The sequence below is a fragment of the Exiguobacterium sp. s6 genome, assembly GCF_018618155.1.
In the GTDB taxonomy this organism is placed as follows: Bacteria; Bacillota; Bacilli; order Exiguobacteriales; family Exiguobacteriaceae; genus Exiguobacterium; species Exiguobacterium mexicanum_A.
In genome coordinates this window covers 227,885-333,162 of sequence record NZ_JACSLN010000002.1, presented here as the reverse complement: position 1 = coordinate 333,162, position 105,278 = coordinate 227,885, and the positions used below count along the sequence as shown (strand labels likewise).

111 protein-coding genes, 10 tRNA genes, 2 riboswitches and 2 other annotated features (1 of these 125 cut by a window edge) are annotated in these 105,278 nt (G+C 52.8%); of the genes, 45 read left to right on the top strand and 76 right to left on the bottom strand.

What is annotated here, in order from left to right; translation table 11 throughout:
- Positions 1–132: 132 nt before the first annotated feature.
- The 18 genes from KNP75_RS12725 to acpS all read right to left on the bottom strand — a co-directional run bounded on the left by KNP75_RS12725 (position 133) and on the right by acpS (position 7,353).
- Positions 133–209, bottom strand: a tRNA-Ile gene (locus KNP75_RS12725).
- Between the two features lie 10 nt (positions 210–219).
- Positions 220–296, bottom strand: a tRNA-Arg gene (locus KNP75_RS12720).
- A 4-nt stretch (positions 297–300) separates the two neighbouring features.
- Positions 301–388: transfer RNA gene (locus KNP75_RS12715), tRNA-Leu, on the bottom strand.
- A 31-nt stretch (positions 389–419) separates the two neighbouring features.
- Positions 420–495 (bottom strand) — tRNA-Lys (locus KNP75_RS12710).
- Positions 496–504: 9 nt separating this feature from the next.
- Positions 505–576: transfer RNA gene (locus tag KNP75_RS12705), tRNA-Gln, on the bottom strand.
- A gap of 7 nt (positions 577–583) precedes the next feature.
- Positions 584–659 (bottom strand) — tRNA-Asp (locus tag KNP75_RS12700).
- 23 nt (positions 660–682) lie between these two features.
- Positions 683–758 (bottom strand) — tRNA-Val (locus KNP75_RS12695).
- Between the two features lie 6 nt (positions 759–764).
- Positions 765–839: transfer RNA gene (locus KNP75_RS12690), tRNA-Glu, on the bottom strand.
- A 26-nt stretch (positions 840–865) separates the two neighbouring features.
- A tRNA-Ser gene (locus KNP75_RS12685) sits at positions 866–957 on the bottom strand.
- Positions 958–966: 9 nt separating this feature from the next.
- Positions 967–1,041, bottom strand: a tRNA-Asn gene (locus KNP75_RS12680).
- Between the two features lie 208 nt (positions 1,042–1,249).
- Positions 1,250–3,385, bottom strand: a complete 2,136-nt coding sequence (locus tag KNP75_RS12675; RefSeq protein ID WP_084592966.1) for a Tex family protein — start codon at positions 3,383–3,385, stop codon at positions 1,250–1,252.
- Between the two features lie 66 nt (positions 3,386–3,451).
- Entirely contained in the window at positions 3,452–4,252 is an 801-nt protein-coding gene (gene sigB, locus KNP75_RS12670; RefSeq protein WP_021068185.1) for an RNA polymerase sigma factor SigB, read from the bottom strand.
- Positions 4,218–4,694, bottom strand: a complete 477-nt coding sequence (gene rsbW, locus KNP75_RS12665) for an anti-sigma B factor RsbW (protein WP_021068184.1) — start codon at positions 4,692–4,694, stop codon at positions 4,218–4,220. Before rsbW ends, sigB begins: the two co-directional genes overlap by 35 nt.
- Positions 4,691–5,017, bottom strand: coding sequence for an STAS domain-containing protein (locus tag KNP75_RS12660; RefSeq protein ID WP_128123185.1), 327 nt, complete (start codon positions 5,015–5,017; stop codon positions 4,691–4,693). The genes rsbW and KNP75_RS12660 overlap by 4 nt, the downstream gene beginning before the upstream one ends.
- Before the next feature lie 140 nt (positions 5,018–5,157).
- A complete protein-coding gene (locus KNP75_RS12655) occupies positions 5,158–5,508 on the bottom strand; it encodes a type II toxin-antitoxin system PemK/MazF family toxin (RefSeq protein ID WP_029596222.1) in 351 nt (116 codons plus the stop codon).
- A 5-nt stretch (positions 5,509–5,513) separates the two neighbouring features.
- Positions 5,514–5,792: a hypothetical protein gene (locus KNP75_RS12650; RefSeq protein WP_021068181.1), complete on the bottom strand. Its 279-nt coding sequence runs from the start codon at positions 5,790–5,792 to the stop codon at positions 5,514–5,516.
- A 129-nt stretch (positions 5,793–5,921) separates the two neighbouring features.
- Complete coding sequence (gene alr, locus KNP75_RS12645; RefSeq protein WP_215190573.1) at positions 5,922–6,998, bottom strand: alanine racemase; 1,077 nt, start codon at positions 6,996–6,998, stop codon at positions 5,922–5,924.
- Positions 6,976–7,353, bottom strand: a complete 378-nt coding sequence (gene acpS, locus KNP75_RS12640) for a holo-ACP synthase (RefSeq protein ID WP_021068179.1) — start codon at positions 7,351–7,353, stop codon at positions 6,976–6,978. The genes alr and acpS overlap by 23 nt, the downstream gene beginning before the upstream one ends.
- 63 nt (positions 7,354–7,416) lie before the next feature.
- On the opposite strand from acpS, the gene KNP75_RS12635 reads away from it, so the two are divergent.
- Positions 7,417–8,142 (top strand): rhomboid family intramembrane serine protease, encoded by a 726-nt coding sequence (locus KNP75_RS12635; protein WP_215190572.1) that lies wholly within the window; start codon positions 7,417–7,419, stop codon positions 8,140–8,142.
- Between the two features lie 48 nt (positions 8,143–8,190).
- Here KNP75_RS12635 and argF read toward each other — a convergent pair whose 3' ends face one another.
- The 10 genes from argF to KNP75_RS12585 all read right to left on the bottom strand — a co-directional run bounded on the left by argF (position 8,191) and on the right by KNP75_RS12585 (position 18,560).
- Positions 8,191–9,117 (bottom strand): ornithine carbamoyltransferase, encoded by a 927-nt coding sequence (gene argF / locus KNP75_RS12630; protein ID WP_214797453.1) that lies wholly within the window; start codon positions 9,115–9,117, stop codon positions 8,191–8,193.
- Complete coding sequence (carB, locus tag KNP75_RS12625) at positions 9,114–12,134, bottom strand: carbamoyl-phosphate synthase (glutamine-hydrolyzing) large subunit (RefSeq protein WP_215190571.1); 3,021 nt, start codon at positions 12,132–12,134, stop codon at positions 9,114–9,116. The genes argF and carB overlap by 4 nt, the downstream gene beginning before the upstream one ends.
- Positions 12,127–13,176 carry a carbamoyl phosphate synthase small subunit gene (locus KNP75_RS12620; RefSeq protein ID WP_215190570.1) on the bottom strand — a complete coding sequence of 350 codons (1,050 nt, stop codon included), beginning with the start codon at positions 13,174–13,176 and terminating at the stop codon, positions 12,127–12,129. The genes carB and KNP75_RS12620 overlap by 8 nt, the downstream gene beginning before the upstream one ends.
- Positions 13,173–14,318: an aspartate aminotransferase family protein gene (locus KNP75_RS12615; RefSeq protein WP_215190569.1), complete on the bottom strand. Its 1,146-nt coding sequence runs from the start codon at positions 14,316–14,318 to the stop codon at positions 13,173–13,175. Before KNP75_RS12615 ends, KNP75_RS12620 begins: the two co-directional genes overlap by 4 nt.
- Complete coding sequence (gene argB / locus KNP75_RS12610; protein WP_215190568.1) at positions 14,278–15,057, bottom strand: acetylglutamate kinase; 780 nt, start codon at positions 15,055–15,057, stop codon at positions 14,278–14,280. The genes KNP75_RS12615 and argB overlap by 41 nt, the downstream gene beginning before the upstream one ends.
- A complete protein-coding gene (gene argJ / locus KNP75_RS12605; protein WP_215190567.1) occupies positions 15,054–16,271 on the bottom strand; it encodes a bifunctional glutamate N-acetyltransferase/amino-acid acetyltransferase ArgJ in 1,218 nt (405 codons plus the stop codon). The genes argB and argJ overlap by 4 nt, the downstream gene beginning before the upstream one ends.
- Positions 16,272–16,285: 14 nt before the next feature.
- The gene (argC, locus tag KNP75_RS12600) at positions 16,286–17,311 is read right to left on the bottom strand and encodes an N-acetyl-gamma-glutamyl-phosphate reductase (RefSeq protein ID WP_215190566.1); all 1,026 of its coding nucleotides are present in this window, start codon (positions 17,309–17,311) and stop codon (positions 16,286–16,288) included.
- 147 nt (positions 17,312–17,458) lie between these two features.
- Entirely contained in the window at positions 17,459–17,776 is a 318-nt protein-coding gene (locus tag KNP75_RS12595; RefSeq protein WP_034780861.1) for a hypothetical protein, read from the bottom strand.
- A 33-nt stretch (positions 17,777–17,809) separates the two neighbouring features.
- Entirely contained in the window at positions 17,810–18,292 is a 483-nt protein-coding gene (locus tag KNP75_RS12590) for a hypothetical protein (protein WP_235420248.1), read from the bottom strand.
- Entirely contained in the window at positions 18,285–18,560 is a 276-nt protein-coding gene (locus tag KNP75_RS12585) for a 4a-hydroxytetrahydrobiopterin dehydratase (RefSeq protein ID WP_034780860.1), read from the bottom strand. The genes KNP75_RS12590 and KNP75_RS12585 overlap by 8 nt, the downstream gene beginning before the upstream one ends.
- 142 nt (positions 18,561–18,702) lie before the next feature.
- On the opposite strand from KNP75_RS12585, the gene KNP75_RS12580 reads away from it, so the two are divergent.
- Together KNP75_RS12580 and KNP75_RS12575 are read left to right on the top strand one after the other, a co-directional pair.
- On the top strand, positions 18,703–19,236 hold the full coding sequence (locus KNP75_RS12580; protein ID WP_214762434.1) for a cysteine hydrolase family protein: 534 nt from the start codon (positions 18,703–18,705) through the stop codon (positions 19,234–19,236).
- Between the two features lie 22 nt (positions 19,237–19,258).
- Positions 19,259–20,704 carry a nicotinate phosphoribosyltransferase gene (locus KNP75_RS12575; RefSeq protein WP_215190565.1) on the top strand — a complete coding sequence of 482 codons (1,446 nt, stop codon included), beginning with the start codon at positions 19,259–19,261 and terminating at the stop codon, positions 20,702–20,704.
- Between the two features lie 41 nt (positions 20,705–20,745).
- Here KNP75_RS12575 and KNP75_RS12570 read toward each other — a convergent pair whose 3' ends face one another.
- Complete coding sequence (locus tag KNP75_RS12570) at positions 20,746–21,048, bottom strand: hypothetical protein (RefSeq protein ID WP_034780857.1); 303 nt, start codon at positions 21,046–21,048, stop codon at positions 20,746–20,748.
- A 113-nt stretch (positions 21,049–21,161) separates the two neighbouring features.
- On the opposite strand from KNP75_RS12570, the gene KNP75_RS12565 reads away from it, so the two are divergent.
- Positions 21,162–21,635: a YwpF family protein gene (locus KNP75_RS12565; protein WP_034780942.1), complete on the top strand. Its 474-nt coding sequence runs from the start codon at positions 21,162–21,164 to the stop codon at positions 21,633–21,635.
- A gap of 74 nt (positions 21,636–21,709) precedes the next feature.
- Here the strand turns inward: KNP75_RS12565 and KNP75_RS12560 are convergent, their stop codons facing one another.
- From KNP75_RS12560 to KNP75_RS12550, 3 genes are all read right to left on the bottom strand, one after another.
- Positions 21,710–22,186 carry a DUF456 domain-containing protein gene (locus tag KNP75_RS12560; RefSeq protein WP_034780856.1) on the bottom strand — a complete coding sequence of 159 codons (477 nt, stop codon included), beginning with the start codon at positions 22,184–22,186 and terminating at the stop codon, positions 21,710–21,712.
- Positions 22,187–22,196: 10 nt separating this feature from the next.
- Positions 22,197–22,796, bottom strand: a complete 600-nt coding sequence (locus tag KNP75_RS12555; protein ID WP_215190564.1) for a histidine phosphatase family protein — start codon at positions 22,794–22,796, stop codon at positions 22,197–22,199.
- Between the two features lie 66 nt (positions 22,797–22,862).
- The gene (locus tag KNP75_RS12550) at positions 22,863–23,798 is read right to left on the bottom strand and encodes an alpha/beta hydrolase (protein WP_034780854.1); all 936 of its coding nucleotides are present in this window, start codon (positions 23,796–23,798) and stop codon (positions 22,863–22,865) included.
- Positions 23,799–23,971: 173 nt separating this feature from the next.
- On the opposite strand from KNP75_RS12550, the gene KNP75_RS12545 reads away from it, so the two are divergent.
- The gene (locus tag KNP75_RS12545; protein WP_215190563.1) at positions 23,972–24,982 is read left to right on the top strand and encodes a metal ABC transporter solute-binding protein, Zn/Mn family; all 1,011 of its coding nucleotides are present in this window, start codon (positions 23,972–23,974) and stop codon (positions 24,980–24,982) included.
- 434 nt (positions 24,983–25,416) lie between these two features.
- Here the strand turns inward: KNP75_RS12545 and KNP75_RS12540 are convergent, their stop codons facing one another.
- The 4 genes from KNP75_RS12540 to KNP75_RS12525 form a co-directional block, all read right to left on the bottom strand.
- Positions 25,417–25,872: a DUF1877 family protein gene (locus KNP75_RS12540; RefSeq protein WP_215190562.1), complete on the bottom strand. Its 456-nt coding sequence runs from the start codon at positions 25,870–25,872 to the stop codon at positions 25,417–25,419.
- An 84-nt stretch (positions 25,873–25,956) separates the two neighbouring features.
- Positions 25,957–27,405, bottom strand: a complete 1,449-nt coding sequence (locus KNP75_RS12535) for an alanine/glycine:cation symporter family protein (protein ID WP_034780850.1) — start codon at positions 27,403–27,405, stop codon at positions 25,957–25,959.
- A gap of 182 nt (positions 27,406–27,587) precedes the next feature.
- Positions 27,588–30,056, bottom strand: coding sequence for a CoA-disulfide reductase (locus KNP75_RS12530; RefSeq protein ID WP_215190561.1), 2,469 nt, complete (start codon positions 30,054–30,056; stop codon positions 27,588–27,590).
- Positions 30,053–30,358, bottom strand: a complete 306-nt coding sequence (locus KNP75_RS12525) for a rhodanese-like domain-containing protein (RefSeq protein ID WP_215190560.1) — start codon at positions 30,356–30,358, stop codon at positions 30,053–30,055. The genes KNP75_RS12530 and KNP75_RS12525 overlap by 4 nt, the downstream gene beginning before the upstream one ends.
- Before the next feature lie 285 nt (positions 30,359–30,643).
- Between KNP75_RS12525 and KNP75_RS12520 the strand changes: the two genes are divergently transcribed.
- From KNP75_RS12520 to KNP75_RS12510, 3 genes are all read left to right on the top strand, one after another.
- Positions 30,644–30,910, top strand: a complete 267-nt coding sequence (locus KNP75_RS12520; RefSeq protein ID WP_138860044.1) for a metal-sensitive transcriptional regulator — start codon at positions 30,644–30,646, stop codon at positions 30,908–30,910.
- Positions 30,911–30,976: 66 nt separating this feature from the next.
- Positions 30,977–31,408: a type III secretion system chaperone family protein gene (locus KNP75_RS12515; RefSeq protein WP_016509669.1), complete on the top strand. Its 432-nt coding sequence runs from the start codon at positions 30,977–30,979 to the stop codon at positions 31,406–31,408.
- Positions 31,409–31,498: 90 nt separating this feature from the next.
- Entirely contained in the window at positions 31,499–32,443 is a 945-nt protein-coding gene (locus tag KNP75_RS12510; protein WP_251128348.1) for a DUF4003 family protein, read from the top strand.
- A 21-nt stretch (positions 32,444–32,464) separates the two neighbouring features.
- On the opposite strand, the gene KNP75_RS12505 is transcribed toward KNP75_RS12510, so the two are convergent.
- The 4 genes from KNP75_RS12505 to KNP75_RS12490 all read right to left on the bottom strand — a co-directional run bounded on the left by KNP75_RS12505 (position 32,465) and on the right by KNP75_RS12490 (position 37,173).
- Entirely contained in the window at positions 32,465–33,187 is a 723-nt protein-coding gene (locus KNP75_RS12505; protein WP_215190559.1) for a YwiC-like family protein, read from the bottom strand.
- A gap of 80 nt (positions 33,188–33,267) precedes the next feature.
- Positions 33,268–33,903: a YitT family protein gene (locus KNP75_RS12500; protein WP_034780845.1), complete on the bottom strand. Its 636-nt coding sequence runs from the start codon at positions 33,901–33,903 to the stop codon at positions 33,268–33,270.
- Between the two features lie 253 nt (positions 33,904–34,156).
- Positions 34,157–36,280, bottom strand: a complete 2,124-nt coding sequence (locus KNP75_RS12495) for an MMPL family transporter (RefSeq protein ID WP_215190558.1) — start codon at positions 36,278–36,280, stop codon at positions 34,157–34,159.
- Positions 36,281–36,381: 101 nt separating this feature from the next.
- Positions 36,382–37,173, bottom strand: a complete 792-nt coding sequence (locus KNP75_RS12490) for a hypothetical protein (protein WP_034780841.1) — start codon at positions 37,171–37,173, stop codon at positions 36,382–36,384.
- A gap of 140 nt (positions 37,174–37,313) precedes the next feature.
- Between KNP75_RS12490 and KNP75_RS12485 the strand changes: the two genes are divergently transcribed.
- Positions 37,314–37,478, top strand: coding sequence for a YycC family protein (locus KNP75_RS12485; protein WP_021068148.1), 165 nt, complete (start codon positions 37,314–37,316; stop codon positions 37,476–37,478).
- A 17-nt stretch (positions 37,479–37,495) separates the two neighbouring features.
- Here the strand turns inward: KNP75_RS12485 and pulA are convergent, their stop codons facing one another.
- Positions 37,496–39,490 (bottom strand): type I pullulanase, encoded by a 1,995-nt coding sequence (gene pulA / locus KNP75_RS12480; RefSeq protein ID WP_214788359.1) that lies wholly within the window; start codon positions 39,488–39,490, stop codon positions 37,496–37,498.
- Between the two features lie 70 nt (positions 39,491–39,560).
- Here pulA and KNP75_RS12475 point away from each other — a divergent pair, with 70 nt between their 5' ends.
- Together KNP75_RS12475 and KNP75_RS12470 are read left to right on the top strand one after the other, a co-directional pair.
- Entirely contained in the window at positions 39,561–40,052 is a 492-nt protein-coding gene (locus KNP75_RS12475; RefSeq protein ID WP_034780837.1) for a YajQ family cyclic di-GMP-binding protein, read from the top strand.
- Complete coding sequence (locus KNP75_RS12470; RefSeq protein WP_034780835.1) at positions 40,049–40,627, top strand: metallophosphoesterase family protein; 579 nt, start codon at positions 40,049–40,051, stop codon at positions 40,625–40,627. Before KNP75_RS12475 ends, KNP75_RS12470 begins: the two co-directional genes overlap by 4 nt.
- 37 nt (positions 40,628–40,664) lie before the next feature.
- Here KNP75_RS12470 and argS read toward each other — a convergent pair whose 3' ends face one another.
- On the bottom strand, positions 40,665–42,347 hold the full coding sequence (gene argS / locus KNP75_RS12465; protein WP_034780833.1) for an arginine--tRNA ligase: 1,683 nt from the start codon (positions 42,345–42,347) through the stop codon (positions 40,665–40,667).
- A gap of 52 nt (positions 42,348–42,399) precedes the next feature.
- Positions 42,400–42,612: a binding site (T-box leader), on the bottom strand.
- Positions 42,613–42,764: 152 nt separating this feature from the next.
- Between argS and KNP75_RS12460 the strand changes: the two genes are divergently transcribed.
- Together KNP75_RS12460 and KNP75_RS12455 are read left to right on the top strand one after the other, a co-directional pair.
- Positions 42,765–44,444: a GGDEF domain-containing protein gene (locus KNP75_RS12460; protein ID WP_251128347.1), complete on the top strand. Its 1,680-nt coding sequence runs from the start codon at positions 42,765–42,767 to the stop codon at positions 44,442–44,444.
- Between the two features lie 96 nt (positions 44,445–44,540).
- A riboswitch (SAM riboswitch) is annotated at positions 44,541–44,636 on the top strand.
- 50 nt (positions 44,637–44,686) lie between these two features.
- Complete coding sequence (locus KNP75_RS12455; protein ID WP_215190557.1) at positions 44,687–45,988, top strand: Na+/H+ antiporter NhaC family protein; 1,302 nt, start codon at positions 44,687–44,689, stop codon at positions 45,986–45,988.
- A gap of 21 nt (positions 45,989–46,009) precedes the next feature.
- On the opposite strand, the gene KNP75_RS12450 is transcribed toward KNP75_RS12455, so the two are convergent.
- Entirely contained in the window at positions 46,010–46,660 is a 651-nt protein-coding gene (locus KNP75_RS12450) for a TVP38/TMEM64 family protein (protein WP_034780827.1), read from the bottom strand.
- A 222-nt stretch (positions 46,661–46,882) separates the two neighbouring features.
- On the opposite strand from KNP75_RS12450, the gene trhO reads away from it, so the two are divergent.
- The 4 genes from trhO (at position 46,883) to ald (ending at position 50,956) form a co-directional block, all read left to right on the top strand.
- Positions 46,883–47,824 (top strand): oxygen-dependent tRNA uridine(34) hydroxylase TrhO, encoded by a 942-nt coding sequence (gene trhO / locus KNP75_RS12445; protein WP_034780826.1) that lies wholly within the window; start codon positions 46,883–46,885, stop codon positions 47,822–47,824.
- Positions 47,825–47,943: 119 nt separating this feature from the next.
- The gene (locus KNP75_RS12440; RefSeq protein WP_131434844.1) at positions 47,944–48,369 is read left to right on the top strand and encodes a divergent PAP2 family protein; all 426 of its coding nucleotides are present in this window, start codon (positions 47,944–47,946) and stop codon (positions 48,367–48,369) included.
- 101 nt (positions 48,370–48,470) lie between these two features.
- A complete protein-coding gene (locus tag KNP75_RS12435; protein WP_034780822.1) occupies positions 48,471–49,694 on the top strand; it encodes a PucR family transcriptional regulator in 1,224 nt (407 codons plus the stop codon).
- Positions 49,695–49,825: 131 nt separating this feature from the next.
- Positions 49,826–50,956: an alanine dehydrogenase gene (gene ald, locus KNP75_RS12430; RefSeq protein ID WP_034780820.1), complete on the top strand. Its 1,131-nt coding sequence runs from the start codon at positions 49,826–49,828 to the stop codon at positions 50,954–50,956.
- 89 nt (positions 50,957–51,045) lie between these two features.
- Here ald and murB read toward each other — a convergent pair whose 3' ends face one another.
- Positions 51,046–51,966, bottom strand: coding sequence for a UDP-N-acetylmuramate dehydrogenase (murB, locus tag KNP75_RS12425; RefSeq protein WP_215190556.1), 921 nt, complete (start codon positions 51,964–51,966; stop codon positions 51,046–51,048).
- A 154-nt stretch (positions 51,967–52,120) separates the two neighbouring features.
- Positions 52,121–52,771, bottom strand: coding sequence for a diacylglycerol/polyprenol kinase family protein (locus tag KNP75_RS12420; protein WP_034780817.1), 651 nt, complete (start codon positions 52,769–52,771; stop codon positions 52,121–52,123).
- A gap of 149 nt (positions 52,772–52,920) precedes the next feature.
- Between KNP75_RS12420 and KNP75_RS12415 the strand changes: the two genes are divergently transcribed.
- The gene (locus KNP75_RS12415; protein ID WP_034780815.1) at positions 52,921–53,544 is read left to right on the top strand and encodes a DUF1836 domain-containing protein; all 624 of its coding nucleotides are present in this window, start codon (positions 52,921–52,923) and stop codon (positions 53,542–53,544) included.
- Positions 53,545–53,611: 67 nt separating this feature from the next.
- Here the strand turns inward: KNP75_RS12415 and KNP75_RS12410 are convergent, their stop codons facing one another.
- Entirely contained in the window at positions 53,612–54,091 is a 480-nt protein-coding gene (locus KNP75_RS12410) for an LURP-one-related family protein (RefSeq protein ID WP_034780813.1), read from the bottom strand.
- A 217-nt stretch (positions 54,092–54,308) separates the two neighbouring features.
- Complete coding sequence (locus KNP75_RS12405; protein ID WP_251128345.1) at positions 54,309–54,809, bottom strand: restriction endonuclease; 501 nt, start codon at positions 54,807–54,809, stop codon at positions 54,309–54,311.
- Between the two features lie 119 nt (positions 54,810–54,928).
- Between KNP75_RS12405 and KNP75_RS12400 the strand changes: the two genes are divergently transcribed.
- Positions 54,929–57,103 carry a PAS domain-containing sensor histidine kinase gene (locus KNP75_RS12400; protein ID WP_215190555.1) on the top strand — a complete coding sequence of 725 codons (2,175 nt, stop codon included), beginning with the start codon at positions 54,929–54,931 and terminating at the stop codon, positions 57,101–57,103.
- The gene (locus KNP75_RS12395) at positions 57,100–58,170 is read left to right on the top strand and encodes an SDR family oxidoreductase (protein ID WP_138860057.1); all 1,071 of its coding nucleotides are present in this window, start codon (positions 57,100–57,102) and stop codon (positions 58,168–58,170) included. Before KNP75_RS12400 ends, KNP75_RS12395 begins: the two co-directional genes overlap by 4 nt.
- A gap of 17 nt (positions 58,171–58,187) precedes the next feature.
- Here KNP75_RS12395 and KNP75_RS12390 read toward each other — a convergent pair whose 3' ends face one another.
- Positions 58,188–59,567 carry a TrkH family potassium uptake protein gene (locus KNP75_RS12390; protein ID WP_214797436.1) on the bottom strand — a complete coding sequence of 460 codons (1,380 nt, stop codon included), beginning with the start codon at positions 59,565–59,567 and terminating at the stop codon, positions 58,188–58,190.
- 141 nt (positions 59,568–59,708) lie between these two features.
- Between KNP75_RS12390 and KNP75_RS12385 the strand changes: the two genes are divergently transcribed.
- The 3 genes from KNP75_RS12385 (at position 59,709) to KNP75_RS12375 (ending at position 61,583) form a co-directional block, all read left to right on the top strand.
- Positions 59,709–59,960: a hypothetical protein gene (locus tag KNP75_RS12385; RefSeq protein WP_233005246.1), complete on the top strand. Its 252-nt coding sequence runs from the start codon at positions 59,709–59,711 to the stop codon at positions 59,958–59,960.
- Positions 59,961–60,046: 86 nt separating this feature from the next.
- Entirely contained in the window at positions 60,047–60,829 is a 783-nt protein-coding gene (gene motA / locus KNP75_RS12380) for a flagellar motor stator protein MotA (RefSeq protein ID WP_034780808.1), read from the top strand.
- Entirely contained in the window at positions 60,807–61,583 is a 777-nt protein-coding gene (locus KNP75_RS12375; RefSeq protein ID WP_214788341.1) for a flagellar motor protein MotB, read from the top strand. Before motA ends, KNP75_RS12375 begins: the two co-directional genes overlap by 23 nt.
- A 35-nt stretch (positions 61,584–61,618) precedes the next feature.
- Here the strand turns inward: KNP75_RS12375 and KNP75_RS12370 are convergent, their stop codons facing one another.
- From KNP75_RS12370 to KNP75_RS12355, 4 genes are all read right to left on the bottom strand, one after another.
- Positions 61,619–63,043: a dihydrolipoyl dehydrogenase family protein gene (locus KNP75_RS12370; protein WP_215190554.1), complete on the bottom strand. Its 1,425-nt coding sequence runs from the start codon at positions 63,041–63,043 to the stop codon at positions 61,619–61,621.
- A complete protein-coding gene (locus KNP75_RS12365) occupies positions 63,040–63,405 on the bottom strand; it encodes a DUF1499 domain-containing protein (protein WP_215190553.1) in 366 nt (121 codons plus the stop codon). Before KNP75_RS12365 ends, KNP75_RS12370 begins: the two co-directional genes overlap by 4 nt.
- Positions 63,406–63,469: 64 nt before the next feature.
- Positions 63,470–64,849: a sensor histidine kinase gene (locus tag KNP75_RS12360; RefSeq protein WP_215190552.1), complete on the bottom strand. Its 1,380-nt coding sequence runs from the start codon at positions 64,847–64,849 to the stop codon at positions 63,470–63,472.
- Complete coding sequence (locus tag KNP75_RS12355; protein ID WP_034780802.1) at positions 64,846–65,538, bottom strand: response regulator transcription factor; 693 nt, start codon at positions 65,536–65,538, stop codon at positions 64,846–64,848. The genes KNP75_RS12360 and KNP75_RS12355 overlap by 4 nt, the downstream gene beginning before the upstream one ends.
- Positions 65,539–65,661: 123 nt before the next feature.
- Between KNP75_RS12355 and KNP75_RS12350 the strand changes: the two genes are divergently transcribed.
- Positions 65,662–66,483: a Cof-type HAD-IIB family hydrolase gene (locus KNP75_RS12350; protein ID WP_034780799.1), complete on the top strand. Its 822-nt coding sequence runs from the start codon at positions 65,662–65,664 to the stop codon at positions 66,481–66,483.
- A gap of 36 nt (positions 66,484–66,519) precedes the next feature.
- Positions 66,520–67,509, top strand: a complete 990-nt coding sequence (locus KNP75_RS12345; RefSeq protein ID WP_214754902.1) for an alpha/beta hydrolase — start codon at positions 66,520–66,522, stop codon at positions 67,507–67,509.
- A 40-nt stretch (positions 67,510–67,549) separates the two neighbouring features.
- Here KNP75_RS12345 and KNP75_RS12340 read toward each other — a convergent pair whose 3' ends face one another.
- From KNP75_RS12340 to KNP75_RS12325, 4 genes are all read right to left on the bottom strand, one after another.
- Positions 67,550–69,112, bottom strand: coding sequence for an aromatic amino acid hydroxylase (locus tag KNP75_RS12340; RefSeq protein WP_215190551.1), 1,563 nt, complete (start codon positions 69,110–69,112; stop codon positions 67,550–67,552).
- Positions 69,113–69,165: 53 nt separating this feature from the next.
- Positions 69,166–69,361: a binding site (T-box leader), on the bottom strand.
- Positions 69,362–69,482: 121 nt separating this feature from the next.
- Entirely contained in the window at positions 69,483–70,160 is a 678-nt protein-coding gene (locus KNP75_RS12335) for a uracil-DNA glycosylase (RefSeq protein WP_215190550.1), read from the bottom strand.
- Between the two features lie 80 nt (positions 70,161–70,240).
- Positions 70,241–70,876, bottom strand: coding sequence for an FMN-dependent NADH-azoreductase (locus tag KNP75_RS12330; RefSeq protein ID WP_029596264.1), 636 nt, complete (start codon positions 70,874–70,876; stop codon positions 70,241–70,243).
- 121 nt (positions 70,877–70,997) lie between these two features.
- A complete protein-coding gene (locus KNP75_RS12325) occupies positions 70,998–71,429 on the bottom strand; it encodes a MarR family winged helix-turn-helix transcriptional regulator (protein ID WP_034780788.1) in 432 nt (143 codons plus the stop codon).
- Between the two features lie 159 nt (positions 71,430–71,588).
- Here KNP75_RS12325 and KNP75_RS12320 point away from each other — a divergent pair, with 159 nt between their 5' ends.
- From KNP75_RS12320 to KNP75_RS12310, 3 genes are all read left to right on the top strand, one after another.
- Positions 71,589–71,963, top strand: a complete 375-nt coding sequence (locus KNP75_RS12320; RefSeq protein ID WP_034780785.1) for a hypothetical protein — start codon at positions 71,589–71,591, stop codon at positions 71,961–71,963.
- Positions 71,964–72,056: 93 nt separating this feature from the next.
- A complete protein-coding gene (locus tag KNP75_RS12315; RefSeq protein WP_034780782.1) occupies positions 72,057–72,944 on the top strand; it encodes a diacylglycerol/lipid kinase family protein in 888 nt (295 codons plus the stop codon).
- A gap of 55 nt (positions 72,945–72,999) precedes the next feature.
- Entirely contained in the window at positions 73,000–73,524 is a 525-nt protein-coding gene (locus KNP75_RS12310) for a GNAT family N-acetyltransferase (protein WP_034780771.1), read from the top strand.
- 34 nt (positions 73,525–73,558) lie between these two features.
- Here the strand turns inward: KNP75_RS12310 and cbpA are convergent, their stop codons facing one another.
- Entirely contained in the window at positions 73,559–74,194 is a 636-nt protein-coding gene (gene cbpA, locus KNP75_RS12305; RefSeq protein WP_034780770.1) for a cyclic di-AMP binding protein CbpA, read from the bottom strand.
- A 187-nt stretch (positions 74,195–74,381) separates the two neighbouring features.
- On the opposite strand from cbpA, the gene pdxK reads away from it, so the two are divergent.
- From pdxK to bshB2, 3 genes are read left to right on the top strand one after another with little or no spacing between them, the layout of a single operon-like run.
- Positions 74,382–75,206, top strand: a complete 825-nt coding sequence (pdxK, locus tag KNP75_RS12300; protein WP_034780769.1) for a pyridoxine/pyridoxal/pyridoxamine kinase — start codon at positions 74,382–74,384, stop codon at positions 75,204–75,206.
- 53 nt (positions 75,207–75,259) lie between these two features.
- On the top strand, positions 75,260–75,631 hold the full coding sequence (locus tag KNP75_RS12295) for a YojF family protein (RefSeq protein ID WP_034780768.1): 372 nt from the start codon (positions 75,260–75,262) through the stop codon (positions 75,629–75,631).
- Positions 75,628–76,281 (top strand): bacillithiol biosynthesis deacetylase BshB2, encoded by a 654-nt coding sequence (bshB2, locus tag KNP75_RS12290; protein ID WP_034780767.1) that lies wholly within the window; start codon positions 75,628–75,630, stop codon positions 76,279–76,281. Before KNP75_RS12295 ends, bshB2 begins: the two co-directional genes overlap by 4 nt.
- A 165-nt stretch (positions 76,282–76,446) precedes the next feature.
- Here bshB2 and KNP75_RS12285 read toward each other — a convergent pair whose 3' ends face one another.
- The 5 genes from KNP75_RS12285 to nhaC form a co-directional block, all read right to left on the bottom strand.
- Complete coding sequence (locus KNP75_RS12285; protein ID WP_034780766.1) at positions 76,447–77,280, bottom strand: undecaprenyl-diphosphate phosphatase; 834 nt, start codon at positions 77,278–77,280, stop codon at positions 76,447–76,449.
- A 90-nt stretch (positions 77,281–77,370) separates the two neighbouring features.
- On the bottom strand, positions 77,371–78,510 hold the full coding sequence (locus KNP75_RS12280) for an MFS transporter (protein WP_251128343.1): 1,140 nt from the start codon (positions 78,508–78,510) through the stop codon (positions 77,371–77,373).
- Between the two features lie 116 nt (positions 78,511–78,626).
- Positions 78,627–79,139, bottom strand: coding sequence for a type 1 glutamine amidotransferase domain-containing protein (locus KNP75_RS12275; RefSeq protein WP_034780765.1), 513 nt, complete (start codon positions 79,137–79,139; stop codon positions 78,627–78,629).
- 69 nt (positions 79,140–79,208) lie between these two features.
- Positions 79,209–79,799, bottom strand: a complete 591-nt coding sequence (locus KNP75_RS12270; protein ID WP_215190549.1) for a DNA-3-methyladenine glycosylase — start codon at positions 79,797–79,799, stop codon at positions 79,209–79,211.
- Between the two features lie 80 nt (positions 79,800–79,879).
- Positions 79,880–81,256: a Na+/H+ antiporter NhaC gene (nhaC, locus tag KNP75_RS12265; protein ID WP_034780760.1), complete on the bottom strand. Its 1,377-nt coding sequence runs from the start codon at positions 81,254–81,256 to the stop codon at positions 79,880–79,882.
- 208 nt (positions 81,257–81,464) lie between these two features.
- On the opposite strand from nhaC, the gene queC reads away from it, so the two are divergent.
- The 4 genes from queC to queF are packed head-to-tail and all read left to right on the top strand — an operon-like array spanning position 81,465 to position 83,756.
- Positions 81,465–82,109: a 7-cyano-7-deazaguanine synthase QueC gene (gene queC / locus KNP75_RS12260; RefSeq protein WP_215190548.1), complete on the top strand. Its 645-nt coding sequence runs from the start codon at positions 81,465–81,467 to the stop codon at positions 82,107–82,109.
- Positions 82,106–82,561, top strand: coding sequence for a 6-carboxytetrahydropterin synthase QueD (gene queD / locus KNP75_RS12255; protein ID WP_021068101.1), 456 nt, complete (start codon positions 82,106–82,108; stop codon positions 82,559–82,561). The genes queC and queD overlap by 4 nt, the downstream gene beginning before the upstream one ends.
- Positions 82,561–83,256, top strand: a complete 696-nt coding sequence (gene queE, locus KNP75_RS12250; RefSeq protein ID WP_251128342.1) for a 7-carboxy-7-deazaguanine synthase QueE — start codon at positions 82,561–82,563, stop codon at positions 83,254–83,256. Before queD ends, queE begins: the two co-directional genes overlap by 1 nt.
- 11 nt (positions 83,257–83,267) lie before the next feature.
- Positions 83,268–83,756: a preQ(1) synthase gene (gene queF, locus KNP75_RS12245; protein ID WP_021068099.1), complete on the top strand. Its 489-nt coding sequence runs from the start codon at positions 83,268–83,270 to the stop codon at positions 83,754–83,756.
- 28 nt (positions 83,757–83,784) lie between these two features.
- On the opposite strand, the gene KNP75_RS12240 is transcribed toward queF, so the two are convergent.
- Entirely contained in the window at positions 83,785–84,441 is a 657-nt protein-coding gene (locus KNP75_RS12240; RefSeq protein WP_138860076.1) for a TVP38/TMEM64 family protein, read from the bottom strand.
- A 115-nt stretch (positions 84,442–84,556) separates the two neighbouring features.
- Between KNP75_RS12240 and KNP75_RS12235 the strand changes: the two genes are divergently transcribed.
- The gene (locus KNP75_RS12235) at positions 84,557–85,066 is read left to right on the top strand and encodes a hypothetical protein (protein WP_215190546.1); all 510 of its coding nucleotides are present in this window, start codon (positions 84,557–84,559) and stop codon (positions 85,064–85,066) included.
- 32 nt (positions 85,067–85,098) lie between these two features.
- Here the strand turns inward: KNP75_RS12235 and KNP75_RS12230 are convergent, their stop codons facing one another.
- The 3 genes from KNP75_RS12230 to KNP75_RS12220 form a co-directional block, all read right to left on the bottom strand.
- Entirely contained in the window at positions 85,099–85,587 is a 489-nt protein-coding gene (locus KNP75_RS12230) for a hypothetical protein (protein ID WP_215190545.1), read from the bottom strand.
- Positions 85,588–85,678: 91 nt separating this feature from the next.
- Positions 85,679–86,215: a GNAT family N-acetyltransferase gene (locus tag KNP75_RS12225; protein WP_353049036.1), complete on the bottom strand. Its 537-nt coding sequence runs from the start codon at positions 86,213–86,215 to the stop codon at positions 85,679–85,681.
- Positions 86,193–86,957, bottom strand: a complete 765-nt coding sequence (locus KNP75_RS12220; protein WP_114164885.1) for a TrmH family RNA methyltransferase — start codon at positions 86,955–86,957, stop codon at positions 86,193–86,195. The genes KNP75_RS12225 and KNP75_RS12220 overlap by 23 nt, the downstream gene beginning before the upstream one ends.
- Positions 86,958–87,178: 221 nt before the next feature.
- On the opposite strand from KNP75_RS12220, the gene KNP75_RS12215 reads away from it, so the two are divergent.
- From KNP75_RS12215 to KNP75_RS12200, 4 genes are all read left to right on the top strand, one after another.
- Positions 87,179–88,807, top strand: a complete 1,629-nt coding sequence (locus KNP75_RS12215; RefSeq protein WP_034780743.1) for a PTS transporter subunit IIBC — start codon at positions 87,179–87,181, stop codon at positions 88,805–88,807.
- Positions 88,808–88,859: 52 nt separating this feature from the next.
- Complete coding sequence (locus KNP75_RS12210; protein WP_029596278.1) at positions 88,860–89,651, top strand: endonuclease/exonuclease/phosphatase family protein; 792 nt, start codon at positions 88,860–88,862, stop codon at positions 89,649–89,651.
- Between the two features lie 141 nt (positions 89,652–89,792).
- Positions 89,793–91,382 (top strand): MFS transporter, encoded by a 1,590-nt coding sequence (locus KNP75_RS12205; RefSeq protein ID WP_215190543.1) that lies wholly within the window; start codon positions 89,793–89,795, stop codon positions 91,380–91,382.
- 130 nt (positions 91,383–91,512) lie between these two features.
- Positions 91,513–92,697 carry an MFS transporter gene (locus tag KNP75_RS12200; protein WP_215190580.1) on the top strand — a complete coding sequence of 395 codons (1,185 nt, stop codon included), beginning with the start codon at positions 91,513–91,515 and terminating at the stop codon, positions 92,695–92,697.
- A gap of 33 nt (positions 92,698–92,730) precedes the next feature.
- On the opposite strand, the gene KNP75_RS12195 is transcribed toward KNP75_RS12200, so the two are convergent.
- Positions 92,731–93,435, bottom strand: a complete 705-nt coding sequence (locus tag KNP75_RS12195; protein WP_215190542.1) for an alpha/beta hydrolase — start codon at positions 93,433–93,435, stop codon at positions 92,731–92,733.
- A 75-nt stretch (positions 93,436–93,510) separates the two neighbouring features.
- Here KNP75_RS12195 and KNP75_RS12190 point away from each other — a divergent pair, with 75 nt between their 5' ends.
- Positions 93,511–94,776: a purine/pyrimidine permease gene (locus tag KNP75_RS12190; RefSeq protein ID WP_215190541.1), complete on the top strand. Its 1,266-nt coding sequence runs from the start codon at positions 93,511–93,513 to the stop codon at positions 94,774–94,776.
- Positions 94,777–94,797: 21 nt separating this feature from the next.
- On the opposite strand, the gene KNP75_RS12185 is transcribed toward KNP75_RS12190, so the two are convergent.
- Genes KNP75_RS12185 through KNP75_RS12170 form a run of 4 tightly spaced genes read right to left on the bottom strand, consistent with a single transcriptional unit; the run spans position 94,798 to position 97,751 of the window.
- A complete protein-coding gene (locus KNP75_RS12185; protein ID WP_034780735.1) occupies positions 94,798–95,190 on the bottom strand; it encodes an RDD family protein in 393 nt (130 codons plus the stop codon).
- Complete coding sequence (locus tag KNP75_RS12180) at positions 95,187–95,834, bottom strand: NAD(P)H-binding protein (RefSeq protein ID WP_215190540.1); 648 nt, start codon at positions 95,832–95,834, stop codon at positions 95,187–95,189. Before KNP75_RS12180 ends, KNP75_RS12185 begins: the two co-directional genes overlap by 4 nt.
- Before the next feature lie 34 nt (positions 95,835–95,868).
- The gene (locus KNP75_RS12175) at positions 95,869–97,173 is read right to left on the bottom strand and encodes a nucleobase:cation symporter-2 family protein (protein ID WP_215190539.1); all 1,305 of its coding nucleotides are present in this window, start codon (positions 97,171–97,173) and stop codon (positions 95,869–95,871) included.
- Complete coding sequence (locus KNP75_RS12170) at positions 97,170–97,751, bottom strand: xanthine phosphoribosyltransferase (RefSeq protein WP_215190538.1); 582 nt, start codon at positions 97,749–97,751, stop codon at positions 97,170–97,172. The genes KNP75_RS12175 and KNP75_RS12170 overlap by 4 nt, the downstream gene beginning before the upstream one ends.
- Before the next feature lie 77 nt (positions 97,752–97,828).
- Positions 97,829–97,930: riboswitch (purine riboswitch) on the bottom strand.
- Between the two features lie 131 nt (positions 97,931–98,061).
- Between KNP75_RS12170 and KNP75_RS12165 the strand changes: the two genes are divergently transcribed.
- From KNP75_RS12165 to KNP75_RS12155, 3 genes are read left to right on the top strand one after another with little or no spacing between them, the layout of a single operon-like run.
- Positions 98,062–98,670 (top strand): NAD(P)-dependent oxidoreductase, encoded by a 609-nt coding sequence (locus KNP75_RS12165; protein ID WP_215190537.1) that lies wholly within the window; start codon positions 98,062–98,064, stop codon positions 98,668–98,670.
- A 60-nt stretch (positions 98,671–98,730) separates the two neighbouring features.
- Entirely contained in the window at positions 98,731–100,284 is a 1,554-nt protein-coding gene (locus KNP75_RS12160) for an ABC-F family ATP-binding cassette domain-containing protein (protein ID WP_021068083.1), read from the top strand.
- Positions 100,285–100,305: 21 nt separating this feature from the next.
- A complete protein-coding gene (locus tag KNP75_RS12155) occupies positions 100,306–101,430 on the top strand; it encodes a DUF418 domain-containing protein (protein WP_215190536.1) in 1,125 nt (374 codons plus the stop codon).
- A 52-nt stretch (positions 101,431–101,482) separates the two neighbouring features.
- Here the strand turns inward: KNP75_RS12155 and KNP75_RS12150 are convergent, their stop codons facing one another.
- The 5 genes from KNP75_RS12150 to KNP75_RS12130 form a co-directional block, all read right to left on the bottom strand.
- Positions 101,483–102,412, bottom strand: a complete 930-nt coding sequence (locus KNP75_RS12150) for a manganese-dependent inorganic pyrophosphatase (protein WP_034780718.1) — start codon at positions 102,410–102,412, stop codon at positions 101,483–101,485.
- A 96-nt stretch (positions 102,413–102,508) separates the two neighbouring features.
- Positions 102,509–102,646 carry a hypothetical protein gene (locus tag KNP75_RS12145; RefSeq protein ID WP_021068076.1) on the bottom strand — a complete coding sequence of 46 codons (138 nt, stop codon included), beginning with the start codon at positions 102,644–102,646 and terminating at the stop codon, positions 102,509–102,511.
- 94 nt (positions 102,647–102,740) lie between these two features.
- Entirely contained in the window at positions 102,741–103,022 is a 282-nt protein-coding gene (locus tag KNP75_RS12140; protein ID WP_034780715.1) for a HesB/YadR/YfhF family protein, read from the bottom strand.
- Between the two features lie 67 nt (positions 103,023–103,089).
- The gene (locus KNP75_RS12135) at positions 103,090–104,049 is read right to left on the bottom strand and encodes a LacI family DNA-binding transcriptional regulator (RefSeq protein ID WP_215190535.1); all 960 of its coding nucleotides are present in this window, start codon (positions 104,047–104,049) and stop codon (positions 103,090–103,092) included.
- A gap of 11 nt (positions 104,050–104,060) precedes the next feature.
- Positions 104,061–104,294 carry a hypothetical protein gene (locus KNP75_RS12130; protein ID WP_114164900.1) on the bottom strand — a complete coding sequence of 78 codons (234 nt, stop codon included), beginning with the start codon at positions 104,292–104,294 and terminating at the stop codon, positions 104,061–104,063.
- Between the two features lie 236 nt (positions 104,295–104,530).
- On the opposite strand from KNP75_RS12130, the gene KNP75_RS12125 reads away from it, so the two are divergent.
- A protein-coding gene (locus tag KNP75_RS12125) for an NCS2 family permease (RefSeq protein WP_214754858.1) crosses the window boundary here: on the top strand, positions 104,531–105,278 show its 5' portion. The gene runs 542 nt beyond the window's last position; only the first 748 of its 1,290 coding nucleotides appear in the window; its start codon is at positions 104,531–104,533; its stop codon lies off the right edge, out of view.

The window sequence follows — 105,278 nt, the reverse complement described above, 5'->3', positions numbered from 1 at the left end:
CGTCCTGAGCCAGGATCAAACTCTCCAAAGAATTTGATATAGCTCTTTAAAAATGACGAAGCTTGCGCTTCATTCAAAAATTGTAAAACTTTTTTGCCTCATCGTTCAGTTTTCAAAGTTCGTCAGTTAAAATGGTGGGCCTAAGTGGACTCGAACCACCGACCTCACGCTTATCAGGCGTGCGCTCTAACCGGCTGAGCTATAGGCCCATAATAAAAATGGTGCACCCTGAGAGATTCGAACTCCCGGCCTTTAGATTCGTAGTCTAACGCTCTATCCAGCTGAGCTAAGGGTGCATATTGGTGCGGTCGAGAGGACTTGAACCTCCACGGTGTTAACCACCACTAGGCCCTCAACCTAGCGCGTCTACCGATTCCGCCACGACCGCAGCGTATTAAGGTGTTGCGAGGGATAAAAAATGGTGAGTCATGCAGGGCTCGAACCTGCGACCCTCTGATTAAAAGTCAGATGCTCTACCAACTGAGCTAATGACTCAAATATAAGCTGGGCCGGAAGGGATCGAACCTTCGCATGTCGGAATCAAAATCCGATGCCTTACCACTTGGCTACGGCCCAACGTAAATGGCGGTCTTGACGGGATTTGAACCCGCGATCTCCTGCGTGACAGGCAGGCATGTTAACCCCTACACCACAAGACCGTTATACGTGCTTAAATTTGAAATGGTGGAGGATGACGGGATCGAACCGCCGACCCCCTGCTTGTAAGGCAGGTGCTCTCCCAGCTGAGCTAATCCTCCGTATGATGGTGACCCGTACGGGATTCGAACCCGTGTTACCGCCGTGAAAGGGCGGTGTCTTAACCGCTTGACCAACGGGCCAGATGTATGTGTTTTCTAAAAATAAGTGGCGGAGACGGAGGGATTCGAACCCTCGCACCGGTTTCCCAGCCTACTCCCTTAGCAGGGGAGCCCCTTATAGCCTCTTGGGTACGTCTCCAAAATAAAATGGCTCCGCAAGTAGGATTTGAACCTACGACCTACCGGTTAACAGCCGGTTGCTCTACCACTGAGCTATTGCGGAACGTTGCTTGAATTTATCGAAGTAACGATTTAAATTGTAACCGCAAACCAGAAACCTGTCAATCACTTTTTTAGAAAAGCTTTAATATTCCATGCCGTCTCTCGGCGACTTCTATAAGATAGCACGGGCAGAAAAGACCGTCAACACTTTTTCGTAAAAAAATCGAGCAAAATGAAAAACATTTCGCTCGATGCTAGTTCTCTCTTATTTAACTGCGTGGCTCAAGCATCGTGAGACTGATTCGCCCACGATTGGCGTCAACTTGTTCGATCCATACCGTGACAATGTCACCGACCGCGACAACGTCGAGCGGATGCTTAACGTAGCGATTCGACAACTTCGAAATGTGGACGAGTCCGTCTTGCTTCACCCCGATATCGATGAACGCCCCGAAGTCGATCACGTTTCGCACTGTTCCTTGGAACTCCATACCGACCTGGAGATCTTCCAAGTTCATAACGTCTGTCCGAAGTAACGGCTTCTGAATGTCTTCGCGTGGATCACGTCCTGGTTTCGCGAGCGACTTCAAGATATCTTCAACCGTCGGCAATCCGGCATCTAGCTTCTCACTCAGCACTTTGGCGTCAACCGTCTTCAATCGATCTCGCAGTTCAGCCGTACCGACCGCTTGCTTCGAAACACCGAGTTCCTTCAATAGAGAGAGCGTCAACTTATAGCTCTCCGGATGAATCTCCGTTTGATCGAGTACATCGCTTCCGTTCGTGATCCGTAAAAAGCCGGCTGCTTGCTCATACGCCTTCGCTCCAAGACGAGGCACTTTCTTGATTTCTTTCCGCGTATCAAAGCGCCCGAACTCATCCCGATACGCGACAATATTTTTAGCCGTCGTCTTGTTCAATCCAGATACATATGTGAGCAGCGATTCCGAGGCTCGGTTCACATCCACACCGACCATGTTGACGACACTCTCGACGACAAACTCGAGCGACCCCTTCAGCTTGTTTTGACTGACGTCGTGTTGATACTGTCCAACCCCCACCGATTGCGGGTCGACTTTAACGAGTTCGGCCATCGCGTCTTGGATACGTCGGGCGATCGAGACAGCCGAGCGTTCTTCTACTTTCAATTCCGGGAACTCAGACCGTGCAATCTCTGACGCCGAATAGACACTCGCCCCCGCCTCATTGACGATGGCGTAAGCAATCTCGCGTTCAGCTTTCTTCAGCCAGCTCGATACGAATTGCTCCGTTTCACGGGATGCGGTCCCATTCCCGATGACGATGACCGAAATCGGATAACGTTTCACGAGCGACGATAGCACTTTTTCCGATCCCGCGACATCGTGTTTCGGTGCCGTCGGATAGAAGACACCGACTTCTTCGACTTTCCCGATTTCATTGACGACGGCCCATTTACAACCTGTGCGATAGGCCGGGTCAATCCCTAGGACGACGACCTCACGAAGCGGCGGTTGCATGTAGAGTTGCTTCAAGTTTTTCGAGAACACGTCGATCGCCTGTTCTTCGGCCGTCTCGGTCAATTCGCTACGAATCTCACGTTCGATGGCCGGAAATACCGACTTCTTGAACGCGTCCTTCACGGCGAGCGTGACGAGTTCGCGTTTCTCTGTCGGCAAACGGTCAAACTTGCCGAGCGCTTGTCGCATGAAGCCGGCTTCGTCGAAGACAACCTTCACTTGCAACACGTCCGTGCGCTCTCCCCGGTTCAAAGCGAGAATCCGGTGCGGGACGATTCCTGCGATTTTTTCTTCATATTCATAATACTGGGCGAATACTTCTTTCTCGTCTTCCGCTTGTTTTTTCTTCTGCGAACGAAGGAGCGCCTCTTTCCGGACTCGTGTTCGAAGTGATTGTCGAAGCGTCGCCACTTCGCCCCACTCCTCCCCAATGATTGATTGGACGAACGGAAGTGCTTCTTCAAGCGAAAGATCACCCGCTAACGACTGCGCTTCTTTCAGCGAATAGGGTGTCGGTTGACGATACCAGTCAGCGAGGGCTTGTAGTCCTTTCTCCCGCCCTTGTTCGGCTTTCGTCCGTCGCTTCGGACGATAAGGGAGATAAATGTCATCGACTTGTTGCAGGCTCGTCGCCGCTTCAAGCGCCCGTGTCAATTCCGGCGTCGCCTTCTCGAGTTCTTCAAGTTTGGCGAGGACGTCCGTCTTACGCTTGTGCAAACTCTCTTCATATTGTAAGGCGTCGAGAATCGCTTTGATTTCGACTTCATCGAGATTACCGGTCATTTCTTTACGGTACCGGGCCATGAACGGAATCGTCGCTCCGTCCGCGGCAAGTTGTTGCACCGTCTCGACTTGACTCGTCTTCAACTTCAACTCTTTTGCGACTTTCGTAATCAATCGAATCACTTCCTTTTCTCTTCTCTCTAGAAGTGTAGCAAACTCACGCCTAGACGACAAAAAAACGATGACCATTTAGTCATCGTTTGAGAATACTTCGTTGAGCGGGACTTTGATGGCCTCACGTAACTTCTCAAGCGCGCGTCGCTGCAAGCGCGATACGTGCATCTGCGAAATCCCGAGGAGTTCACCCGTCTCTTTTTGGCTCATGTTTTTATAATAAGCACATTCTAAAATCGCCTGTTCCCGTTCGTTCAGCACACTGAACGCTTTTTCAAGGATGAGGCGCTGGTCGACCGATTCGTAGCCACGTTCTTGGCTTCCGACAAGGTCGAGGAGCGTGACGGTCGAACCTTCGTTGTCCGCTTCGATTGAGCTGTCGACGGAAAGGGCTTGGTAGCTCTTGCCCATCTCGAGCGTCTCGAGAATCTCTTCATCGGAAACGCCGAGGTGATCGGCAATCTCATCGATGCGCGGTGAACGTTGCAACTCGGTCGTCAATTCCTCGACCGTCTTCTTGATTTTCGGTCCAAGCTCTTTAATCCGGCGCGGAACGTGGACGCTCCACGTCTTGTCACGGATGAAACGCTTGATTTCACCGATAATCGTCGGAACGGCAAACGATTCGAAACTGCGTCCGAACTCAGGGTCGAAACGACGAAGGGCAGCGAGAAGTCCGATCATCCCGACTTGAACGAGGTCATCGTGGATAGCCCGGCCGCGTGAAAACTTTCGTGCAAGTGCCTCAACGAGGTCCGAGTATCGGTTAATGAGGAGCATCTGGACTTCTTCATTTTGATCGTCCTGTTGATAACGCTCAATCCACTCTAATACTTCATCATCACTGTGATGGCGTTGTTGAGATTTTGCTGGCACTCTGATCCACCTCGTCCCTGTTAAGGAGTTTCGTCATCGTCACCTTGACACCATTGTCCTTGTTGATCGAGACGTCATCCATTAAGGCTTCAATGAGGAAAAGACCGAGTCCTCCTTCGTGAAGCGATTCAATTTCAGCCGTCTCTTCGACTGGCGCCGCTTGGCGTTTCACGTCGTCGGCAAACGTTTTGCCCGAGTCCTCGATCGTCATCTCGAGACGATCTTGATGGACGCCACACGTGAGTTTCACTTCACCCTCTTGATCTTCATAGGCATGTTGAACGGCATTGCCACAGGCTTCCGAGACCGCGATTTTAATATCTTCGATCTCGTCGTACGTATATCCCATACGGTTAGCGATTCCTGAGACGACTAAACGGACCACACCGACATACTCCGGTTTGGCCGGGAACGTCATCACCGTCTGTTCGATGTTACTCATTGCGTGCCACCTCTTACGTTTGTATTGATCGAAAGCAACTTGTGCAGTCCTGTCAATTCAAAGAGACGATTGACGCGGTCAGTGACGCCGACGAGCGACAACTCTTTCTCATTACGTTTGGCTATTTTAAGGGCACCGACAAATACGCCGAGACCAGTTGAATCCATATAGTCCACTTCATCCAAATGAACGGTGACGTCTTGGTCCGTGATTGCCGGGTGCAAGACTTCCTTCAATTTTGGTGCGGTATATGTATCCACTTCTCCGGATACGTAAAGGTGTAATTGTTCTCCAATGACTTGCTCGCGAATCGCTAAATCCATCGTATATTCCCTCCTAATGTGCGTACAGAAAAATTGAGTACGATTAAACTAAATTCCCGTTTTACAGAATTCTAAACTATTTTTCAAAGGTTTTTTTGAAAAAAAACCGATACCCATGTATCGGTTTCTTTATATGTAAGCTAGAGAGGGATTAATCCCAGACTAATCTCTAGCGCTCGGTCAACTTTGTGCATCGTCTCATCATCAAGATGAGTGACTTTATCCGTCAGACGACGCTTATCAATCGTTCGAATCTGTTCAAGTAAAATCACGGAATCTCGTTCGAGACCATGTTTGACTTGATATACCTCTACATGAGTCGGCAGTTTTGCTTTCTGGATCTGAGCCGTAATCGCAGCGACAATGACGGTCGGGCTAAAGCGATTGCCGATATCGTTTTGAATGACGAGAACCGGACGAACTCCACCTTGCTCTGAACCGACTACGGGCGACAGATTCGCATAAAACACGTCACCACGCTTTACGATCACTCCGCTCACACCCCGCTTACTTGACGTAAGAGAGCATGTTCGGCTTCCGTCTCAATCATCAGCATCTCTTCTGCCATATTCAAATTAAACGCGGCCATCTCTTGATAGCCTCTCGCCAATTCTTCGCGCAGTGTTTGTTGTCGATCAGCAATTTCTTTGGACAAGTACGTCACTACATCGTTCAATGACAATGATTCACGGTCTTTCATCGAAATCGGACCCACATGTTGCGAGAACCGATCTGGAACGGACGCTAAAGCACCCGCAGTTCGCTGTTTCAACATCTTACACCTCCAGAATCGTTTCAATGACTGGCGGAAATATTCCCGCGTTCTTTACCAATATAACACGCGAGTTTGGGAAAATATAGAGAATTCCCGAAAGAATTCAGATAATTTCACACGTTTTCCGCTTTACACATAACGTCGCGGGAGGCGATTCGTTAATTGACAGACGACCTCATAGTTGATTGTCTCGAGATGCGTGGCCAGTTCGTCAATCGCGACTGGTCCGCCGATGAGCGTGACCACAGTTCCGACCGGCAGCTCTTTAGGAAGCCTCACCATGAAGCGATCCATGCAGACACGACCGATAATGGGACAGCGCTCTCCATTGACGTCTACTTCGAAGCCGCTCGCTTTACGAATCCAGCCGTCGGCATATCCTACCGGCACGGTACCGATCCACTCGTCCCCTGCCGTCGTGTATGTCGCCCCGTAGCTGATCGTCTGTCCAGCTTCGAGTTGCTTCACTTGCATGAGCTTGCTCTTCAACGTGAAGGCCGGACGTAAAAATGAATAGAAGGAAGCCATTTCAGCTGACGGGTAGAGCCCATAAATCGCAATTCCGACCCGCACCACGTTGTACGGCACGTCTTGTCCGGCCATGCGGATCGCTCCGGCCGAGTTTGACGTATGAATGTAGCGGAATCGCGAGTGGAGTCCATCTATCAACTGACCGAACCGCTCCTGCTGCTCATAGTAAAGCTCACTGTCCGGCTCATCCGCTGTCGCAAAGTGCGTATAAATCCCTTCGACGATAAAACGGTCATCTGCCGCTTCTAAAAGGGCATCAAGTTCGGCGCGGGTCCGCAAACCGAGACGACCCATACCGGTGTCGACTTTCACATGAACGGTGAGTGGACGGTCAGATAGATGTGTGCACGCCTCACGCAACCAGTCGGCCGAAAAGACGGACAACGTCACATCGTGTTCGGCTGCGACGCCCGCATATTCTGGGAACTGGGCCTCCATGACGAGAATTGGCGCTTTAATCCCGGCCTCTCGGAGCTCGATTGCCTCCTCGAGTAAGGCCACACCGAGCATCGTCGCTCCGTTATCAAGCGCAATCTTTGCCACTTCGACGGCACCATGCCCGTAAGCGTTCGCTTTGACGACGGCCATGAGCGCTTGCGGGATCCGTTTTTTAATTTCGATTACGTTATGTTTGATCGCCGCCCGATCGATTTCAATCCAACTTGGACGAAACATCGTGATCCCCCTCTTCAATGATGACTTGTGCCACGGCATATTGCTCGCTGTGGCTGATACTCATATGAATCCGGCCTGAGTACGGCGCCGTCATATGCGGTCGCCCGGCCTCATCCGGTAAGATTTCGATTTGTTGCCACGACAGGCCCCGGGCAATCCCGGTCCCGACTGCTTTGGCATACGCTTCTTTCGCCGCAAATCGTCCAGCGACGAATTCGATGCGCCGTTGTTCTGGATAGGCGTCCGCAAGCGCCCGCTCGGCTTCGGTCAACAGACGTGCGACGAAACGGTCATTTTTGAGCGAGCGAGCAATCCGCTCGAGCTCGACGATATCGATTCCGATCCCCACAATCACAGGACACTCGCTCCTTTCCTTTTTCACTCGTTTCCTTATACAATTAAGGAAAGAGGTGATGCTATGTTTAGTCGTACTGAGAATGTTCAAACGTTCGTCCGGGCGTATCCGCTCGTAACGCTGTTCATTGTAATCCAACTGCTCGTGTTTGTCATCGATTCTTTGGTCCCCGACCTCCGGATTGTCGCACTCGGCGGGTCATTCCATCTCGCACTCGCCCAAGGGGAATGGTACCGTCTCTTGACGGCCAACTTCATCCATTTAGGGCTCGGTCATTTGCTGTTCAACTCGTTCGCTTTGATTATCTTCGGACCTGCCATGGAACGCATGGTCGGTCACATCAAGTTCGCCGTGTTCTATATCGTGGCCGGTGTGCTTGCCAACTTGCTCACGTTCTTCACGGTGAGTGAACTGTTCTACCTGCAAGCCGGTGCTTCAGGTGCGATTTTAGCGATTCTCGGCTTTTATGTGTACATCGGTCGGTTCCGCCGGACGCTCATCTACAGCCAGGACGCTCGACTCGTCTATATCTTCGTCGCCATCAGCGCCGTGTTCACGCTCATCGGCGCGAACGTATCACTTTGGGGACATGTGTATGGTTTCCTGGCCGGGTTCTTGCTCGCGATCCCGCTCTCCCGGTTCGCGGTGCCGTATTCGCGCCCGCTCCGTTACGGGAAGTACAAGCCACGCAAGTATTCCCCGCCCATCATTCGTACGGGTGAAGGCAAATGGATTTTCTACGTGATCGTCGGATTGGCCGTGTTCGGCCTGTTCGCCCGCTTTTTATGACAGTAATAAAGAGAGGATTCGCCCGAGCGGCGAATCCTCTCTTTTCGTTTAGGCGAGCAAGGTAAGCATGAGCGCCTTTTGCGCGTGCAATCGATTCTCAGCTTGATCGAAAACGACCGATTGCGTGCCATCGATGACGTCGGCCGTCACTTCTTCGCCGCGATGGGCCGGGAGACAGTGCAGGAAAATCGCATCTGACTTCGCTTGCTGCATGAGCGAAGCATCGACTTGGAACGTCGCAAACTGCGTCAACCGTTCCGCCGCTTCCGCTTCTTGCCCCATGCTCGCGAACACATCCGTGTAAATGACGTCCGCACCCGCTGCCGCAGCGACCGGGTCTTGCCACAACGTAACGCTGCCTCCAGTAGTCGCCGCGAGTTCGTTCGCCCGTTCGAAAATCTCGGTCTCGACCGTATATGCTTCCGGCGAGGCGATGCGGATGTGCATCCCGCTGAGCGCGCCCCCGATCATGAGCGAGTGGGCCATATTGTTCCCGTCGCCGATGTACGTCAACGTCTTCCCCGTTCTCGTGCCGAACACTTCCTCGACCGTCAACAAGTCGGCGAGTACTTGGCATGGGTGATGGGAATCGGTCAATCCGTTGATGATTGGAATCGAACCTGCCGAAGCGAGCGTCTCGACCGTCGCGTGGGCATACGTCCGAATCATGAGCGCATCGACATAACGGCTCATGACTTGAATCGTATCCGTCAGCGGTTCCCCACGCCCGATTTGTAAATCACTGCTGCTCAAGAACAGCGGATAACCGCCGAGTTCGACGACACCGACCTCGAACGACATCCGGGTCCGAGTCGAGGCCTTCTCGAACAAGAGCGCCACTTTCTTGCCGGCGAGCGCCGACTGGAACGCTTCCGGCTGTCGTTTCACTTCGGCCGCGAGTCCAAGCAAGTCGTCGAGTGCGGACGGAGTCAGTTCCTCGAGTGTCAGTAGATGATTGATTGTTTTCGTCGTCATAATGGTAGTCCCTCTCCTGTCTGCATCGTTTGAAGTGAACGGACCGGCATCGGTTCCGCTTGCATCGCTTGTTGATAGTACTCGGCAAGATGTGTCTCCGAGATGACGTGGACGCCGTTTCGGACGGCCGTCTCACGTGCCACTTGTTCTTCTGGTGCGTTTGAGAATAGGACCGACACGTTTTGGAACTCGGTCGTCTCATCGAGCGCTTGATCACTATATGACGACCACCCTTGGCCGGCTACGGTCTCAGTCCGATTCATGACGCGCGCCGTCGTCGCATCGTAACAGAAGCGTTCGGACACGTAAGGGGTCATGCTGAATTGGAGTGTCTCTCCAGTCGAGCGCATGACGGGTCCGGTGAGCGGGTCGACGCCCGGCAATTTCAAACTCGAGAACACCGGTGTCTTGATGGCATAGCCGCTCCATACCGGACGTGCCTCTGGGACGACGGTTGCCAACTCATGGCCGAACGCCGCGAGCGTCGCCCATTCGATGAGTGGTTCCCCGGTCACTTTACTGACGATCGGGACCGTCCGAGATGCACGCGGATTGATTTCGAGCACGTAGATGACGTCGCCCTTCAAAACGAATTGGATATTGAGCGCACCCTTATATGCGAGCGCTTGACCAATCGTTTGAACGATGGCTTCAATCTCGGCTTGTTGCGCGCGTGACGTTTTGACCGGCGGCAGAATCATCGTCGAATCGCCCGAATGGACACCGGCTGCCTCAATCTGTTCGAGCAAGGCCGGAATGTAGACGGTCTTCCCGTCAGTGACACAGTCGACTTCGAGTTCACGTCCATCGACATACGCATCGACGAGGAGCGGATAGGTCAAGTGTGATTCGACTTGGTGCAAATCCGCCGCGGTCCGGATGATATACATGCCTTTTCCACCGATGACGTAGGAAGGACGGACGACACATGGATAGCCGAGACGATCGATCGCGGACGTCAAATCGTCAACCGATCCGACCTCTTCGCCAGGGATGTGGGCCACCCCGATCTCGTCGAGGAATTGATAGAACCGATCCCGGTCCTCCATTTGATCGATGACGTCTGCCGTCGCCCCGAGCAAGTGATAGCCTTTGGCTTCTAGTGCATGGGCGAGTGAAATACCGGTCTGCCCGCCGAACTGGATGAGGACGTCCTGACAGCCTTCTGCCTCCAATACGTGCACAACATCTTCAATCGTCAACGGTTCGACGTACAGTTTGTCAGCGACCGTGAAATCGGTCGACACCGTCTCCGGGTTATTGTTGATCATGATCGTCTCGACCCCGAGTTTTTGAAGCGCCCAGACGGCATGCACCGAACTATAATCGAACTCGATGCCTTGCCCGATGCGAATCGGTCCAGACCCGATGATGGCGACTTTCGGACGCTCGCTCGGCACGACTTCAGACGTCCCATGCCACGACCCGTAAAAGTACGGTGTGCGGCTCTCGAACTCAGCGGCACACGTATCAATCATCTGATAGACCGGATGGATGTCGTGTTCGAGCCGCATCGCTGCGGCCGCGTCGGCCGTGACGTTCATATGCTGCGCAATCTGGGCGTCGGTGAAACCGAACCGTTTCGCTCGCAACAAGTTTTCTTTCAGAGACAGGTCCAGACGGATTGTCGTCACGAGTCGATCGAACGTCATCATGAAGTGCGGGGCGATACCCGTCAGCGCTTCAAGCTGTGACGCCGTGGCGATTCCCCGATCGAGTAGTGCGAGGCACGCCAGGAGACGACGATCAGTCGGAGCCGAAATTTCAGCGTATAGCGCGTCAGGATCAGCTGTCGCCATCCAACTCGGATAGAGCAGACTCTGCTCGACACCGGCACCACGCCACGCTTTCTGTAGCGCTTCCTCAAGTGTTTTGCCCATCGCCATGCTCTCCCCGGTCGCTTTCATCTGCGGTCCGAGCGTCCGGTCCGTCCCATTGAACAAATCGAACGGGAACGTCGGCACTTTCGCCGTCACATAATCGAGGGCCGGTTCGAAGCTCGCCATCGTCCCGTTCGTGACGGGATTGATGCAATCGTCGAGTCGTTCCCCAAGGGCAAGACGGGTGGCGATCTTCGCGATCGGATACCCGGTCGCTTTCGAGGCGAGCGCCGAGCTACGCGACACGCGCGGGTTCACTTCAATCACGTAATAGGCGTCTTCCGTCGGATGGACGGCGAACTGGATGTTACACCCGCCGACGACACCGAGGGCCGAGACGATTCGGAACGCGGCGCTCCGTAACGTCTGATGCATGACATCCGATAACGTCTGGGCCGGGGCGAACACAACCGAATCGCCCGTATGGACGCCGACCGGGTCGATGTTTTCCATATTGCAGACGATGATGCACGTCCCGTTGGCGTCACGCATGACCTCGTATTCGAACTCTTTATAGCCGGCAATGCTCTGCTCAATCAAACACTGCGAGATTGGACTCGCCTCAAGACCACGTTTCGCGAGCGTGTAGGCGGCATCAATCGTCTCCGCAATCCCGCCGCCGGTGCCGCCGAGCGTGAACGCCGGACGGACGATGAGCGGGACGCCTGTCTCGGCGATAAAGCGATCAAGTCCATCGATCGATTCAATCGTCGTGCTGACTGGGAGCGGTTCCCCGAGCTCGTTCATCTTCTGTTTGAACCGTTCGCGGTCCTCCCCGTCGCGAATCGTCTCGAGTGACGTCCCAAGGAGGGCGATACCGTATCGTTCGAGCACGCCGGCCTCGTCCAAGGCGAGCGCCAAGTTGAGGGCGGTCTGCCCGCCGACCGTGGCGAGCAAGTGGGTCGGACGTTCTGTCTCGATAATCAATTCGGCCTTCTCTAACGTCATCGCCTCGATGTACGTGTGGTCGGCCAAACCGGGATCGGTCATGATCGTGGCCGGGTTCGAGTTAAAGAGTACGACCTCACAACCTGCTTCCCGGAGCGCTTGGCACGCCTGTGTGCCCGAATAGTCAAACTCGGCCGCCTGTCCGATGATAATCGGACCCGAGCCGATGACGAGTACTTTTTTATGCATAGACGTTCACCCCTTGTTGAATCATTTCGTCGAAGCGATCAAAGATGGCTTGTGCTTCCTTCGGTCCCGGACTGGCCTCTGGATGGAACTGAGCCGTTAGAATCGGGGCCGTCCGGTGCAACGTCCCTTCGACCGACAAATCGTTCACGTTCTCAAATAGCAGTTCGAGCGGCGTCGCTTCCAAACTGTCCCGTGTGACGACGTACCCGTGATTTTGCGACGTCATCCACACTTCACCCGTCTGGGCGTTTCGGACCGGATGATTGGATCCGCGGTGTCCGTAAGCCTGTTTTTCAATCTCACACCCGAACGCGAGCGCGAGCAGTTGATGGCCCATACAAATGCCGAGTGTCGGATACGACAGTGCCACGTCACGCACATTGTCGAGGTAGTCGACCAAATCACGTGGGTCTCCCGGACCGTTCGACACGAGAATCCCGGTCGGTGCGAGCGCGTGGACTTGGGCGGCCGTCGTATCGAACGGAACGACCGTTACCGCGTACCCTCGCTCCACCATCGCTTGAACCATCGACGCCTTCACACCGAAATCAAGACAGACGATGTGTCCGCTCGCCCCGTCGCCGTGACGCACATGACTTGGCGTCGAAACGGTCTCCGTAATCTGATGTAGGTCCCCATCGAACGACACATCTGATTCAGACGTCATCACACCCCACTGATCGCCGTGTTCACGGAGCGCATGGACGAGCGAGCGCGTGTCGATGTCTGACAGTACCGGTACACCGGACTGTTCCAGCCAGTCTTTCAAATCGGTCGCCGCCCCGTTGCCGGCTAACGTCTGGACGAGCACGCCCGCCACTTGAATGTCCGCACTTTCAGATGCTGCGTCGGTCAACCCATATTGCCCGATGAGCGGATATGTGAAGGCGACGATTTGACCGGCGTACGACGGATCGGTCAACACTTCTTGATAACCGGTCATCCCTGTGAAGAAGACGACCTCTCCTTTCGCCAAGCACGCACTCGTCTCCCACGTCCCGTTGAACTGTTCACCGCTTTGTAACGTCACTGTCCCCGTCATGACACCATCTCCTTTGTAATCACCTGTCCAATGATTGCGAGCGCCTCATCCACTTCAGCTTCCGTGAGCAGCAAAGACGGTAAGACGCGAATCACGTCCGGACCTGCCGCAACGACCAAGAGGCCCGCGTCTCGCAACTGTTCAATCCACGCCGCGACCGGTTGCGTCGCGACGAGCCCGAGCATCAAGCCGAGTCCACGGACCTCGATGAACGTCTCTCCGTCGACAAATTGTTCCAAGCCCGCTCGTAATCGTGCCCCCATCGCATTGACGTGGGCGAGTGCGTCCGCCTCGAACAAAATGTCGAGCGTCGCTTCCGCCGCTGCCATCGCGAGCGGATTGCCGCCGAACGTCGAACCGTGACTGCCTGCCGTGAAGACGTGCTCCGCACCTGCTGCTGTCAAAATCGCTCCGACAGGGAAACCGCTGCCGAGCCCTTTCGCGAGCGTGACGACGTCCGGTTTAAGCGGTGTCTGTTCGAACGCGAAGCGGGTACCTGTGCGGGCAATCCCGGTCTGCACCTCATCGACGACGATTTTGACCCCGTGCTCAGTCGCTTTCGCTTGAAGCGCTTCGAGCCATGCCGAGTCAGCGACGACGACCCCGCCCTCGCCTTGGACGATTTCGAGCCAGACCGCAGCCGTATCGGCATCGATCATGTCGAGTGCGTCCATGTCGTTGAACGGTGCGTGTACAAAATCAGCCACCATCGGGCCGAATCCGGCTTTGACCTTGTCTTGCCCCGTGGCCCCGAGCATGGCGAACGTGCGACCGTGGAACGATTTCGTGAACGTCACGATTTTCGTCTTGTTCGTCCATTTCCGAATCAATTTGAACGCCCCTTCGTTCGCCTCGGTCCCGCTGTTACAGAAGAACGCATGCGTCAAATGAGTCCCGGAGACGAGCATCTCGGCGACGCGAGCTTGTCCGCTGATGTTGTAAAGGTTCGAAGTGTGCCACACTTTTTGAAGCTGCGCCTCTAACATTTGGCTTACGTGTGGATGACGATGGCCCGTGCCGCAGACGGCGATGCCCATGACGAAATCGAGGTACCGTTTCCCCGTGGTGTCGGTCACATACGATCCGTTCGCCTGCTCAATCTCAATATGTCGTTGTCCGTAGGTCGGTAGTAGTGAATGCATGGTGCACCTCCTGTAGTGTTGTCCCGGGATGAACCGGGTCCTTGCCGTCACGGATGACGGCGATATCAATCCCTCCTTTTAGAGCAGCCAACAGCGCCTCGGTTTTCGGGATCATCCCCCCATAGATATCCCCTGTGGCGATGGCCGTCTGGATGTCCTCACGTGTCAGCGTTTGACGGAACGTCCCATCAATCCGGATACCCGGTACGTCGGTGATCATTTCGAAGCAGTCGGCCTGCAGCGCGACCGCGACTGCGATCGCACAATCGTCCCCGTTACAGTTCAACGTGCCTTCCGTACCGTGTAATAATGATGTCACGACAGGCACGTAGCGACTCGCGAGCAATAGCTCGAACAAGTCTGTCTCGACCCGGTCGACTTCACCGACCGCTCCGAGTTCCACCAATTGTTTTCCTGTCAGCGTCTGTCCGTCCACACCCGAGAGACCGACCGCTTGAATATGATGACGACCGAGGGCAGCAACGATTTCAGTTTGCATCTCCCCCGCGAGCACGCGCTCGGCACCGGTCAACACGTCCGCTGTCGTGACACGACGTCCGTCTTGAAACATAGGTTCGATTTGTTGATGCTCGCAATAAGCGGACAACGCAGGTCCACCCCCATGAACGATCACAAGTTCATGCCCCGCCTCAAGCCACGCCTGCCATTCTTTGAAATAGTCCGGATGAAGCGTGTCCCAAACGCTTCCGCCGAGTTTGACGATTTTCCGTTGTTTCATGTCCGGTAACTCGCGTTGATTTTGACGTAGTCGTAAGTCAAATCGCAGCCATACGCCTGACCTTGTCCGGTGCCGTCTTGCAACCGGATCTGGATCGGCACGATGTCTTGGCCCATCTCTTCTGTCGCGAGCGTTTCATCGAACCAGACCGGCGAACTTTCCAAGAGTACGTGCTGTGACCCGATGCGGATGTCGACGTGGTTCACATCGATCGGTTGTTCGGTGGCACCGATGGCGGCGATGATGCGTCCCCAGTTCGCATCTTGTCCATAGACGGCCGTCTTCACGAGCGACGAGCCGACGACTTGTTTCGCAATCATCCGAGCCGCCTCATCCGTCTTCGCCCCGACAACCTCGACCTCAATCAATTTCGTCGCCCCTTCCCCGTCACGAGCAATCGCTTTGGCGAGATTCGTGCATACGTCCGTCAACGCTTGGCAGAAGCGGTCATAGGCCGGTGTCCCTTCGATGATTTCATCCATCTCGGTCAGTCCACTCGCCAAAGCGAGCACCATATCGTTCGTCGAACTGTCCCCGTCGACGGTGATGCTGTTAAACGAGGCGTCCACGCTCTGTTTCAGCGCCCGTTGCAACACGTCGGGTGCGATGATGGCATCGGTCGTGATGAAGCCGAGCATCGTCGCCATGTTCGGATGAATCATCCCCGAGCCTTTGGCCACGCCCGCGATCGTCACGGAGGCATCGCTTTCGGTGTACTCGACGCCCGTGCATTTCGTTCCCGTATCGGTCGTCAAAATCGCTTCCGCGAACGACTCCGCCCCCGTCTCCTCATGGATCGGTTCAAGCAAATCAATCCCGTTCAAGAGCGTCTCCATCGGCAACAGTTGACCGATGACACCTGTCGAGGCGATCGCTACTTCTTCCGGCTTGACCCCGATATGTTCGGCCGCCTTATCGCGCATCGTATACGCGTCCTCGAGCCCTTGCGGACCGGTGCAGGCGTTGGCGTTCCCGCTGTTGATCAAGACGGCACGAATCTTTCCGTTCGACGCTTGTAGCGTCTCTTTCGTCACTTGAATCGGAGCCGCTTGAAACTGGTTCGTCGTATACACCGCGGCGGCACTGGCCAACTGTTCGCAGACGAGCAGGGCTAAATCCTTACGCTTCCGCTTCAGTCCGACGTGAACTCCGCACGCTTGAAACCCTTTCGGCGTGACGACGTGGACGACAGGGCTGATTGCTGTTTCAATCATTCGTTTCTACCTCCTCATATGTATTGGGGCTGTTCATTCAACCCGGCTGTCTCGTTTAACTCAAAGCGGACGTTGGCGTTTTGAATCGCTTGTCCGGCCGCACCTTTTTGCATATTGTCGATGACCGAGATGATGGTCAATCGATTCGTTCGTTGGTCGAGATACACCCACAAGTCACAGTAGTTCGACCCGACGGCCGTCCGAATCTCCGGTTCGCCTTGTTGCACCCGGATGAACGGTTCGTTCGCGTATGCCTGTCGCAATACGTTCACCCAATCCGCTTCGCTCTGCTCGATTGTCGGGACAACGCTCATCGTCGCCATAATGCCTCGATTGATGGGCAACAGATGAGTCGAGAGCGACACGGTCGCTTGCCTCCCACTCACTGCATAAAGCGTCTGTTCAATCTCCGGGATGTGTTGATGCGTATGAATTTTATAAAGTTGCACGTTTTCGTTGGAGCGGGCATGGTGCGTCTTGGCGCTGAGCCCTTTCCCAGCACCCGTGATGCCGGAGCAGGCCGAGACGATGATTTCGTTCGGATCGATCCAGCCTCCGTTCACGAACGGGAGCAAACCAAGGGCGATCGCCGTGGCGTAACACCCGGGATTGGCAATCCAGTCGGCCGACCTTACAGCGTCTCGATTCCATTCCGTCAATCCGTACACGGCCTGCGCTTGAAGTGATACCGGTACGGCCGGTTTGCCGTACCATGTCTCGTAACTCGATGCCGGCAGACGTAAGTCTCCGCTCAAATCGATGACGACTCCTTCATACTCCGTCAACTGCGCCACATATTGTGCCGACACCCCGCTCGGCGTCGCTAAAAAAATGACGTCGATGTCGTTCAATACGCCCACCTGGAACGGCTCGAGCGTCAAATCCTCAATCTCTAACCATGGATACAGTTGCGCGAGCGTCAATCCGGCGCTCGAATCGCTCATTGCCCTGACGAGCGTGAACTCGGGATGTTTCCCGATGAGCTTCAACAGCTCCATCCCGGCGTACCCCGTGACGCCGACGATTCCACAAGTGATCATCTGTCGAACCCCCTTAAAAGAATAAATCGATTAAAACATACGTATATTTATACTGTCAATTGTATTTTCATACAATTTGAACAGAGAAGTGTTTGCCAGACCATAAAAAAACGGCCCGGCGCAATAGCGCCAGACCGTGATAGATGATTAAATTTGATTTTTGTGACGAGCGTCTTGGAGCGCGTCGACCAAGTCTTTCACATCTTCGACGAGATTTTGAATCGTATCTTGGTTCTCTTCGTAGAGCGCCTTCAAATCCATGACGCGATCTTTCAAGCTCCCTTTCGATGAGGCTTGAAGGCCGACCGAATGGCTTTGTGTTGACGCATCCTTCGACTTGAGTCGTGATTTCATATGTTTGAGCTGGCTGACTTGTTGTTCGCGCGTCTCTCTGTGGAGAAGCGATGCCCCGGCTCCGATGACGGCACCTGCGGCCATTCCCATCCAGAAGTAGTTCTTGTTCATAAAAAATCCTCCCCTAACATGACGTTATGTTTATTATAGGTCATCCGCTTCATCGACGACATAGTGTTTTATGATTGGACCGGCTCCTTTTTGTTCGACGGCTTCTTTCAGCCATTCTTGGAACAAGACATAGTCGGTCGAATCACGGAAACGATTTCCGCCCTCGGTGAATTGGATGAAGATAATCCCGTGGTGATCGTCCGGGTCGACACCGAGCCGATAGGCGGCAAAACCGCTATGGCCAGACCCAAGACGTGATTTGTCTTTCAACAAGCGATGGAACAAGAGCGACCGGGCGTTTGAATCGACCGGAATGTTCGCATAGACAATATTCCCTTTCGAGGCAAATTGTCCTTCCGCTTCTTCGATTTGAAACGTCTTCCCGCTTTGGAAGGGAGACTTGTCGCCTTCTGCGAGCAAAATCGTCTCGGTCCCGTTGGCGACAAGGATACCGGGTTGTTGACGCAATCGTTCAGCGACAGTTCCTGAGGCAAACGTCATGAACAGTTTAGACAAGCCCCTCACACCCTTTCGCGAGCATGATGTCTTTCTCCGTGATTCCACCTTCGTCATGCGTGGACACGGTCAATGTGACGTTCCGATACTCGATCAAGATGTTCGGATGATGATTGAGCTCCTCCGCCAAATCAGCGACGAGATGGACGAACTGAATCGCCTCTGGAAACGTCTCGAGCCGATACGTCTTTTGTAATTCCCCTTCAACAACATCCCAGCCATTTAAGCGGGATAGTTGCTCTGACAGTTCGGTTGATGACAGCAGCATGTGCTGATTCCCCTTTCGCAAACGGTTCTTCTTACACCTAGTACCCGACCCCGATCAAAAATAATCTTTTTCGCATCACGCAAAATGATTTAGAATAAGAAGGATAGCCAACTATTCTTTACATGAGAGAGGAGAGCTCCCCATGCGCGCATTGATCGTTATCGATTACACGTTTGATTTTATCGCAGATACGGGTCGTTTGACTTGTGGAAAACCAGGGCAAGACATAGAAGAACGAATCGTCCAGTTGATCGAGGAGTTTGCGGACGAGGATTATGTTGTCGTCGCGAACGACGTCCACGATGCCGGTGATACGTATCATCCTGAGACGACGCTCTTCCCGCCACACAATATTCGCGGTACAGAGGGCCGTGAATTATACGGTGCCGTCAAAACCGCGGCGAGCCGGGCCGATCATTGGATCGATAAGACACGCTATAGCGCCTTTGCCGGCACAGACCTCGACTTGCGCTTGCGCGAACGGGCCATCACAGAGATTCATCTCGTCGGTGTGTGCACAGACATTTGTGTGCTTCATACCGCTGTCGACGCTTACAACCTCGGCTATACAATCGTCGTCCACGCCGACGCCGTCCAAAGCTTCAACCCAGTCGGCCACGATTGGGCGCTCGAACATTTTGTCACGACCCTCGGAGCAACGGTGACCGGGAAGTGACGTAAAACAGAAAGGATCGATTATGTTACATCGCAACCTAGCACTTCACACAGACTTATACCTCCCGCGTTGGATGTATATCTATTGGAAACAAGGCCGTCACAACGAACGAGTCGTGTTTGACCTATACTATCGCTCAAACCCGTTCAGCGGAGGGTACGTCGTCTTCGCCGGCCTCCAAAATATCGTGCATTATTTAGAGAACGTCTCATTCACGGAAGAAGATATCCGCTACTTGAAACAGCAACTCGACTTCGAAGACGAGTTCGCGGATGTGCTCCGTAACTTCAAGTTCACGGGCTCGCTCTACAGTGTCCGTGAAGGAGAAGTCATCTTCCCGAACGAACAAGTCGTCCGCATCGAATCGACGATCTTTGAGGCGAAGTTGTTCCAGACGGCGCTCTTGAACATCGCCAACCACGAATCACTCATCGCGACGAAATACGCGCGCATCCGCCAAGCTGCGCCGAACGAGACACTACTCGAAGGCGGTGCTCGTCGCGCCCAAGGCGTCGATGCTGCGTACTACGGAACACGGGCCGCCTATATCGCCGGTTTCGACGTCACGAGCTTGGTTTCGGCCGGACGTGATTTTGACGTCCCGACCGGTGGAACGATGGAGCACGCCGATATCCAGTTCCACGATGACGAACTCGAGGCATTCCGCTCGTTCGCCTCGATGTACCCGGACAATACGAGCCTGTTGATCGACACGTACGATACGCTCAAGTCAGGTCTCCCGAACGCGATCACGGTCGCCAAAGAACTTGAAGCGAAAGGCTACCGCTTGAAGTCGGTCCGACTCGACTCGGGTGACTTGGCCTACTTGTCGAAACGGGCCCGAAAAGCATTGAACGCGGCCGGACTCGATTACGTCAAAATCGTCGTCTCGGGCGACCTCGATGAGTACGTCATTCAAGACTTGCGGATGCAAGGAGCTGAAGCCGATACGTTCCTCGTCGGGACACGCGGCATCACGGCCTATGAGCAACCTGCCCTCGGCATGGTGTACAAGCTCGTCGCTCGAGAAGGCGCCGACGGGCAGCTGAAGCCGGTCATCAAAGTCTCGTCTTCGAAAGTGAAGACGACGACACCGCACAAGAAAGAATTGTATCGCATCATCGATAACGAGACCGGGAAGTTCAAAGGTGACTATATCGCCCTTGCCGACGAACCAGTCGAGTCGTATAACGAGATTGACTTGATTGACGTGCGCGACCCCGCGTTCCGCATCAAGACACGTAACTTTAGCGTCAAACGTTTGCTTGTCCCGATTTTCCAAGACGGCGAACGCGTATATGAGTTACCGAACGCGAAAGAAATCCGCACGTATCATCACGAGCAGATGAACGGTCTGTGGGAAGAGTACAAACGCCTCCGCTTGCCGGAAGTGTACTCGGTCACATTCAGTAAACCGCTCTGGGACTTGAAGCTCGAAATGATTCGTCAAACTCGGATCCCGAAATAAAAACAAGAGGCTGCGGATTTTTTTCCGTTAGCCTCTTGTTTTTATGCCGTCGTCATCTCATTCGCATGGATCTTATCTTCTTTTCTCCGAAAGTAAAGGGCGATCGAAAGAGAGATCAAAATCAATATGAAGTAAACGGTCCGTTGCCAAAACGTCGCTTCCGTATCCCCTCGGAACAACGCGATGATATAGTCACTCCCGCTCACGAAGAACAAGCCCGCGAGCAAGAGAAAAATTCGATATCCGGCCCGACTCCGCTCCTGCTTTACTTTGAAGAAAAGGACACCATAATAACCGATTGCTAGAATCGCGATATACCCGATTATGCCAACAACCCAACTCATCTTGATGCCTCCTTGTCCTCTATTTTTTACGTCGCTTCCCCGCTATCTTAACACAATCTTCGAATCAGACTGTGTTAAGATGAGTTAAAGAAAATGTGGAAGGGATCGATTCGATGAAAACGTTCCGCCTAGTCCAAGTTCGCCTCGTCCAAGACGAGTACGGCAACGAGTTGAACCTGCCCGTCGAACTGCTCGATGGGTTGATTATCTCAAAAGAGCACGACAACGAATGGCTCCTCGAGATGCTCGTACCGACTGAATTTGCCGTCACGCTTCATCATTACTTGAATAAACGAATCCTGCTTCTCGCCGAGGCCGTCATCACGTCTCCATCGAACCGGCCGGCCGCCCTCGCCTTGACGTTCACGAGTGAACGGTCGCTAAGCGATCATCACACGTTCGTCGCCGAAGGGCTCATGTTGTTGCCGAAACAAGACACGACGAAGCAAGTACTCGATTCGTTGATTTCCGAAGGCGTGGCGAACGCCGAGCTCAAACCGTCCTTCTTCGAAAAACAAATGGAGCAACAGCAGTCGTTCAGCCGCTCCGCCTTCACTCAGCTCGTTAAGACAGGATCGTTCGAATAAGTCGAACGGTCTTGTTTTTCTTTCCCCGTTTTTTCAAATATCTCAACCCAAAAAGGCGAAGAAATTTCTCCGCCTCAAATGTAGATGAAAAACAAGATGACCATCATCGTCATTCCGACGACTTTGAGCATCGTACTTCCAAGGAAAGCAAGTACCGTCCCGACACCGATACTCCACGCCTCACGCGTCGATTTACCGAGCGTGAGCTCCGCTAGAAACGCGAAGATGAACGGGAAGATGAGCACGCCGACGAGCGGGAAGATGAACGGGCCTGCGATCAATCCGATCGTCGCTCCCCACTTCGCCCGTTCGGAACCGCCTCGTTTATCAACCGTCGCCCGAGTGACGATATAGTCGACTACGAACAAGAAGATCAAAAATACGGTTTGCCAAAGCCAAAACGTCCATGTGAGCGGCTCGAACGAGAATCCAAAACCGTAAATCATATAACCGATGAATAAGAACAAGACGCTCGGGATGACCGGATAGATCAGACCCGCGAACGCGACAACAAACGATGCGATGATGAAAATCCAGAGCAATGTCGTCATGAGCTTCTCCTCACTTCGCGACGATCACATTCGTAATATGGTCGGCGACATTGACCGCCTTGACCACGAACTGACCATCTTGATATTCGATATAATTCGAGCAGGCGTTGCGCATGGCGTGGCGGAACGTATACGTGTCGTCAATCGCCGATAAGGCGGCTTTAATTGCATGTGAATGACAGACGACGATGATACGTTTTCCGGCATGTTCCTCGACGATGTCTTCCATGCCGCTCAAGACCCGGGCCCGCATCTCATCTTCTGACTCTAGACCCGGGACGCGGTCTTGATCATCGGCTTGGACAGCTTCGTAAATGCCAGGCACCGGTTTTCCCGACGCATGACCGAACTCACGCTCGATGAACCGTTCGTCCTGAATAATCACGCCTGGGTCAATGCCGCACGCCTCTGCGATGTAGCGGGCCGTATCCATCGCTCGCGAAAGCGGGCTCGCGACGATCACGTCCCATGATTCTTGGCTTAAAAAGGCCGCACTCTCTTCGGCCTGCCGATGTCCGAGTGCGTTGAGCGGGATATCTTCCCGCCCCTGAATGATTTCTTGAAAATTCCAATCGGTCTGACCATGTCGGACCAAACAAAGTTCTGTCACGCGAGTCACTCCTTTTTGATTCCTAAATCCTACCCCATCGTACCATCTTTGAAAAAAAGCGCAACGTCACATCATCGCGTCATCGATGAAACGATCGATCCGGGCCATGAGTTGTGTTTCTTTGATCGGGTTATCGGATTGGAGGAAACTCGCTAACGAATGGGTGCCGTTCGGAAAAGAAATCAATTGCACGTTCGCGCCGACCTCGCTCGCATGCTCCACAAAATGGAGCGCTTGTCCGAACGGAACGATGGGGTCTTTTTTCCCGTGCAAAAGGAGAATCGGCGGGGCATCATCGTACAGATGCGTGACCGGAGAACACTTCACCATCAGTTCGCGCCACGCCTCACGACTTCCTTCGTAAAACTTCAAATGGGCGAGCCACGTCTGGATGAACTTGAACAACAAGAAGTTCGTCGGCGGATAAAGGGCGATGACACCTTTCACCGGCGGCACGTCGTCGCCGAGTTCTCCTATAAACTGCTTACTTCGGTCGAGTGCTGTCGCAAGGACAAGGGCCGCGCCTGCCGAGTCGCCCCAGACAATCAATTTGTCGATGTCAAGATTGAGCAGACCGTCGTGTTGTTTGAGATAGCAAAGCGCATCGGAGACGTCGATGATGTTGTCCGGGAAATAGACCCCGTCCTCGAACAGACGATAATCGATGCTGATGACCGCGAATCCTTTGGCGAGGAAGTGGTCGAGCAATGGATGGAACAACGTCACCATGCCTCGATTCCCTCGAACGAATGCCCCGCCGTGTGCATAGACTGCGACCGGAAACGGTCCTTCGCCGGGCGGGTAGTACACATCAAATTGGAGCGGACGGTCATTGACAATCTTGTACGTGTGAGTCCGGCGTTTACGGGTCGAGGGACGCACCGGCAACTCAGGCTCTTGCCAACGCACGAGCGATCCGTATTGGTTCCATACGCTTGCCCCGGCTGCGGTGGCGGCCGCGAGCGCCGCACCACCGACGAACCAGGCGGTCTCCTTTCTCATATACATCCACTCCTCGTTCTTTTTTTAATCATATTCCCTTTTTCTCGAAAAACCATCCATCTGAAGTCGGACTTGACGTGTTCGCATTCGCCCCCTATAATATAAAACGCAGTCTCAGAACGTAACGGTTACGATTTAAAGGTTTTATATAGAGAGGACAGGTGGAGAGGGTTATGAACAAAAAACTGTTAGGTGTCGCCGCTGCCGGGACACTTTTATTAGGTGGTTGCGCAAGCAATGAAGAGGGCGGTGCCACAGAGGAAGCCAACGACCAGTTGACCGTATATGCGTCGACGTTCGCGTTGAAATCATTCGCCGAGGAGATTGGCGGCGACCGCGTCCGCGTCGAGATGGTCATCCCGCCTGGTGCCGACCCGCACACGTACGAGCCGACCTCAAAACAAATGACAGACATCGCTGAAGCGGACTTGTTCTTGACGGTCGGCCATGACCTCGAGCCATACGTCGAATCGATGGAGAAAAGCTTGGCCAATGAGAACGTCACGTTCGTGAAGACGGCCGAAGACATCACCCTTTTATCGGCTGATGACACGGTCCACGTCCACGGTGAGGACGAGCATAGTGAAGAAGACGAGCACGGACATGAGGACGATGATCATGCCGAGGAAGAAGCCGGTCATAGTGAAGATGACGGCCATAACCACGGCCAGTATGACCCACACGTCTGGCTCGATCCAATGAATGCCGTCTCGATGGCCGAAGCGGTCGAAGCGGCCTTCAGTGAACAGGCCCCTGACTATAAAGATGAGTTTGCGGATCGCTTGAGCGCCTTTAAAGAAGAAGCCGACACGCTCGACGCCGAGCTGAAAGCGGCAGTCGAGGGCGGTTCGAAGTCAGAGCTACTCGTGACGCATGCGGCTTACGGTTACCTAGCGGAGCGCTACGGATTCGACCAACTCCCAATCACAGGTCTCACGCCTTCGGAAGAACCGTCACAACAGGCGTTGAAGCGCGTCATCGAAGAGGCTCAACTTCACGACTTGAAATACATCGCCTTCGAGGACACGGTAACCCCGAAAGTCGCCCAGGTCGTTCAAAACGAAATCGGCGCGGAGACGGTGACGATCTATAACTTGGAATCGGTCACGAAAGAACAGATGGACAAGAGTTACTTCGATCTCATGCGCGAGAACGTCAAAGCGCTTGAGACGGCATTGAAATAAGACAAAAACTCGGCGCTGCGGCGTCGAGTTTTTTTGTCTAAATGGTATGACTAGCGTTTGGCGTTGTCCTGTAGAATTCGTTCCGCGACCAAGACGTAGACTATAGAAACCAAAACGCCTACGGTACCTGGTAGAACGGCGACAATTGGGTCGGCCAAATATGAGGCCGGGATTAGGTAGGTGAATAAGGACTTCACACCATAAAGTGCCAGTAGAGCCGTAAGGAGAATGACGATTCTAGTTTTTTTCTTCACATTCGCGAAAAATTGACGTTCAGTTTGATTTGTCTCATCTGCATTCGTTATACCTAACCAAGATAACATTCAGCGAACCCCCCATGATCATCACACTTGTAGCACTTCTCCCCCATTAGTTCACGTGAATCGAGACCAGAAGTGACTGACATCTTTCCTAATTATACCATTTAGGCGATATTACTCATAATAAATCAACACGAGCTCATCTCGTTCAATCGCTTCTTCGCAGAATCGTTTCAACAACGTCCATTTGAGCCATACATCATCGAGGCCATCATGGTCGACGAACGCCATGTCGGCGACATCCTCTTTCGTAAACGCGTTCATCGCGTCTTTGATGATATGGAGCAGTTGCGGCGTCAAAATCCCGACGACGACCGCCTGCTTCTCGTTGACGATCAGCTCTTCCCCAATGACCGCCATCTCCAAGTTATACGTGTCATCCCCATCGATATAGACTTCGATTTGCCCGAGAATTTTTTGGAACCGTTCAATGTTCGGGAGCGTCAACGTCTCATACGTGTCACGCTGTTGAGCGTGAACGTGCAACAGCCAATCTAAAATCATTTCCGGGTCTTGCCCGAACGAGACCCATACTTCTGGGGAAATGCGTATATAATGTGTCGTCTCCATGATTGAACGCCCCCCTTTTCTTCAGTTTACCCATCTTTTAGGCGCAAAAAAACCGCCTACGTGTTTTCGTAGACGGTTTGTCGCTTATGAACGAATCGTGCCTGTCTTGACTTCTTCCTCTTCTGCCGTCTCCCAAGCCTCGATGTACTCGCGGCCTGGCAAGTTGTCGATCGAATCGGCGTAAAACACCGGGTCATCACCTTGACGACGTTGCTCCAAGTAATCGTCGAGGACGAGACGAGCGACCTTCGCGAGACGGAAAATCGCATACAAGTTGACGAGCGCCATAAGGCCCATGAACACGTCCGCAATCGACCAGACGAGACCGGCCGAACGGACGGCTCCGAAGAGGACCATACCGACGACACCGATGCGGTAGAGCGTGACGTAAATCTTTTTATCCGAGATGAACTGGATGTTCGTCTCACCGTAGTAGTAGTTTCCAAGAATCGAGCTGAACGCGAACAAGAAAATCGCGATCGTGAGGAACGATGTCGCCATCGGACCAATCTCAGCCGTAAGCGCCGCTTGTGTCAATTCAACACCTGCGAACGACTCCGATCCGGCTACACCTGACAACAAGATGATCATCGCTGTCGACGTACAGACGAGAAGCGTATCAACGAAGACGCTGAACGATTGAATCAAGCCTTGCTTGACCGGGTGCGATACTTCCGCTGTCGCCGCCGCGTTCGGGGCAGAACCCATTCCGGCTTCGTTCGAGAAGAGACCGCGACGAATTCCTTGGAGCACCATCGCTCCGATGGCACCGCCGAACAGTTGCTGCAGACCGAACACGCCTTCTGAGAAGATCAAACCGAACACTTCCGGCAACAATGATGCGTTTGAAATCATGACCCATCCTGCGAGCAAGATATAGCCACCGGCCATGACCGGGACGATGATACTCGAGAGCACGGCAATCGACTGAATCCCACCGAAGATGACGATGGCTGTGACGACTGCCAAGACGAGACCGACTGTCGTCGTGCTCACGCCGAACTGATTGCTCATCGAGAGCGAGATTGTGTTCGACTGCACCGAGTTGAAGGCGAATCCGAACGAGAACGTGATGAGAATTGCGAACAAGATCCCGAGCCAACGTTGACCGAGGGCGCGCTCCATATAGTACGCCGGGCCTCCACGCCATGTGCGTCCATCCCGAATCTTGTAGACTTGTGCGAGCGTGCTTTCTACGAACGCCGAAGCCGATCCGATGAGGGCGATGAGCCACATCCAAAAGACGGCTCCTGGACCTCCGAGCGCGATTGCTGTCGCGACACCGGCGATGTTACCCGTTCCGACGCGGGCTGCTGTCCCGATTGCGAACGCTTGGAATGACGAGACTTGGCCTTTTTCACGTTTCATGCCGTCTTTGAACAAGAGGCGGAACATTTCAGGCAACATCCGGAACTGGACAAACCCCATCCGGACGGTGAAGTACAAACCTAAGGCGACAAGGACAACGATTAGCACTGACGACCAAAGCAAGTCGTTGGCTGATGAAACGAGACCTTCTACGAATTTCTCCATCTTTAAATCCTCCGTGTATGTATGAGTTATAAGAAAAAGTTATGTCAACTTTCTTTACATGAGTAGAATTATAGGAAAAACGTCTAAGAATTGCAATCCTTTTCGACAAATTTCACATGAGCTGTCGAACAACAGAAAAAGCGACCGGTCAAGTGACCGATCGCCCATCCTGCATCATTTGATTAGATGAAGAGGTTCAAGTTGCCGCCTTCAGCCGCCCCGAGGTATGCTGCCACACCCCCGAGATCGATGCCGTCGATCAACTCTTCTTCTTTGATTCCCATGACGTCCATCGACATCGTACAAGCGACCATTTTGACGCCTGCTTCTTGAGCCGATTTGATCATTTCGTCAAGTGATGGCACATTTTTGTCGCTCATCACTTTTTTCATCATCTTTTGACCAACTCCACCGAAGTTCATGTTCGAGAGTGGAAGTTCACCCGCATGCGATGGCATCATCATGCCGAACATCTTCTCGAGACCTTGTTTCTTCACTTCCGGTGCATCTGGCTTACGAATGACGTTGAGTCCCCAGAATGTGAAGAACATCGTCACGTCTTTGCCCATCGCCGCCGCACCTTGGGCGATGATGAAAGAAGCGAGCGCGCGGTCGAGATCTCCGCTGAAGACGACCATCGATGCGCCGTCTGTCGCCGGTGCCCCTGCTTGTACAGCCGCAGGACCATTACCTTTTTGAAGAATTGCTTCCACGCGACCGTTCACGAACTGTTTCGAGACGAGCTTGTTGCCGGTTTTCTTCGCCCATGCTTCGATGTCTGCAAAGAAACCAGGGTCACTCGCGAGGACACGAAGCGTCTCGCCTTCGCCGAGCTCGGCTACTTTTTTATTTACTTCTAAAATTGGTCCCGGGCATTGCAGACCGCATGTATCTAGGAAAATCGGTTCCCCGACTGGTTCATTTGTCATTGCTGGTGGTGCCTCCTCCGTTACTGTTGCGGCAGTCTCACTCTCTGCCTTCGTGCCTGCCTCAATGGCATCAAAATCACGTTTTACTTGTGACCATGTTTTGTAGCCACCGCTCAAGTTTTTCACCTTGTAGCCGTTTTGACGCAAGATACGGGATGCGAGATATCCGCGAAGCCCGACTTGGCACGTCACATAAATCGTTTCGTCTTTGCTGTAGTTGTCCAAGTGATCGCGTAGCGAGTTGAGCGGAACGTTGATTGAACCAGGAATTTTGCCAAGTTCATGTTCTGACTCGTCACGGACGTCGAGCAATGTCGCGCCGTTTTGGACCAACTCGTCAATCTCGTTCCAGTGGACGACTTCGTTATCGCCGAGGACGACGTTCGACGCGACGTAACCGATCATGTTGACTGGATCTTTCGCTGAGCTGAACGGTGGTGCGTAGCTGAGTTCAAGGTCTGGAAGGTCAAGGACCGTCAAGCCACCTTTCATCGCTGTCGCAATCACATCGATTCGTTTATCGACGCCGTTCATCCCCACGCCTTGCGCGCCGTAGATTTCACCTGTCGTCGGATGGAACAAAAGTTTGAGTGATACTGGTGTCGATCCTGGGTAATAACCCGCATGTGAACCCGGGTGCACGTGAACGGCTTCGAACTCTTTACCAGCTGCTGTCAAACGTTTCTCGTTCCAACCTGTCGAAGCGACTGTCATATCGAATACTTTAGCGATCCCAGTCCCCATCGTTCCGTTGTATTTAACGTCACGACCGTTGATGATATCGGCGACAAGACGACCTTGGCGGTTGGCCGGCCATGCAAGCGGAACGACCGTCGGCTCTTTAAAGATATAATCGAGTACTTCGACAGCATCTCCGATCGCGTAGATGTTCGGGTCTGACGTGAGCATCTTCTCGTTGACGCGGATGGCGCCGCGGATGCCTGTTTCAAGTCCTGCTTCCGTTGCGATTGACGATTCTGGGACGACACCGATTGACAAGACGACCATATCGGTATCGATGACGCGACCGCTCTTCAAGTGGACACGTTTCCCTTTCTCAGAGAATGAATCGACACCGTCAGAAAGCTGAAGGTCGACGCCATGGAGACGCATGTGTTCGTGAACAGGTGATACCATTTCACGATCGAGCGGTGTCATAACTTGGTCGGCCATCTCGACGAGTGTGACCTCGACGCCGCGCTCACGTAAGTTTTCAGCCATTTCGATCCCGATGAAGCCGCCACCGATGACTGTCGCGTGTTTCGGCGCTTTGTCGTCAACGTAGCTGCGGATTTTATCCGTATCCGGAATGTTGCGGAGCGTGAAGATGTCTTCTGCTTCTTCAATTCCAGGGATGTTCGGACGAATCGGTTTCGCTCCTGGTGACAAGACGAGTACGTCGTACGACTCATCGTATGTTTCGCCCGTCTTGACGTTTTTCACCGACACCGTCTTCTCGGCACGGTTGATTTTTGTCACTTCCGTCAAGTTGCGGATGTCGAGTTGGAAACGTTTATTCATGCCCTCGACCGTCTGGACGAGCAATTTTTGACGATCTTGAATCACGTCACCAATGTAATATGGAAGACCACAGTTCGCGAACGAAATGTATTCGCCCCGGTCGAACATGACGATTTGGTTCTCTTCATTTAAGCGACGAAGGCGTGCGGCTGCTGAAGCGCCACCGGCGACTCCACCGACGATTACGATTTTTTTACTCATTGCTCATTTCCTCCTTTGACGACTTCACCAGGCCAGCTCATCAAGCCATCTTCTATATTGACCACTTTATAACCTTTCGCTTCCATTTGCCAAGTTGCTTGCGTGCTGCGAGCACCTGAACGGCAGAGAACGATGTATTCTTCTTCAGGGTCGAGTGTCTCGATCCATTCCGAAATTTCAGATAGCGGATAATTGCTCGCGCCAGCAATGTGCGCTTCTTGGAACTCGTCACGTTCACGAACGTCGACGATGTGCACGGGTACTTCAAAATCCATTTGACGTTTTAAAGCAGATGCTTTCATGTTATTTACCCATCCTTTTAATCTATGATGTTTCACTTATTTATTCGTCATCTTGGTAGCGGGCGTCCGACGAAAGTTTGTGATTCGTTGAACATATCGCTTCCACGTCATTAATATACCCCCTATGGTATTAGATTGCAAGGGATTTGTTTGACGAAATGGTAAACTTTCAAAAAATCTTTATCTCAAACGTTGTGGCTCGACACATACTCCCCCACGTATTAAGATGAGACTACACAATAAATAGTTGGGTTACTGAACGATTTGAATATAGAGGTGAATCTAATGGAACAGTATCAATACGATGCGAAAGTATTGAACCGGATGAAACGAGTCGAAGGACAAATCCGGGCCATCATCCGTATGATGGAAGAAGGGAAAGAGTGCCGCGACGTCGTGACGCAGTTGAGCGCGGCTCGTTCGGCACTCGACCGTGCTTCGACCATCATTGTCGCGAAGAACTTGGAGCAGTGCATCATCACCGCCCAAGAAGATGGCGAAGATACGTCAGAAACCGTCGAAGAAGCCATCAAAATGTTGATGAAACGCTAGTTCCCCTTGCTTTCCCTCCGCAAATGGGAGAAAGTTAGAGTAACGACTTTTAAGGGGGACTTGTTTGTGAACTTCGAAGAAAAAGTAGAATCATTTAAAGCGCTCGTCGCTGAACGCAATATGACGTTCAAAGAGAGCGAGACTGAAACGCACGTCACATTCTTGACGCGTGAAACGACTAAATCCGGGGCTCAGCCCGTTATGATTATCGCCTTCAATAAAAAGACGACGGATGCGGAACTTTATGCCGCGACAGTCACACACGTGCCGGACTACGTGGAAGACCTACCGATTCTTAACGCCTTGAACGAGTTCAACCAAGAGTTCAAATACTTCCGTTGCGTACTCGATAGCGACCGTGATGTCACGCTCGCCTCGACGCTCGACCTCGACCTCGGCTTCTCGCCAGAGATCATCTTGCAACATTCATTCATGATGTTCCAAGCGGCCGATGAAGTGAACGAGTACATGCAGAAGTTGTATACGCAAGTCCAATAACAAACAGCCGCCCCGGACGAATCCAGGGCGGCTGTTTTTGAATCATTCTTTCGATTGTACTCGTATAAGGAGCAAAAGGAGGAATTGCTGATGATGACACGTTACACCCTTTACCTCGAAGCACTCGAAGGAATCAGGGGAGCGACAAAGTGGTTCACTGACGATTTCCGACGTTTGATGGCCATCAACTACGCTATGCACGATACCCCGTTCGATTCGGAACGGTTCGAACACGCTCAAGCGGTTCTGAAACAGAAGACCGGCATGTTCTCGAAATTTCGCGGCAGTAATAATTTTGTCTGGTTGTCGTTTCTCGATGCCAAGTATGAAGACATCGAACCAGCCATCGACGAGGCACTCCGGCTCGATACGTTACTCGACCGGAAGCACTTCCGCTTCAGTATGTTACGGCCCTTTATCGCGAGCCAACTGATCAACGTCGATGAGCCCGAGCGCCGGCTCGATGAGGCAAGCACACTCTATCAAACGTTCAAACGAAACCATCCTTGGCTGACGAGCGAAGAAGACCTTCTGTCTGCCCTCGTCCTCGTTCAAGCGTTCGATGATCACGATACGTTGAGTCAATGGATTGAGACGTATTACGAAGCGTTGAAAGCCGAGTTGCCCCGCTCAAACGAGCTCCAACTCGTCTCCCATCTGCTTGCTTTTAGCGACTTGCCTTCAGATGAGGTCATCAACCGCCTGCTCGAGTGGCGCACGCGGCTCCAAGGACAAGCAATCGCCGTCAAAAACGAGCATCTGCCAGCGCTCGCCCTCTTGGCCATCGTCGCGGCTCCGAACGACAACGACGAGCGCGACCTGATCGAAATCACGAACGCCGAGAAGGAACAGCATCGCTGGTTCCACACCCACGCGTTGACGGTCGCCCTGCAACTCGTCGCGGCAAACAACATCAAGGAAGACGCGAGCGATTTACTGTTGCACGGGACGTTCGCCCATCTGCTCGCCATGCAACAGGCAGCAACGGCAGCGGCGACCGTGGCTATCATTTCGAGCACATCTTCGAGCGACTAAAAAAAGAAGGGTTTCCCCTTCTCAACTAAATAAATACCAACTGAGACAACCGAGCACGAACACTGAGTTGGCGATTTCGACGATCCCGATCTTCATGATGGGGATCTTTTTGCCGTAGAATGCGACCGCCCGGACGAGACTCGGCACGTAAGCGAGTGCCAAAACCGGATAGCCAAACGCGATGAAGATGGCGACGAGCAAAAAGTGATACCCCCATGATACGTTCCGATAAAACAAGCTCTTCTTCTCCCGAATCATCGTCTTGACGAAAAAGATACTTCCGAGGAAATATAAGTACGGCAAAGCGAACATCCACATCATCGTCCCGTCCAAGGCACGTGCTCCGAGATAATAGCTCGCCATCCCGCCGATACAAAATGAGGTGACGGCGCTGACATCGTTCCAGACGTTGCGCTCATCCTTAATTTTGGCGAAATAGGCGTTGATGAGACCGAACGGAATCATAGCAAGGACAAACCAGACAAGACGCCACTCGGATAAAAACACCGGGATGGCGGCGACGGTGGCAATCGTCAAATACGTCACGACCGTACGCAACAGTTCCTTAGACTTCTTCCGTTGCTTGATGTATTGGAACAAGAAAAACGTGCCCATATAAACGAACAACCAGGCGATCGCGAACGGGATGTGCGCGAGCGTCCACCCTCCGACAATGCCGCCAAGTAAGAATGGTAAAATCAGCATCGACCAAGCGCCGTGCTGTTTTGGAATCATCCATGTCATGTGACTCCCTCCTTCTATGTTTAGTGTAGAAGAAAGATGACTGTAAAACTGTGATAAATTTTACAAAACAAAAAACGATCTCACGCGAGATCGTTTTTTGTTTTTAGTTTGGTCACACTTGGTACGGTTACTTCGACCACATCGTCCGTCAACATCTTCGTGACGACACGACCCGCGATCGAGACCGCGAGAAGCGTATAAAGCGCGTTCGACAGCGGCAAATAGATGAGCGAAATCGCCAAGACGATGACATCAAATATGATGAGAATCGTCCCGACCGATACGCCGGTCCATTTCGATAGGCCGAGGGCGAATAAATCGTCGCCTCCGGTCGCCCCGCCTGACTTCAAGACGAGACCGAGACCGTAACCGGTCACAATCCCGCTCGCGATAGCGGCGAACAACGTTGCCGGCCAGACTTGAATGTCGAATGTGAGTAAATCTAATCGGTCCCACATCGCATAACTGAGCGATAACGACGCGGCGGCAAGCACGGCTTGTCCGACGAAGCGCCAGCCCTTCCACCAAAGGGCAATTAAAAAGAAGGGGATATCGAGTACGATCATCGAGATCGCTGGATCGATATCAAATAAATAGCGGCCGAGCAATGCTAGCCCGACGAAGCCCCCTTCTGCCAAACCAAACTGTTCATTCAAATAATAATAACCGAACGCCATGATTAGCGTTCCGAGCACTATGGTAGCAACTCGTTTCATTCCGATTGTCCTCCCCGTTTTCAACGGAGAGGAGGATCCTCAGTCGTAGCCGCGGTTCCATCTGTTCCATCTCCGATCTTCCGTTTGTTGATTTTTACATTGATGTCGCTTGTAAAAACTCAACGCTAGAAGTCCGGCAATTGAAACAGAGGCCATGTCCTCTCGGTATCCATAAAGACCTTCCTTTCCCAAATTGCGCGTAATCATGAAACTATTTTAACACATTTTCACGACTATTTCATTAAATGTATATTTAGTGTAGATTACGTTTCGGTAAATCTTTCTTTCCGAACCACCACCAGTTCCAGTCCCCGAACATTTTCATCAAAGACGGTACGAGCAAGATGCGGATGATTGTCGCGTCGATGAAGATGGCGAGCGCGATCCCGACCCCGAGCTGTTTGATCGGACTGACGCCGGTGAAGGCAAACGCTCCCGTGACGACGATCATGATCACAGCGGCCGACGTGATGATTTTACTCGTCTTGGCGAGCCCCATCTCCGTCGCGTAGTCGTTATCCCCGGTCTCCCGATAATATTCCTCGATCCGTGATACGAGGAACACCTCGTAGTCCATCGACAGGCCAAACACGAGTGAGAAGATGAACACCGGGGTTAAGATACTGATCGTCTCGGCATCATACACGTAGCCTGATTCGAAGATGATGACGAGCAGACCGAACGTCGCCCCGAGACCGAGCACGTTCATAATGATCGCTTTGATTGGAATCAAGACCGAGCGGAACGCCCACATGAGAATGACCATCGTCGCCAAGATGACAGTCACGACCGCATACGGGATGCTGTCATAAATCTCTTCATAGATTTCTTCGTTGAACGCGGCTGGTCCCCCGACGTCAAAACCGTTCTCGCGCCAATCACGGACGAACGCCTGCGCGTCCTTATCACTCGGCGGGACGTCGAAGCTGACGTTGACGAGGGCGAGGTCGGTATTCCCTTCGAGCGTGATGAGACGATCGAACGCTTCAAGTTGCTCTGGTGCCGCTTCAGCGAGTTGTTGGAACTCGGCTGGTTCGAGACCGGATGCCGTCAAGAACGTCGTGACGTTGTCGACAATCGGATCCTCGGATAGCTCATCAGTGAGCGCCGTCAATTCGTCGAGAATCATCGAATCGGTCAAGTCATTCGTCTCAAACAAGAGCACCGCGTCGGTCGACGTCTCTCCGAACACGTCGTCCCAGCGCTCAAGGGCGGCCCGTGACTCGTACGAGGTCGGGAGCGCATCGGCGTCCGGGATGTTCAGTTCGAGGTCACGAACGAACCAGAGGCTTGGCAGTAGCAGCAAGAGCGCGACGAGCGTCATCGTGACGGGACGTCTCATGACGAAGCGGGCCAACTTCTGCCACCGCACTTCCGAGCGCGTCTCATTCGTCTTGACGAGCCGTCCTCTATTGATCGTGTCTCCGACGATGTACAGGGCAGACGGCAACAACGTGAGCGCGGACAAGACCGCACCGGCGACGGCAATCAACGCACCGAGGGCAATCGCTTGGAACACATCGACTTGGATGAACAACAATCCAGCCAGTCCGACGAAGACGCAAAGTCCTGAGAATAGAATCGATCGTCCAGCCGTCGCGACCGTTCGGACGATGGCCGCCTCACGTGACTTCCCTTTCGCGAGCTCTTCCCGGTACCGGTTGACGAGCAATAAGGAGAAATCAATGCCGAGCGCGATGGCAATCATCGCGACCGCATTCAACACGAAAATAGACAGTTCCATCGTTTGGGCAAAGAAGAATAGCGAGCCCGCTGCCACGATGAACGTGATTAAACCGACGAATAATGGCATAAATGCGGCGAGCGGCGTCCCGAAGACGAGCAAGAGCACGAGCAACGCGACCGGAATCCCAATCAGCTCGGCCCGAATCAAGTCATTCTTTGACGCCTCGTTCAAGTCATCCGCGAAGACCGGCTCTCCGGTCAATCGCACGTCTGTGTCCGTGTCGCGAATCAAGGCGCTGCGGACGTCTTCAATCGACGCCTCGGCCGTATCGTAGTCCTCGAACTCGAGCAATAAATAGGCGACGTCTCCATCGCGTGCCTCCGGATTCTCGGCTGGCGTGATCACGCCATCGATCCCATCGACTTCAGCGAGTCGATCGCGTTGCTGCTCGATGACCATATCAAGGTCCCCACCTTCCAACAAGACGATCATCGAGGCACCGGCCCGGTCGAACCGGTCGTTCAACTTGTCTTCCACTTGGGCGAAACGCCCGTCTTGGATTGCGAACCCGTTGCCGCGCAGTTCACTTGGCAACTGTAATCCGAAATATACCGATACCGCGAGCAACACCGTCCAAATCAACACCACAGCGTAGCGCCATCGGACTAACGCTTGTCCTAATCGTTCCATCCCTGTCCACTCCTCTCCATCTAAGAAGACTGTTCCCGTTTTTTTCGGGATTCACCAAGTCTTCGTAAAAAAATCCTGAACCATGGTCTGGTCCAGGAGCGTCAACGCTCGAACACTTGAAGCCAACTATGGCAAAAGCGGCGTGGCGTTGACAAGACGACAAGTCGGTCGCCCGGTTCGTCCAATAAGACGACTTTCAGTAATTCAGTTTCAGCACACACTTCAGACGAGAACACTTCGCGATCGCGTTCAAACAGTTGGAACGACGTCATCGATGTGATCGCGGTCGTCTCGCCGATTTGATCGACGATGGCCAGATCGCGGTCACCTCCGTATGGAATCATCCAAGACGCACTCGACGCAACATTCTCGACTACGAACTGTTGATTCGGTTCGTCGTACAGCGTCACGAGGCCCGGTGCCGTGAATCGTTCGAAATCATAGGTCGGCTGATAGGCAAGTTCGATGATACTGCCGAATTCGGGGACCTCTTCGTAGCGGCTATACCGGAACGTGTGGTCGTTCAAGTTCAAAGCGACAATGTCTGATTCGGCCGAGTAAAGAAACAGGTCGTCTCCTGACCAGTGGTGCAGGTTACTGAACCAATCGTCATGAAACGTCCGTGGGATCGGATGACGTTCCATCGTCCCGTTTGTTAAATCCATGACTCCGTATGTCTGTAAATCCCGAAACAGCGCGACGGCTCGTCTGCCATGAGGCTCAATATATAGTGCGCACGGTGCCCATTTCCACTCGAGTTCCCATCGGATTTGGAACGTCTCGTCAAAAAACAGAAAACCGGTTTGCGCCAAATACAACATCCATCCTCCACCAACGCGCTCCAACCATTCAACCGTTTGATGAAATTGATAGTCTGCTACTTGTTTGTACATTTGATCACTTCCTAGTTTCAGCTTAGCAACGCCCCACGCATTTTTCGATTTTGAATGTGTTCACAGAACACATTCTCCATGCGCCTGATTTTCCTGTATACTGGCATTAGCATACCCTGAATGTGAAAGGAGGAACCTCAATGCGCCCACTTCAACTCTCTCCCGAGACGGCGGTCGAGCTTGCTAAAAAGCTGAACGTTCCGCTCGAGGAGCTCATGCATATGCCAAAACACATCATCGTGAAGAAGATGATGGAACTGGAGGCAGCCAAAACTGAAACGAACGAGGAAAAGGAGACGGAATGACGTCTCCTTTTTTTTGGTTACTGCTGTTTGTTCTTGCGTTTTTTCGCGACGTACCAGAGACCAAGGATCGCAAGGGCAGCCCCGCCGGCGACCGCATATTTGCTGTAATCCGGGCGGCGTTCCGTCACGACGAGCGTCGAGAGCGGTGCGACCGTGACATGTCGTTCTTCAAGGAGTCGCGGCGCTGTCAAATTGACGGTATGGTCTTCAACGTGGACCTCGAACTTACCGGCCGGCAGCTTCACCTCGACCGCTTCCTCGAGCCCGTTATGGTAGACGAGGTGACGTTCGACATACCCTTCGACGTGGCGACTCAGTTCAAAGGCGATCACCCCTTCTTCTTCATCGAAGAAGCGCAAATGTTTGCGAATCTGCTCCGTGTTCTCGAGACGGAACAACGGATATTGTTTCCGCAGACTGATCAATCCTTTCACGTATTCGACGCTCGGTGTCTCCTGCTCGGCCCGTGTCCAGTCCAAACGGTTGACGACCTCACCCGAGTTGAAGCTGTTCTCGTCCCCATCTTTTGTTCGGAAGAACTCTTGACCGCTATGCAAGAATGGGATGCCTTGACCGAGCATGACGATCGTTGTCGCGAGGCGATGCCGGCGACGACGTGTCGTCTCGTCATCGTCCGGGTTCGTAACGGCGAGCTTGTCCCAAAGCGTCAAATTGTCATGACACTCAACGTAGTTCACGACTTGGTTCGGTTCATCGGCAAAACTCTGACTTGTCACCGCGCCGGCAATGCCGCGCTTGACGTCCGCCGTCATATCCGCGTTACCGCTGATCCAGCCTGGCAAGTCCTCGATGAACACGTCCCCACGGACGCCGTCGCGAATCGCGTCGTTGAACTGGGCGATACGTGGCATCTTATGGGCGTTATGCTGGTTCGCTTTCTTGCGGACCGAGAGCGGCGTGTCGAGATCCCAACCTTCTCCGGTGACGAGAATCGATGGGTCGATGCGATCGAGTGCTTTCCGGACTTGGTTCATCGTCTTGACGTCATGGAGCCCCATCAAATCGAAGCGGAAGCCATCAATCATGAACTCTTTCGCCCAGTATGAGACACATTCGACGATCAACTTCCGCATCATCGCGCGCTCTGAAGCCGTATCGTTCCCGCACGCCGAACCATCGGCGAGCGTTCCATCCTCGTTCAAGCGGTAATAGTAATCGGGCACAAACTGACCGAGCGGTGTCGTCAACGCATCATACGTATGGTTGAACACGACGTCCATGATGACACGAATCCCACGGTCGTGCAGTGCCTGGATCATCGCCTTCAACTCGATGATGCGAGCAGCCGGATCATCGGCAGACGAGGCGTACGAACCTTCGACGGCGAAATAATGGACCGGGTCATAGCCCCAGTTATAATTCGCCTCACTCTCACGCGACTCGTTCACCGAACCGTAATCGAAGAACGGCATGAGTTGGAGGTGCGTGACGCCGAGCGCGGTGATATAGTCGAGCGCGGTCGGATAGCCGTTCGGCGTTTTCGTGCCGACCTCGGTCATCCCAAGGAATTTGCCACGATGCATGACACCGCTGTCGGGATGGCTCGTCAAATCACGGACGTGCGCTTCATAAATGACCGCCTCTTGTGAAGAGTGGAAGAGCGGACGTTCTTTGACCCAATGGTCCGGGTTGAGCGCTGACGGGTCGAGCAGACACCCGCGCTTCCCATTGACACCGACGACTTTCGCATACGGATCGAGCGACTCGACACGTTTGCCTTCGACGGTAGCTTCAAACACGTAAAAATATCCTTCGAATGAAGCGCGGTCGAGTTCAAGGACCCACGTCCCTTTCTCGGCCCGTTCGAGCTCAATCCGTTCGAACTTTCGTGCCCGCGGCGTCCGGTATAGTTTTACGGTCATCTCTTCGGCGACTGGCGACCAGACCCGTAACCGGATGATATCACCTTTAAACGTCACCCCGAGGTCTTTGCCGTGATACGCCATATGGTCTAAATCTACATTTGTCTGTTGATCGATAGTATGTTCCATCTCTTTCACTCCTTCACTACTTCAAATCTGCTATCATTATAACAAAACCCTTGTAAAGGATGGATGAAACATGGCAAAAGACAATTCTTTTGATATTGTGTCAGAAATGAACCTGGAAGAAGTGAAGAACGCGATCCAAATCGCCGAGAAAGAAATTTTAAACCGTTACGACTTTAAAGGATCGAAGAGTGAGATGTCACTCGACAACGGCGACCTCGTCCTCGTATCGGATGACGACTACAAGCTCGAGCAATTGAAGGACGTCATGATCTCGAAATTGATCAAGCGCGGCGTGCCGACGAAAAACCTCGACTACCAAAAAATCGAGCGCGCCCTCGGTGGCACCGTCCGTCAGCGCGTCAAGTTGAAGAGCGGCATCGATAAAGACGATGCGAAAAAAATCAACAACGCCATTAAAGAATCAAAATTGAAAGTGAAGTCGCAAATCCAAGACGATCAAATCCGTGTGACGGCCAAGTCACGCGATGACCTCCAAGCCGTCATGCAGCTCGTCCGTGAGCTCGAATTGTCTGTCGATGCCCAATTTACGAACTACCGATGAAGCTCGCCATCATCAGTGACCCCCACGGTTCGTTTGATGATTTGAAGGCCGTCCTCGAGTCGGTCCGGCGTGAGACGGAGCATATCCTCTGCCTCGGCGATTTATATGAATGCCACATTGGCAAAAAGCGACGGAACGAACGGTTCCACGAAGTGTCCGACGTCGTGACGTACGACCCGGATTACGAGGCGCTGCTCACGTTCCCGAGTCTGCGTGGCAATCAAGAAGAACGGATTGACGAGGTACTCGTCGTGTCGCATCCAGTTAAGACGCGGATTTCATTATTACCGGAACAGACGACGCTCGATGAGGCGTTGTTCTTGCATGGCCATCAAGTGAACTGGAGTCCGGACTGGGAACCGATCGTCGAGAAAGGCAAGTATCCGCTCGTCTTTATCGGCCACAGCCATATCCCGGGGATTTACCGGAAAGGCCGTTCGATTCCCTGGGAAATCGGGAAACCGTTCACATTGAAGAAAAAACGGTACGTCATCAACGTCGGCGCCGTCATCTTCGACCGGGAATGGTGTTTGTACGATACAAAAACCCGGACAGTCACACGAATGAAGGCATAGGAAAAGGGACCCCCTCAAAAGGGTCCCTTCTTTGTGCTTACATTTCTTCTGGAGCTTGAACACCGATCAGACGGAGTCCTTCTGTCAATACGATCGTCACCGCTTTGACGAGGGCGAGACGCGACTGTTTACCAGCATCTTCTTCGAGTACACGGACATGGCCGTAATACTTGTTGAACGATTGCGCCAAGTCGAGGACGTAACGGCTGATGATCGACGGTTCACGGCGCTCATGGGCACGTGTGATCACGTGTGGGAACGCGTTTAGCATCGTCACGACGCCCCACGTGTGGTCGTCATCCGCACCCGTGAATGTCGAGCCGTCGTAGTTGCCTTTACGGAGGAGCGAGTTCGCACGCGCGTTCGTGTACTGCACGTACGGGCCTGTCTCGCCTTCAAACTTGAGCATGCTGTCGAGGTCGAACTCGATGTTGTTGATGCGCTCGTTCTTCAAGTCGTGGAAGATGACCGCGCCGACACCGACCATACGTGCCACGTCGTCCGCGTTCGCAAGTTCTGGGTTCTTCTGGGCGATGTTGCCTTGAGCTTTCTCGATTGCTTCTTTCAGCACTTCCTCGAGCAAGACGATGCGACCTTTTCGTGTCGACATCTTTTTCCCTTCTTGCAAAATCAAACCGAACGGCACGTGATGCATGCCATCGACGAAGTCGTAGCCGAGTTTACGGAGGACCGAGAACAACTGCTTGAAGTGAAGCGCCTGTTCGCCGCCGACGACGTAGTTCGCTTGGACGAAGTTATACGTCTCATGACGATAAACGGCCGCTGCCAAGTCACGTGTTGCGTAAAGCGTCGCGCCATCTTTCTTTTTAATCAAGCATGGCGGCAAGTTCTCGTCTTCGAGTGAGACGACCATCGCCCCTTCACTTTCGACGAGAAGGTTCTTCTCTTCGAGCATGGCGACGATGCGGTCCATCTTGTCGTTGTAGAACGCCTCACCGTGGAAGCTGTCGAACTCGACGCCGAGCAAGTCGTATACTTTTTGGAACTCTTTGAGCGACTCGTCACGGAACCATGTCCATAGCTCTGTCGCTTCTTCGTTGCCGTCTTCAAGTTTCTTGAACCAAGCACGGCCTTCGTCCTCAAGTTCCGGTTGCGTCTTCGCCTCTTCATGGAAGTGAACGTAAAGCTTCAACAATTCGGCAATCGGATGCTCACGTACCGCTTCCTCGTTGCCCCATTTTTTATAGGCGACCATCAGTTTTCCAAACTGTGTCCCCCAGTCCCCAAGGTGGTTGACCCCAACGACGTCGTAGCCGTTTTTACGGGCGATCTGGTTAATGGCGTTCCCGATTACCGTTGAACGGAGGTGTCCCATCGAGAACGGTTTGGCGATGTTCGGTGACGAGAAGTCGGTCACGATTGTCTCGTTGCGGGTTGCGTGCGTCGCATAGTCCGCTTTTTCGTCGAGCACCATGTTGATGATTTCTTGTGACACGACGTCACGGCTCAAGAAGACGTTCACGTATGGTCCAGCCGCCTCGACTTTTGTGAACAATTCATCGTTCAAATCGTTCGCGATATCAGTCGCGATCATGACCGGCGCTTTCCGGTAGGCTTTCGCGAGTTGGAAGCAAGGGAAAGCAAGGTCCCCGTGTGCCTCATGTTTTGGTTTTTCAATTAGAGCTTCAATTTGGTCGAGCGTCAACTCGTCCCCGATGACACGGGACAAGGCTTCCGCATATTTGCGTTCATAACTCATTACAATTCCTCCTTATAAAATTTTCATAAAAAAAACGCCCTTTGCACAGATGCAAAGAGACGGGATGGCCCGCGGTACCACTCTTCTTGCCTGCTTGACGCAGACCGCTTTATCGGTGATAACGGGGGTCCCCCGGCTACGCCTACTAAGGTTCGGGCAGCATCTCAAAAGTGCGTTTCGCGATGTTTGTCAGCCTAGGCTCTCACCAATCCCTAGGTCGCTTTGTTGACGGAACGATCGTTACTCTCTTTTTCATCGACTTTCGTCTATGTGGTTGAAAAGCAATTTCATTATAGAGGATATTTCATATAGACTCAATGCTAGAATTCCGCCATTATGATGAATAGGCAGGACTCGGGCATGATTGTGCCGAATCTCCTACCATACATATCGAATTTTCCCACATAGGAGGGAACCATGAACCATTTTCGCAAGATGTCCGTCCTTGGTTGGAGCATATGGAGTGTTTTACTCATATCGACGATCACCTTGTTCGCCACAGGCGTATTGAACATACCCGCCATCGAGCCGTTGCCGTTCATCTTGATCGCGCTCCTTGTCATCATTTTTCAAATGGACTCCATCGAACGGAAAGGCGTCTACTTCACGTTTTCGGAAAGTATCGTCCTCATCATTTTCTTGTTTTTTGATTTCGAGACGGCGCTTTTCGTCAATCAGATTGGTCTCCTCGTCTTCCAGTTCGTCAACTTGAAACCGCGCGTCGCGCTTCGACGCTTCCGCTTCACGTATCCTTGGAACGCCATCACGTCTTTCTTGGAGATTGCCATCCCAGCCGGTGTTTACTTGGCACTTGGTGGTGTGACCGGTCTCGGCTTCTATTCTCAAGACTCGTTCCTGCCGCTCGCCGGTTTGATTCTGGCCATCATCTTGAACACGGTCGTGCAAAAGTATCAAGTCGGTTGGTGGTTCCGCGTCGACATCCCGGTCCGCGATTTTCTGAGCATCGCGTTTTATACGTATATCGTCAGTCTCGTCTTCATTTTGGCGGCCTCGTTGTTCCGGGAGACGAATTTACTCGTCGTCAGCAGCATCGCTGCCGCGTTGACGTTCTTCATCAAGCGGCTCATCATCCAAAAAGGCCGGCAAGACGCCTTTAAATCGTTGATTGAACAGTATGATGAGGCAAAAGAAGCCGTGTCGTTATCGCAGAGCGAGGCGCAAGCCATCGAAGTGTTTCTCAGTCAATGTGAGCGGCTCAATCACTATGACGAAGGGTTCGTCGAGTTTAAACTGTTCGACCGTACCCTGTACTTTGATTTGAAGACGCGTCAGCCGATTGACCGTCACATCGTGTTCGATTTGCTCGATCACGCTTATCCGAACGAAGCCTCGGTCGAATATGAGATGCGCTTCGAATGGGACGCACCACTGTCGAACGAATTTGACGACGACTATCATAGTTTCATCTCGGTTCGGTCCGAGGAGATCGAAGGGATTCGCACGTGGCTCGTCATGACGGGTGAACACGTCTATGGGTATCCCTCGACCATCCAACGTGAAATCGTCAAACTTCTCAAGTCGTTCAACCGGACGATCAGTCGTTGCCATGAGCGCGACCGTCTTTACACAGAAAGTCGGACCGACAGCTTGACGCTGCTCGCGAATGCACGCGCGTTTTACGAATACGGGATTCAACAAATCTCGGACGGTTCGATGTATCCGATTTCGGTCGCGATGCTCGACATCGACTTTTTCAAAAAAATCAACGATGTGCACGGACATCAAGTCGGGGACAGTGTGCTCCAAGAGTTTGGACGGCGGATTCGCCAGGCACTCCGCACCGAAGATTTTGCCGCCCGTTACGGCGGTGAAGAGTTCATCTTGCTATTGAACCGTTGCGATGTCGAACAGGCAATCGAGATTGCCGAACGGATCCGGCAACAAATCGAGAACAAACCGTTCCACGTCGACGGGATCGATATCCCCGTCACCGCTTCGATCGGTGTCGACACGATTCAGGCATTCGGTGACAAACGCCTCGACGATACGATCCGTAACGCTGACCGGGCCCTCTACGTCGGCGGGAAGTACGCCGGACGCAACCGCGTCGCCCATTACAATTTCTTAACGACCTGACTCACCCCCACGTTCACCGCGTGGGGGTTTGCTATTGACAAGCGGATTTGAAACAGGTACGTTAGGGAACGTGTCTTATAACTAAATATCACAACTTTTTTATCGAGAGAGACTGAGGGACTGGCCCAGTGACGTCTCGGCAGCGGGTAACCTGTGCCAAATCCAGCGAGCAGTCTGCTCGAAAGATGAAAAAAGTGTTTTCTTGTAGAGAGCCTTTTTTCAGAAGGCTCTCTTTTTATTTTATGAATGAGGTGAATCGATTGGAACAACCGACAGCTAACAAATGGGCACTATTGCCTTTGCTCGTCTTCCTCGTCTTCTTTATCGGGGCAGGCATCTACTATAACGACTTTTATAAATTCCCGGTCCTGATCGCGGCGTTGATCGCGGTCATCGTCGCGGCGATGATGACGAAAGGCAGCGTCACTCAGACGGTCGAGCGTGTCGCCCAAGGCGCGGGGAACCCCGGCATTTTAATCATGGTCTTCATCTTCTTGCTCGCCGGAGCGTTCTCGAGTGTCGCCGAAGCAATCGGCGCAATCGACGCGACCGTCAATGCGGCGCTGACATTTTTACCGTCCTCGCTTCTACTGAGCGGTTTATTCGTCATCGCGGCTTTCATCTCGATGGCGATGGGAACGTCGACGGGAACGATTGCCGCCCTCGCCCCGATCGCGCTCGGTATCCACGAAGAAAGTGGCGTCAATATCGCCATCGCAGCGGCTGCCGTCGTCGGTGGTGCCATGTTCGGGGACAACTTGTCGTTCATCTCGGACACGACAATCGCTGCCGTCCGGACCCAGCGTACCAATATGCGTGACAAATTCCGAACCAACTTTTGGATTGTCCTCCCGGCCGCCATCATCACAATCGTCCTCTTATCGGTGTTATCGAGTGGAGAATCGACTGTCGATGCAGCCGCGTTCGAATGGTATAAACTCATTCCATACCTCGCCGTCATCGCTCTCGCCTTGACCGGGTTGAACGTCATTCTCGTCTTGCTTGGCGGGATCGCCTTGACCGGCATCATCGGTTTGATCGATGGGAGTTTGGCTGTCACTTCATACGTCACGGCTATGGCAGACGGGATGATGGGTATGGCCGAGATTTCGCTCTTGACGCTCCTCATGGGCGGACTCGTCGGACTCATCTCGCATAACGGCGGGCTCACTTACTTGCGTGACGCGCTCACGTCGCGGATTCAAAAACGTGCCGGTGCCGAATGGAGCATCGCCGGGCTCGTCAGTGCGACCAACGTCGCGACGGCGAACAACACGATTTCGATTCTCGTGGCCGGTCCGCTCGCCGCCAATATCGCCGATACGTATGACATCGAGCGAAAGAAATCAGCGAGTGTGCTCGACATCTTCTCGTGTGGCGTCCAAGGCCTGTTGCCTTACGGGGCACAGTTGCTCATCGCCGCCGAATTGACGAATACGGCGTCACCAGCGCTCGTCCCGTATATGTTCTATCCATTCCTGCTCTTCATTTGCGGAGGGCTGGCCATCGTCTTTAACTTCCCGCGTTTCAAAAAGCGCGCCTAACCAAAACGACCCTTTGAAGCACTAGCTTCGAAGGGTCGTTTGACGTTTCGTTTCACGTTCACGTTGAAGTTGTTCGTTGCGTTTTTTGAAGGCGCGCCGCTTGAGCAATTCCTCGAGGCCACGGCTGATCGCCCAAAGGACAAACAATAACAGTCCAAGCATCGATAAGCGGAACGGACTTTGAATAAACTCTTCCCACTGGTCACCAATGACCGAAAAAATCAAGACGACAAGCAGTTTCCCGAACCCCGCCGCCATGATGAATGTCCGAAGCGGCATTTGAATGAGGGCGAGTAAGTATGTGATCAAACTGACCGGGATGAACGGAAGCGAATATAAAAACCCAAGCGAGATCGGGCTCATGTGGTTGATGCGTTCAAGCCAATATACCCCTTGTTTATGTTTTTCGAGCCACCGTGTCATCGGTTTACGGAATACGTAACGGACGGCTGTAAAGACAAGAATCGTCCCTAGTAAACTACCGACCCAAGACAATAACGTCCCGAGCAAGAACCCATACGTGGCCGCGTTCGCCGAAATGATGAGGACGAGCGGAAGAAATGGAAAGATCGCCTCAAGGAACGGCGCCCCTAGTCCTGCCCATGGGCCTCCCGGAAGCTCTTGCAGCCATTCAATCAGTTGGATAATCCATTGTTGGAGTGATGTGAGCATATCAGTTTCCACCTTCGACTTTCATTAATACCTTTTACCCGATTTCGCTCAGGAAGACGCATCCCCCTGCACGCCAGTAAAAAAAATAAAAAGTATTTGCGAAATTTCGCTGTGATATCTATCATATAATATGGACTTGTGGTTGCAGGCAAGTCCGCTCGTCGAACGACACAACCCAACGTTCGTTTTCCTGCAAAAAACTGAACACAGGGGAGTAATAACATGGAAACAAAACCAATGCGGGTCTTGCTGTACTATAAGTACGTCAACATCGAAGACCCAGAAACGCTCACACAAGAGCACCTCAAGTATTGTAAGGACCTTGGCATCAAAGGACGGATCTTGATTTCTTCCGAAGGAATCAACGGAACGTGCTCTGGGACTTGGGAACAGACCGAGCAATACATGAACGACTTGAAAGCGAACCCGCTTTTCAGCGATATCGAGTTCAAAATCGATGAAGTCGAAGAACATGCGTTCAAAAAAATCTTTGTCCGTCATAAGAAAGAGCTTGTGACGTGGCGCTTTGATGGTGAGTTCGACGTTCCTAAACAGCACGGTGCGTACCTCGAACCGGCAGAATGGAAAGAGATGATGAATCGCGACGATGTCGTCATCCTCGATGTTCGTAACAACTACGAGTACGATCTTGGTCACTTTAAAAATGCGATCAAAATCGACGTAGAGGCTTCTCGTTACATGCCAGATTGGCTCGAAGAGAACAAGGACCTCTACGAAGGGAAAACCTTACTCACGTACTGTACCGGAGGCGTCCGTTGCGAGAAATTTACCGCATATATGCGTGACCAAGGTCACGACAACATTTTCCACCTAAAAGGCGGCGTCGCCATGTACGGAAAAGACGACGCCACGAAAGGCGAAAATTGGGAAGGCGAGCTCTACGTCTTTGACGAGCGCATCAACGTCCCAGTCAACACGGTCAATCCGTCGGTTGTTTCCGAGTGCATGCACTGTGGGACGAAGACGGTCCGTTACGTTAATTGTGCCAACCCGGTGTGTAATGCTCAACACTTCTGTTGTGAAGAGTGTGAACCGAAACAAATGCGTTCATGCTCGAAAGAGTGCCAGGAGCATCCACGTAACCGCTATATCATCGAGAATATCGCGGACAAACTTCAGGAGACTGAAGGCGTCGTCGGGTAACAAAAATCGACCGAGAAGCACTTCGAGCCTAAGCTCGAAGTGCTTTTTTTTTGACAAAAACTTTACGTCTAGTGCCTGAGAGAATCGGGTATAGTGTAGATACCATTGTCAGACAGGAAGTGAATCGATTGCTCTTTAACGAACCTTTACTCGCCGCCTTGCTCGCGTGGTTCATCGCCCAAGCGGCCAAGCTCGTAACCGAACTCATTAAAACACGAGATTTTGAACTTGAAATCATGTTTGCCTCAGGTGGGATGCCAAGTTCCCACTCCTCGACCGTCGTCGCATTGACGACCGTGATCGGGCGTATCGAAGGGCTCGACTCCAGCATGTTCGCGCTCGCCCTGATTTTCGCGACGATCGTCATGTACGATGCGACCGGTGTCCGGCAAGCGGTCGGGTTCCAAGCCCGTTTGTTGAACGACTATTTCAAAGGCATCAAACATGAAACACCGATTTTAAATGAGTTGGTCGGTCACACCCCGTTCCAAGTCATCGTCGGTGCCCTGCTCGGTCTCGTCATCGGATTGTTTTTCCCGATTTAAGCTGAATTTTAGAGGCATGTCGCCCCTTCTTCTCAAAACACTCCATCTTTTTGTGAACTTTCACAACAGAGACGGTATAGTGAGAGAGAGGAGGAATCGACATGCCTTTTTTGCAGAAATCTTATGAATCGCTCGATACGCTCGCCGAAGCAATCGGACAAGCGATTCGGGCCCCGATCACGATTGAAAATCGCCACCATCAGTTGCTCGCCTACAGCACCCACCCCGACTCGACCGACCCGGCCCGCATCGCGACCATCATCGGCCGTCGTGTGCCGGAAGCAGTCATCGAGGACTTATGGGAAAGTGGAATCCTGCAAGAAGTGATCGACCGAGACGAACCGGTCGTCATCCCAGCCCGGATGGCTGTCGGTTTAGGCGAACGTGCCGCTGTCGTTATCAAACAACAGGACGATGTGCTCGGTTATATTTGGAGCCTGGCCCGAACGACCCCGTTCTCGGAACAAGAGCTCACTGTGTTAAAAGAAGGCGCGAGCATCGCTAAAAAATTGCTCATGACCATCGCCATGCATGAGCGGCGCATCGATGCCGAGCTCGAGCGTTTCTTTTTAGAAGTGTTGGCCAGCCCCAATTTGTCGCCCGCTCATCGCGATCGTTTGAACGAACTCGCCCCGATCGCTGTCGCTAGCCGACTCACCATCATCGAGTGCAGTCAACCGATCACCCCACAGCTGGCGGAGCGATTGTTTTATGTTCTCGCGACCCAACAAGCGATCGAGGTTGTGCTGCACGCCATCGATGGTCAACAGCTCCTCGTCTGGCATTATATGAAATCGGAGTTAGCAGAGGAAGAGACGGCACTTTTGCAGTGGGCCAATCGCTTCGAGACACAGCTCCGAGAGAAATTCACGGAAGTCGATCCACGTTTAGGCGTCAGCCGTCGTTTCTTTGAGAGCGACATGCTGTATGCCGCGATGGAAGAAGCACGACAGGTCACGTCGCTTCGTCGGAAGTTCCCCTATGAGCTTGCCGCGACGCACACGTTCGAACAAATCGGGATTTATCAGCTCGTCCCAGATCTCGCTCGCCGAATCGGGCTTCGGCTCGAAACGCATCCGACCATCGAGCGTTTGCAGGCATATGATGTCGCCCATCATACCGAGCTCGTCACGACGCTCGAGTGGTATTTCTATTTTGATGGGAACGTCAAACGCGTCGCCGCCCATCTTCACATCCACCCGAACACCGTGCTCTATCGGATTCGCCGCATCGAGGAACTGACGAATATTACGCAAGTCTCACTGCCCGAACGAGCCGCTGTTTACCTCGCCATCAAGGCAGGCCAATACCGACAAGATGATTGATGCCTGCTTTGTGTTTTTTCACAAAGTGGGCATTGTCATTTTTAGAATCCATGCTAAAGACAGCGTTTTCGGATGGGTCTATACTAAAGGTGTGAACAAATTGTGTCAGTAGAGAGAAAGGGGAACTTTACATGAAAATCGGGGTATTGAAAGAAATCAAAAACAATGAAAACCGCGTCGCCTTAACGCCGATGGGTGCAGCCGTATTAACTGAGCTTGGACACGAGGTTCTCGTCGAGACGGAAGCCGGTGTCGGGAGCGGCTTCACGAACATGGAGTATGTCGATGCAGGGGCGACAATCGTCGACACAGCCGCAGACGTTTGGGGAAACGTCGAATTAGCGTTGAAAGTAAAAGAACCGCAACCGTCTGAATATCGTTATTTCCGTCCGGACTTGACGCTCTTCACCTACTTGCACTTGGCAGCCGAACCAGAACTCACGAAAGCACTCGTCGATTCAGGCGTGACGGCGATTGCTTACGAGACGGTTGAAATCGACCGCACGTTGCCGCTCCTCACACCGATGAGCGAAGTGGCTGGACGAATGGCCGCTCAAATCGGGGCCCAAATCCTTGAAAAACCGCACGGTGGAAAAGGGATTCTCTTGTCAGGCTTGCCTGGCGTACCACGTGCGAACGTCACCGTCATCGGGGGAGGTGTCGTCGGGATGAACGCAGCCCGCATCGCCATCGGCCTCGGTGCCAACGTCACAATCATGGACATCAGCCCAGCCCGTCTTCGCCAAATCGACGACCAATTCGGCAACACAATCAATACGCTCATCTCAAACAGCTACAATATCGCCAAACAAGTGGCTGACAGTGACCTCGTCATCGGTGCCGTCCTCATTCCAGGCGCGAAAGCACCGAAACTCGTCACGAAAGAAATGGTGCAACAGATGTCACCTGGGTCGGTCATCGTCGACGTCGCCATCGACCAAGGCGGAATTTGCGAGACAATCGACCATATTACGACGCATGACGCACCGACGTATGAGCGCTACGGCGTCCAACACTATGCCGTAGCCAACATGCCAGGTGCTGTCCCACGTACGTCGACGCTCGGTTTGACGAACGCGACGATGCCGTATATCGTCGAGTGCGCTCAAAAAGGGATTTTCCCGGCGCTTCGTGAAAACGCGGCGTTACTCAAAGGCTTGAACGTCATCGACGGGACAGTCACGTATGAGGCTGTCGCGCGTGACCTCGGCTACACGTTCGTGGCGCCTGCTGAAGCGGTCACAAAACAATTACAAGCGTAAGGACCAAACCGACAGAATAGTTCTGTCGGTTTTTATGTCGTCACATCATCAAAAAACGCTCGAACCGGTTGGTTCGAGCGTTTTCGCGCTTATGCGTTTTCGACGGCGATATCCTCACCAATGATTTTGACTTCTGGTTCAAGCTCAATCTCGAACTTCGCCTTCACCGTCGCTTGGACGTGACGGATGAGCGAGATATATTCGGTCGCTGTCGCTTCATCGATATTGACGATGAATCCGGCGTGCTTGAGCGAGACCTCCGCCCCGCCAATCCGCTTCCCTTGCAGGCCGCAGTCTTGAATCAATTTACCGGCAAAGTAACCAGGCGGTCGTTTAAAGACGCTACCACACGATGGGTATTCAAGCGGTTGTTTCGACTCGCGCTTGTACGTCAAGTCATCCATCACTTCTTTGATCGCCTCATAGCCGAGCGGCTCGAGTTCGAACGTCGCTTCGAGGACAATCAGCCCGTCTTTAGAAACTCGGCTCGTCCGATAATCGAGGTCGAGCTCTTCTTTCGTGAGCGTCATGAGTTCGCCTTCTGGTGACAAGACGACCGCGCTCGCGATGACGTCTTTCGTCTCTCCACCGTAGGCGCCTGCGTTCATGTAGACCGCGCCACCGACCGTCCCCGGGATGCCACAGGCGAATTCTAAGCCTGATAGTTCCTCGGTGAGCGCTTGGCGTGACACATCGATGATGGCCGCGCCGGCTTGGGCGATCAATTGATTCCCATCGCGACGAATCGTTTTCAACTCGTTCAAGTTCAAGACGATTCCGCGAAGGCCGCCGTCACGGACAATCAAGTTTGATCCAAAGCCGAGAATCATGAACGGGACGCTCTCGCGATGAGCAAGTTCAAGCACGGCTTGTACTTCCTCGTACGTGTGCGGGGCCACGAAATAATCGGCCTTCCCGCCTAATTTTGTATACGTGTGTGCCGACAGTGGTTCGTCTTGGTTGACGCGATCGGCCGGAATGATAGTAAGTAGTTGGTCTAAAAAGCTCATGCGTTGCCTCAATCCTTTACGTTCTATTTTAAGCATGCCTCGGTTCGTCAAGAGAGAGGCAAACACGTCACTGAATGATTTCAGTACGAAACACAGTATACAAATCTTTGACAGGGGTGACAAGCAACGTTTTCTTTACAATGAAGCAATTAGTTTATAGCAATAATGATGTTGCCACTGCCACTACGATAGGAATTGTGAAATTATCCCAGTCCCGATACGAAATCGCTTCTGTCAACGTAGCGATAATGGAAATGATGAATCCATATGTTACCACTTGCCAAAGTGGAACATCATCCCACAAAAACAATAAAAAGAGGACAGCGTACGAACTGAGGAACATGGCCATGCTCCCTTGAAACGAGCGTTTCTGCCCGTATAAGTCGTACGTCACTGTACCATATTTACGTCCGATCAGAGCGGCCAACCCATCTCCCCACGCCAAAACGAGCGATCCGGCCAGAAAAGCGAGCGGCTCCGATTCGAAGAAAAAGTACAGGATGACGAGCAAGGCGATCGGATAATAGACGGTACCGAGTGATTTGCGCTCCGTCTGGTGGACCGGTGACGGACTCTTATAAAGAAGCAATGCGTTCGCAAACGTGAAGAAGACGAGCGGGACGGCTGCGACGTACCAAGTCTCCATTAACCAGACTGCAAGCAGCGACCAATGGCCGACCGCGATATGTACACTCTTTCGAATTGTCTCATCCGTCCAGCCGAGGCGTTTGCCAATCTGTTCAAGACCGACGAGAAACACCAGGACAATGACGATGGACAGGATGGAACTGACCCATTCATTCATCGTTGGACCACCTTTATCTACGTTTTTTTATACGTTTCCATTATACCTTAATCAGGCGATAGCCTAGCTTCCTTTTCAAACATTTGGTAGAATGAGGTCAAATGACTGTATAGCCAACGGACGTAGGTGGCTATAGAAAGGATGCCTGTATGCGCGACGCAATTTCGATTCAAACTTTGGCTGATTGCCTTCATTATATGCGGGTTGGCGACGTAGACCGGGCCATCTCTCTCTTCCCAGAGGACGTGCGTGAGCATTTCCCGAAAGAACTTCGCAAAATTCATTTGTTTCATATTGAAAAGAACGGATTATCAATCAATCAAATCGTTGCTTTGGCGAACACGTTGACGGGGGAACACTTATCCGCCACCACAATCCAAAACTGGACGAAACGAGAGGTCCGGAAAATCATCGGAGTGCCCCGGGTCGGTAAAAAGTACTCGCTCCAACAAGCGGCCATCATTTATTTACTCGATGATTTGAAGCACCTGTTCTCGCTAGAAGAGACGAGTTCGCTCCTGGCGCTCATCTTCAACAACCCTGACCGTGATGAAGACGACCTCATCTCACCGATCGACTTTTATCGTCTCTACGCCGAGTACGCCAAATCGACGAGCCCGATCGAGCTCCTCGACACCCGTGCGAAGCGTTCGATCGAGAAGATGGGCTATACCCACCCGAACATCTTGCACGTCCTTAAACTCTGTTTATACGCGCACCGCGTGACGACCCTCGAGATCGAGGCCAAACATTATTTGAACCGCTTCATTTGACCACGTCGAATGGAGCTTTTTTTCATAAAAAAACACCAGTCGCCGTGACTGGTGTTCGTCATATTGGTCACACCGATACCGCGATGGGCATCCGTGATTTTACTGTCAACGTTTTAAGGACAGACAACAACTCGAACATCGAGAGTTGGTCGGCCTCTTTCGTCAAGCAGAAGCAGTCATCCTCTTGTTTGCGGAGTTCCGCCACAAGCTTGCCTGCTTTGTCTCGAACGCTGAACTTATAGCGCTCGACATCGTATTGAATCGTATAGAGACCGCGTTCATAGACGTTGTACTCACACTTTTTCCCGAATAACGAGAATTTGTCCTTCAACTGACCAATCGCCTGCCCGTCGTGGTTCATGACGACCCACTTTTGACAGTTCGGGATGTACTTCCCGTGAGCGATTTGACGGCCTGACAAGTTGTGCACTTGAACACTGCCCTCCGCGTCGCGGTGAACAGATCCGATCGCATCATTTGTCTCGTCATAAATGGTTGCTTCGCCTTGCGTAAAGACGCAACCTTTTACATAAATTAATTTGCGCACCGCTTTTCCTCCTAATACGTTCCAACCTTGGATTTGTGTGTGTTTGGTTGGTCTTTCTATGAAACCCCCAAATTGGTACTGCTAGCCGCCTTTTCTCGTTTCAGCGACTACATATTTCATATGACGAAGATGATTATTGCATCGATTGATGAAAAAGACAACCCCTTTTTCTTCGACACAATCCGCCATTCTGTCAAAGTTGTGAACACGCCTGATTTTATCGCTTAAAACCGGCCTCTTTTAGCAACTGTTCGAGCTCCATTCTTGCAATCAGACGAACTTGATTCGGTTCCGCCAATTCGTACGCACTATCGGTATACGATGAGTTCGTCACGACCCAGCCCTCGTTCACGCCATAGTATGGAACAGACGCCGCGACTTGCTGGACGGCTTCGAGTCCGACCGCCTTTTCATAGCGTTTCGCTTGGACCGCGATCGACCATCCATCTTCTGTTTCAAGGAGCAAATCCGCCCCGAAATCACGTGACGCCGGGGTCACCGTCACGGTATACCCGAGCGCGGTGAACACTTCCTCTAAAAATAGTTCAAATTCTCGGCCGTCCATCCGGTCGATGCGGTGGATCGTCGAGAGACGCATCCGCCAAATGAGCCAAAGCAGGCCGACTGCCACGCAAGCGATGATGCTCCAAATCGGTGCATCCCACCACCATAACCCGAGGGCAATCATTAAGCTGAGCCCCATTCCTTTCACGTCCATCGCCCTCTCTATGTGTTCTTATCTTCACTTTACCGTTTGAAGGCAGGAAAACAAAGGGGGAGCTGTCGAATGTATTGAAGATGTACCCGTTTGATATAGAGAAGGAGGGATCATCGTTAATGGAGAACCGAGGACATCTCCAAAGCGAACTGCTACACGCCTTACCGTACGGTGTAGCGTTAATCACGACGGATGGGACAATCGTCCAAGCAAACCGTCCGTTTTTAGAGCAATTCCCTGAAGACTTACAAACGCGATCAAACATTTTTCATATGGTCAACCAGTCACCGATCACGATGGAGCTGTCACGACGGATGGAGCAAGGACTATCTTGGACGTATGAGATGCCGACGATCCGGATTCATGCCATCCCCAATGGTGACGTCTACATCCTCTCAATCGAGCCACTCCCGCTCGATACACGGGTGACGGTACAACATAACGCGTTCGAGGCCATGATGCACACTGAGCTTGATATGGCGATGATCATGACCGATGCCAATCTGTTGATCAATCGCTTCAATAAAGGCGCGACCGAACTGTTCGGATATGCGCCGCACGAAGTACTCTATGAAATGACCCCGTTCGGTCTGTTCGAGTCAAGAGAACTGAGCGAGAAGCGGACCCACTATCAAGACGAAACGGAGCGGCTCTTGTCATTCGAACAGATGCTTCGTGTGGCGTTAGACCGAGGCGACCGTGAATGGAAGTTCCAACGAAAAGACCGGACCCATTTCGTCGGAAAACTGTTCATGCACCCTGTCTATGAGCAGGCACGCGTCATCGGCTTTTTCTTTTTCGTGTTCGATGTCAGTCCTGAGATTGCCTTGAAAGGCGAATTGCTTCATAAAGAACAACGCTATCGCATGTTTGCCGAATCAGTCATCGAAGCTGTGCTATTCCATGAAGGCGGGACGATCTTAGACGCGAACAAGGCGGCCGAGACGATTTTTCGCATCCCGGCCGAACAGATGGTCGGCCGTCAAACGATTGAGTTCATCGCCGAAGGCTACCGGGCCGATGTGTTGCGCCGCATTCGCAATCATATCCAGACACCGTATGAGGTCATCGGCCGTCGTGAGGACGGGACGTTCCTCGAGATGGAAGTGTACCCGAAAGAAGTGACGTTCCAAGGTCAGACGCTTCGTGTCGCCGTCATGCGCGACATCAGCGACCGAAAGAAAGTCGAGCGCATGCTCGAGCGGGAGAAGAACGCCATCGCCCGGCAACGGGATATCATCCAATCGATTTTACAGGCGTCCAATGAAGCGTTCGTCTTGACCGAATCGAACGGCAGCGTCCTCTTCATGAACGTGCACGCCCGTCGTCTGCTCGATTTGCCGGGTATCGCCCCGAACAAGATGCAAGAGCGAATCCCGCTCCTGACGACGTTCCGAGCGCGTGACCGCACCGAGATGTTGAAAAAAATCGATTTGTTGCTCGACGGATCGGCGCGAGAAGTGTCAATGCGCTTCTCGATTCCGCAACCGAACGATCGGGACGAGCAATATTACGAGATGTATGGGACTGGTATGGATACGAAACGCCAAGTCGGAATGGACAGTGGGTTCTTGTTTGTGTTTCGCAACCGGACCGAAGAAGAACGGATGGACCAAATCAAAAACGAATTGGTCAGCACCGTGTCCCACGAACTGAGAACCCCGCTCTCGTCACTCTCGGGATATATCGAATTGATGCTCACTCGCGACTTGAACCCCGAAAAACGTGAGCGCTACTTAAAGACGATGGCGAAGGAAGCGAAGCGTCTGACCGACCTGTTGAACGATTTTCTCGATATTCAACGAATGGAAGACGGCAATCAAGAGTATAAAAAAGACCACTTCATCTTGAACGAACTCGTCCGCGATGTTGTCGAACGCTTCCGCGAGACGAGCAATCACTCGATTCACTTCGATGACGCCGATGAATCGCTTCACCTCATCGCCGACAAAGACCGCATCGAGCAAGTCATCATCAACCTGCTCTCGAACGCGATCAAGTACTCGCCTCATCACCACGAAGTCGAGGTACGCGTCCGCCATGAACGTAACCAAGCCCACGTCTCCATTCAAGACTTCGGCATCGGGATTCCCGAGCATGCGTTCGAAGAGTTATTCAAAAAGTTTTATCGCGTCGACAACTCGGACACACGTCAAATTGGCGGGACGGGTCTTGGGCTGTCAATTTGTAAGGAAATCATCGAATCACATGGCGGTAGTATCGAGGTCGAGTCGAGCGTCGGCGTCGGCTCGACATTCACGTTCACGTTGGACTTAGCGGAGGAGACATTATGAACCATTACGCTTTCACCGGTTTCCCCGGCTTTTTAGCCGGAAAGATGATCACGCACCTCGCAACCTTGCCGAATCAAATCGGAACGATTTACGCGCTCCACCTCCCGACCGAACGTTCCGGGGCACTCGCTTTAAAACAGGAGCTGTTGGAAGCGACATCGTTACGAGATGATCAACTCGTGCTCGTCGAGGCCGATATCACGCTGCCTGAAGTCGTGCTCGACCCGATCATGCGCTCGGTCATCGAACGTGAAGTGAATTACGTGTTTCACTTGGCCGCTGCGTACGACTTGAGCATCCCTTATGATGTCGGGTATCGCATCAATCTGCTTGGGACGAAACACATCACCTCGCTCGCGAAACGGGCCCCGCACTTGAAACGATACGTCTACTTCAGCACCGCCTATGTGTCCGGACGCCGTCAGGGCACCGTTTATGAGAACGAGTTATGGCACCGTGTCCGCTTTAAAAATCATTACGAGGCGACGAAGTATGAAGCCGAGGCCATCGTCTCGCGGGAGCTCGGTTCGATGCCGGTGACCATCATCCGTCCCGGCATCGTCATCGGCCATAGCGAGACCGGCGAGACGAAAAAGTTTGACGGGGTCTACTTCGTCTTGAAGCTGATGGACCAACTCCGCCAAGCCGCCCCGCTGCCGTACATTGGACGACAGAATATCGAAGTGAACCTCGTCCCGTACGATTATGTCGTCGAGGCGACCGCTTATCTCGCCCATGCCCCGGTCGGTTTAAAACGGACGTTCCATTTGACGGACCCGTTCCCGCACGGCGCACGCGAAGTGTACCGGATGATTCATGAAGAGATGTTCGGTCGTCCTCCACGCGGGACGATTCCACACGCGGTCGCGGAGACCGGATTCTCGGCGCTGCATCTGTCGGAACGTTACGGCGTTCCGCGCGAACTACTCGCCTATTTCAAACATCAAGTCCATTTCGATACGACCCAGACGTTGCGGGCACTGAGCGGGACGGACATCGTCTGTCCTGACTTGAAAGACTACTTGCCGAAAGTCGTCGCCTATTACGAGACGCACAAAAAGCCCTGAACAGGGCTTTTTGTGTGTCATCCGATTAACAACTTCTCTTTTGGATAGCGGATCTTCCGGTCCATTTGTCGTGCGACCGTGAATAGAATCGTCAACGAGCCGACGCGGCCGAGCAACATCATGAACATGATAAAGCTTTTTCCGGCATCGTTCAGTTCCGCCGTGATTCCGAGCGATAGCCCGACCGTGCCGAACGCCGAGACCGTCTCGAATAGGAGCGCGGTCGCCGAAATGTGGCCGTTCGTCAAAATCGTCAACGCCGTGATTAATAAAATAAAGATGAAACTGGTGATGGCCACCATATACGCTTTTTTGATTTGGAACGCGTCAATCGTCCGCTCCAAGATGACCGTCTCCTTTTTACCAACGATGAACGCCCACATATCCGCCAAAATGACAGCCACGGTCGTCACTTTAATCCCGGACCCGGTGGAAGCGGCTCCTGCACCGACGTACATGAGAATCAAGACGACACCGATCGACACAGGCGCCATCGTCGAGATGTCGACCGTGTTAAAACCGGCCGTCCGTGTCGTCACCGCCTGGAAGAAAGTAACGTGCAACGCTTCACCGAACGGACGTCCATATAAACTCCCTTCCGTCGACACCCATTCAAACAGCATGAGCGCGAACCAGGCAATGCCGTTGACGATGGCGAGTGACGCGATCATGATTTTCGAATGCAGCGCGAGCCGTTTCCAGCGCTTCACCTCGGTCGCGTCTGCAATCGTCGTGAAGCCGAGCCCTCCAATCATCAAGAGGACGGCAATCGTGATGACGATGGCCGTATTCTGTTCAAATTGCATCAAACTGTCTGGCCAAAGGGCAAACCCCGCGTTATTGAACGCTGATACCGCATGGAAGAAGCCATAATACAATGCCTCGCCGAAGCGATAATCACCGGTGCTGTACAGTTCGAACGTTAAAAACAGCATGCCCAGAAACTGAACGATCAGTGTCGTGAAGACGATGTTGCGGACGAGCCGGACCGTGCCGCCAGGCCCCGACAAATTGAGCGATTCTTGAAGGAGAATCCGCTGTTTCAAGCCGATTTTCTTCCCGAGCACGCTGAGTAACATGAGAGCGACCGTCATGAAGCCGAGGCCTCCGATTTGAATCAAGGCGACGATGACGAGCTCGCCGAACGTGTTGAAGGAAGAGCCGATATCAATCGTCGACAACCCGGTCACCGTACCGGCCGACGTGGCGATAAAGAGACAGTCAATCCACGACACGGGTTGCGTCTGTGCAAACGGCATGTAGAGCAGGGTCGCACCAGTCAAGATGGCGAGTAAAAATCCAGTCGCGATAAAACGGGCCGGCTTTTCAAACACGAGCCGGTAGAGCGCTTCAATTCGTTTTATGCGCATTTCCCGCACGGTCAATCGATGTCGCATCTCGCTATCTCCTTCATATCTAGTTTTCTAAGGCTCATATTACTCCTCACTTTTAAAATTGCCAACTAGAAAAATGTATCGCTAACTGTTTGTCGATTTTTTTGGTAGTATGAGAGATAGACTTTAAGAATGTTGAGGAGGTTGAATGAAACCGTGGACCCTAGTACGGTAGATCATTCGCTAACGGATGTCTCGCGAAGGTTGGAGCGTCAGTCACAATGTATGCCCGCCCATCTTTATTTCCAACTTGAAGAACTGCTACATTGGTCACTCGATCAAGAAGTTGTGAATCAATTGTACGCATTATTAAAAAAATACGACGTGTTAACCGATATAGAGCGTGAAGAACGAAATATCAGCATTCAAATGCTGATTGACGAAAACGGCGCTTAACCATCGGGAACGCATTTGCGGGAGACGAGTTAAGTCTCTCGCTTTTTTTGTCTCCCGATCTCTTTAGAAAGGTGGAAAACATAGACATGGATGTCGTCACTTTAATAGGACTTTTACTCGGTTTCTTCACGCTTATCGGCGGTATGATTTTGAAAGGCGCGGGGGTCGCCCCGCTGATCAACCCAGCAGCACTGGTCATTATTTTTGTCGGTACAGCTGCCGCGGTCAGCATCGCCGTATCAAAAGAACAGTTACAGACGGTTCCCCAACTGTTCAAAATTTTATTCAAGAAGCAAGAGTTGCCGAGTAAATCGGGCCTGTTGACGCAATTCGTCGATTTATCGACGCAAGCGCGTAAAGAAGGTTTGTTATCGCTTGAAACAGCCCTTGAACAAGTCGAAGAACCGTTCTTGAAGCAAGGCATGATGATGGTCATTGATGGCCAACCGTCCGAGTACATCGCCGAAGTGATGTCTCGTGATATCGAGAACATGGAAATACGCCATAAGGCGAACGCCGACGTGTTTACGCAAGCGGGGACATATGCGCCGACACTCGGTGTCCTCGGGGCCGTAATCGGACTCGTCGCCGCATTAAAAGATTTATCGGATATCGACAAACTCGGATATGCCATCTCAGCTGCCTTTGTCGCGACACTGTTCGGGATCTTTAGTGGCTATGTCCTTTGGTTCCCCTTCGCTAACAAGTTGAAGCAATATTCGAAGAGCGAGGTCGTCGTCAAGGAAATGATGATTGAAGGAATTTTATCCATCCAAGGCGGAGAATCACCAAAGACGCTAGAAGATAAGTTGGCCGTGTATTTGTCTCCAAAGGAGCGAGCGAACTATGAAGCGCAAAAAGAAGCATGATCATGAAGAACACATCCCTGAAGGCTGGCTCATTCCTTATGCCGATCTCCTGACGCTTCTGCTCGCTTTGTTCATCGTCTTGTTCGCCTCGAGTAACGTCGACCAGACGAAGCTCGAAAAGATGTCCCAGTCCTTTAATCAAGTGTTCTCAGGCGGGACGAGTGTGTTTCAAGCCTCGACCGCCTCGAACAGCGATATTAGCCGCACGAACAAAACGGACACGACGGCGAATCCACGGACGTACGAACTCGCCAAGCTCGATGAGTTGAAAGAAGAGGTCAATCAATACATTCAAAAGAATGGACTCGAGGATGAGATCGAAGCGACCATCAATTCGAGCGGTCTCGTCCTGACGATCCAAGACCGGGCTCTATTCAGCATGGGTGAAGCGACGCTCGATGGCGATGCTAGAGCAGTCGCCCGCTCCATCAGCGGTATTCTCGAACAAGCCGGCAATCGTGAAATCGTCGTATCGGGTCATACGGATAATATCCCAATCAACACGGCCCGCTTCCCGTCGAACTGGGAACTCAGTTCAGCCCGAGCCACCGCCTTCATGCGCGGCTTGTTGACGAACGACGCCTTGAACCCTGGGCAGTTCACACTTGCGAGCTACGGGGAATACAAACCGATTGCGACGAACGACACGGAAGCCGGACGTTCGAAAAACCGCCGCGTCGAAGTGTTGATTAAACCACTCGTCGATTTGTCAGAAGGATCGCCCAAAATGATTGATACGATCGTTTTGCCATAAAAAAATCCCACTCGATCGAGAGTGGGATTTTTTCGTTACCGCGTCCATTCAAAATATTTACGAGCGAGCTCAGTGAGCGGACTGTTGAACAAACGTTTCCGCCAGTACAAGTCGGCCGCCTTCTTGACCGCTTCGCTACGCGATGGGTACGGATAGATCATCCGGGACAGTTTACCGATCTTATCGCCCCGCTGCATCGCATAGACGACGATTTGCATCCAATCCCCGGCCGTCATTCCGACCGCGTGCCCACCGATAATCTTACCGTTCTTCCGGGTGATGATTTTGACGAATCCTGTCTCTTGACGGTCGGCGACGAACCGATCGACCTCAGACAGTTTCGCTTCAAAAATCTCGACGTCATCGCCGTGACGCTCACGTGCCTCGTCCTCGGTCATGCCGACGTGGAACACTTCCGGGTCTGTGAATGTGATCCACGGCATCTTCGTGTAGTCGACCTTGTTCCATAGTCCGAACAAGGCGTTCGCCACGACGGCTTTCCCTTCTTCTCCGGCCGCATGGGTGAACGGTAACGTCTTGATCGTGTCACCGATCGCGAAAATGTGGGGTTGGGACGTCCGGTATGTCGAAGTGACATCAACGTACCCGTCTTTCACGTTCACATGCGCCCGGTCGAGCCGTAGTTCATCAATTCTCGGTTTACGGCCCGTCGCCATGAGCAGTTTGTCAGCCTCATACGTCACGGTCTCGCCATCGACTTCAGTCGTGACGTGAATACGTCCGTCCTCTTCAGCAATCTGCTTCACCTTCACCCCGACTTTCAGACGCATCGCCATCTCAAGCTGAGAGCGGAGCAATTTGCTGACAGACTCATCTTCTTTCGGTAAGAACGTGTCCTGTGCCTCAAGCACGGTCACTTGGCTTCCAAGACGAGCGAACGATTGGGCAAGTTCAAGCCCGACCGTGCCGGCGCCGATGACGATGATACTTTCTGGCAGCGTCTCTTCTTCAAAAACTTGTTCGTTCGTTAAGTACGGCACACTGTCCAATCCATCAATCGGCGGTACGGTCGGTTTCGATCCGGTCGCGATGACAAACTTTTTCCCAATCAACAAATCGTCTCCGACTTTAAGCTCGTACGGGCTTTGGAATGATGCCTCGCCGATATACACATCGACACCAAGTTTTTCGAAACGCTCCGTTCCGTCATGATCTTGGATGATAGCGCGGGCACGATCGACACGCGCCTTCGTCGTCTGGTAATGGTCGCGGCCATCAAACTCAGCTCCGAGCACACGCGCCGCCTGCATCATGCTACTCGCTTCTTTCGAAGCGGCAATCAGCGCTTTCGACGGGACACACCCGACGTGAAGACAGTCTCCACCAAGGTGTTTTTTCTTCTCGACCAAGGCGACCTTTGCGCCTAAGTTTGCAGCACCAGCCGCGACCGTCATCCCGGCCGCACCCCCACCAATCACAATCAACTGATAATCCTTCATCTCATCAACCTCCGATAGCGTTCACTCACATCCTGCATCCGCTTCCGGTTCACCCCAAAGTCAGAGTGACCGAGTCGTGATGCCGAGCGGAATTCAATCTGTCTTGTCTCATCGTCGAATCGGAATTCAACGTCATCCTTAAAGCGCATCATTTTCGACGTGACGACATAATGGAGCGTGTCATCCGTCTCCTTGACGAGCTCGGTCCGAGGCAGTTGCCCCATCACCATCTTGATTGTCTCGATGCTCTCAGCACGGTCTTGCCCGTATGGGAGCGGCTCCATGCGTAGCGCCTCAATTTCTGTTTCGGTCGAGACAGCGTTCGGACTACCTGACAATGGCTTCAATGATTTCGTTGCCACGAAAAAAACCTCCCTCATTCTACATACAATTACATGTATCCTGAATTCGGAAGGTTTAACCCTTTTAATGCAGTTCGCTCGGGTCGAGCGGTAACAAAACGGTCACCGTCGTGCCATGACCGACCTCACTTTCGATGACGAGCTTCCCTTCATGCGCCTCGATCAACTCTTTGGCGATGGCGAGACCGAGACCACTGCTGCCTTTCGTCACTTGCGCCTGATAGAACATTTCCGTGATGCGCTGCAGGTGATCCCGTGAGATACCAGGTCCCTCGTCGATGATCGAGATGAACGCGACCCGTTCCGATTGCACGAACCGTACGGTCAACGTCCCTCCTTCCGGCGAGAAGCGAATGGCGTTCTCGAGCAAGTTTAGGAATACTTGCTTCAGCCGGTTCTCATCGAACAGTCCGATCGACTTTTGCGGGTACCGTTCGATGAGCGTGATTTGTTTGTCCTCGAGCGATTGTTTCAATTGAACCGTCACTTTCCGTAGCAGCGACACGAGATCGAGCTCTTGCCGATACAAGACGAGCCGGCTCTCTTCGATTTTCGTGTAATCGAGCAACTGCTCGACGAGGCCGATCATCCGCTCTGTCTCCGAATGGATGATGCTCAGGCCGAGCTCGGTTTCGTCCGACACTTTCTCGTCCCCGCCCCGAATCGTTTCGGTCCACCCTTTAATCGAGGTGAGCGGTGTCCGTAACTCGTGTGACACGTTCGATAGAAACTCATTTCGCGTCGACTGGTGCTGCTGTACTTTCGCACCTAAATACGTCAGCGTCCGGGCCAGTGCCCCGAGCTCATGTTTTTCATTGGAATAGACTTCGACGTCAAAATCACCTTGCGCCATCTCATCGGCCGTCTCAATGATGTCTCGAATCGGTCGGACGAAGCGGTCTGCAATCCGAATGACGGCATAGAGCGCGACCAGCCAAATCAAGACACCAATCATGACGACAGCCATCCAAATCTCGCGAATCAACGTATCGAGATCGGCGAGCGGTCGCGTGAAGCTGATGGCGAATTCACTCGTGCCGTCCGTGATGATGGGACTCGTCACCGACAAATAGTGGTTCCCTTCCGCATCGTAATCTTGGACGACGGACTCACCGCGGGCGAGGTCTTGCAGTTGTTCCGATGTGAAGGCCGCCTGCTGCGCCCGCTGTCCCGTCGTTTTAATGATTTGACCGGTCCGGTCGACAATCGTCAAATCGGTGCCTGGATACCCGAACGTCCGGACGAGAACCGAGAACGCGCTCGGTGTTTCAAAACCGACCTGCGCCTGGGGATAGAGATAGGCACTCGTCGTCGCATGGCTAAGTAAGGCCTCTGATTCATATTCATAGTAGTAGCGGTACGTTCCGTACGACAAGACGCTCACGAGCAAGACGAGCACGAACGTCATGACGAGCATAATCCGAATGACGAGCTGTTGCTTCATCCGTCATGTCTCCGCCATTTGTACCCGTGCCCCCACAGTGTCTCGATATAAGCCGGGTGGCTCGGATCATCTTCAATTTTTTGACGGAGACGACGGATGTTGACGTCGACCGTCTTTCTGTCCCCGAAGTAATTGATGCCCCAAACGGCATCTAACAGCGCATCACGTGATAAGACGACTTCCTCGTTTTGGACGAGGTGACAAATCAAATCGTATTCGGTCGGGGTCAAATCAATCGACTGCCCATACTTCGTCACTTGCTTCGCTGCCAAGTCGATGGCGAACGGTCCGGACTTCAATCGCTTCTTCTCTTTTCGTTTCACTTTCTCGACACGTCGGAGGAGTGCTTGAATCCGCGCCACGAGTTCGCCGGGACTGAACGGCTTGGCGATGTAGTCGTCCGCCCCTCGGCCGAGTCCTTCGATTTTATCTTCTTCGAGTGTGCGCGCCGTCAGCATGATAATACCGACATTCTCATCTAAATCACGGATGGCCGCACATGCCTCAAAACCGTCCATCTCTGGCATCATCACATCCAATAACACGACATCGAACGGTTCACGATCAAACGCCGTGACCGCCTCGCGTCCGTTCGTCGCCTCAAAGACGTCGAATCCGGCCCGCTTTAAATTAACGATGATAAAGCTGCGAATCGCATGCTCATCTTCGGCTACTAATATTCGATTCATCATTCCACCTCTTCTGAAATTCACTACTTCTTAATAGTTACGTTTTTGCGACAAGGTTGTCAATTGACCTCAAATCGTATTAGGATGGAGTCATTAGATTCTGAAGGAGGACTCCTTACCATTATGAGTTACAAGATGATAGTTTTAGATATGGACGATACGCTCCTCACGAGCGATCACACGATTTCCGCCAAAACGAAAGCTGCCTTGCTGGATGTACAAGAACGCGGACATAAAGTCGTGCTCGCGAGCGGACGTCCGACGTACGCGATGTGGGACGCAGCCCGAGAGCTCGAGCTCGCCAAATACGGTAGCTATATTCTCTCATTTAACGGTGCCTCAATCATCAACTGTGAGACAAATGAAGAAATCTTCTCAAGTACATTGCTTCCAGAGACGGTCGCCCATCTCCATGATATCAGTGTCCGGGAAGAAATCGCGATTCATACGTACATCGGTAACGAAATCGTAACCGATCAACCGAACCCGTATACCGATATCGAAGGTGAATTGACAGGGATGCCGGTCATCCATGTCGATGACTTCAAAGAAGCGGTCACGACGCCTGTCGTCAAGTGTCTCATGCTCGGTGATGGCGACACGCTTGCCCCGATTGAAACGAAACTGCAAGTCGAACTTGAAGGCAAACTCGCCGTCGCCCGTTCGAAACCGTTCTTCCTCGAATTTACGGAAGCGGGTGTGACGAAAGGGACGAGCCTCGCCTTCTTAGCCGAGCACGTCGGCATCGAGCAAGCCCACGTCATCGCTTGCGGAGACGGGAACAACGACTTGACGATGATTGAATGGGCTGGGCTTGGGGTCGCAATGGGCAACGCCAACACAACGGTCAAAGGCAAAGCCGACTTCATCACGAAATCAAACAATGAAGACGGGATCGCGCACGTTATCGAAACGTTCATGGGAACTGTCCTCGTCGATCGATAAATGGACAACTCAGGTTGAATTCAAGGAGGAATTACGATGAATAAAGGATTGAAACGGGCGGGACTCGGACTCGTCGGCACGGCTGTCGCCGGTGCCGCCTATGTATTCTTGTCCCCGAAACCGACCTCACGCCTCGTCAAAACCTCATTTGCCGGCGGGAACGAAGTGGCCATTAAAGGGTTCGAGGAAGTCGTACAAAAAACGTCGGTCCGTAAAGACATCGACTACCATTCGGCTTACGAGAACGGAACGTTCGACTTGATTCGCTACGAAGGTGAGAAGCAGATCGTCCCAACCATCTTTTGGGTGCACGGCGGTTCATTCGTCGGTGGCGATAAGGCCGACGTCTTCAAGTATGCGACGTCGATTGCAAGCAACGGCTACAACGTCGTCAGCGTCAATTATGCGCTCGCTCCAGACGTCACGTACCCCGTCCCGCTCCAACAACTTGAAGAGGCATACACGTATATCGCTGAAAACAATGACCGCTTCCGGCTCGATCTCGACCGTGTCTTCTTTGCGGGCGATTCGAACGGGGCCCAACTTGTGGCCCAATTCGTCGGAATCCAATTGAACGATGGCTACGCACCGTCTGCCGAAGTGAAGCAAATCGTCCCGAAATCGTCGATTCTCGGCACGGTTCTCATGTCGGGTCCGTACGATTTGAAACGGAGCATCGTCGAGTCATCGAAGGCGGTCAACCGCTTCTTGTTCAAACGGATTGGTTGGGCTTACTTCGGAACGTACAATTGGGAAGACTTGCCGGTCGTCGCGGAAGCGTCGCCGCTCGTAAATATCCCGGCCACGTTCGTTCCGACGTTTATCACTGACGGCAACACCGGTTCGTTCGAAACGCAAGCGAAAGAATTTGCGACGATCCTCTCCGGTCGTGCGGACGTCACGAGCGTCTTTTATGACCGAAACGAGCACACACTCGGCCACGACTACCATTTTGAGATGGATAAGCCGGCAGCCAGTGCCACGTATCGCCGTTTAATCACGTTCTTGCGTGAAACGACGCGTTAACAAATAATCCCCGCCCATCGTTGGGCGGGGATTATTTTTGTCAGTTGAGCAATGCGAGCGCGCGGCCGATCAACTCATGCCGCGATGGCGACGTCTCACGTAACGCGTGCAACCGTTCCGTCAACGCCTGTCGAAGCGCATCGGACTCGACGAGCTCCAAACATTCGATGTGGAGCAACCAAGCATCGGGATGATCGGCAAGAATCGTCGGCACGAGCTCATCAATCGACTCGCCTTGCTCCCGCATATTGCGAATTCGATTGAACATCGGGTCATCGTTCGTCCAAACACGGGCGTCACGTTCGATGCGGACCGGCTTCTCCAAGATGACGAGTTCTTCAATCTCGGTGCCTGGGAAGATCGATGGGAGCGTGTCTTGTCTCACTTCGAGTGTCTCCAGTTTAATCTGTCGTCCTTCGATGGTGACGACGACGTCTTCGAACTGTAACGCTTCCGTCGTCTCGCTGACGAGGCGTCCGTCCAGTCGAATCCCTGCCGTCGCCAATACGTCTTGAAGCGGTCCGTCGAGAACGAGTACGCCGTGGTTCTGTAAGTTCGTCAATTGACCGTGATTGACGTTCACACAGTCGTCCCACTGGACGAGCGCACGTGCCCCGGAGCGTGTCACGTGACGAATCACACCGACACGGTCCGTCCCGTCTTCAAGCCGGACAGTCGATTGACTGCCCGACGCGAGCGCTTTCTCGAGCGAGGCGATTCCACCTTGGTTGACCGCCATCCGTGACTCGAGTTCGTCTAGCGCGTCCTTCAACGCTTCAAAGTCCGGGATGACGAACAACTCGCGTTGCATATTCGTCACGTCCTGTTTCGTTTCGAGTGCGTGCTCTAAATTGAACGGATGTTTCGTGACGGCGTCAGTCAAACAATGACGGCTCTCCCCGACCGATGATAACAGTCCCGCCCCGTAGATGAGCGGGTTGTCCACCTCACCGATGAGACCGAACTCGACCGTCCACCAAAAGATGCGGGCGACTTGTTGCGCTTCAGAGAAGCCGGTTACTTGGGCTTTGGCCGCATGAACCGCCGCTTCGGCTGCCGCGATCTCCTCGTCCGTCGAGTTCGCATTCTCCTTCACGACGGTCAATCGTTTCAGTGCTGCGAACGAGGCGTGTTCTTCACGATTCATGAACGCTTTCGCTCCAAGCTGTCCGAACCGCTTCACGATTTGGGAGAACTCCGGATCCATCAACATCGGTGCATGACCAGCCGCCTCGTGGATGATATCTGGTGCCGGACTGTACAAAATATTCTCGACTTTACGAATATCGGTCGCGACCGGCAACATGCCGTTGCCTTGGAAATCAAAGAAAGCGACGCCTGGGATGAGTCCATCGACCGCGACCGTCGACCAACCGGCCGCTCGCATCTCTTCGGTCATCTTTTCAACGTCAGGGAGACGCTCTGGCCCCATGCCCGTCTTTTTCAACCCTTTGATGTAGAACGGGTGTGCCTTCCCTTCAAGCGTGTGCAAGTTCAGTCGCAAGACGAAGCGCCAGACAGCATGATCCGTCGGCGTGTACTCGTCGTAGAACTGTGGCGAAATATGTGGGGCCAAATGGCGTGGAATGATTTGTGTGAGCATGATGTTTCCTCCTTTGATTGACTGAACGTAAAAAAGTCCCTATCGATTCACTCGATAGGGACGACGATGCCGCGGTACCACCCTGATTACTAGACGATGTCTAGTCACTCTATTCCGATAACGGGGGACCGCTCAACAAGTGAGAGCTCGCGAACTGTAATTCGATTCATCTTTTGGGCGTGTTCACAGCACCACACGCTCTCTGGGCCAGGGAAGATGTCTCTACTTCGGTTCGGTCATCGCTTTTATACTGTTATACAGTTATGCTTCTATGCGCATGTGCTTTTAAGCGCTAAAGTATCTTGTTGGTAGTAACGATAACAGACCGTTTGAATGTCGTCAACAAAAAACAGTCCGCATCTGCAGACTGTCACAAACACCAATCAATTTCAGGTTGTCCCCACTCGTTCAACTTCGCGTTCACTTGCGAGAACGGCTTCGATCCGAAAAAGCCGCGATGGGACGAGAGCGGGCTCGGATGGACCGACGTCAAGACGGCATGTTGCGGGCCAATCCATTTCTGTTTCTTCTTCGCGTCGTTCCCCCATAAGACGAACACGATCGGCTCTTCACGCTGCCCCAGTCGCTCGATGATGGAGTCGGTGAACTGTTCCCAGCCCTTCCCGCGGTGAGACCCGGCCTTGCCTGCCTCGACCGTGAGGGCGGTGTTGAGCAATAGCACGCCTTGTCGGGCCCATTTCTCCAAATTGCCGCTGGTCGGGACCGGACAGCCGATATCGTCCTGCAATTCTTTAAAGATATTACGGAGTGACGGTGGAAGGCGGACGCCGTCTTGGACCGAGAAACTGAGTCCATGCGCTTGGTTCGGTCCGTGATAGGGATCTTGCCCGAGGATGACACATTTGACGTCCTTGAACTTCGTATAGACGAACGCGTTCCAAATATCTTCTCGCTCCGGATAGACGGTCGATGTCTCGTACGCTTCATCGACGAACGCTTTCAAGTTAGTAAAATAAGGCTCGGCCATCTCGGATGCGATGATGTCGCTCCAATCCCCAAGCAGGCGATTTGATAACTGTTCTCCCATGTGTTTCTCCCCTTTCCGTCTTATCATACCCGAATTGATGGCACACAAAAAGACGAGCCCGATTGGACTCGCCTTGATAATTATACTGTGACTGCGCCTGCGACTTCTTTCGCAAGTGCTTCGGCTTTCGCTTTTGCGTCAGCAACGATTTCTTCGATTTTGTCTGGGTATTGGTTCATTCCTTCAACTGGAAGTGTCGTCACTTCTGTCACGCCGACAAATGCGAGCGCTTGACGGAGGTAAGCGTCTGCGAAGTTGAGGTCCGTACCCGTGTAGATGCCACCCGTACCTTGGATGTGGATCGCTTGTTTGTTCTCGAGAAGACCGACTGGACCTTGCTCTGTGTAACGGAATGTTTTACCAGCCGTCAAGACGCTGTCGAGGAACATTTTCATGCGTGCTGGGAAGAAGAAGTTCCACATTGGCGTCGCGAACACATACATGTCAGCTTCCATGAACTTCTCGAGCATACCGTTCATTGTTGCGACTTTAGCCGCTTCGACGTCTGTGAGTGCTTCGCCTGATGCGAATTTGCCCCATGCGCTGAGGACGTCGCCATCGATTTCTTGGACATCGACATCGTAAAGTTCAATCGCTTCAACTTCGAGTGACGCATTCTCGTTCGTGAGTGTCGTCATGAATGTTTCAGCGACTTGTTTGCTGTATGACAATTCTGTCGGTTTCGGGTTAGCAGATACGTATAATACCTTTTTCATAATGGGTTCCTCCATAAAAGTAATCTCTATTTGTAACAACAGTTTGAACTATATCATCTGTATATCTCGCAGTCAATTATTTTAACTTCAAGATAAATGAGTCAAAAAAAACAGGCAGGCGTCATTTGCCTGCCGCGTTATAACCGACCCGTTTTAATAGGTCGATCAGCATTTCCGTCTCCTCTTCACTAAGTGGACCGTAAATGTCTTTAAAGATTTCGATATGCTCGGGATAGACGACGTCCATCAAACGCTTGCCTTCTTCGGTCAACGAAGCATACGTAACGCGTCGGTCAGATGGACAAGCCACACGTTCAATCAAGCCACGTTTTTCAAGCTTATCGATCACGTATGTGACACTGCCGCTCGTAATCAAAATTTGATCTCCGATTTGCTGGAGCGGGGTATCCCCTCGTTTATACAATACGGATAAAACACCGAACTCTGTTGAATTCAATTGGTGGCGTCTTAAATCGTCCTTTACACGGTCACTGATCGCGTCCATCGCCCGCGCTAAAACGATCCACGCCTTCAATTCGAGTGATTCAATCATGTCGGTTTCACCTCAATTCGTTCATCATTTACCTTTAGTATAGCAGGACATGAGCAGTATACGGTGGGAAAAACGCTTCGTCAAGAAACTTCTTCATTGTCGCCCCTGTCTGAAACGTATAGAATGGAATTATTGCGATTTTTAGAAAGGGTGGACGGTATGCGTGAGTATTACGAGATTTCATTGACGATTAAACAAGCCTATTTGAGTACGGTCATCGAGTTGTTGAACCGGGAAGGGATCGCCCCAGACTATGCGCTCGAAAAAGAAGGCGCGGTCTTTTTATTGTTCAACCACTTACCATGGCCGAACGTCACGCGCGAACCCCATGCGGTCGAACGCTTTTTGTTGACGTTGGCGCGTGAGGACTATTTGTTCGTCAAAACGAAACGCAAGTCCCCCGTCCCGGACCATGAACCGGTCGCCTGCATGGGCGCGTTCGACTCACCGTTCCATGAGCATTTGAAGATTGAACTCGCCGTCGACGAATCGGATGCGAGCCATCTCGATATGTCGGCGTTCCGGCACTACTGAACAACACATCTGTGTTGTTTTTTTTATGACTAGTCTGGGCATATGACGGGAATAGATGACAATATCTGAGTGTGAAAAGGAGAATGTGCTTTGATGGATACAGTCATGTTAATCGTCAACCCATCGTCTGGGAAAGAGTTAGGGAAAGAACACGCCGCGGCAGCGGAGGAAGTCTTACGTGAGCGTTACGGGAACGTCGATGTCCGGTTCACGGAGAAAGCCGACGATGCCACCCATTTCGCAAAAGAAGCGGCATCGAAACAATATAAAGCCGTCATCGCGATGGGTGGCGACGGGACGTTGAACGAGGCCGTCACCGGTCTCGCCGAAGCCGACCATCGTCCTGATTTCGGCATCATCCCGCTCGGTACCGTCAACGACCTCGCCCGCGCGCTCGGCGTCCCGAGCGATCCCGCAGATGCCATCGAGGCGCTCAAGACAGCTCAACCGACACCCATGGATATCGGCAAATATGAGAACGGCTATTTCATGAACGTCATCGCCATCGGGCTCATCGCCGAGGCCGTCGACGAGGTCAGTGTCGAGGAGAAAACGAAATGGGGCCCGTTCGCCTACTTGATCGAAGGCATCAAAGCGTTCCGCGAACATAGCCCGTATGCGCTGTCGGTCCAAGCCGATGAGCACACGTTCGACGGAGACGCCTATTTGGTCGTCATCGCCCTCACGAACTCGGTCGGCGGGTTTGAGAACTTTGAACCGGACGCTGAGTTGAACGATGGCTTGCTTCATGTCTACTTATTTGAAAACCTCGGCTTCAAAGACGCGGTCCAACTCGCACCTGCCCTGTTCACCGGCAAGTTGAAAGAAACGGACAGCGTCACGTCGTTCACGACGAAACGCGTGCATGTCGACTCACCAGAATCGCTTCCGGTCAATGCTGACGGCGACACGGGTGGTCAGCTGCCGCTCACGTTTGAAGTACTCCCGAGTCATTTGAACGTTTTGAAGCCGGTCGAGTAAAACAAGGATTTTCCCCCTTAAACGCGAAAGAAAGTCACGGAAAGGAGGGGAAAGGATGACCATCTCGCTCGTCCCTTTACAGGAAGCGTCGAACGCCATCGTCGCAACGTTCAATCGTTGGAACAACGACCCGACAATCGTCCATTTGATTCGTCCCGTCCGCTCGGAGGAAGAACTCGCCGCCGAACATCACATGACGGTCGAGGACTTGACGGACCGCCTCCGGACCCATGACATCTTCCTCATCTACGCAGATGACGTGCTCGTCGGTGAGGTGAATATCATCTATGATGCCCCGCATCTTTACGACAACGAACGCGGAAGCGCCTGGCTCGGACTCGTGATTGGAGAGCCGACCGGTCGCGGGAGAGGTGTCGGTACAACGGCCCTCACCCTGTTAGAAGAACGACTGCGTGCACAAAATGTGCCTCGCATCGAGCTCGGTGTGTTTGGGTTCAATGAAGCGGCTCATCACCTTTATCGAAAGGTCGGCTACACGGAAATTGCCCGGATCGAGGCGTTCACTTATTGGAACGGTCGATTTTGGCCGGATATCCGGATGGAAAAACGATTGGATTGAATAAGGCCTTCCTCGCATCGAGGAAGGCCTTTCGTCAGTTATTTAAATTCTCGACTTCGACGACGCGGAACCCTTTTTGTTCGAGTTTCGCGACGATTTTGTCTTTCTTCGGCTCGTCGCAATCAGGCGGCAACGTGATCAATACCCGGCGCAAGACTTTACTCTTGGCATCGAGCGTCATGAGACTGGCAATCGATGAGTATTTGCTGATGATTTTCGTAATCTTCTCAAGCGCCCCCGCTTGCTCACTGAGTGCGATTGTGACGACATAACTCCCCGTGTCACGACTCCATGCCTCTTCGAGCATGCCGAGCATCTTCCCGTGCGGCAAAATCCCGTAGAATTCGTTGCTCTCATCTTTCAAGACCGCGATATACGGTAATTCTTTGATTGAGAAGAACACTTTGAAGAAACCGTCCGATTCATGGACGTACTTTTGCGTGTTCTTGATGAGCTCCATGACGTTGTCGTCTAGGCTCGCCCCACTCATCCCGTGGCGATAAATATGCATTTTATAGATATTACCGCGGAAAAACGTTCCCGTCTCATCGAGCACAGGGACACAGCGGTAGCCTGTCTTTTCGAGCGTGTCGAGCGCCTCGCGTAATGTCGCCTTTTCACTGATTGTGACGACATCTTTCTTCGGAATGCATAAGCTATGCACTAACATGCGGTTTTCCTCCTAGCCAATTGAAAGTGGTCTACACCCTATTCATTACTATTCCCCAAATATGATTGAAATCCTGCCATCAATTTTCGAAACTTATTCCGGCGCGAAAATGACCTCGGAATTTGTCGTAGCGTCAAAAAGTCGTTATAGTGAAACTATCCAAACAGACAAAGGGGATTGAACGACTATGACAATGAAAAAAGCGTTAACGATCGCTGGCTCGGATACGAGCGGCGGTGCAGGCATCCAGGCTGATTTGAAGACGATGGAAGAGCTCGGTGTTTACGGGATGACCGCACTCACGGTCATCGTGGCTCAAGACCCGCATAACGCGTGGCACCACGAAGTATTCCCGATCGACACGACGTTGATCGAGAAACAAATCGATACGGTCCTCGCCGGAATCGGTGTCGATGCCGTCAAGACAGGCATGCTCCCGACGCCAGAGATCATCGAACTCGCCGCTCGTAAAATTAAAGAATACGGCATCCAGAACGCGGTCGTTGACCCGGTCATGGCTTGTAAAGGTGCAGACGAGATTCTCAACCCGGACGTCGCGGTCGCGATGCGCAAGCACCTCGTACCGGTCGCTAAAATCATCACACCGAACTTGTTCGAGGCGCGCATGCTCGCAGGTCTCGATAAAACACCTTCGACGATGGATGAAATCAAAGAAGCTGCTCGTTTGATCCATGAGCTCGGCGCTGAGATTGTCATCGTCAAAGTCGGCGGCAAGCTCGGGTTTGATACAGCATTCGACGTGCTTTACGACGGTAACGAGTATCGTCTCCTTGAGAGCGAGAAAATCGAGCCTGCCTTCACACATGGCGGCGGCTGCACGTTCTCGTCAGCGATCGCGGCCTCACTCGCGAACGGTCACTCGGTCGACGAGGCCATCCAAATCGGAAAAGAGTTTATCACTGAAGCGGTCCGTCACTCGTTCCGCCTCAACCAATACGTTGGCCCGACGAATCATACCGGTTACCGTAAAAAACTAGCAACACAATCTTAACGGGTGGCCCGGGACGTATGTCTCGGGTCATCGTTTCCATTGGAGGGAACCGCGTGAAATCGATTCAACCTACAACTATCCAGACATACTTGGACGCGCATGTATCCATGCCACTCTATGTCCACGTCGAGACGACGAACGGGGCGTATGCGACGCATAACGACCCTGACTTTCATAACGCCGGTATGTTCATCCGCAACGTCGTCATCGAATATAGCATCGGCCAAATCAAAGGCAACGGTCCATATCGGGTCGGCTTGAAGCTCGATCACGGTTGGCTTTACGTCGAAGGATTGACCGATTACGAACAGCATGGGGACCAGCTCCTGCTCGCCGGTCATGACCGGCTCGGTCGCCTCGCCTGCGCCTTACACTTAGATATCAAACCGCTCCCACAAGGAGCCTCGGAGGTGGAAAGCCAATGAATGGACCGTTACTCGTTATTTTTCCGCATCCTGATGATGAAGCGTTCAGCTCGGCCGGGACGATTATCCAACACCATAAGAACGGCTTCCCGGTCACGTACGTCTGTCTGACACTCGGTGAGATGGGCCGCAACATGGGCTCGCCGATTTTCACAACACGGGAAGAGTTACCGAAGATTCGCAAGCATGAGCTCGAGGAAGCATGTGCCGTCATGGGCATCGACGACCTCCGCATGTGGGGACTCCGCGATAAGACCGTCGAGTTCGAAGACGAAGCGGAACTCGCTGGACGGTTCAGCGCTTTAATCGAAGAAGTGAAACCGGCCCGCGTCATTTCCTTCTACCCGGGCTACGCCGTCCATCCCGACCATGAGGCGACAGCACGAGCGGTCGTTCGAGCGCTCCAAGAGATGGATGAAGCGAGTCGTCCAGAGTTTTTAGGCGTCGCCTTTGACCATCGCACCGAAGCGGAACTCGGAAAGCCGCACGTCCTCATCGAAGTCGGCGACGAGAGTGCCGCGAAACGCGAGGCGTTGCTCGCCCACCGCTCTCAGACGGAAGGATTGCTGCGGGCCATCGACAACGCAGAAAACGCCCACGTCATGGAGTTACTCCAACGTGAGCGTTTCTATCACTATCCGTTCTCATGATTCGTAAGCGAGACGCGTCATGTACAAGAGTGCACCGACAGCCCCGAGGCCAATCAACGTTCCCAATACGACAACGATATGTTCCATGTTCTCACCTCTACTTGGTTATACGAACTTGATGGATCATTGGTTTCAAAGCGCATGTGCTGACATGCGCTTTTTTTCTTAGAAGTACAAGAAGTAAATGATAGCCGCCAACACGATGCGATATATGGCGAACGGCGTCAATTTGACTTTATTGATCAACTTCAAGAAGAACTTGATCGACAACAGCGCGAATAAGAACGCGCTAATGAATCCGACGACGAAGACCGGGAGGGTCGCCATCGTGAAGTACTCCCATTTGCTGTAGAGCGAGAGCGCACTAGCACCGAACATAATCGGTACGGCCATGATGAACGTGAAGTCCGCCGCGGCCCGGTGACTCATCCCTAAGAGGACACCGCCCGAGATGGTCGACCCTGAGCGTGAAAAACCTGGCCAGAGCGAGAAACATTGAATCAAGCCGACACCGAGCGCCTGCTTGTACGAAATCTCATCGAGCGTTGCTGTCGTCTGACGCTTCACGCCTGACAAATCGGCGGCAATCATGAAGAATGCGCCGATGACGAGCCCGATCAAGACCGTCTTGATTGAAAACAAATGTGTGTCGATGTAATCCTCGAACATCAACCCGAGCACAGCGGCCGGGAGCAGCCCAATCAAAATATGTAACACATTCAATTTGTTCGTCGGCCCGCTGTTACGAATCGCCAGCAATTCTTTCGGGTTCAGTAACTCCTTGAACCGACTTCGAAACACGACGATGACCGCTAAAATCGAACCGAGCTGAATCACGATTTTAAACGTGTTCGCGACCTCTTGACCGAGGAAGCTGCTCGAATTGAGCCATAGGTCGTCCACAAGAATCATGTGCCCCGTCGACGAGACCGGGGCGAACTCTGTCATCCCTTCGACGACCCCTAACAAAAATCCAATCAGTAACTCATACCATTCCATCGTCTGTCTCCTACTCCAGTATTGTTTCTTATCATACACGGTTGCTTCTCCGCCCGCCTCGGTCTTGAGGCGTAAAAAAAGGATGCTCGCTTAAGCATCCTTTTTCCAAGTAACGAATATGATGAGCAATTGATGCATACAAACGACGATCCCAATCCATAAAAAGGCAACGAAGAGCGTCATACCGGCCCCGATCACAAACACTAGTCCGATGAGGATGATACTAACGTGCAGCAACATCGAGACGGATGACTCGGTCGTCGCCCGGATGACAGACGGGACACGGTGATGCAACGCCCCGAGATAGAGCGGTTCGACGATGCCGATAAGAAACGCCATGCCTGCCATCCAGACGAGTCCGACTTGTCCTGGGAAAAAGCCGAGAATGACAAAACCGAGACCGATGCCCCAACCGATTCCGTGCAACCAACGAGCGACCGTCGTGATGTGTAACAGGACCGGGGCGAGCAGTTGCCCTGGTATTTGAATGAGCAACAGGACAGTCGAAATCATTCCGAACCAATAGATGGAAACTTCGACGTCACGGGCGTACAACTGCCAAAACTCATCGATGAAGTTGAACGCACCGATTGTCACGATGAACACCGACGACAAGGCAAGCAGCTGGTGGTCGTGCCACACGAAGCGAAAACCTGCCCCGATGTCCGCCCATGTCATTCGTTCCTCTGTCACGACTCGTCTCGGCTCGACAAGGCCGAGGCTACATGCTGTCGCGATAAACAAACTGACAATCGACAGCACATAGTTCAGTTCAAACGGGAAGCGTGTGGCCAGCAAGGCGCCGCTGATCGCCGCGAGAACGGCTGCAACGATTCCGATGACATTCAACCGGCCGACCCAGCGCTCGAACGCCTCCGTCTTCCCATCCTGTTCAAGCGTCTCATAGAGCAGTGCATTCTCCGCCCCGCTCCGGAGCGCCGCCCCAATGCCTGACAAGGCGATGGCTAAGGCGAAACCGCCGAACGAAAAGGACACAAGTAACACGACAAAGGAACCCCACTCGAGTGCAGTCCCGATTTGCAACAGACGTCGCCGTTCCAAGCGATCGGCTAACACCCCGGTCGGCACTTCGAGGATGACGACGAGGACAGCATAGAGCATTTCGAGATAGACGACTTCTTGCATCGTGATCGTCCGCGACTCCCAAAACAGACGCTCAATCGTGTAGGCTGGGATGAGCGCCTCGAACCAACGCATCCATCCAAGCAACGTAACGTTTCGACCGACTTAGCTAGGTGAACGTGCTCGTTTCATCTAAATCTCCTCCTTATTCACCTATTCCCGATTGCACAAAAAAAGCCACGGGAAATTCCGTGGCCAGACGATTATTTGAGCAGATTAAGGATTTCGCGATTGAACGCCGGGATGTCGTCCGGTTGACGGCTTGTCACCAGCTGTTCTTGGCAGACGACGACTTCTTTGTCCGCATACTTCGCACCGGCATACTCCATGTCGACTTTAATCGACTTATAACCGGTTGCATCGCGGCCTTCGAGCGTCTTCGCCGTAATCAACAGTTGTGGGCCGTGACAGATAGCGAACACAGGTTTCTTCGCGTCCATGAACGCTTTCGCGAATTGAACGAATCGCTCGTCTTCACGTAACAAGTCGGGTGAGAACCCACCTGGTAACAGCAACGCGTCGAAGTCTTCCGGCGACACGTCATCGATTGCTTTGTCGATCGTGACTTTCGACTCGCCTTGTTTGCCTTCAACCGTGTTACCGGCTTTCTTTTCAATCGTGACAACTTCGTGCCCCGCTTCCACCAATGCGTCGCGTGGACCCGTGAACTCTACGTCTTCAAACATATCTGTGATTAGCGTTGCTACTTTTGCCATATTGAAAACACTCCCTCATTATTTTTATGCACATAAGGAGTGTTCCACACCTAACCGGCCCATAAACATTCAACGAAACTTCGAGACGTACGGATTGGCTCGTTCGAAGAAGCGGTACGGGTAATCGCGTGCTTCGCCCGTATTCGGAATCCCTACGCGCGGACCGGCCTCGATGTCTGGAATGACGTCCCCTTCGACGATATAGAGCGGTTCATGTTGGAGCGAATGCCCATACAGGTCCATCGTGATCCCGAGCGCTTTCGTCAGTTTTCCGGGTCCGTTTGTCTGGTCGAATCGCTTGATGCCGGGACGATTCGCCTCAATGATGCCCTGTCCTTCAATCGGCTCGATGGCCCGAATGAGGACGGCTTCCGGCGTGCCGACCGGACCGCTCACAACATTGAGCAGCGTGTGTGTATGCATCTGATACGTATAGACGTGTCCAGGTAACCCGAACATCACCTCGGTCCGATTCGTCCGTCTGCCGCCGAAACTGTGGGCCGCCCGGTCGATGGCACCGAGATAAGCTTCCGTCTCGACGATCTTTCCGACGATTTGACCGTCGAGATGATCATGGACGAGATAGTGACCAAGTAACGAACGGGCCAATTCGAGCGTCGGTTGCTCATAAAATGATGGATCGAGTCGTTTCATCGTCATCCCTCCTCGGTCTCATTTTCTCAAATGAAGGCGGAAAGACACAAAAAAGATGCCCTGAACGATTCAGGACATCTTTTAAATTATGATGCGATCCGCATCGCCTCACGTTGCTTTCCCAACTTCACGTATCCGAGAATGATCGAGAAAATCGGGCTGAGCCAGAGGAAGAAGGCGAACGGTGCGTATTCAAGTACCGGTACCCCGAGCGTGGCCGCGAAGAATGCACCCGACACGCCCCATGGGATGAGCGGGTTGATCACCGTCCCGCCGTCTTCAAGAGCACGTGACAAGTAACGGGGATCGATGCCGCGATCGATGAACCCTTGTTTGAACGCCTGACCTGGAAGCAAGATCGACAAGTATTGCTCACCCGCGAGCAAGTTGACACCAATCGAGCTGAGGACGACCGACAAGACCGAGCTGCCTGGTGACTTCAACCGTTCGAGCAATGCGTCGACGATCGCTTGGAACACACCAAGTTCGCGGAGCAATCCACCGAACGCGAGCGCGATCAAGACGAGGCTGACCGACCAGAGCATCGACTCGAGTCCGCCACGGTCGAGTACGGCCGCAATCGTCTCATTCTCGACGCCCGATTTGAATCCGGCCTGCATGACGCCAAACCAGTTCGTGACGTTCCAGTTGCCTTGGACAAACCCTGCCGTCAACACACCGGCGAACATGCCGACGAGCATCGTCGGCAAGACCGGCATCCGGCGGAAGGCGAGAACGGCAACTAGGATTGGCGCGAGCAAAGTCAGCCATGATAAGTTGAACCGCCCGGCGAGCGCCGCCTGTGCCTCAGCGATTTGTGTCGTATCCGCCGCTTGCCCGCTCCGACCGAGGATTGTGAACAAAACAAGGGTGATTAGGAAAGCCGGGACGGTCGTCCCCATCATGAAACGGATATGGTCGAACAGTTTGACACCGGCCACGGCCGGCGCGAAGTTCGTCGTATCTGACAATGGGCTCATTTTGTCGCCGAATAATGCACCTGAGACGATTGCCCCTGCGGCAAGCGCCGGAGAAATCCCGAGCGCCATCCCGATACCGAACAAGGCGACCCCGACCGTACCGACCGTCGTAAAGGCACTGCCCGTGAACGACGAGACAATCATTGTGATAAGCAAGACGCTCGGCAAGAACCATTGCGCTGAGATTGTATCTAAACCGATGGAGAGGATCGTCGCCACCGTACCAGACATCTGCCATACACCAATCAACATCCCGATCAACAGTAAAATCAAGACCGGCATGATGGCTTCACGGATCCCGCTGATCATCGCGGCTTCGATTCGTTTAAAATCACGCGTGCGATAATACGCGTAACCCCCTATTAATACCATTGTGCCAAAGATCGCCATGTGTGGCGTCGCTTTGGCCAAAAACATCAGTGCGAGCAGGGAAATACCGCTCATCAGCACGACGAATACAGCCTCTTTTCCTTTCATCTGCATCGACGTCCCCTCCTTTCAGTTCCATTATTTTCTACCTAACCGCTTAAACGCTTTTATGCGCGAAAGTGTTTCAGTGATGTTCTTTACTATACCTGCTTCTCTTTTCCCTGTCAAACGTCTTTTTATGGTAAAGTAAACGCTCGAGGGTGACCTCCGGAGTTCGTAACCTCCTCCGACATCAAAACTAGCGAAAAAGGAAGTGTGCACGTTGCAACACGAAAAAGCATTGGTCGTCTTTAGCGGCGGTCAAGATTCAACCACCTGCCTATTTTGGGCAAAACAACAATTCTCTCATGTGGAAGCGGTGACGTTCGCCTACGGGCAACGCCATGACGCGGAAATCGAGGTCGCGAAAGAGATTGCGGCCGAACTCGATGTCCCGCACCACATCCTCGACTTGTCCTTACTCGGACAACTCACCTCTAACGCGTTGACGAGACACGATCTCGACATCGACAATGCGGACGTCCCAAACACGTTCGTCGATGGACGCAATCACTTATTCTTATCCTTTGCGGCCGTCATGGCCAAACAGCTCGGTATGCATCACATCGTCACCGGCGTATGTGAGACCGACTTCTCAGGTTATCCGGATTGCCGGGACCAGTTCGTCAAATCCTTGAACGTGACGCTCAACTTGGCGATGGACTATCCGTTCGTCATCGACACACCGCTCATGTGGCTCGACAAAAAGCAGACGTGGGAACTCGCGGACCGACTCGGTGCGTTCGATTACGTCAAAGAACGGACGCTCACGTGCTATAACGGCATCCTCGGAGCAGGTTGCGGCGAATGCCCGGCTTGCGTGCTCCGTCAAAACGGCCTCGCCGCGTATGAGGAGGTGCGCGTATGAAGAACGCCCCATTCCTCGCCCCAACGAGTGTCGAAGCCAAACAAGACGGCTCGCTCATCTATTGTCCGCACCGCGTCCAAATCGTCAAAGAAGTGACGTTTGACGCCGCCCATCATTTGTTCGATTACGACGGTAAATGTCGAGCGCTACACGGACATACGTATAAATTGCAAATGGGTATCAGCGGTTTTCTCGATAACCGTGGCATGACGCTCGACTTTGGCGATTTAAAAGCCATCTTTAAAGAAGAACTCGAACCATACCTCGACCATCGTTATTTGAATGAGTCGTTACCTTATATGAACACGACTGCCGAAAACATGTGCTACTGGATTTTCGAGCAGCTCGCCAAACACTTGCCTGACGAGCGCGACGTCCGCGTCGAATTCGTCAAACTGTACGAGACGCCGACGTCGTACGCCGAGTTCCGCCGCGAATGGTTGGTGGACTGATGAAAATCCCTGTCCTCGAAGTGTTCGGCCCGACGTTTCAAGGGGAAGGCCGCGCCATCGGACAAAAGACGATGTTCGTCCGGACCGCCGGTTGCGATTATCGCTGTTCGTGGTGCGACTCCGCCTTCACGTGGGACGGCTCGGAAAAACCCGACATGCTGACAGCCGACGAGGTGATCGAACGGCTCGACGCGCTCGGCGTGTACGATTATGTCACCATCTCGGGCGGTAACCCGCTCCTCATCGCCGCGATGAAAGACTTGGTGACGAAACTGAAGGCGCGTGACGTCAAGCTTGCCGTCGAGACGCAAGGCAGTCGCTATCAAGACTGGCTGTCTGACATCGACGACGTGACGCTCAGCCCGAAACCACCTTCTTCCGGCATGACGACCGACTGGGAGAAACTCGACGCCATCGTCGAACGACTGCGCCCCGAACAGATGACGTTCAAAGTCGCCGTCTTCGACGAAATCGACCTCGCCTATGCGAAATCGGTACAGACGCGCTACACCCCGGACGTCATGTACTTATCGGCCGGCAATCCCGAGCCCGGTGCGGACGGTGACATCACCGACGCCCAGCTCCGTCGTTTGAAAGAACTATGGGAGGACGTCGCCCGCGACCCGTCATGGCAAAGCGTCCGTGTCCTGCCGCAGCTGCACACATTACTGTACGCCAACGAACGTGGCGTCTAAGGAGAATAACTATGAGACCAGAAGACTTACAAGACTTGTCGCTCCTCGGACAGAAGAGCGTCCCATACATTTTTGAATACGCACCGGACGTCCTCGAGGCGTTCCCGAACCGTCACCCGGAGAACGACTACTTCGTGAAGTTCAACGCACCGGAGTTCACGTCGCTCTGCCCGATCACGAACCAACCGGACTTCGCGACGATTTATATCTCATATATCCCGGACGAGAAGCTCGTCGAGTCAAAATCGCTCAAGCTATATTTGTTCAGCTTCCGCAACCATGGGGACTTCCATGAGAACTGCATCAACGTCATCGGAAAAGACCTCGTCAAGTTGATGGAGCCACGCTATCTCGAAGTGTGGGGCAAGTTCACGCCACGCGGCGGCATCTCGATCGATCCGTACTACAACTACGGCAAACCGGGCACGAAATACGAAAGAATGGCTGAACATCGCTTGTTCAATCACGACCTGTATCCTGAGACGGTCGACAACCGTTAACCAAAAAGTAGGCGCTCAACGGGAGCGCCTACTTCTTTTTATAGCGATTAACTTGTCGTTTAATCGGTTCCCGGAATACCGTCGCGACGAGCGTCAGGACGACCAAGACGACGAGGGCGAGGATGATTAACTTAAAGTCTCCGCTCGCGAGGCTACTGCCGAGGAAATTGTTGGCGAACGCACCCGGGATCATCCCGACCGTGGTCGCGAAGACATAACCCGGGAGTCTCACTTTCGCGAGCCCTGAGGCGTAACTGACCAAGTCAAAGTTGACGAGCGGGATCAAGCGTAAAATCAAGACATAGAAAAATCCATCCTCCTCGATTTTATGCTGCACCTTCTCATAGTTGCTCGTCTCGAAATGGTGGAGAAAGCGGTCACCGAAGCGAATCGCGATATAGTAAGCGACGAGCGCGCTGAGCGTGGCCCCGATGACCGTATAGACGACACCAGGCAGCGTCCCGAACGCCAATCCACCGGCGACGGACAAGACCGACGTCGGAAATAAAATCAACGGGCGAACGGTGAACAGTAAAATATAGACGAGCGGGGCGAGCCACCCGAATTGAACGATATAATCGCGAATCTCACCCGGTCGCAAGTCGATCCACTGATAAAGGAACGTCGCGGTACCGAAGACGAGCAAGACGATGGCAATGATCCATTGCGTTTTCCACTTGTTCATCGGTCGACCTCCTCTCTTTCTTCCATCATATCGCCTCACCTCGAAAAAGTAACGCCTTCCTTTTTTTAGGAATCGCAGTATGGTACGGTTAAAAAAAGCAGAAGGAGGAATCCCTATGTACTTGGCAGATGCCATCAAGTTGAAACACCTGCTTCTGAAGCAGATTGATAAGTTGCTCGAAGAAGTCGAACGTGTCGCATTCATCGAACTCGAGAAAGATGAGCCGCTCCCGACGATCCAGTCCCGTTCACTCGAGGATATCGAAGTTGAGCTCGAGGCGATCCGGACCGATTTACGCCGTCTTGATCGTCTCGTCTGTGAGGCGAACCTGCATACCGTCATCGAGACGAATGACGGACCGCTCCCACTCGTCGAAGCGATGGAGTTCGCCGTTCAATTACGAGCTCAGGCTCGAATGTATCAAGATTTGGCCGAGCGTCCGAAACGCGAGTTCCAAACGGGTTACGGGGAAGGGACGAGCGTCATCAAGCATGCGCTCTATGACCCGGAACTTTACCGGCTGAAAGCCCGTGACGTCGAAAAACGGGCCAACCGCATCGCCAGCGCTATCGAGTCAGCCAATCATCGGACCGAAATCGAGTTTGACGCAAGTCGTTATATGTAACAAAAACGCGTCGGGAACGTCCCGACGCGTTTTTACATGTGATGATTATGGTGGTCATGATGGTGTGAGCTCGAACGGCGTCGCGGGACCGGCTCATCGGCGAACTTCTCCCCGTCCAAGATGCCGAGCCGTTTGTATTGGCGGTCGACCCGCTCTTTCGTCTCGTCGTGCACGTGCGACGACTCCATAATCAAGTGATAGCTGCCGAGCGCAACCCGGAACGGCTCCATCTGTGTCCGCTCGACTGGGAACGACGTCACGTCTCGCAAGTAGTCAGCGAGACGGTTTGCCGATTCGTCACTCGGATGGTCGGCCAAGTCTGACGCGAACTGTTGCATGTCTTTCAATAGACTGTTCGTCTTCACTTGCTTACCGATCCCTCCAATAACAGCGAACACGATAATACCGATAATCAGGAAAAAGATTATCGGGAAAATGATTGGTACTCCACTAAAAAACGAGTCCCCCATCCCTGTTGAATCGATGTATACTTCTTCCCCGAATGCAAACGTATGGACCATGATGTCTCCTCCTTTTTTCTATAATACGGATGCAGCCCCATTTGGTTTCATGCCAACAAAAAAAACCGTGGCATGCGCCACGGCTCAGCGGTCAGTTCAATTGTTTCTCCATCATGATGCGAGGCTCGTTATCCTCTGTATACGCCCCCATGATGTCGTAGCCACACAACAGGTTCAAGATGATGACCCCTTTGTTCGTGTTACGGGCTTTCGTTCGAATCGAATGGAACCCTTGCGCTTTCACCCACTCGAGTTGCGTGTCCATCAGCTTGCGGCCGATGCCATGCTTTTGAAACTCGGGGTGCACACCTCCGGCCCAGCTATAGAAGCGATACGGCTCGGCCTCGTAACCGATTTTGAAGCCGACGAGGCGCTCATCTGAAAATGCGAGCAACACGAGCGGATTCGCATGACGATACAGCCGTTCTTTAAAACGCAGTTGATCGATGTCCCCGTAAAGCGTGCGGTACAGGTTAAAGAATTCCTCTTCGTAGTCTTTGAAATTCGTCGTCACATCTTTCACGATAAATGAACTGGTCGTACTCATCTTTCCATCCCCTTTCAGTATATGGACAAGTTGTTCGTACGCCTGTAACTTTCGCCGTTTACTCCGTTTTTCCTGTCTCACGCGCAAAAGCGGTCAAACCTTTTTGCTTATACACACCGAGCGACCGCTTCGGAAGGCTCTTTACCATCCAATTTTTTAAGATGCGCTGCTTGTCTTCCACCTTCAGTCCATATCCGTCCGTCACGACATGGCGCGCCCGCGTCGTCACATCGTACAACGAGATGGCGGCAGCGACAGAAATGTTCAAACTTTGGACGTATCCTTGCATCGGAATCAAGTAATTGCCGTCTGCCTTGGCGAGCGCTCGTTCCGATACGCCGTGATGTTCGTTCCCGAACAAGAGCACGGTCGGTTTTGACACATCGATGTCCTCAAGTGGGACCGCCTCTTCACTGAGTGCCGTCGCGAGCACTTGGTAACCGTCCGCCTTCAACCGATCGATTGCGTCCTCGATCGAAGGATGTTCGACCACGTCGACCCAGCGATCGGCGCTTTTGGCGATAATCGAGTTCGGCTTGAACTTGGCCCGTCCCTCGACGACGTGCAACGTCTGGACACCGAACGCGTCCGCCGAACGGAGCACGGCCGACTGATTGTGCGGGTCATCGACCCCTTCCGTCAAAATCGTGATATGGTTCGTCCGTAACTCCAGCACTTCCTGCATACGCTTGACGCGGTCGGGCATCAACATGCTGTACAGCAGTCGATCCTCTTCTAATAACAGGCCCGACTGCAACAATTCATCGAGTAATGCCGCTTGCTCTTCTTTTGATAATGCCGATGTTGTCTGTCTCCATCCCATCGTTCTCGCCCCTTTCAACCTTTAGTATTGTAGCGAGATTCGTTCCGACTGACAAGCTAGGTGAGAAACGAGTCGAATATCCTCTCGTTATGAAAATCCATGAAAATTAGGAAAACGGTTGCACAAAGTTATGCAATCGATTACAATCATCTATGCAAGCGATTGCATTGACAGTCGCCATAGACAGATAAAAAGTTCCGTACAGGAAGGAAGCGTATAGCATGAAACAACTCATCTCGTTCGACTTTTGGCAGAAACTCGGTAAGGCCTTAATGGTCGTCATCGCCGTCATGCCGGCCGCAGGTCTCATGATCTCGATTGGTAAATTGATTGGCATGTCAGCCGGAGACGTCAGCATCTTGCTCACGACGGCACGCATCATCGAAGACCTCGGTTGGGGAATCATCGTCAACTTACATATCTTATTCGCGGTCGCCATCGGTGGTTCATGGGCGAAAGACAAAGCCGGCGGCGCGTTCGCTGCACTCATCGCCTTTATCTTGATCAACCGTGTCACAGGCGCCATCTTCGGCGTCAACGGAGCGATGCTCCAAGACCCGGAAGCGACAGTCCAGTCTCTCTTCGGGGCTGACCTTGTCGTCGCCGACTACTTCACATCTGTACTCGGTTCACCAGCACTCAACATGGGTGTCTTCGTCGGGATCATCGCCGGTTTCCTTGGTGGAGCCCTTTATAACAAGTTCTATAACTTCAACAAATTGCCGAACGCCCTCTCGTTCTTCAACGGGAAGCGCTTCGTGCCATTCGTCGTCATTCTCGGTTCGGTCGTTGCCGCCATCGCGTTGTCCATCATTTGGCCGACGATTCAAGGTGCGCTCAACAGCTTTGGTGAATGGATTGCGACGTCACGCAACACGGCACCAGTTCTCGCGCCGTTCATCTACGGTGCGCTCGAACGTCTCCTCTTGCCGTTCGGCCTTCACCACATGCTCACCGTGCCGATGAACTACACGGAGCTCGGTGGCACGTACACGATTTTGACAGGTGCGACAGCCGGTTCGGTCGTTGCGGGTCAAGATCCGCTCTGGTTGGCTTGGGTCACAGACCTCGTTAACCTGCGCGCTGCTGGTGACACTGCTGCATACAACGCTTTGCTCGCTGACGTCGTACCGGCCCGCTTCAAAGTCGGTCAAGTCATCTTGTCATTCGCTGCCTTGATTGGTGCCGCTTACGCGATGTACCGCAACGTCGACGAAGACAAGAAAGCACAATACAAGCCAATGTTCTTGTCGGCTGGTCTCGCCGTCTTCTTGACGGGTGTCACAGAACCGATCGAATTCATGTTCATGTTCGTCGCTCCAGTCCTTTACGTCGTCTACGCGCTTTTGGCCGGTGCCGCCTTCGCTTTAGCGGATGTCATCGACCTTCGTGTCCACGCGTTCGGTGCGATTGAATTGCTCACACGCATCCCGATGATTGTCAAAGCGGGACTGTTACAAGACTTGATTAACTTCTTCCTCGTCTCGGCTGCCTTCTTCTTCTTGAACTTCGGTGTGTTCAACTTCTTCATCAAGAAGATGAACCTTCCGACGCCAGGTCGTAACGGGAACTATATGGAAGAAGTGACAGAGAAATCGACTGTGACAGGCAACGAGCAGGTCATGGGGATTATCGCTCTACTCGGTGGGGAAGAGAACATCGAAGACGTCGATGCCTGCATGACGCGTCTCCGTGTCACAGTCAAAGACATGTCGCTCGTCTCAGAAGAGAGCGAATGGAAAAAGAACGGCGCCATGGGTCTCATCTTGAAAGACCGCGGTGTCCAAGCAATCTACGGCCCGAAAGCCGACGTATTGAAGTCTGATATTCAAGACGTCATCGGTGCATAATCAACAGGCCAGCTCGTACGAGTTGGCCTGTTTTTTCTAAAGGAGGACTATCGTGAATATTTTAACGCTGAACTGTCACGCCTGGTTAGAGGACCGTCAACAAGAGAAAATCGACTCGATCGTTGAACGGATCGCGAGCGAGGAATATGACATCATCGCACTCCAAGAAGTGAATCAACATAAAGAGGCCCCACTCATCGACGGCTTGATTCGAGAGAACAACTTCGCCTATGTGCTCGTCGAGCGTTTGAAAGAGCAAGGCGTCGATTACTACATGACGTGGGACTTCGCCCATTATGGATACGACATCTACGAGGAGGGCGTCGCGATTTTATCGCGCACTCCGTTCGTGTCGACCGAGTCGTTCTTCGTCTCCCAGACGACCGACCCGAACGATTACAAATCTCGGAAAATCGTCAAGGCGGTCGTGGACGGCATGGACGCGCCGACGGCGATTTACTCCTGTCACCTCGGTTGGTGGCATGACGCCGATGAGCCGGTGCGCCATCAGCTCGATGAACTACTTCGTCGCGTCGAGGACGACGACCGCGCCTTGCTGCTCGGTGACTTTAATAACGACGCCTTCATCCGTGGCGAAGGGTACGATTACTTGATCGAGCACGGTCTCCAAGATTTGTTCCATTTGGCGACCGAGCGTGAAGGCGATGCGACCGTCCAAGGCAAGATTGCCGGCTGGGACGAGAACAAGCAGGCGCTTCGCATCGACTTGATGCTGACGAACGCTCCGATCCACGTCTCTCGCCATGCCGTCGTCTTCGATGGCGAGAACGGTCCAATCGTCTCGGATCATGCCGGTGTTGAAGCGACCGCGTTCTGGCGTTAACGTTCGATTTCCCCTTTTAAAAGCCAGCAAAAAAGACACTATGACGGTGTCTTTTTTGCTGGCTTTTTCGTATAAAGGGAGTACAATTTACTTATGAAAAATAAGTTTCTTGAATCACACGATAATGATGAGGTGAATCGCATGGATCAACAGCCAACCAAAGTGAATACTGCGTTTATCATTTTATTGATTGGGGTGTTCATGGCTGCTCTCGATAACGGGATTATTAGCGCCGCTCTCACGACCATCAACGCTTCGTTTGATGTGACCGCAACCCAAGGAACGTGGGGCATCACACTGTATACGTTAGGACTTGCCATCGCCACTCCGATTGTCGGGAAATTATCGGATCGGTATGGACGGAAGAAGCTATTTCTCATTGAAATCGCGATTTTCACGGTTGGATCTCTCGGCGTGGCACTGAGTCCGAACTTCTCGTTTTTCTTAGCGTCACGATTACTTCAATCATTTGGCGGCGGTGGGATTTTTATTATCGCAAGCTCCTATGTCATCAGTACGTACACAAAAGAGAAGCAAGGCAGCATGCTCGGTTTGCTCGGCGGGATGAACGGGATTGCTTCGGTCATCGGCCCGAATATCGGGAGTTTCCTCATCGACCTCACCGGGACGTGGCACTGGCTATTCTTGATTAACGTACCAATCGGGCTATTGTTGCTAGTAGGCGGGTTCTTCTATTTAGAAGAAACGAAAGCGACCGCCTTGTCGAAAATCGACTTCCTCGGTATTTCCTTGCTATCGTTGTCGATTTTAAGCGTCATGTTCGCCATCAATAATCTCGGAACCGGTGATTTATTGCGTAGTTTGGTCTCACAAACCGTGTTCGGATTATTACTGCTTGCAGTCGTCTTATTCGCCCTACTTATGTATGTCGAGAAGAAACGGGAGCATGGAACGCGTTACGACCCGTTCCTCCCGTATAGCTTGCTTCGAAAACCCACATACGCCGTGACGATGCTCATGGCCCTCTTATCGGGAACGATGATTGGAGCCGTCATCTTTATTCCCTCATTCGTAGAGCAAGTGCTCGGAATTCCTGCCGCGAAGTCGGGCTACTGGATGACACCACTCGCCATCGCGTCTGGAATCGGTGCTGGGGGCGGCGGATACTTTGTCGATAAACAAGGACCTGTCAGAACGCTAATCTTATCCGGTGTCATTTCAATCATTGGTTACGGCGGGCTCGCGTTTTTCGTCGACACGAAACTTTCGTTCGTCCTCTTCTCCGTCATCGCTGGAATCGGTTTTGGTTTTGTACTCGGCGCACCATTGACCGTCCTGACAGCAAACGCGGCGGGTCGTCAAAAAGGAACGGCGCTCGGGACGTTGTCCGTCTCTCGTCAAATCGGATTGACGATTGCACCGACCATTTTCGGTGCCTTCATTCAAAATGGATTCAGTCAATTAGACACATTGATTCCCCAGAAGTTACGAGCGTATGGAATTGACCCGGCCAGCATCCCGCCTGATCAGCTCAACCAACTCAGTGGCTCGTATGGCGATCTTCAATCTCAAATTGACCAAATTCCTGTAGAAAACGTACGCCTTGCTTTAACGGATGCATTCCAACAAGCCTCCCATTTGGCGTATCAACCAATCTATGTGACAACAAGTGTAGCGGCGCTTCTCATCATCATCTTGGCGCTCGCTTTCCGAAAACAATTCGCACGTGATGCTGAAGTGATGGAGAATCGACCACCACATGACGAGTAATCGATGCGTCGACTCTGGTTTAACCCTTTTCTTTCACAATGTGAGAGAAAAGGGTTTTGCTTTTGACGAAAATTCGGTATGGTTGGAAACGACTGATGTCTAACAACATTTTATTCGAAAGTAGTGATTTATTTTGACGACTACCCCATCGCTCAGTCGGACCGACTGGACGCTTATCTTATCGCTCGCCTTGCTCACGTTCGTGCTCGGGACGAGTGAATTTGTCATCGTCGGGATTTTACCCGATATCGCCGATGGCCTATCGATTTCGATTGCCACGGCCGGAACGCTCGTCTCGGCGTTCGCGATCACCTTCGCCATCGGGACCCCGCTGACGATGTCACTGACGAGCCATTTGCCGAAACGAAAACTGATGCTTACACTCACCGCTGCGTTCATCGTCTTTAACTTGTTCAGCAGCCTCGCTCCGACGTACGGGATATTGCTCGTGCTCCGGATGATGACCGCCGTCGTGACCGGCGTGCTCATCTCGCTCGCCATGCTCGTCGCCAGTGAATCGGTGCCAACCGGGAAGCGCGGCATCGCTGTCTCATTCATTTTCGGCGGTTTCACGATGGCCAACGTATTCGGCGTCCCGCTCGGTACGTTCATCGGCCAACGCGCCGGATGGGAAACAACATTCCTGTTGACGACCGCTTTAGGCGTCGTCGCATTTCTCGCCGTCTACCGTGTCGTGCCGAGCCATTTAACGAGCGTCAAAACGTCGATTGCCGATCAATTGCGCCTATTGACGAACCCTCGCATCCTAATCGCGTTCTTCATCCCGGCGTTCGGCTTCGGCGCGACGTACGTCGTCTATACGTACCTCGTCCCGATCTTAAAAGGCGTGCTCGGCGTCCCGGTCGCCTGGATTAGCCCAATCCTGTTTGCCTACGGGTTCATCTCCATCTTCAGCAATATGGCAGCCGGGAAAATCGCCAGCCATAATCCGATCGGACGGCTCCGGTTCGTCTTTCTCATCCAAGCGCTCGTCTTGGCGGCCTTGTATGTGACGACGTCGAGCGTGACGCTCGGTCTGATCAATATCGCGCTCATGTCGTTCATGGCGATTCTACTGACGACATCGACGCAAATCTACTTGATCGACTTGGCCGAGAAGTTCAATCCGGACGCCAAAGGCCTGGCTTCATCGCTCATGCCGGTCGCAAGCAACGTCGGCATCGGGATGGGCTCGGCGCTCGGTGGTCTTGTCTACGCGAACGCACCCGTCATGACGCTCGCCCTCGTCGCCGGCGCCGTCGCGCTCGTGACAGCCTTGCTGACAGCGGTCAGTCATCAGCTCGACCAACGTTAAAACAGCGTGCCCCATGATGTGGGCACGCTGTTTTCATAACCAATCCAAGATTTGGCCGATCGTCTCGTCGAGTTGTTGTTTGGCGCTGAGCGGGCTATCGTTATCTCCGTCCTGCGGGCCGTACATCCCAAAGTTGGCGTGATTGCCGTCTTTGATTTGATGGAAGACGGCGTCATCCGGGACGTTGTCACGGCTCGCCTCGATATCAGCCGGTGTGGCCAGACCGTCGATTTCCCCGGAGACGGACAAGACACGTAAATCGCTGTCCGCCATCGAACTGATCGGATACGAGGCGAGGAAGATGACCCCCTCGACTTGCGCCTCGTGTTCGAGCGCGTAACCGGACGCCGCCGAACCGCCGAGTGAATGCCCGCCGACGACCCAACGTTCGATATCCGGGTGGGCGGCGATGATATCTTCTGCTGCATCGATATCTGCTATCCCGAGATTCAAGCGCAACGATGGGATGGCGACGAAGACACCTTCTTCCGCCAGTCTGGTGCCATAGTAAGCGTACGCCTCTTTCTCGACTTTCGCCCCAGGATACAGGATGAACCCAACCTCGCTGTCCGTCTGCCCGAACTCGAGACGATTGTCCACCTCCCTCGCCTCAGCCACGTAACCGCGCGCCTCTTCCGTCGGTCCGTACGTCAGTTGCGTCCAAACAAGGAAGCCGATGATGGCGACCAACATGACTCCCAATAGGCCGAGGCCAATCCACTTCAGTTTTTTCTTCATTATATACCTCCATTTGCATCCACTTCCCCGTCACGGTACACTAGTATTAAAAAAGGGAAATATCAGGGGGACACCATGACCAAAAGTTCTGTAACCACGACGATTCAGTGGTTTATTTTTATTTTAGCTACAAACATTGTACCACCGCTCTCGATTGCCGCCTTATTTGAACTGTCGCCGGGCGAGACGATGACGTTCATCTCACGCTCACTGTTCGTCTTCGCACTCTTCAGCATCATCCAGACGCTGCTCGGCCACCGCCTGCCCATCTTAGAAGGACCGGCCGGGATTTGGTGGGGCGTGTTCACACTCTATGCCTCCATCGGTCCAGCGCTTTATGGTAGCGGACAAGAGACGCTCCAAGCGCTCGGTTTCATGTTGTTCTTAAGTGGTGTGCTCGGAGTGGTCATGACTGTCACCGGCCTGTTGCGACGGATGCTGTCGTTGTTTACCCCGCAAGTCCTCGGCGTCTACATGATTTTGCTCGTGTTGCAATTGTCCGGCGCCGTCATAAAAGGCGGCTTCGGTGTGACCGAGGACGGCATCAACACAATCCAAGCCGTGGCGACAGCCGGCCTCGTCTTATTCGCGCTCACGCTCGAGCGGAGCCGGTTCAAGCAGTATGGCCTCGTCATGACGCTCATCGTAGGGTTTTGGCTGTTCAACATGCTCGGTCTCGGGAACCCGATTGTCCGTTCTGATTCGTTCTTCCTCGTCCCTGAACTATTCCCGTTTGGTATGTGGGTATGGGATTGGAACTTACTTCCGACTGCATTCGTCATCACGCTCCTGCTCATGACGAACGTCCTTGCCAATATCAAATTGATTGAGCGCATCGTCAGCTCGCGCGAGAAGCGTCAAATCGAAGGGAACGTCCCGGCGTCAGGCGTTGTCAGCGGCATCAGCCAAATGGTCGCGGGCTTGTTCGGGACACCGGGACCGGTCGCCATCTCTGGGACAGCCGGCTTCCTGTCTTCGACTGAAAGTGTGCATCGCACGCCACACCTCATCGCTCATGCTTTGATGATGGTGCTCGCCCTCGTCGGTCCATTCGTCTCGCTGATCGCAAGTATCCCAGCCGCTGTCGGATACGCCATCGTTACCCCGCTCATCGCGACAATGATCATCATCGGAATCAACGAGGCGGCATTCGAATTGAACCAAAAGACGGCCTCGCTCACTGTCGGTCTCCCGCTCGTAATTGGGGCCGGGGCGATGTTGCTCCCACCTGGGGCAATGAACGATTTGCCGCCGCTCTTGGCGACCGTGTTCTCGAACGGACTCGTCCTCGGAACGATCGTCGCCTTGACGACGGCCATTCTCAGCCGTATCAAAGACTAAAAAAACTGACCTCGCGTGAGGTCAGTTTTTTTCGGTTACGTGCATATGGAACGCTGCGTCGTGCGGCAAGACGGCACCGTCTTCGGCCTCGAAGTGCGCGCGGTCTTTGACGTAGGCGACAATCGAGATTGTGTCGCGGTGAAGCGCCCGTTTGAACGCTTGCTCGGCCGTGACCGGTGTCCCGTCGTCATTTTTCAACTCGAGACCCATCAGCTTATAGCCGAGCGTCTGTCCACTGCGGCGCATCTGACATGCCTCAAGCGCGTAGGAGACGAGCGTCGGGGTGATGACAGCATGGACGAACTCGCTCTTCACTTTCTTCCGAACGAGCTGTTCGACACCAAAACTGAGCAATCCGGCAATGACGCCATCAATCAAGACGGCTTGGGTACGTTTCTTGGTTAATGGGTTCATTGGCTCATCCTCTGCATCATACCTGACGTCAACACTTCGATGCCCTGTCCTTCTTCTGCGGCCATAATCAAGGCGCGGGCCACGTGGAGCGCTTGAATCGGCGCTGCATCCGGTAGTTTATCGAGCAACAACGGTTGGAGCGGACGGCTGACGACTTCGGCCGCTTTCTCGCCTAGTCGGAACTCATCCCGCTCCCCAAGGAGGAGCGATGGCCGGGCGATAATCAAGTGCTCGAAGCCGAACACTTTGAGCCCGTTCTCGAGCTCCCCTTTCACCCGGTTGTAGAAGAACGGTGACCGAAGTGACGCGCCTTGCGCCGATACGACGGCATAACGTGTCGCTCCGTGTTGTTTCGCGACCCGGGCCACTTCGAGCGGCAAGTCGAGATCGACGTGTTTGAATGCCGGACGCGAACCGGCGACAGCGATCGTCGTTCCGAGTGCGCAGTAGACGTCATCAATATGCGGCAACACCTCGTCCATTCCTTCAAATCCGACGACCTCGTGCAGTTTCGGGTGACTCCAGCGCTTCGAGCGACGGACGACAATCCAGACTTGATCATATCGTTCTTGTTCGAGCAACTGTTCGACGAGTTCGCGTCCAATCAAACCGGTGGCGCCAACGACAAGTGCAGTTTTCCCCATGCTTGTTCCCCCTAGTTACGTAGTTCCTTTCAGTCTAGCTGACTTGCCGGTTCTCGGCAACGACCTCGACCGGACGGAACCGGTCGACGAGTCGGAAGAACCCGTTCAACAACAAGGCGGTGAACGATCCTGCGACGATGGCGCTGTCCGTGAACAACTGAACCGCCTCCGGCATGTTCGCGACGATGGCCGGATTGGCCGTGATACCGAGACCGACCCCGATCGACAAGGCGATTGTAATCAAGTTCTCATTTTTCGCAAAATCGACTTGGCTCAAGATTCGAATCCCTGACGCGGCGACCGTACCGAACATGACGAGCATCGCCCCACCGAGCACCGGTTTCGGGATCAATGTCGTGAACGTCGCGACTTTCGGCAAGAAGCCGAGCAAAATCAATAGTCCACTCGTCCAGAAGATGACGCGGCGCGATTTGACGCCTGACAATTGGACGAGACCGACGTTTTGACTGAACGTCGTGTATGGGAAGCTGTTGAAAATCCCGCCGAGAATCGTCGCCACACCTTCGGCCCGATACCCTTTCGTCAACTCGTTCGAGCCAATCGGCTTTTTCGTGATATCGCTCAATGCCAAGAAGACACCCGTCGATTCGATCATCGAGATGATGGCCACAAGCGTCATGACGAGGATGGCCGAGACGTCAAACGTCGGCATCCCGAAGTAGAACGGTTGTACCATTTGGAACCAGCCGGCCTCACGGACCGGGCTGAAGTCGACGAGACCGAGGAACGCGGCGACCCCTGTGCCGATCAAGACCGCGAACAAGACCGCGGCCGCCCGTGTGAACACGGTACCGATTCGGTTCAAGACGAGAATCAAACCGATGGTCAAGCCACCGAGCGCCAAGTTTTGCATCGAAGCGAAGCCGGGCTCACCCGGCATCCCGCCGCCGATGTCATTGACAGCGACTGGGATGAGCGAGAGACCGATAATCGTCACGACCGAGCCGAGCACGACCGGCGGGAAGAAGCGAGCCAGTTTCCCGACAAAGCCTGATATTAGAATGACGATAATCCCGCTCGCGATGAGTGCCCCGTAAATAGCGGTGATGCCGCTCGAGCTACCGATGGCAATCATCGGTCCGACCGCGGTGAACGTACAACCAAGTACGACTGGCAGACCAACACCGGTGAAACGAGTCGTCCAGACTTGCAACAGCGTCGCGACGCCGCACATGAACAAATCGATTGCGACGAGGTAAGCGAGTTCCGTCGGTCCGAGCCCGATGGCTCCGCCGACGATGAGCGGGACGATCGCCGCGCCCGTGTACATGGCAAGTAAGTGTTGGAATCCGAGACTGGCTGTCTTGAACGTGTTCATCGGACTACCTCCATGAAGGAAATCTCACCTGCTTCAAGCTTGGCGATCCGAGCGAGTGATTCGACCTGATAGCCTCGCTCGAGCAACTTGTCCCGTCCCGGCTGGAACGATTTCTCGATGACGATGCCGACACCGGCGACGACCGCACCGACCGATTCGACGAGTTGCGTCAAACCGAGTGCCGCTTCCCCGTTAGCGAGGAAATCGTCGATGACGAGCACGCGCTCCCCGGGTTGGACGAAGCGACGGCTCAAACTGATGCGGTTCGTCTCTTGTTTCGTGAACGAGTAAACGTCCGCTTCGACGAGATCGTCTTGAAGTGTGAGTGATTTGCGTTTACGGGCGAAGACGAACGGAATGTTCATCTCGAGCGCCGTCATCATGGCCGGAGCGATTCCGCTCGATTCTAATGTGACGATACGATCGATTCCCGCGTCACGGAACCGATCCGCGAACTCGCGTCCGATCGCCTGCATCAAGACAGGATCGACTTGATGGTTCAAGAAGGCATCGACTTTCAATACGTGTTCGGACAACGCTTGTCCTTCATCTCTGATTTTGTCTTCTAACTGCTTCATTGTTTTCCCTCCAATAAAAAAATGCGATTCGTCACCCCAACCCGGGGACGACGAACCGCATGGAAACAAAACGAATGCACACGACAAGCGTCACCCGTAGTCGAACCATTTACGGTGGTTCGGTAGAGACTTGCGGGCCATATTCCCGCTGATATACGAGTGCGAATCTTTTATTTATATAAGATAGGACTTATTCTAGACGATATTGTAGAAATTGCAACCCGTTTCTGAAAAGACGGCTAAAAGTTCGATTTTTCTGAAACTCCTGTATACTAAAGATACTGGAAAAACGAGAGGAGCCACATCCATTATGAAGCTATTCGTTTTAGGTGCCACCGGCCGGACCGGTCATCAGTTTGTCGACCAAGCCATCGAGCATGGCCACCATGTGACCGCCTTCGTGCGGGAACAAAAAAAATTGATTCCGACTCCGCAACTTGAAATCATCGAAGGCGACGTCACAGACAGCGCCGCTTTGACAGACGCCCTCGCTGGTCATGACGCCGTCATCAGCTGTCTCGGAACCGACTTGAGCGATCCAGACTTCCTGGCCCGCGTCACCGACGCACTCGTCCCGGCGCTGAAAGCAAATGACGTCACTCGGGTCGTCTACCTCGCCTCGGCTGGAATCGACAAAGAGATTCCGGGCCTCGCTGGTACGGTGGTGACGTTCATGCTTCGGAAGCCGCTCCGTGATCACCGGGCCGCGGTCGATTTGTGGCGCAACTCGTCGTTCGATTACACAATCGTGCGGCCGATGCAACTGACGGACGGTCCCCGGACCTCGGTGTATCGAACGTCTATCGACACCATTCCAGACAACGGAAAACAGATTTCACGGGCCGATGTCGCCCAGTTCATGCTGAACGCCGTTGAAGAACAACACTTCGTCCGCCAATCAGTCGGGCTGGCGTACTAATTTTTTTGAATCCATGCTACAATATCGGATAGTCAACTTTGAAGGGAACGAATAAGAAATATGAGTATATTAACAGTACAAAACTTGAGCCACGGTTTCGGTGACCGCGCCATTTTGAACGACGTGTCTTTCCGTCTATTGAAAGGCGAACACATCGGCCTCATCGGAGCGAACGGTGAAGGAAAATCAACGTTCATGAACATCATCACGCGCAAACTCCAACCGGACGAAGGCAAAATCGAATGGGCGAAAAACGTCCGTGTCGGTTACCTCGACCAGCACGCTGTCCTCGAGCGTGGGATGACGATTCGGGACGTGTTGAAGAGCGCGTTCCAATACTTGATCGACACCGAAACACGAATCGGTGAGCTCTATATGGAAATGGGCGATGCGACACCTGAACAGATGGACGACATGCTTGCTGAAGTCGGCGAACTGCAGGAAATGCTCGATTCGAACGACTTCTATATCATCGATGCGAAAGTCGAAGAAGTCGCACGCGGTCTCGGTATTTTAGATGTCGGACTCGACCGTGACGTCACGGACCTCTCAGGTGGTCAGCGGACGAAGGTATTGCTCGCGAAACTGCTTCTCGAGAAGCCGGACATCCTTCTCCTCGATGAGCCGACCAACTATTTGGACGAGGCCCACATCGAGTGGTTGAAGCGTTATCTCCAAAACTACGACAACGCCTTCATCTTGATTTCGCACGATATCCCGTTCTTAAACAGCGTCATCAACTTGGTCTACCATATGGAGAATCAAGACTTGTCACGCTATGTCGGCGACTATGACAAGTTCATGGAAGTGTATGAGATGAAACGCTCGCAGCTTGAATCGGCTTATAAACGCCAGCAGGCTGAAATTGCCGACTTGAAAGACTTCGTCGCCCGCAACAAGGCACGCGTCTCGACACGGAACATGGCGATGTCGCGTCAGAAGAAGCTCGATAAGATGGATGTCATCGAACTGAGTGCGGAACGTCCGAAACCAGAGTTCCGGTTCTTGCAGGCACGCACGTCAGGCCGTCTCATCTTTGACGCCAAAAATCTCGTCATCGGTTATGACGAGCCGCTCTCACGCCCGCTCGACCTCCAAATGGAGCGCGGTCAGAAAATCGCCCTCGTCGGTGCGAACGGGATCGGGAAGACGACGCTGTTGAAGAGTCTTCTTGGCATGATCAACCCGCTTGAAGGAACCGTCGAACGCGGTGAGTTCTTGGAGATCGGGTACTTCGAACAAGAAGCGGCTGTCAGCAACAACACGTGTATCGAAGAGATTTGGAGCGAATTCCCGTCCCTCAACCAGCAACAAGTCCGCGCCATGCTCGCGAAATGCGGTCTCATGACGAAGCATATCGAGAGTAAAATCGCGGTCCTCAGTGGTGGAGAGAAAGCGAAGGTCCGTCTCTGTAAGCTCCAAAACAACGAATCGAACTTGCTCCTCCTCGATGAGCCGACGAACCACTTGGATGTCGACGCGAAGGAAGAGTTGAAACGTGCGTTGAAAGAATATAAAGGCAGTATCCTACTCATCAGTCACGAACCAGAGTTTTATCAAGACATCGTCACCGACGTCTGGAACTGCGAATCGTGGACGACAAAAGTATTCTAATCCGTGTAGAGGAAGTGGCGTATGACTGGCCCGATTCAAGTAAACGAACGTATCGTTCTATATGACATCATTCGAGGGTTTGCCCTATGCGGCATCTTTCTCGTCAACATCCCCACAATGCTCGGAAGCGACTGGATTTCCGGTCGCGCCGACTATGCGGGGAGCGATTTACTCGTTCGGACGCTGTTCGATTTGTTCGTCCAGACGAAGTTTTACACGATTTTCTCGCTCCTGTTCGGAATCGGCTTCTCGATTTTTCTCGAGCGCTCGTATGCGCGCGGGGATTCGGTCGCCCGTTATATCCGCCGTATCGCGATTTTGTTTCTATTCGGACTCGTTCACCTGGCCATTTGGTCGGGTGACATCTTACATACGTACGCGATGTGGGGCTTGTTGCTCCCACTGTTTTATGGATTAAGCAACCGGGCGATTTTGACATGGGCATGGAGTTTGTTGATTGGGAGCTTTTTACTCTTCTATGTCTCATCCATGTACTTAGAATTGTCGCTCGGATTTAGGTTTAGTGGTGATCCTTTCCCGGCAATCTTTAATTCTGGATTCGGCCCATGGTTCGACTATCGCTTAGACGAAGAGATTTTTGACATGTTCCAAAACTCCTTTTTTGTCGGGGTTGAAATTCTAAGCCTGTTCTTGTTCGGACTTTATATCGGACGGGAACGGAAACTCCTCACGTGGAGCATCCGAGGATTGACGCGGACGGCCATCATCTGTGTAGTAGCGGCCCTTCCATTCTTTGCAGTCATCCTTTGGCACCATTACGGTGACGGTGCCGAATATTCGGCGACAAATTCTGCCGCCGTCCTCGTCTCCGGCAAACTGCTCGCGACGGCGTACGTCTGTCTGTTCACGATTGCCGTCCGCAACGGGCGCGCATTCCGTCCGTTGCAGGCGCTCGGCCGTATGGCGCTGACGAACTATTTGACGCATACCCTCGTCGTCGTTCTGCCCGTTATCGCCCTCGGCTACTACGGTCGCCTGTCGTTGACGGAAGGATTGTTCTTAAGTATCGCGATTTTGATTGCCCAAGCGTTCTTCTCGATGTGGTGGCTCAAATCGCATCGATACGGCCCATTCGAGAAATTATGGCGCATTGGAACGTATGGACGACAAAAGCAAGCATCTTGACCGCAAAAAAAGGCTCGGAGCAGATTGATCTGCTTCGAGCCTTTCTCGTTTCTTAGTTCGTCGCCGCTGCTGTGAGCACCGGTACGATTTGCTTTTTACGTGAGACAACACCAGGGAGTGTCGCAAGACCATCGACCAACTTGACGTTGAACGCCTGCTCGAATAGATCCGTCTTCTTACCGACAACGAGTGCTTCCGAATCGTTCGTCAAAATGTTCGTGATGGCGAAGACAAACAAATCGAGTTCTTTGTCTAACATCTTCACGGCCATTGCCGCTTCGACTTCAGCTTTACGGCTCAACACGTCGTTCGCGTCGACCGTGTTCACTTGAGCGATCTCAATGCGGTAGTCGCCCATCGCAAACTCTTTCGCGTCGAGCGAGATGAGTTCTGGGATCGTTTTTTGACTAAGGTCAGCCCCAGCTTTCAACATCTCAAGACCGTATGTCTCGATGTCTGTACCTGAAATGGCTGCGAGTTCTTTTGCCGCTTTGATGTCCTCGTCCGTGCAAGTCGGTGACTTGAACAAGAGCGAGTCCGAGATGATCGCCGATAGCATCAATCCTGCCATGTCAGGCGCGATTTCGACACCGTGCTCTTTATAGAGTTTGAGCAAAATCGTCGCCGTACAACCGACCGGCTCCGCACGATAGTAGAGGGCATCCGCTGTTTGGAAGTTGGCGATGCGGTGATGGTCGACGACTTCAAGAATGCGCACGTCTGCGATGTCTTCCGCGCTTTGCTGGAACTCATTATGGTCGACCAGGATGACCGAGTTCGCTTCGTCTGACACGCGTTCTACGAGGCGTGGTGCCTTGACGCGGAAGTGGTCGAGCGCATATTGCGTCTCCCCGTTCACTTCACCGAGACGGACCGCCTCAGCGTCCATGCCTAACTTTTTCTTCAGCTCCGCGTAAGCGAGCGCCGAGCAAATCGTATCCGTGTCTGGATTTTTATGTCCGAAAACTAGTACTGTACTCATGATGCATTCTCCTCACTATGATAGTTTTCCCTTATCCATTATACCGTCTATCCTCATTCTTTCAATTCCCAAACAAAAAGAGCCACCAGGGGCTCTTTACGCTTGTTCGTCTTCGTCCGTCTCTTCAAGGTCCGAATGATCCCCTTTTGAATCTTCTTCGTGCGAAATATCCGGTTGGTCTCGTTTCAACTTCTCTTGTTCTTCTTGTTCACGCTTTTTATCTTGTTCTGACATCTGTCTCATCCTTTCGGTTTTGTCATGTCGTAGACTGTTCCCCGAGCTGGATGGCTTCAAACGGATGTCGCATTTCTGTTAACAAACTGTGATGTCACGCTTGAACGAACACGACCTCGTCGCCTCGAATCTCGACGTTGACGTCTTGTCCTTGGAACAACCACTCATCCTGTTCAGCCACGACGAAGCGAATCCCATCCGCTTCCGTTTCGACTACAGCGTTGTCGATGTCTTCTGTGATGACTCCCACTGAGAAGCCGTGCGTCAAATCGGTCGAACCCCCATATTTGGCGAAAAGGCGCACCGTCTGGCCTGCCTCGACTTCCATCTCATCTTTAAAAAATTGGAGTGCTTCTTCTGTCACGTTAATCTTCATTCGTCATCCTCCTCTCGACTTCTGTCTCCATTCTAATCGTTTCAGAAAAACCGAGCGAGGAAGTTGCTTAGAGCGTCGTCCCCGGCAAATATGTGACCGTTAAACTGTTTGCGACCGAAGCTCCGCCATTCATCTCCTCGAACGTCACATCGAACAACGTCCGTCCGATGTCTTCATTTGGCGAGTGCATCGTCGACAGGCCGAACGCCTGACCAATCGGATGACCATCGAAGCCAAGGATGGCGACTTCATCCGGGATGCTGACACCACGACGGCGTAATTCTCCTAAAAAACCGAGCGCCACATAATCCGACGAGAAAAAGAGCGCTCGAGGACGCTCTTGTTGACGCAGAAACGCATCGGCCAGTCCGATCCCGTCCTCGCTCGTCAAGTAACCGGTCCAAACCCATCGCTCACGCGCAAGTTCGACTTCATCGAAGTACGCCTGCTGACGCGCGATCGAGCTTGGACTGTCTTGTCTTGACAACACGATGCCGATTTCGGCATATCCCGCTTGCGCCAACACGCGCAAACCGGCGACAAACGCGGTGTAATGATCGACGTGGACCGAAGAAATCGTCTGCGGCGCCCCGACGGTCGCGACCGAGATTGGACCAAATTGTCGATACGTTTCCATCTCATCGAATGACATCGTATGGGATAACAGGATCGCCCCATCGACTTCACGGTGCTTCAATAGATCAAGCGCTTGCCGTTCTTGGTCGAGTTGATACTCTGTCTGCCACATGACGAGTCGATAATCTCTTTGGAGGGCAGCTTTCGCGAGCCCGTTGACGAACAGTCCATAATACGGATGATCCAAATACGGCAACACGACGACGAAACGCTGCGTGCGACCGGTCGATAACGTCAGCGCCTGCTGATTCCGTAAATAGCCAAGCTCGGCCATCGCCCGTCGCACCCGCTCCCGCTTCTCTTTCGACACATACGGGTGCTCATTGAGCACGCGCGACACCGTCGTCACGGAGACGTCCGCATATTTCGCGATATCTCGGATGTTCGCCATTCCGCTTCACCTCAATCTGTCAGTCTTTGCATATAGTGTACCCAGTCTGCCTCCTGACTGTCACCTTTCGCAATCACTTGCTTTCGGATGGCTTGGACGAGGCGGAACCGTTCTTCGACGGGTAGATGAAGAAACTCGTCTTGAAAACGGGCGCACAACATTCTTCCGAGCGGCGTATACAACTGATTGATGACGAGTTCGTAGACGATCCCACTGCACCATGTCTTCCACGTTGTCGGATTCATGAGCTTTCCCTCCTTTGACTTAACCGTACAGTCTGAAACGCGTTTCAGAGCAAGTACTATTTTTATTTCATCTATTTCCGAACGTTCAACGCTTACATGAGGATATTTAAAGTTTTTTCACTCGAAATCATTGACGACAGCCAGCTCATTTTGTATAGTCATCAAGTTGATAACGTTAATTCGACGATTGTCGGACATTATTGTTCGGAAATTACTAATTATAGGGAGTCCTACTCATGAACTTATTTCAATTAAAACAACATGGAACGAACGTTAAACAAGAAGTGATGGCAGGCATCACAACGTTCGTGACGATGGCTTACATCTCTGTCGTCAACCCAGCGATTCTGTCAGATGCCGGCATCCCGTTCGCCCAAGCGTTCACGGCAACCATCATCGCCATTTTGATCGGTACCGGGCTCATGGCGTTCTACGCCAACCTCCCGATTGCCGTCGCACCAGGGATGGGACTGAACGCATTCTTCGCGTATACGCTCGTCGCCCAGCAACAGATCACGCCGTCCGCTGCGCTCGGCGTCGTCTTCGTCTCATCGGTCTTCTTCTTGATTTTGTCGCTGTCACCGATTCGGACGAAACTGATTCAAGCCATCCCGGCGTCACTCAAGCATGCCATCACGACCGGTATCGGGTTGTTCATCGCCTCGCTCGGATTGAAGTTGTCAGGTCTCATCGTTGCGGATGAGGCGAACCTCATCCGTCTCGGGGACTTGTCATCACCGAGTGTCTTGCTCGTCCTCGGCGGTTTGATCGTCTCGGCCCTCTTGTTCTCACGGAACGTGCCGGGCTCACTCCTCATCGGGATGGTGCTCACAGGCATCGCGGCCACCTTCATGGGTCTCTTGAAGATTGAAGGCGTGACGGCGATGCCGACATTGCCGGAAGGACTTATGGTCAATCCGCTCACGGCGTTCTCGGACGTCATCCAATACGGTTTGTTCGGTGCCGTCTTGTCGTTCTTCCTCG

Bases quoted from the DNA above. Each gene is read 5' to 3' on its own strand.
- KNP75_RS12215 (WP_034780743.1), top strand. From the start codon at position 87,179: ATGAAACAACTCATCTCGTTCGACTTTTGGCAGAAACTCGGTAAGGCC.
- KNP75_RS12405 (WP_251128345.1), bottom strand. From the start codon at position 54,809: ATGGACGTGAAAGGAATGGGGCTCAGCTTAATGATTGCCCTCGGGTTA.
- argC (WP_215190566.1), bottom strand. From the start codon at position 17,311: ATGATCACTTGTGGAATCGTCGGCGTCACGGGGTACGCCGGGATGGAG.
- KNP75_RS12490 (WP_034780841.1), bottom strand. From the start codon at position 37,173: ATGTACAAACAAGTAGCAGACTATCAATTTCATCAAACGGTTGAATGG.
- KNP75_RS12565 (WP_034780942.1), top strand. From the start codon at position 21,162: ATGAAAACGTTCCGCCTAGTCCAAGTTCGCCTCGTCCAAGACGAGTAC.
- KNP75_RS12595 (WP_034780861.1), bottom strand. From the start codon at position 17,776: ATGAACAAGAACTACTTCTGGATGGGAATGGCCGCAGGTGCCGTCATC.
- argF (WP_214797453.1), bottom strand. From the start codon at position 9,117: ATGACGACGAAAACAATCAATCATCTACTGACACTCGAGGAACTGACT.
- KNP75_RS12415 (WP_034780815.1), top strand. From the start codon at position 52,921: ATGCGCGACGCAATTTCGATTCAAACTTTGGCTGATTGCCTTCATTAT.
- KNP75_RS12370 (WP_215190554.1), bottom strand. From the start codon at position 63,043: ATGAAGGATTATCAGTTGATTGTGATTGGTGGGGGTGCGGCCGGGATG.
- alr (WP_215190573.1), bottom strand. From the start codon at position 6,998: ATGTTTCGTCCAAGTTGGATTGAAATCGATCGGGCGGCGATCAAACAT.
- KNP75_RS12230 (WP_215190545.1), bottom strand. From the start codon at position 85,587: ATGGTCCATACGTTTGCATTCGGGGAAGAAGTATACATCGATTCAACA.
- KNP75_RS12180 (WP_215190540.1), bottom strand. From the start codon at position 95,834: ATGGGGAAAACTGCACTTGTCGTTGGCGCCACCGGTTTGATTGGACGC.
- KNP75_RS12235 (WP_215190546.1), top strand. From the start codon at position 84,557: ATGTACTTGGCAGATGCCATCAAGTTGAAACACCTGCTTCTGAAGCAG.
- KNP75_RS12150 (WP_034780718.1), bottom strand. From the start codon at position 102,412: ATGAGTACAGTACTAGTTTTCGGACATAAAAATCCAGACACGGATACG.
- rsbW (WP_021068184.1), bottom strand. From the start codon at position 4,694: ATGAGTAACATCGAACAGACGGTGATGACGTTCCCGGCCAAACCGGAG.
- KNP75_RS12205 (WP_215190543.1), top strand. From the start codon at position 89,793: ATGGATCAACAGCCAACCAAAGTGAATACTGCGTTTATCATTTTATTG.
- KNP75_RS12615 (WP_215190569.1), bottom strand. From the start codon at position 14,318: ATGCATTCACTACTACCGACCTACGGACAACGACATATTGAGATTGAG.
- KNP75_RS12570 (WP_034780857.1), bottom strand. From the start codon at position 21,048: ATGAGTTGGGTTGTTGGCATAATCGGGTATATCGCGATTCTAGCAATC.
- KNP75_RS12585 (WP_034780860.1), bottom strand. From the start codon at position 18,560: ATGCTGCTGTCATCAACCGAACTGTCAGAGCAACTATCCCGCTTAAAT.
- argS (WP_034780833.1), bottom strand. From the start codon at position 42,347: ATGAGTTATGAACGCAAATATGCGGAAGCCTTGTCCCGTGTCATCGGG.
- KNP75_RS12505 (WP_215190559.1), bottom strand. From the start codon at position 33,187: ATGACATGGATGATTCCAAAACAGCACGGCGCTTGGTCGATGCTGATT.
- KNP75_RS12475 (WP_034780837.1), top strand. From the start codon at position 39,561: ATGGCAAAAGACAATTCTTTTGATATTGTGTCAGAAATGAACCTGGAA.
- KNP75_RS12340 (WP_215190551.1), bottom strand. From the start codon at position 69,112: ATGCTCACACAAATCATTCCACGCCATTTGGCCCCACATATTTCGCCA.
- KNP75_RS12320 (WP_034780785.1), top strand. From the start codon at position 71,589: ATGCGTGAGTATTACGAGATTTCATTGACGATTAAACAAGCCTATTTG.
- KNP75_RS12355 (WP_034780802.1), bottom strand. From the start codon at position 65,538: ATGAATCGAATATTAGTAGCCGAAGATGAGCATGCGATTCGCAGCTTT.
- KNP75_RS12400 (WP_215190555.1), top strand. From the start codon at position 54,929: ATGGAGAACCGAGGACATCTCCAAAGCGAACTGCTACACGCCTTACCG.
- KNP75_RS12190 (WP_215190541.1), top strand. From the start codon at position 93,511: ATGACCAAAAGTTCTGTAACCACGACGATTCAGTGGTTTATTTTTATT.
- KNP75_RS12315 (WP_034780782.1), top strand. From the start codon at position 72,057: ATGGATACAGTCATGTTAATCGTCAACCCATCGTCTGGGAAAGAGTTA.
- KNP75_RS12170 (WP_215190538.1), bottom strand. From the start codon at position 97,751: ATGAAGCAGTTAGAAGACAAAATCAGAGATGAAGGACAAGCGTTGTCC.
- KNP75_RS12485 (WP_021068148.1), top strand. From the start codon at position 37,314: ATGCGCCCACTTCAACTCTCTCCCGAGACGGCGGTCGAGCTTGCTAAA.
- KNP75_RS12470 (WP_034780835.1), top strand. From the start codon at position 40,049: ATGAAGCTCGCCATCATCAGTGACCCCCACGGTTCGTTTGATGATTTG.
- KNP75_RS12495 (WP_215190558.1), bottom strand. From the start codon at position 36,280: ATGGAACGATTAGGACAAGCGTTAGTCCGATGGCGCTACGCTGTGGTG.
- KNP75_RS12195 (WP_215190542.1), bottom strand. From the start codon at position 93,435: ATGAAGAAAAAACTGAAGTGGATTGGCCTCGGCCTATTGGGAGTCATG.
- KNP75_RS12175 (WP_215190539.1), bottom strand. From the start codon at position 97,173: ATGAACACGTTCAAGACAGCCAGTCTCGGATTCCAACACTTACTTGCC.
- KNP75_RS12135 (WP_215190535.1), bottom strand. From the start codon at position 104,049: ATGGCGAACATCCGAGATATCGCGAAATATGCGGACGTCTCCGTGACG.
- KNP75_RS12310 (WP_034780771.1), top strand. From the start codon at position 73,000: ATGACCATCTCGCTCGTCCCTTTACAGGAAGCGTCGAACGCCATCGTC.
- argJ (WP_215190567.1), bottom strand. From the start codon at position 16,271: ATGATTGAAACAGCAATCAGCCCTGTCGTCCACGTCGTCACGCCGAAA.
- trhO (WP_034780826.1), top strand. From the start codon at position 46,883: ATGGAAACAAAACCAATGCGGGTCTTGCTGTACTATAAGTACGTCAAC.
- murB (WP_215190556.1), bottom strand. From the start codon at position 51,966: ATGAGCTTTTTAGACCAACTACTTACTATCATTCCGGCCGATCGCGTC.
- queF (WP_021068099.1), top strand. From the start codon at position 83,268: ATGAGACCAGAAGACTTACAAGACTTGTCGCTCCTCGGACAGAAGAGC.
- queD (WP_021068101.1), top strand. From the start codon at position 82,106: ATGAAGAACGCCCCATTCCTCGCCCCAACGAGTGTCGAAGCCAAACAA.
- KNP75_RS12550 (WP_034780854.1), bottom strand. From the start codon at position 23,798: ATGAGAAAGGAGACCGCCTGGTTCGTCGGTGGTGCGGCGCTCGCGGCC.
- KNP75_RS12345 (WP_214754902.1), top strand. From the start codon at position 66,520: ATGAATAAAGGATTGAAACGGGCGGGACTCGGACTCGTCGGCACGGCT.
- KNP75_RS12635 (WP_215190572.1), top strand. From the start codon at position 7,417: ATGTTTAGTCGTACTGAGAATGTTCAAACGTTCGTCCGGGCGTATCCG.
- KNP75_RS12660 (WP_128123185.1), bottom strand. From the start codon at position 5,017: ATGGATTTAGCGATTCGCGAGCAAGTCATTGGAGAACAATTACACCTT.
- KNP75_RS12275 (WP_034780765.1), bottom strand. From the start codon at position 79,139: ATGGCAAAAGTAGCAACGCTAATCACAGATATGTTTGAAGACGTAGAG.
- KNP75_RS12420 (WP_034780817.1), bottom strand. From the start codon at position 52,771: ATGAATGAATGGGTCAGTTCCATCCTGTCCATCGTCATTGTCCTGGTG.
- KNP75_RS12540 (WP_215190562.1), bottom strand. From the start codon at position 25,872: ATGGAGACGACACATTATATACGCATTTCCCCAGAAGTATGGGTCTCG.
- KNP75_RS12330 (WP_029596264.1), bottom strand. From the start codon at position 70,876: ATGAAAAAGGTATTATACGTATCTGCTAACCCGAAACCGACAGAATTG.
- KNP75_RS12285 (WP_034780766.1), bottom strand. From the start codon at position 77,280: ATGGAATGGTATGAGTTACTGATTGGATTTTTGTTAGGGGTCGTCGAA.
- KNP75_RS12325 (WP_034780788.1), bottom strand. From the start codon at position 71,429: ATGATTGAATCACTCGAATTGAAGGCGTGGATCGTTTTAGCGCGGGCG.
- bshB2 (WP_034780767.1), top strand. From the start codon at position 75,628: ATGAATGGACCGTTACTCGTTATTTTTCCGCATCCTGATGATGAAGCG.
- KNP75_RS12130 (WP_114164900.1), bottom strand. From the start codon at position 104,294: ATGAATCCGACAACGTGGAAGACATGGTGCAGTGGGATCGTCTACGAA.
- KNP75_RS12160 (WP_021068083.1), top strand. From the start codon at position 98,731: ATGAGTATATTAACAGTACAAAACTTGAGCCACGGTTTCGGTGACCGC.
- KNP75_RS12395 (WP_138860057.1), top strand. From the start codon at position 57,100: ATGAACCATTACGCTTTCACCGGTTTCCCCGGCTTTTTAGCCGGAAAG.
- KNP75_RS12620 (WP_215190570.1), bottom strand. From the start codon at position 13,176: ATGACGGGGACAGTGACGTTACAAAGCGGTGAACAGTTCAACGGGACG.
- KNP75_RS12220 (WP_114164885.1), bottom strand. From the start codon at position 86,957: ATGGGATGGAGACAGACAACATCGGCATTATCAAAAGAAGAGCAAGCG.
- motA (WP_034780808.1), top strand. From the start codon at position 60,047: ATGGATGTCGTCACTTTAATAGGACTTTTACTCGGTTTCTTCACGCTT.
- KNP75_RS12580 (WP_214762434.1), top strand. From the start codon at position 18,703: ATGCGCGCATTGATCGTTATCGATTACACGTTTGATTTTATCGCAGAT.
- argB (WP_215190568.1), bottom strand. From the start codon at position 15,057: ATGAAACAACGGAAAATCGTCAAACTCGGCGGAAGCGTTTGGGACACG.
- KNP75_RS12140 (WP_034780715.1), bottom strand. From the start codon at position 103,022: ATGAAGATTAACGTGACAGAAGAAGCACTCCAATTTTTTAAAGATGAG.
- KNP75_RS12375 (WP_214788341.1), top strand. From the start codon at position 60,807: ATGAAGCGCAAAAAGAAGCATGATCATGAAGAACACATCCCTGAAGGC.
- KNP75_RS12545 (WP_215190563.1), top strand. From the start codon at position 23,972: ATGAACAAAAAACTGTTAGGTGTCGCCGCTGCCGGGACACTTTTATTA.
- KNP75_RS12650 (WP_021068181.1), bottom strand. From the start codon at position 5,792: ATGTTGAAACAGCGAACTGCGGGTGCTTTAGCGTCCGTTCCAGATCGG.
- KNP75_RS12560 (WP_034780856.1), bottom strand. From the start codon at position 22,186: ATGACGACATTGCTCTGGATTTTCATCATCGCATCGTTTGTTGTCGCG.
- KNP75_RS12335 (WP_215190550.1), bottom strand. From the start codon at position 70,160: ATGGGAGAACAGTTATCAAATCGCCTGCTTGGGGATTGGAGCGACATC.
- KNP75_RS12530 (WP_215190561.1), bottom strand. From the start codon at position 30,056: ATGAGTAAAAAAATCGTAATCGTCGGTGGAGTCGCCGGTGGCGCTTCA.
- KNP75_RS12350 (WP_034780799.1), top strand. From the start codon at position 65,662: ATGAGTTACAAGATGATAGTTTTAGATATGGACGATACGCTCCTCACG.
- KNP75_RS12535 (WP_034780850.1), bottom strand. From the start codon at position 27,405: ATGGAGAAATTCGTAGAAGGTCTCGTTTCATCAGCCAACGACTTGCTT.
- ald (WP_034780820.1), top strand. From the start codon at position 49,826: ATGAAAATCGGGGTATTGAAAGAAATCAAAAACAATGAAAACCGCGTC.
- KNP75_RS12155 (WP_215190536.1), top strand. From the start codon at position 100,306: ATGACTGGCCCGATTCAAGTAAACGAACGTATCGTTCTATATGACATC.
- KNP75_RS12520 (WP_138860044.1), top strand. From the start codon at position 30,644: ATGGAACAGTATCAATACGATGCGAAAGTATTGAACCGGATGAAACGA.
- pdxK (WP_034780769.1), top strand. From the start codon at position 74,382: ATGACAATGAAAAAAGCGTTAACGATCGCTGGCTCGGATACGAGCGGC.
- cbpA (WP_034780770.1), bottom strand. From the start codon at position 74,194: ATGTTAGTGCATAGCTTATGCATTCCGAAGAAAGATGTCGTCACAATC.
- pulA (WP_214788359.1), bottom strand. From the start codon at position 39,490: ATGGAACATACTATCGATCAACAGACAAATGTAGATTTAGACCATATG.
- KNP75_RS12435 (WP_034780822.1), top strand. From the start codon at position 48,471: ATGCCTTTTTTGCAGAAATCTTATGAATCGCTCGATACGCTCGCCGAA.
- queE (WP_251128342.1), top strand. From the start codon at position 82,561: ATGAAAATCCCTGTCCTCGAAGTGTTCGGCCCGACGTTTCAAGGGGAA.
- KNP75_RS12270 (WP_215190549.1), bottom strand. From the start codon at position 79,799: ATGACGATGAAACGACTCGATCCATCATTTTATGAGCAACCGACGCTC.
- KNP75_RS12575 (WP_215190565.1), top strand. From the start codon at position 19,259: ATGTTACATCGCAACCTAGCACTTCACACAGACTTATACCTCCCGCGT.
- carB (WP_215190571.1), bottom strand. From the start codon at position 12,134: ATGCATAAAAAAGTACTCGTCATCGGCTCGGGTCCGATTATCATCGGA.
- KNP75_RS12510 (WP_251128348.1), top strand. From the start codon at position 31,499: ATGATGACACGTTACACCCTTTACCTCGAAGCACTCGAAGGAATCAGG.
- KNP75_RS12525 (WP_215190560.1), bottom strand. From the start codon at position 30,358: ATGAAAGCATCTGCTTTAAAACGTCAAATGGATTTTGAAGTACCCGTG.
- KNP75_RS12390 (WP_214797436.1), bottom strand. From the start codon at position 59,567: ATGCGACATCGATTGACCGTGCGGGAAATGCGCATAAAACGAATTGAA.
- KNP75_RS12500 (WP_034780845.1), bottom strand. From the start codon at position 33,903: ATGAAACGAGTTGCTACCATAGTGCTCGGAACGCTAATCATGGCGTTC.
- KNP75_RS12460 (WP_251128347.1), top strand. From the start codon at position 42,765: ATGAACCATTTTCGCAAGATGTCCGTCCTTGGTTGGAGCATATGGAGT.
- nhaC (WP_034780760.1), bottom strand. From the start codon at position 81,256: ATGCAGATGAAAGGAAAAGAGGCTGTATTCGTCGTGCTGATGAGCGGT.
- KNP75_RS12455 (WP_215190557.1), top strand. From the start codon at position 44,687: ATGAATGAGGTGAATCGATTGGAACAACCGACAGCTAACAAATGGGCA.
- KNP75_RS12240 (WP_138860076.1), bottom strand. From the start codon at position 84,441: ATGAACAAGTGGAAAACGCAATGGATCATTGCCATCGTCTTGCTCGTC.
- KNP75_RS12185 (WP_034780735.1), bottom strand. From the start codon at position 95,190: ATGAACCCATTAACCAAGAAACGTACCCAAGCCGTCTTGATTGATGGC.
- KNP75_RS12165 (WP_215190537.1), top strand. From the start codon at position 98,062: ATGAAGCTATTCGTTTTAGGTGCCACCGGCCGGACCGGTCATCAGTTT.
- KNP75_RS12450 (WP_034780827.1), bottom strand. From the start codon at position 46,660: ATGCTCACATCACTCCAACAATGGATTATCCAACTGATTGAATGGCTG.
- KNP75_RS12145 (WP_021068076.1), bottom strand. From the start codon at position 102,646: ATGTCAGAACAAGATAAAAAGCGTGAACAAGAAGAACAAGAGAAGTTG.
- KNP75_RS12360 (WP_215190552.1), bottom strand. From the start codon at position 64,849: ATGAAGCAACAGCTCGTCATTCGGATTATGCTCGTCATGACGTTCGTG.